This window comes from [Scytonema hofmanni] UTEX 2349 (assembly GCF_000582685.1).
GTDB classification, from domain to species: Bacteria; Cyanobacteriota; Cyanobacteriia; order Cyanobacteriales; family Nostocaceae; genus Hassallia; species Hassallia hofmanni.
The window spans coordinates 1,289,960-1,380,563 of sequence record NZ_KK073769.1; the positions used below are offsets into that span (position 1 = coordinate 1,289,960).

The window sequence follows — 90,604 nt, forward strand, 5'->3', positions numbered from 1 at the left end:
GTGCGATCGCATTTGTTATTTTGGGGAAGTGCGATCGCATTTGTTATTTTGGGGAAGTGCGATCGCATTTATGATGTTGTGGAAGTGCGATCGCATTTTTAATGTTGAGAAAGTGCGATCGCATTTATGATGTTGGGGAAGTGCGATAGCTTCGTTAAGCTGTGTGATCGCGTTGATGTAAATATTTTTTTGCTTATACTAAATATTACTCAATACCGATAGTATGCTGTTGTTGATAAAATAAATATCATTAGCTTGTGAGCCTAGAAACAATACCAGATGAAGCTGTAGTTGTTCGAGGAGGACGCAATCGTCCAGAAGATATTGAACGAGCAATTGGAACACACCCCAGTGGTGTAACTGGAATCTCTGTAGAAAGCGCGGTAGGATTATCTGTAAAGGAACTATCTGCAAAAATCCCTCATGGGCAAATTGGGGTGACAACCGTAGGTGAAATTCGTCAACTTGGGGGTGATGTTATTCGGACATCTGGCAGAAGCCTCCATCATGCTACATTAATAGGCTTGACATCTGAGCAGATTAGTAATTTGTTGACACCCACAATTGGCAACCCAGGCAAGTCAAATTAGGAGTTATCAAAATATGGAAAAGTCAAAAGTCTTTGTAGATTTCCATAACGCTGATGTTCAAGGTCGCTTACGCCTTAATTGTACTGGTACGATTGAGGATTTAGCTCATCAGAAAATTTGGTTGCAAAATGGTCAAGAAATAACGCTTTATAGCGAAGATTTAGAAGTAGATGGAATTGTTCAATATTCAACAACAGAAAATCTGTGGGTAGCTGTTATTGATTGGGACAACATAAAAGAGAAACAAGATGTGTTGGTAAAAGAAGACGAAGTTGTTATTTAAAAAAGAGACTCACATTAAACAGCTATACGAGCAGTTAACAAAATTTTGACTATTCGTAACTGGTTGATAGGTGCTTATATTTTTGAGTACGAGCAAAATGGAGTTGATAGAGCTGCTTACGGTACGCAACTAATCAAAAAGCTTGCTGACGATTTAAAAAGTAGAAAAATCGATGGTTTATCTGACCGTAATTTGAAAAATTTTCGCCAATTTGCACTAACTTATCCTACTTTGGCAAAAGATGATAATATTTCTGCTTTTTTATCGGTAATTAGCATACCATTAAACCAGCTTCAAATTCGGCAGCCACTGTCTGCCGAATTGAATAAGCTTCCTGAAAGTTTTTTTCCTGCCCTAAAAGCTCGTGAATTAGAAAGTACATCACTTCTTTGGCAAGATAGTAATTATTATCAGCGTTTGTTTTCTGCATTTTCATGGTAACATATTCTGGAATTAACTCCTATTAACAATACGACTAAGCGAGCTTTTTATGAATTGGAATGCATAAAAAGTAACTGGTCTAAACGAGAATTAAAACGCCAAATTAACAGTATGCTTTACGAAAGGATAGGCTTATCTAAGGATAAAGAAGCTGTTTTAGCACTGGCAAATGAAGGACAACTTATTGATAGCCCGGAAAAAATCTTACGCGACCCTTATATTTTAGAATTTTTAAAATTAGAAGAAAAAACTAGCTACTCAGAATCTGATCTCGAAGAAGCTTTAATTAATCACCTACAAGAATTTATGCATGAATTAGGTCGAGATTTCTGTTTTGTTGACCGTCAATTCAGAATTACAGTTGGCGGAGAACATTATTTTCTCGATTTGTTATTTTATCATCGCTCTTTGCAGTGCCTGATTGCTATCGATTTAAAGCTAGGAAAATTTAAGCATGATTATGCCGGACAAATGAATTTCTACCTGAACTATTTGCGAGAGAACGTTGCATATCCTCATGAGAATTTTCCCGTGGGTATTCTTCTGTGTGCGGAAAAAGATGCAGAAGAGGTTTACTATGCAACAGCAGGACTTGATAATCAATTATTTGTGTCGCGTTATATGGTAGCACTCCCTTCAGAAGAAACCCTTAAACAATGGTTGAAAGAAGAACAAGATCGGCTTGAGAAACAGTTTGATTTGGGTTCGACAAAGAAAATATGATTGTTAATTTTTAAATGGGAGGTCTAGCTTTAAAGCGATCGCATTTGTGATGTTAGGGAAGTGCGATCGCATTTGTGATGTTGGAAAGTGCGATCGCATTTGTGATGTTGGGATTAGTGCGAGAGTCCGTAGGAGTGGTCTTTGACCATCGCATTTATGATGTTGCGAAAGTGTTACAATAAATGCAACTTCATTTACAATTAAAGGAAATATAGTTAAAAATCGCTATGAATTCCTTCTCCAGAGTAACATCACAAGCAAAAAACCAAGACAATAGCGAAGTATTAGTAAACGTTATTGTTAAACAAGGTAGTGATGGGAGAACAATTGCGATCGTTCCAGGTTTACCAGAACTACAAGTAGAAGCAAGCGATAAAGCAACAGCCTTAAGCCAAATTCAGCAACGACTGGAAACCCATTTGGCAGGAGCAGAGATTGTTTCTTTACCTGTAAAATTGCCATCTCTTGAGCGGAAAAATCCTTGGTTAGAAATGGCTGGAGTTTTTAAAGATGACCCACAATTTGAACAAATGCTCGCAGCGATTGAAAACTATCGACACGAATCAGATAAAACTATAGAAGATGATTCCTCGCAAGAGTAGGATTATATTTGCTTAGGTATAAATCAGATGACGCGATGGGTGCTTGATACTGACCATATTTCACTATTACAAAGAGGTAATCCAGTTGTTATTAGTAAAGTAGCTACTATTAACCCCTTAGAAATATCAGTAACAGTTATAACTATCGTTGAACAAATGTACGGTCGTTTAGATGTTATCAAACGAGCAAAAACAAAACAAGAATTAGTTACAGCTTACGCTTTATTAAAAGAAACATTTAATCGGTTATGTCAAGGGAATATTCTGGATTTCGATGAAGCCGCATTTGATATTTATAACGAATTACGTGCAGCAAAAATTCGTATTGGTACACAAGACTTAAGAATAGCAGCCATTGCACTTTCTGTAAGTGCTACAGTGGTAACGCGCAACAGTAAAGATTTTGAAAAAGTTCCTGGTTTGAAAATTGTGGATTGGTCGATACCTTAAGACTTTGGCGATCGCATTTATGATGTTAGGGAAGTGCGATCGCCTTTTGGTTATGTTTGGGAAAGTACTATGTGCAAAGCTTAATATTAGGAAAATTATAATATAGCAATCCTAAATGAGTTGTGAAAATAGAGAGGCTCAGATCCCCGACTTCTCAAAAAAGTCGGGGATCTCGTTGTTCACGCTCTTATTTAGGAAACTTCTAATATAACTTTGATAATATTGATGATATTGAAACTAAAAAGCTCGGTAAATGCCAAGAAAAAAGCGACCACGAGAGCATATAATAGCAGATTTAAGTGTAAATTATGTCGAACGATATGTCTTGCTATGTGGCTATTCTGTAGAGCGCATTGAGTATGATTATGGTTACGATCTAGTAATTTTTACTTATAATGCTGAAGGTGAAATTGAAAATGGTCAGATATATGTACAGTTAAAAGCTACAGATTCACTCTCTATACTTTCAGATCAAAAAACCATTACTTTTGCTCTCGCACGCTCAGATTTGGAATTATGGTTGGTTGAACCAATGCCATGTATTTTAATTGTATATGACGCAAAAAACAGCCAAGCTTATTGGCTATATATACAAGGATATTTTGAAAGTTTTGAGGGATTCGATTTATCAAATGTTGGTGATAGTGTTACTGTTCGTTTATCTAAAGACAACGTATTAAATTGGCAGGCGATCAAAATATTTGCTAAATTTAAAAATGATGTTCTCAGCCAGTTACAAGGAGTGATTCGTCATCATGGTTAGAGAAATTAAATTCACCGAATTAGAGAAATTGCTCTTAGAGACGGGGTTTGTAACAATGCAGACCTTTGGCTCCCAAAAGATTTACCAGCATCCATCATCTGGTACATTAATAGTTCTGCCTGGTTACGAGCAACAAGCGTATGTCAGAACATTGCATTTAGTTGCAGTGCGACGAATACTGTCGGAAAATGGCTTGATGGATAGCGATCGCTTCAACAGTTTTTTGAACAAGGTAGCAAGCTAAATGCCACATGCGATACTCCGTTCGCGTAGCGTTCCGCAGGAAAGGAGTCACTTCGTGAACGCGTTTTGGTTAATTTGGTTTGGAGTGCGATACTCCGCAGGAGTGGTCTTCGACCATCGCATTTAGTTTGGGTTGGAATGCAAAAGCACAATTTAGTGATACCAAATCAATCAAATTAAAAAGCCTGCTGTAAATCCTCAAATGTATTTGCTAAAGCGATATTTCGTAAAATCACTTTTAAACGCTCTAAATCGGATACACAAATTATAAACTGGACACTGACTCAGTATCCATGATTTATTCCACGTTGGTAACGCTTAAAAGGATTTTTCTTTGTATCCACCAGCATAATCAATCACGCATATCGTTCTGTATTTGGCGTGAGTTCCATACGCGACTCCTGCGACTTTAAAAGCAGGATTAAAGATATTTTTTCTATGACCGCGATCGCGTACCCCATCATCTATAATTAATTGCATGACGATATCTTGAGCCGTATTTGGACCGTAGCTGATGTTTTCTCCAGCGGTTGTTAGCCAAGTTCCATAACGACTGATACGCGTAGAAGGGCTGCTACCATCAGCACCATAATGACCTGTTACGCCTTTTGCTCCTTGGTCTTTGACATGATCCCTAGCGGCTAAAGACATTCCTTTAGATGCAGTTAAAGCTCCTACAGGACGAACTGACTTGAGAAATGCGATCGCTTCATCAACAGCTTTTGCCCCTTCTTGCGTCTGTAAATAGCTATTACCCGAAATTTTGATTCGGTTGCCTTGAAAGCGCTTTTTATAGCTTTCCATAATCGGGATATATGCCTTGGGATTTGTCCGCACTTTGTTCATTTGAGCAATCACCTGTTCTTCTAAAGGTGAGAGGTAACTTGCTTTTGCTAACAAAGTTGGATTAATTTGAACTACATTCGGCTGGAAAGTTGATGTATTTGCTCTTACTGGGTGAGAAAAAAAGCTAGCGATCAAACCAACACCAAAAACTACGCGCAATCCTAAACGATGCATTTATTACCTCACGATTTATGTTCTCAGGGTTAACACAGAATAAATTACATGCACCTAACATTCTTGTTAAACCTGGCTTGGGGAGAATGTATTAGTTTTAACACTGAGAGTAAAAAATGCCAAGAGTAAGCTTACTTAAGTTGATGATTTCAGAAGGCAGAAGTACGAAGGCAGAAGGCAGAAAGAACCCACGTTTAAAAACGTGGGATTGAAGCAAGGACGCTTTGTCGGAACGCGCACTTTCCGCTCGATACAATTCTTTGTTTAAACTGGGCTTTATACCCACAAAGTAAGTTTTTATTAATACTTCTTTCCTTCTGCCATCTGCCCTCTGCCCTCTGCCTTTCTTGTAAGCGATCGCGTCATTGATCGTAAACAAACTGCGATCGCATCATAACTTAAGGCGGGGTATCCCCGCCTTAACAAGATAATTACCGAGTCGCACGAGCTAAGGCTTCTTCCATGTCTGATAGCTGCACCGCACCAGAGAAACTTTCACCATTCATGACAAAGAAAGGTGTACCAGTCAGCCCCAAATTTTGAGCTAGCTGCATATCTTTAACAATTTCATTATCGGCAAGAGCGCGATCGCTTTTAAATTTGTCTAAATCCAACTTGAGATTTGTGGCAATATCCAAATACTTTGCCTCACTAAGTTCTTTTTGATCAGAAAATAGCGCATCACTATATTCCCAGAATTTGCCCTGCTGATTTGCTGCCCAAGCTGCTTTTGCGGCTGGCACTGCTTGAGCATGAATTTGTGTCAAGGGGAAATGCTTGTAAACTAATGTCACTTGATCTTGATGCTTGTCCATAAACTGTTTCAGAGTTTTGTTAGCCTCAGCACAATAGGGACACTGATAGTCGGAAAATTCAACTAAAACAATCTTTGAATCAGGTGAGCCAGTAACAGGAGAATTACCAATCACCGCTTGGGGGTTGATTTGTAATTCTTGCAAAAATGCCTGCTGTGATTGTAGTATTTCCTGTCTTTGTCGCTGCTGGTATGCTACCAGAGATTCTAGAACTACCTCTGGATGTTCGCGGATGATTTGCAGAACTTGCTGTTCGAGTCTGGGACTGATGCGGCTGGCTGCTTGCGCGGGCAATGACCAGCCTAAAATCAGACATAGCAAGCTTAGTATTGCCAAGCTACGTAGATAAATCAGTAGACTTTTTGACAAATTTAAAAATGTACGCACGTTCAAAACTCCCTATAACTGAGTATTCCTGGACAGAGAAAAAAGACCAATATCAGAGCAAAGAGAAAACTGCCGCTAGGGGGTTGTGTGGGTTTTTTGCCCAACGATTTAGATTTGTAATAATATATTACCGAATTGTGTGTAACGCTTCTTCTTTGCAGATGATGCGAAGTTAAAAATACTGTCAAAGCATCTGCTCAGATTCAGCCTGACTAGCCCCGTTGGGGCGGGGTGTAGGGTGTAGGGTGTGGGGAAGAAATAGCCCCAACAACCAGCGGGACACAAGCTCCGTCCAACGCTGTCTTCACTACACCCCGCACCCTACCCCCCACACCCTTATTTTTGACTGTGTGGCATCGTATCCATAAATCAGCAAAAAACCTATGTATCAATTCCAGGTTAGTGCATACACGCAAACTGGTGAATCCATTGCTCTGGTGGGTTCTACTCCTGAATTGGGATCGTGGGACATCAGCAGATGTATTCACCTCCGCACAAGTAGCGATCGCTATCCTTTATGGCAGACAGACAAAGAAATCGACATTCAGCCGTCTTTGAAGTCAGGTGTTCGCCGCCAGAGAGTTGAATACAAGTATATACGTCTTGATCCCAGAGGCAATGGGCGTTGGGAAGCTTTAGGACAAAACCGTTGGGTGCCGATCAACCCTGACGAGCAGTCGGGTACTATTGTTGTGGATGATGGTGTATTTGGTTATTTGCAGCCTTATCCATTCGGATACATTGAGTCGCCTGCTGTCAAGATGCCCTTGGACGAAGGGTTTGAAGGTCTAAAAATCGTCGTCATTGGCAGTTCCGTTGCCTTAGGTCATAAAGCGTGGCTGTTGAGAGGTTGGGTCTGGCTATTAGAACAAGCTTTGCAGCAAAAATATGGACACAAAGTAATAAATGTATCAGAAGCGGGAGTAAATGTCAGCAAAACCATCGCCCGATTTGCCTCAGTTGTCACGCCAGAACAACCAGATATTGTTATTATCGCCTTGTCTCTGGGTAACGAAAGGTTAGCCTACTGTCCCGCTCACGAACGAAAGGCAATACAACGGCGGTTTGAAAGCGGCTTACAGCAGCTTGTGACAATGACGCGGGCACTAGGAGCGCGTCCGATTCTGGGCGGGGTTTATCCCAATGACAACTATTCCCCTGAGCATTACTGGCTACTAAAGGATACACACAACCGCATGTTGAATTGGGGCGTACCGATACTAGATTGGTTGGCAGCAGTGGATAATGGGCAGGGACACTGGAAAGAGGGGATATCCTTCGACCCGGCTCACCCCAATACCATCGGTCACAACCTCATGTATCAGGCGCTCAACCTGCACCTTTTCCAAATTAACAAAGACGAATTAGCAAAAGAAAAGGAACGCTTCTGGCAGCCCAATGAAATCCCCATCTACCTTGATAATGCAGGTTTCTATGTTTGTGCCTGTGTCGAAGAGAAGCGTTTGCGGATCAGGAATCCATCAAAATACACCTACACTATCGCTCCCTATTGGCAAGAACTGCAAACTGCACTGCAAACTAAAGCAGGATTGCTCCCAGGCATCTACATTGCCAAAAATGCCGAGAAAGGAACACTTCCCTTTTTTGCCCTACAAGAGGATGGGGCGATCGCAACTACAGTAGAGATCCCCCCTGGTGTTGATCTGGAATACACTGCCGCATTCAATCTTTTTGCCCCGAACAACTCACAAGTTTTGTTCTATGATGGGCATCTGGGGATTTTGCAAGACGACGATCGCCACCTCTGGGTGATCAACGAATCAGACAACGAGTACAACATCCAGCCAATGTGGCAGGAGGTAAGCAAGGCACTGAAAACGATGCCAACAGGTGTATATGAAGATCCGCTTGATCCCGATGCGCCTTTTCGCACCATGATGATTAGTAAGGATGGGTTGGAAAGCCGGGTGAAAGCACCACCCCAGTCTGCGGTGCTTTTCCAATATAAATGTAAATTATCAGATATTAGCCGTGTTGGGATCATTCCCCTTGGCGATCGCTGTGCAGTCCGGATGATGCTGTATAAGATGGAGTACGATGGTCCGGCTTTTCCGTTTGATCTGACGCGCACTACCAATATTGCAGATATCGCGGATATGATCGAAAACCGTTTTTATGATATGTGGAATCCTAGCTTCCTGCATTACAATCTAGACGCAGGTAGAATCTACCACAGTAAGTGGACGGGTCTGTCCTTTGCCCACGAAGTTGAGGACACAGACGACCCGCTTAATGATATGTCTCCCGTCCATGAACGGATGCGCGTTCGTTACACAGCACGCTCCCAAAGGTTTTGGTACACAATCGAGAACTGCGACAAGGTGCTTTTCGTCCGCACAGGAATTAGCGATCGCGGTGGTGTGATTGACCTGGTTAACAAGCTGGAAAAACAATGCCAGGGCAAGCCTTTTCAACTTTTAGTTCTTTCTCCCCAAGCTTCTGATGAGTTTTTAGACCTGCCCAAAGTGCTGCATTATAATGTAGAGTTTAATCCCGATGTCATGTATGACGATTTGGGACACTGGATGTACTGCACAGAGGTGATGCGCCAAATTCTGGAATCGATTGGGGTGTCTAGCAAAAATCTGTTCTGGTGTCCACCTAAAATACCGAAAGGGTGAAAAATTAGATAGGAGCGATCGCAACTTTGAGAGTGCGATCGCCTCACATAATCCCAGAAGCGATCGCTTAGAGGAAACTGGCGGGAGATTGAAAGAGAAGAGTGACTTTAGTGCAACATTTAAACTAAACAATTCCAATATTTCTACTTGAGTCGATAGTTATGGCATCACCATTAAAGGTGAAGGCAGTTGCCTGCAAAGCTCTAAACATTATGGTTAGAGCGCCATTCCAATCTCTGGGTGCAGTGTATTTGCACTCAGAGATTGGAACTTTTTGTTTCCACCAAGTTTATGGTGAATGTGCCCACAACTAGGGCAGGTTTTGCTGGTATAGGACTCGTTGACCAGCGCAACAATAACGCCTTACCCACATCCAGAAGACGCTCGTCCATTGAAGGGTATCGAACGGCTGTATAAGGTTGGCTTGGGTGAATACCGTGTTATTTACCAGATTCAAGAGCAATCTTTACTGCTAACGGTGACAAAAATTGCACATCCAAAAGATTATTAGAAACGTGATTGGGAGATTGGACTTTGGACAAAAAAAAGAAGTAGATGATTAAATTTTTGTTACTTTTTATGGTGCTGGCTAGTCCGACCCTGCTCATTCTATGGTGTGCCAAAGCGCGCTTTGGGTTAACCTGGAATCTGCTTTTGATTCCGGTAGGTGCGATAGTTGGGTTTGTGCTGATGGCAATTGCTGGGGCTTATTTCTATGGGTTAATAACCTGGCTAAACGATCGCCAAACTGGTCCACCTCCGGCAGGGGCAATCGGAGCGGCAACTGGTAGGGCGATCATGACGTTGATTTTGATGGTTTTATTTGGCTGGATTGGGTCAGGACTCGGCGCTTGGTGGGTAGTCGAGCGCGAGGCAGAACGAATACTTCACCTGGTCAGTTAGCACTCTGGACGAATTGAGGATGTGGGGGTGCGATCGCTATGAGCAGGAGTATAATGGCACAAAAACGCATAAACTAATACTTATAAAACAATGGAATTACTGGAAATGATTTTGGCGCTGGCAACAGTAACTGGCATCGTCAATGGACAAACAATAGTTGTTAAAGAGAATACAGGGCAAACAACTCAAGTCAGGCTGGCATGTATTAATGCAGAGGGAAGCACCAAAACGCGACGTAATTTAGCAAAACAAAGGCTAAAAGAATTGCTACCACCAGGTAGTTCCGTAGTTATCAGAAGTGTAGAAAAAGATGAAAGTGGTAGCGCAGTTGGCGAAGTATATCTAGACAATCGTTCGGTAAATCTTCGTCTGGTCGAAGAGGGCAATGCTGTTGTTAATCGAGAATCTTTGTATAACTGCTCGGAGAACAAAACCCAATATTTAATTGCAGAAGCTAATGCTAAAAATAAGCACCTGGGGTTATGGCAGCAACCAAAAGAATATTCTTTGCAAGGAAAATTAATTTATGAAGAAATCCCCTCTGTGATGTCAACTAGAGCTTACAGGGGAGACGAATTTTTTTTAGTCACCAACTCCCCAAAACAAAGTCGGTTAGTGCTCCTTCCATCAGAACAAGTTTCTCATACTCAATTGCAAGCACTTAACAATCAACAAGTTGAAATAAAAGCAGTGTATTTTGAAGGTACGCGCCCTTCTTCTGATAACGTTGCCTGTCCCGTAAGTCCTGATAGACAATGTATGCCTCAAGGTAATGGCTATCAAGTTTTATCTATAGCTGCCAAGTAAGTAATTGTATTGCAGGCTATGTGGTGTAGCGCGATCGCCTCCGATGCTTCCATTGTAACCCACATATAGGAATCATATTTGATTTCTAAAAAAATCTAAGTATTTGTAGGGTGTGTTAGGCGTAAGCCGTAACGCACCAAAAGCTTAAGATGGTGCCGTACTCTCGCCTAACACACCCTACGTATCTTTTCAGAAATCAAATATTAGTCCTATATTAATTATTGTTACTAATTGTCAGGACATTTATATAGCTGTTTTTCATGTTTGGACTAATGAAAACCCTGAAGTTATCAGAACTAAGTTAATTGAACTTTGGGTCTGGAAACAAGTTGATATACTTGTAGATTCAAAGACAAAATTTACTACCTGCATTCTAGAGTATATATTTTATCAACCGGAGGAGGAACAGTCTATTAGAAATATAGTAGATTATTTACTTAATATTTCTCGAAATGATTGTATTTATTATTATCCCAGTATTGTTTTAATCAAGTATTTTACCAATAAACTGTTGCGATCGCTCTTTTGGCTTGAATAACCTACATGGCTACAGAATTTTTACTCAACAATTGAAACGCTTGCAATGATAGGATTTTGAGTCTATGTAAGTATATTTGCATTTATTGAAATCCAGATTAAGGCGATCGCCTCTATTTCAAAGCGACTAAGGAAGGAAACCAATTCTCACTGGATGAATCTAATTATATAGTGATTGGTCGCTTTCTAGTTTTGAGGTTATTGATGCGTCGCCTAGTATTTTGGGTATTTATCCCTATTAGCCTAATAGTTACATCCTGTGATACTGTGATTGAATCTTACTTTTCTATCCCGGAAACTACCCAAAAAGATTTGCAATTATCCAAAGGGGGAAATAGCCTCTCACCATTGGAAAAACAAGTAATTGTAGAAATGAATAAGGCGAGAACAAACCCTGCTGCTTATGCGACTATCTTAGAAAAGTATAAAAAGCGCTTTGAAGGTAAACGAGTTAAAATCTCTGATAATGTTTATTTGCAAACGACTGAAGGAGTCCAAGCAGTCGATGAAGCGATCGCATTTCTCAAGTCAGTTCGTCCTGTGGGAACTTTGACAGCATCTAAGGGGATGTCTTTAGCCGCTAAAGATCATGTGAAAGACCAAGGAAAAACAGGTGCAATTGGTCATGATGGTAGCGACAAAAGCGATCCCTTTATTCGCATCAGTCGTTATGGAACTTGGCAAAAAACTGCTGGGGAAAACATCAGCTATGGTTCCCACACGGCTCAAGATATCGTTATGCAACTAATTATAGATGACGGAGTACCATCGCGGGGTCATAGAATAAACATGTTTAACCCAGCTTTTAAGGTCGCAGGAGTTGCTTTTGGCATTCACTCCACTTACAGGCAAATGTGCGTGATTGATTATGCTGGAGGATATCAAGAAAAATCCGTTTAATACCTGAGTTCGACATAACAGAAACGCTTAAAAATGAGTCTTAGTCCATGTTATATCAATTACCCGCATTTATCACAAAACGGTAGGGGCGGGTTCACGAGATATTCGTGAATGATTGAAGCATATTTGTGAACCCGCCCCTACAGCCTCTGGACTTGGGTTTCATAAATTTGGTGAGAAATCCGGGAATTAGTGATTCTTGTTGACAATGAATAGTCAAAATAAATATCTCAAAGCCTTATTCTGGAGCTAAAACCAATTTAAGCAGCTTGTAGTCTTTTTAACTCTTGTATCAGTTCTCTACATTCCCTACTGGCTTCTATGGATTGACGCAATAGCTCTTGTTTCTGCTTACGATTCTCTTTTGGATAACTAGGTATTTCTCCAGCCTGACGACTTAATGTAGCAGCTAGACGACCGTATTCTTTAATTTTAGCTTTTAGTTCTTCCATCCCCTTAACCCTCTAGTTCTGAAATTACTACATCCAAATTGACCATCTGTTCATATAATATATCCGCTCTGGTTTGAAGTAGGCTAGCATCGTCAAATGCTTCTAGTTCTAGTTCAATTTCTGCTAAATCATTTAAATCCTTTACTATATCGTCTAATCGGTCATATACTTGCAACAATGCTTCAAATGTTGATTGTTTCATTTTATTTTCTTTATAGTACGCACTGGTTGTTGTAGTACATCCGAGCGTATTGTATGCCTAAAGAGTAGTTCTACACCTAAAAGCGCACTAGCTCTTTTTCTGTTATCTCTGTCAATTTTTCATAAAAACCTTTTGCTTTAAACGATGCTGTCTAAATGCTTCAAACCTGCCAAATTAACATGCTGTGGCTCATCTAAGATTTTGATACGCGCTCCATCAATCCCGTTGCTTAAGTACTTCATTAACCATTCAGAAATCACCGCCACAGCTTGAAGTTGTCAACTAGCAATTATTTATCAATAGCTGAAAATTATTGACAATTACTCAATTCTAACAAAATCCTGTAACTCTTATCATAGAAGGTTTATAGCTTATTTCATTACATCGAACTTAGGTGTTTAATGTACCACTCTTCTCGTAAAGCCGTTAATCTCAACGTAGAAGTTCAAGGCGAAGGATTCCCGATTTTATGCTTGCACGGTCATCCTGGTTCTGGCTCTAGCCTTTCTGTATTTACCGATCGCTTATCAAAACGTTTTCAAACTATCGCCCCAGATTTGCGTGGATACGGCAAAAGTCGCTTTAAAGGTGATTTTGAGATGCGCGACCATTTGACGGACTTAGAAGCGCTTATAGACCGCTTGGGAATCGAAAAATGCTTAGTGTTGGGATGGTCGCTCGGTGGCATTTTGGCGATGGAACTGGCACTAATGCTACCACAGCGCGTGACTGGATTAATTTTGATTGCTACGGCTGCTAGACCTAGAGGAAATCATCCGCCAATTAGTTTGGCAGATAATTTGTATACTGGAATTGCTGCTTTATTGAACTATGTAAAACCAGGTTGGCGCTGGAATATTGAGACATTTGGCAAGCGATCGCTTTTCCGTTACCTGATTCAACAACATACACCCACCGCTTACCGTTACATAGCCTCATCAGCAGTGCCGGCTTATTTGCAAACTTCACCTGCTGCCACTCGCGCCCTTTATACTGCCATTCAATCTGGTTACAATCGAGTTACAGACTTAGAGCAAATTTTCTGTCCTAGCCTAGTACTCGCTGGGACCGAAGACCGTCACATCACAGTTAATTCTAGCTTAGAAACTGCTCAACACCTGAGAAATTCTCAGTGGCAAAGCTACCCTAACACTGCTCATCTCTTCCCGTGGGAAATTCCTGACCAAGTACTGAGCGATATTGACTGCTGGCTACAAGAGCATCCGAAAGTAATAGCTAATAGCCATTAGCTATTAGCCATTAGCCATTCAATTATATTTGACCGCTAAAGGCAGGCTTTACTTTACGGTCAATCCATTCCCCCAAATCTTCAGCAATTGTTAAAGTACCTGGTTTGCAGCGTTTGACATTTACTGCAATTCCTTGCGCTCCTTCAACTTCTAAATCTTCTACATAGCCTTTGATTGCCGCTTTAGCTTCAGAAGAACTCATAAATGGTCCAAAGTAGTAAGTGCAATTGGGCTTTTGTGTCCCAATCTCAACCCACCAAGCCAAGCCAAAGCTGTCAAACGTATTAATTAAGGCTTCCTTGAGGTTATCCCAAATGGTTTTCATAGTTTTTGCCAGTTAATAAGTGTGCTTTTTGGTTGTTAAATGTGTGTTACTGATTTTTTTTCCTTTACATTTCTTTATACTCTGTTATGATTCGTTTTCCAAGCGGTTTTTTGTAATTTGTCTAAATGCAACGTATTTAACCAGCGTTGGCGATAAATTTCATAAAGCGCCATACCCGCCGCCACAGAAGCATTCAGACTAGGAGTATTGCCTTGTAAGGGAATCGACACCAAAACATCGCAAGAGCGTTGTGTCAACATACTCAAGCCTTCGCCTTCTGAGCCAACTACCAACACAATCGGAATTGGTTTTTTATTGTCATCTTTAGGATTGACGAATTCAACGGTATGCAGCGGTAGGCTTCCAGTGACAGCGGTACCGTAAATCCAAAAATTAGCTACTTTCAAGGCATCCAAAGCGCGGCTGAGGTTAATTACTCTTGCAACCGGAAAGGTTTCTAGGGCACCGGCTGCGACTTTCATCACCGTGGAAGTGATTCCAGAGGCTCGGCGTTGGGGGATTACTAATCCTTGAGCGCCGATCGCTTCAGCTGTGCGAATAATTGCTCCTAAGTTGTGGGGATCGGTAATACCGTCAGCTACGACAATTACTGGGGCATCGGTAGTAGAAAAAGCTTTGGTAATTAACTCGTCTAATTCAATGTAGTCGTGGGGGGCAATTTGCGCCGCTATTCCCTGATGATTTGCGTTGTAAGTAATTTGGTCTAGTCGCTTTGGTTCAACTTCATCAATCACCGCTCCGTTGTCTTTCGCTTGCAAAATCAAATTATGAAAGCGGTGATCGTAGCGCAATTTAGAAGTAATCCAGATTCGATTTAGACCGCGCTGATTTTCTAATGCAGTCAACACTGGATGGCGACCGTAGATTAGATCGCTATCTTCTGTTGGTTTAGATGAAGATGTATCAAAGAAACTGCGACCTGGGCGTGAGTCGTCTTTTGAGCCTTCGCTCCTGTTAGATGAAAATGCATCAGAGAACTTGCGACCTGGGCGTGAGTCGTCTTTTGAGCCTTCGCTCCTGTTAGATGAAGATGCATCAGAGAACTTGCGACCTGGGCGTGAGTCGTCTTTTGTGCCTTCGTTCTTATGAGGTGAAAATGCATCAGAGAACTTGCGACCTGGGCGTGAGTCGTCTTTTGTGCCTTCGTTCCTGTTAAATGAAAATGCATCCGAGAACTTGCGACGTGGGCGTGAGTCGTCTTTTGCACCTTCGTTCCTGTTAGATGAAGATGCATCAGAGAACTTGCGGCGTGAGTCGTCTTTTGTGCCTTCGTTCTTATGAGGTGAAAATGCATCAGAGAACTTGCGACGTGGGCGTGAGTCGTCTTTTGCGCCTTCACCTATTGGTTTAGATGGGGATGCACCAGACAACTTGCGACGTGGGCGTGGTTCATCTTTTGAGCCTTCCCCATCTTGATGTCGGGGACGAATCGAACTAGAAATGACACGTTTGCCTTTAATTTTTAAAGATGGTGCGCGATTTTGTTCGCGATTCGAGTTGAATTTTTTTGGATTTGACATATTACTTTGGTAGAGCGGATGGGTGAGCATCCCGATTTAATCAAGTTGGACTTACGCACTCTCAGTGATTATTTTTTTAGTGAGGTATATTTCTCACGATTTTTCTAGCTGGAGTTTTTGCAGTAGTTCGGTTAAGCGTTGAGAATCGGTAAGATACAAATAACCAATTAGAGTTTCTAGGCTAGTTGCTTGTTGATAAATTTCTCTTTCAAGGCGCTTGGGACTTTTTGTCGCGGCATTACGACCGCGCCGAACAATTTCTAATTCTGTGTCCCTCAGATAAGGAGTGAGCGATCGCAATATTTTCGCTTGTGTTTCTGCTCGGACTTGTGCCACAACTAAACGATGGTAACTTTCCACTCGCTGCGGTGGCAGCAGATAAAACATCCTCATATGAAGTTCATAAACTGCATCCCCTAAATATGCCAGGGCTGCCGGAGAAACTTTTCGCACATCTTTAAGGGAAATCTGTTGAGGTAATTGCTCTGTGGTTGCCTTAATTAATTGGCACGAAGATGAATTTTGCATGTTTGTTGCATTTGATTCATCTAATAGCTCTTCCTCCTTTGATTCCACAAGTTAACTATTCCTTTTGGCTACATTGATTTTTTCCACAGATTATAGATAGTGCTGTTATACCTAGCATAATCAACACTAGCAAACTTATTCCTAATTTTATCTTTTTAGTTTTAAATTTACATTTAGTTAGACAATTTTCAGATTGGTCTATACTCTACCAATAGGTTTTATCAAGTTTTTGTATCTTTGATTGCGATCCCCAAGTTTCAGTTAATTATTCTTTATTTTATTCGATGATGTGCTAGGCATTTATACGTTTATCGGGGAGGGGGAAAGGGGAAAGGAAAAAAGGGCAAAGGCGGGAGGATATCAATCTTTTCCCTCTTCATGATTTGAGATGTGTGGATTTAGCCGGAAGTGAGCGATCGCACTTTTATTTGTATCAGGAAAAATATCTTTTATATCATGTCCGTTTAATTAACAGTGATAAAAACCTACCTACCGTCGTAAATAGGTTCCGGCGGAACGCCTTTACATTATAAGTAATTTTTCGGTCATGATGTTATGTCCGAAAGTAATAAAAATTAAGCTATCCGAGATGAAAATCTGGATAGCTTAATTATATTTGTCAAGCAATTCTCGACTACTTAATGTTTTCTAGAGCCGCATCAACAGATGTTTGCAGGGATAGAAACTTCTCTAAGCGAACAAGCTTGACTGTTTGAGTAACGCGGGCGTTTGTGACGATTTGCAAAGTGCCTTCGGCGTTAGCCTGCTTGGCTAGCTGCACTAAAGCACCCAAGCCAGAGCTATCAATAAAGTCAATCTGTGAAAGATCCAGAATTATGTGCTTTGGACCTTCATCAATCTTGCTCCCTAGCACCTTGCGAAAAGTCGGTTCTGAAAAGGCATCCAACAGACCCGTGAGACGGAATAGCTGACAGTTCTCCCGGACTTCGCGAGTGCCTCTCAGGCTCACGGTTAGATTAAGTGATTCAGCTATAACTCCCTCCTCATCGTTAAGGTAAACGTTCAAGTATATATAATTTTTGAGCAAGTTGTCTACAACTGGCTTTATGGGTTAGTGGATACTGGATGGTGGTTGGTGCTCAACAGTACTTTTGGACAAGGTTCCAACTAACCATTTCCACTTTCTACATTTTTAGCTTATACCAGAAACAGTGCTACGTGCTGCTTGCATCGATTGGACAAACTTTTCAAACAAATAATCAGCATCGTGAGGTCCGGGACTTGCCTCTGGGTGATATTGGACTGAAAACACAGGTAAAGACTTATGACGCAATCCAGCAATGGTGCGATCGTTTAAGTTCAGGTGGCTAATTTCTACGTGGGTCTTGGGTAAAGAATCTGGGTCAATGGCAAAACTGTGATTTTGGCTGGTAATTTCTATCCTTTCTTGCAATCCTGCTGGTTGATTTAAACCCCGATGCCCAAATTTAAGTTTAAAGGTTTCTGCCCCCAATGCATGACCTAAAATTTGGTGTCCCATGCAAATGCCAAATATCGGTTTTTCGGCAGAAAGCAAAGCTTTGGCGGTTTCAATTCCTTCTGTGACTGCGGAAGGATCGCCAGGACCATTGGAAAGAAAGATACCATCTGGATTATATTTGAGAATTTCCTCGCTTGAGGTGTCTGCGGGAACAACGATAACTCGGCAACCGTAAGCAGCTAAACGGCGTAAAATATTGCGTTTGATGCCAAAATCAAGAGCAACAACGGTGAAGGACTCTTGAGAATTTGCTACACCAACTGGGTTAAATTCCCAAATTGCAGTGGTGGGATCTGACCATTCATAAACCGTTGGGGTGGTGACTTGGCGAACCAGATTTAATCCCTTCATGCTTGGAGCCGCTTGTACTTTTTCTAACAATTCTGCCTCATCGAGAATTGAGGTGGATATGCCGCCGTTCATGGCTCCAAACATGCGTATTTTGCGGGTGAGGGCACGGGTATCAATCCCGTAGATACCCGGTACTTGATGCTGTTTTAGGTAATCTGGTAACGATTGTGTCGATCGCCAATTACTCGGTTTATGACAAATATTGCGAGCGATCGCACCTTGTACTTGTGGTCGTTCCGATTCCTCATCAAGAGGATTCACCCCAGTGTTTCCTAATTCTGGATAAGTAAAAATAACTATCTGACCGCAGTAACTAGGATCGGTCAGCACTTCTTGATATCCGGTCATCCCAGTATTAAAGACCACTTCCCCGATCGCAGTGCCAGTAGCACCAAAAGACCAACCGCGATAAGTAGTTCCATCTGCCAGGACAAGTAAAGCAGGTATTGCGTCAGACTGGGGCATAGGTAAAAAATTAGGGAATTGGGCATTGGGCATGGGGCATGGGGCATGGGGTATGGGGCATGGGGCATCGGAGAAAGAGAAAAACTTTTATTCTTTATCCTTTACCCTTTCCCCTCTTCAATGCCCATTGCCCATTGCCCCATGCCCATTGCCCCAATCGAATGTCAATTATCCCATGAGTTGCTCAATTTTGAGTTGGAAGTAAAATTAATTAAAAATTAATAATTAAACAGATAAAATCTTAGAAGGAGAATTAAGGCGCAGAAGTAGATTTCAAGAGCTTTGGGCAGGTAAAATGTTAAGTAATTATGCTTCATTATTATTTATCTCGTGGATTGCTAATTTTTCTATCAGGCACTTTGGCGGTGTTGAGTTTTGGCTGTCGTGAAGACAAACAAAATACCGCCATCGGTAGCAATGAGCAACCTGCTCAAATGAATAATCTGGCAGCAGAGCCTGACATAAAAGAAACGGCACCAGCAACTAGTCCAGAAACAGAATCTCAGACACCAGTCAAGATTTCGCCGACTTCTTTTGAGTTGGGGTTAGATAAAGCGATTGGTGGTTTTAGTATCAGCCAATCTGCCCAATCAAGCGCAGATTGGAACTTGGTTGCGAGTCAATATCAGGATGCGATCGCTCTGATGAAACAAGTTCAGCAAGAAAGTCCCGACTTTGCGATCGCTCAAAGAAAAATTACTGAATATCAACTCGAAGCCAAATATGCTCAGGAAAAAGCGACTGTTAACCCGCTTTTAACAACATCACCAGAACCGCAGAAAATAGTAGTTGCTGTTCCCAAAGCATCACCATTACCAAAGTTCATCCTCCAACCTCTGCCCCAACCTGTACGCGTACAAGTAAAAAAAATACCAGATGCCGTATCATCTCTACCACAAACACTCAACCAAGCCAAAGAAAAAGAACGCCAAGAAATATTTTCAGTACCCATCAAACGGCGAATGGGTGGCACACCAATTATAGAAGTTACCTTCAATGGCAATCAACAATTTGAGATGATTGTCGATACAGGAGCAAGTGGTACAGTCATCACTCAGCAAATGGCTTCTTCTTTGGGAGTGGTGACTGTGGGGAAAGCGAAAGCAAACACCGCTAGTTCCAAAGCCGTAGAATTTTCTATTGGCTATGTTGATACGATTGAAGCAGGTGGAGTATCAGTTAATAAAGTAGCAGTAGCGATCGCTGGATCAGATTTAGAAACTGGACTTCTCGGACATGACTTTTTTGGCAATTACGACCTCACGATCAAACGCGATGTGGTCGAATTTCGCCCTCATGAGGATTTACAGCCTAATTCCTCAGAAACTCAACTAACTGCTCCAACTTCGCCCAAGCCGCACCGGATTGTAGAATATCCTTAGCCGCACTAACACCTTCGGCATGGTTCATCAACTCAACTGCACCCCCAACTTGTAGCGCTAAAGCCGCATTTAGTGCCACTACATCCTGTTGGGCAGCAGTTCCCTTACCTTGCAGTACTGCTTTGAGAATCTCTGCATTTTCTTGAACATCGCCACCCCGTAGCATTCCTATGGGAGCAGGTGTTAAATTAAATTCTTGGGGATTAATACTTGTCAACTGCACTTGACCCTCATACAACACCGCTAAATCGGTTAAATCCCCCAAACCTGCTTCATCAAGTCTTTCTCGTCCGTGCAGCACAATTGCTTTTTGTGTACCCAATTGCTGTAAGGCTTGAGCAATTGTTGCTAAAAGCTGCGGATCGAATATTCCGATAACTTGCCCAGTCGGACGCAACGGATTTACTAAAGGTCCAAGTAAATTAAATACTGTCCGTACCTTCAAAGTCCGTCGCAATGAAGCAACAGCTTTGAGTGCTGGATGCCAACCAGGGGCAAACAAAAAAGTAATCCCCACTTCTTGTAGTGCTGCTTGTACTTTGTCACTAGAGACAGCCAAATTTACACCCAAAGCTTCCAAAACATCTGCACTACCCACCCGACTTGATGCCGAACGATTGCCGTGCTTGGCGACTTTCACGCCATATGCAGCAGCCACAAAAGCCACCGCTGTGGAAATATTAAATGTCGATGCACCATCACCGCCAGTGCCACAGGTGTCGATCAGGGGAGTGGGGGAGATGGGGGGAGATGAGGGGGATGAGGAAGAAATTCCTCCTTGTCCCCCTTGTCCTCCTTGTCTCCCTAAAGACTGCCCTTGCAACACTTCAGCCATTCCTGCCAATTCGTCCACAGAAACGCCTTTGAAGTGCAATGCTGTCAAAATTGCTCCTGATATTTCTGGGGGAATAGCTTCGTTTAACCATCCTTGCATCAATTCAGCAGCTTGATTGCGAGATAAGGATTCACGGTCTAATAATTGTTGTAGCAGTGTCCAGAAGAAGGATAATTCCGGCGCCGAAATTGGGAAATTTGTCATAGATTGGATTCTTCGTAGTAAGCGTTTTAACGCTTAATATAGCGCTTCTCGTTTGAATCAAATACAGATTTATCTGCGTCCATCTGCGTTCATCTGCGTTTCCTTAATTCTTTGATGTATTGCACCCAACTGAGAAGCGCTATATTGCACGCTTTGTGCCTACTACCAACTTCAAAATAACAAGAATTTGGGTTTACCTCGCAAATTCAAATGGTTGCGATCGCTCTTTTTTGTGAGCGTTGATTTTCATTTCTGGAATTAAAATTAGTTTCACCTGACTTTTGTTTTTCCCGTATTGCTAACGTGAAATCTTCCTATAAATAGATATAAAATAATTTATTTAACTTTGCTTCAGCCCTCAAATGAGGACTAAAGTCCTCACTACAAAACTTTAATTATTTACCGGACATGATATTATATATGGCTTATGTGCTGATTTTTAAAGGTTCAACGTTGCAATTTGTACCACCCATATAAGTGAATAACCGCTAGCCAAACTGCGGAAAGTAAACCCGCAAGGCTGAGGGTAAGACCGCTAAATGATACTAATAACCCAAAAACGGGTAGCACTGCGCCGGCGATCGCACAAATGAAAGCTGCAAGGGATGCACGCCAATTTGCTCCTAACCCCCATGACAAAGCAAGTAAGATGAGGGAAATCAGAGTCCAAGCAAATTCGGCGTTCATTAAACGAGCTAAATAAGTCAAAGTCAGCAGACAAGCAAAGAAAATTCCCCCGGCAAGCGCTACGTTTTTTAAACTCATTGGGATGGATAAATATAACAACAATATCCACCAGAGAAATAACGCCGGCGCTAGCAATAATAGACGGGGGATGATGCCAGTGTTACGAATCGGGTCGGTGCTGGTATATACTCCAAAGGGATTTTTGACGGAAACATTATCATCAAATATCCAAGTAAATTGGGTGCTTTTTCTGTCAACTTTAATGTCATTTGGTATAATACCGCTGGCAAAGTTAGCTCCAGCGAAGTTAGCGATCGCTATCAAGCGAAAGTTAGAAAGTAATTGCCCTTCGGCACTATAAACCCAACGTGGTCCCCCTTGGGCTTTGTAAGTAACGCGAAAGCTGGTTTCTTCCCTTGGTTGCAAGCGAAAGGCAAAGTTATAATCGCCAGGATTGGTTTGTTGTAATCTAGTACCAGCACGCTCTACTTTATAACTTTGTAGTAGGGAGTAGCCGTTAGGTGGCGGTACTTCAAAGATAAAATTATTAATATTTTCAAGTTGATTGACAACTTTGTAGTCAGCGCTGTAATCTACGCGATAAGTTGCACTCCGACCTTGAACATCTGGAATTTGGTCAAGTTTTACTTGAATTTGCGAACCAGCTAGGGTCAGATAGCGGTTGACATCTCGCGTTTCATTTATTTTGACTATTTTGCCATTAACTTGAGTTGTCGTGGTATACGGCTCTTTTATGATGTAGCGTACTTGTGGGGCTGATTGTTCTAGTTTGTCTCCTGCGACCAAAAGAGCTACGTTCGCAACTTTTGCCTGTTCCCAGTAATGATAGCGATTGCTAAGAGTTGAACAGAGAAAAAATCCCACCACCAGTAAAATTAATACCAAGGCTAGATGCTGGAAGCCTCGCAAAAGTTCAGAATAACGTAGCGTCCATTCGCCCATAAATAGAGATTGTTCTTTGGGCAAACGACGCAGAGAAAAGCTTAGTAGCGCGATCGCTATTCCCAAAGCTATGACCAGAAATACTAACAAAACTGAAGCTTTGAGTATCTGACTTCCCAAGTGAACTAGTTCAACAGGATGTGTTAAATCAGGCACTCCGGGAATGCCTTGTGCAGAAACAAACATTAGCTTTTGCCAGAATGTACACAATCAGACAGATGAAATTTCTCAAAAGTTTCTACAATTTACAAACCTTTAAGCTAGCGATCGCTAAACTACCTATAGTTGTTTACCCAGAGTTTCCAGTTTTTCTTCTTGAATTACGGTTAGCCGATAGGAATGCCGTAGAATAAATTTATGACTATTTCATTCCTGAGAGAAAAAATCCATCTAGCTCTTTATGTCAATTAGAAGATAAAGTATGAAAGATAAAGTGATACCTTCTGCAATATAGATTTTTGTCTCTTTTTCATTAAGAATCAATACGTTCGCTTGTAAAGCAACGTCTTTTTTTGTCCTTCTGCATTCATTAGCTATCACGCAAGAAGTAAAACTATGACTCAAATTCTTGATTATCTAAATATTGACTCCGAACGTCAAATTTTGTGTGGTTATACAAATCACACTTCTCAAATCCAAATTATTCGGATTTCCAACATTCCCAATTGGTATTTTGAGCGAGTAGTTTTTCCAGAACAAATACTTCTGTTTGAAGCTTTACCAGAAGCTGAATTAGAAATTCATACAAGTACGTCGTTGGTTGAGAAAATCTGCTGTACTGATTTACACCTGGATAATGAGCGATCGCACTCTTTTACTACTGGGTAAATTGTATCCACAAAGCAAAATCCACCTACACATTAGTGTCAGGTGGATTCTTTAGGTATTTTAGTGGAACCGGGCAGAATTGAACTGCCGTCCGCAATGGGTATTAACCCCCCACTCGTTCACAGGTTTAGCCTTTCTGACCCTCAAGGCGGGAATCGTTCATTATCCCGAACGTAGGATGCTCTGATTTAATCTTAGCTAGCAAGCCAACCAGAGAACGCTTACTAGAGCATCCGTTGGGGGTTGGTCTCTAGCCCTTAACGGAGTCAAACTAGAGACGCTCGAACCTGAAAGAGGTGTTTTAGGCTGCTACTAGAGCATCCTTACGAGCAAATTTTACGATGTTGTTCGCATTTACTTTTTTTTCGAGCCTTTGATTTGCGAGAGGAGACTCACTCTCGACCTGAATCACAGAGTAGCTTTCGCCACCACGTCGAAACCTTTACGGCCCCATGTCATATTCTGATTATAATGTAGTATTTGGAAATTAGCAACAAGGTGGGGAGAGGGGGAGACAAGGAGGTGGGGAGAGGGGGAGACAAGGAGGTGGGGAGAGGGGGAGACAAGGAGGTGGGGAGACAAGGAGATGCGGGGATGGGTAAGAAACTGTTTTGCAATTCCCCTTGTCCCCTTGTCCCCTTGTCTCCTTGTCCCCTTGTCCCCTTGTCCCCCTTGTCCCTAATCCCTAAGTCAACGCCTGGGCGCCGCCAACAACCTCTAGAATTTCTTGGGTAATTGCGGCTTGTCGGGCTTTGTTATATGACAAAGAGAGAGATTTAATCAATTCGCCAGCGTTGTCGCTAGCGTTGTTCATTGCTGTCATCCGTGCGGCTAGTTCGCTGGCGGCTGATTCTTGTAACGCCCGCAATAGCTGGTTACTCAGATATAATGGCAATAGAGAATCGAGAATCTGTACTGGATCTTGCTCAAAAATCATGTCGCGGGGAAAAGCGCGAACTTGGGTAATGACTTTCTCGCGTTGCACTTCAAATTGACCGCCACGAGTTGTGAGGCGGAAAATTTCATCATCACCGGCTTCTAGACCTTGAACGTCAAAAGGAAGCAAAGTTTGCACTACAGGGCGAGAACTAACCAAGGAGATGAACCTGGTGTAGACTAGCTCTACGCGGTCTACGCTTTCTGAAAGGAACAAATCAAGCAGTTTATCGGCAATTTCATTTGCCTCAGATGCCACAGGAATTTGCTCTAAACCTGTGTAAGTTCCATCAATTGGCTGTTCTCGGCGTTGGAAGTATTGAATTGCTTTGCGTCCTACCAGTACAAACTTGTAGTTTACGCCTTCTGCTTTCAGTTCCTTGGCGCGATTTTCGGCACGACGAATGACGTTGGTGTTGTAACCACCACACAAACCGCGATCGCCTGAAATTACCAACAACGCGACAGACTTGACATCGCGTTTTTTCAGAAGTGGTAAATTTGCTTCTTCAAACCGCAAACGAGTTTGTAAGCCATACAATACTTGTGCCAAGCGATCGGCAAAGGGACGGGTAGCAATTACTTGTTCTTGAGCGCGACGGACTCTGGCTGCTGCTACCAGTCGCATCGCTTCTGTGATTTTTTTGGTGTTTTTGACCGATTGAATGCGATCGCGTATTGCTTTGAGATTAGCCATAATTTGTCCTTAGTCCTTAGTCCACAGTCAATAATCCAGAGTCAAGAGTCTAGAGTTTTTTGACTCTTGACTCTTGACTAATTACACTGTTGCCAAGAAAGTCTTCTTGTACTCGGTAAGTGCTTCTTTCAAAGCAGTTTCCTCAGCGTCACCTAATACTTTCTGAGTTTGCACTGCTTGGCTGTATTGAGGTTTGCTGCCCTTTAAGTATTCCCGCAGACCTTTGGTGAAGTTTGTAATTTGAGTTACGGGAATTTCATCCAAGTAGCCGTTAATACCAGCATACAGAATTGCCACTTGCTCGTATACAGACAGTGGTGAATTTTGGGGCTGCTTCAGAAGTTCGCGCAAACGCTGACCGCGTGCTAGTTGGTCTTGGGTGGTTTTATCTAAGTCAGAAGCAAATTGCGCGAAGGCTTGTAAGTCGTCAAACTGCGCCAATTCTAACTTGATTTTACCGGCAACTTTTTTCATTGCCTTGGTTTGAGCGGCAGAACCTACGCGGGATACTGAAATACCGGGGTTTACTGCTGGACGGATACCTGAGTTAAACAAGTCAGAGGAAAGGAATATCTGACCGTCGGTGATGGAAATTACGTTGGTGGGGATGTAAGCAGATACGTCACCAGCTTGAGTTTCGATGATTGGTAGGGCAGTCATGCTGCCTTTGCCCAATTCATCGCTGAGTTTAGCTGCTCTTTCCAACAAGCGGGAGTGGATGTAGAATACATCTCCAGGATACGCTTCCCGTCCGGGTGGACGACGCAACAGCAAGGACATTTGACGATAAGCTTGAGCCTGCTTGGACAAGTCATCGTAAATTACTAAGGTTGCTTTGCCTTTGTACATGAAGTACTCAGCCATTGTTGCCCCAGTGTAGGGAGCCAAGTATTGTAGGGTAGCTGGTTCACTGGCACTAGCAGCAACTACGATGGTGTAGTCCATTGCGCCTTTTTCTTGCAATGTTTGCACCACGTTAGCGACGGTGGAAGCTTTTTGACCGATCGCTACATAAACACAAATTACATCTTCTTCTTTTTGGTTGATGATTGTGTCAATGGCGATCGCAGTTTTTCCGGTTTGGCGATCGCCGATAATTAATTCGCGCTGACCCCGACCGATGGGAATCATCGAATCGATTGCGGTGATACCGGTTTGCATCGGTTCGTGTACCGAACGACGCTCAATAATACCAGGTGCGGGAGATTCAATCAAACGAGTTTCTGTAGTCTTGATTTCTCCCTTACCATCAATGGGACGACCGAGAGCGTCAACAACTCGTCCAACCATTGCTTCACCCACCGGCACCTGAGCAATTCTACCAGTGGCGGTTACGGAGCTACCTTCTTGAATCTGGCGACCTTCACCCATCAACACCGCACCCACGTTGTCTTCTTCTAAGTTTTGGGCGATGCCGATTGTGCCGTCTTCAAATTCTAATAGTTCCCCAGCCATAGCCTTTTCTAGACCATAAATCCGGGCAATACCGTCACCTACTTGCAGGACAGTACCAACGTTAGCAACTTTGACATCTTGGTCGTATTGCTCGATTTGTTTCTGAATAATGCTGCTGATTTCGTCAGGTCTGATGTTAATAGCCATGTATCTATCTTTATTTGGGAGACTGAGAAAGTAGTTAGTGGTTAGTGGTTAGTAGTTAGTAGTTAGTGGTTAGTAGTTATTATGATTCTTTCAACTAACAACTAACAATTTATTAGTGGTTAGTAGTTTATGACTCTTTCAACTAACAACTAACAACCAACAAATAACAACTTCTTAAGAGCCACTTAAGCGTAAGGAAAGACGGCGTAACTGACTACGCAAACTAGCGTCAATTACTTGAGAGCCAACTTTGATGATTACACCACCAATCAAGTCGGGGTCTATTTTTGTTTCTAGTTCGACCTGATGAGCGTTAGTCATGGCGATGACTTTTTCTCGTATTGCTTGTTCTTGCTCTTGGGAAAGAGGAACGGCAGAGCTTATTTCTGCTAAGACAGTTTGATTTTTCTGTCTGAGAAGCGTTATATACTGCTCGCAAATTGGTTCTAGCAATAAAATGCGGCGTCTATCTACCAGCAGCATCAAGAAATTGCGTAAGTTTGAATTAGTGCTTTCGCCAACGATTTCGTTGATGACTGCCTTTTTTTTGTCAGCTTCAATAAAGGGGTTGCCGATAAAGCCTTGCAATTGTGATGAATTTTGCAATAAATTCAGCAAAGAACGTACATCTTCGCCGAATTCTTCTGTCTGGTTTTTTGACTCGGCTACTGACATTAATGCCTCTGCATAAGGCTGGGCGATTTCGGCTATTGCTATGTCGCTTTTCATTTCTAGCCTCCCACCTGCGCGATGCTGCGGTCAATTAATGTTTGTTGAACGTCGTCGGCAATGCCACTCCGCAGATCGGATTCGACTTTTTGCAATGCTAAAGCGCTTACTCGTTGACGCAGTTGGGCGATCGCTCGATCTCTTTCTGTGTTTAAATCAGCTGCGGCTGTTTGTTTCAAGCGTTCTACGTCTTGCGCTGCCTTTGCCAAGATTGCTTCTCGCGCTGATAAAGCATTCTCTTCGGCTGCGGTGCGGATGCGTTGTGCTTCTACTTGCGCTTGAGTTAATTGCTCTTGCACTTTTGAAAGGGCAATTTGTGCCTCTTTTAAACGCGCTTCGGCTCCTTGAATTTCGGTTTCAATATTTATCCGCCGCTCGTTCAGGATATTGGTTAAAACTTTACGTCCAAAGTAAAATAGTATGCCAATTAGAAGCGCTAAGTTAATTAGATTGGTTTCAAAAATGTCTAGATTTAGACCGAAACCACCTTCGCCTTCTGCCTCTGAGTGAACAGCGGCTTCTGCGGCAAGTAATATGAAAGTCCCCATGTTAGCCATTTACACGCTCGCTGCTCGCTTGCTAATTAATTTGATTTTTCCCCTTGGGGGAAAAAGTGCCTTTCTTACATCTTGCTCGGACACCCGACAAAGGTGTTCCCTTGCGCGTGCATTCGCCCTTGGCGTTCCCGAAGGGTAGCCTGCTCGCTTCAGGCTAAAAAGTCTAATTTTCGCACGTCCCTACCAACCGAAGCGGACTTAGTACACGCAATGCCGGAGGGCGACTTAAGCGCCCTCCTGAGACTTTTGTCGAGATGCGCGTATACTTTCAACGCAACCAATGTTATAATCTGGAGGATATTAGTCTATCTAACCAGACTTGTTGGTCCCAACAGTTTTTCTAGAATTTGCCTGCTGAGGGCATCAACTTGTTGCTCTAAGGAACGCATTGCTTCTTGCTTTTGCTGCTCGATTTCCACAGATGCTTGTTCGCGTTGAGCTTGAGCTTCTTTTTGCGCTTCAGCAATTTTGACTGCGGTAATTTTCTTCGCTTCAGCTTGAGCGGCTTCCAGAGTAGCTTGCGATTGCCTGCGGGCATCTGCTAGCTGTTGTTCATATTCTTTAGTTAAGCGCTCGGCTTTTGCCAAACGTTCACTTGCTTCAAGGTTATTCGTCCGGATGTAATTATCGCGATCGTCTAGTACCTTGGTCAGTGGCTTGTAGAAAATGACATTCAACAAAGCTGCTAGCAGCAAAAATTGCAATGCCATCAAGGGCAAGGTAGCATCGAAATCAAACATTTCTCTCCTATGCGGGTTGGAATAGCACTCTTTTATGGCTAGCTAATTCATCCAACCTTTGATATTCTACAGACCCCATAGCCAACGAGGGTCAACTTACATGGAAACGACGTGGAAAGCCTAGATGTCAGCTGTAGAGACGGTTGGAGGAGTAGCAACACAGTGCTGCCTTTACATCGTTCACGTCTCTACACTAACAACTATTTTTAGGTCTTAAGCAAATGGGTTAGCAAACAGTAGCACTAGAGCAATAACCAGACCGTAGATAGTCAGGGATTCCATGAATGCTAAGGTTAACAGCAATGTACCGCGAATTTTTCCTTCTGCTTCTGGTTGACGCGCAATACCTTCTACTGCTTGACCTGCGGCATTTCCTTGACCGATACCAGGTCCAATTGCAGCTAAACCAATTGCTAGAGCAGCAGCGATAACGGAAGCAGCAGCAACTAATGGATCCATTTTGATTTTCCTTACTTTGAGAACAGAATGAACAATTTTCGGTTTTAGATTTTGAACAAAATCTAAAATTACATCAACTGAGAAGCTTTAATGCTCCTCATGCCCTTCATCACCGTGACCTGCTATTGCTTCGTGAATGTATGCTCCTGCTAAGGTAGCAAATACCAGCGCTTGAATGGCACTGGTAAATAAACCTAGAGCCATAACGGGCAAAGGTACAAACAGAGGAACCAATAGAACTAGCACACCTACTACCAATTCATCCGCCAAAATATTGCCAAATAGACGGAAGCTTAGGGAGAGAGGCTTGGTGAAGTCTTCGAGAATAGCGATCGGCAATAAAATCGGTGTCGGCTCTATATACTTCTTAAAGTAGCCTAAACCTCTTTTGCTAAATCCGGCGTAAAAATACGCTAAAGAAGTTAGCAATGCCAATGCGACAGTCGTATTGATATCATTTGTCGGTGCTGCCAATTCACCCGAAGGCAGTTTGATTAACTTCCAGGGAATTAAAGCACCCGACCAATTCGACACGAAGATAAACAAAAATAGTGTGCCAATAAAGGGCACCCAAGGACGGTAGTCTTTCTCACCAAGTTGGTTTTTCGCCAAGTCCCGAATAAATTCTAGGGCATATTCCATCAAATTTTGGATGCCTTTAGGAATTCTCTTGGCGTTGGTAGTAGCAGCGATGGAAGCTATGGCAAGAATACCAATCACAAACCATGAGGTGAGAAAAACTTGCCCGTGAATTTTCAGATTGCCCAATTGCCAGTAGAGGTGATGACCTACTTCCAATTTGGCGAGGGGAAAAGAATTAAAGGCGTTTAAGACACTAAGCATGTGCATTCTTCAAGATTTTTCCCCAAAAAGCGAGGATTGGAGATATTGTCTTTGTGAGCCTGACGTTTAAGAATCAGGAATAAACGCAGTTTGCACCGTATAGACGATGAGCGTGGCTTTGTAGGTGAGAAATCCCAAGAATATTGGCAGGACATGTAAATCGTGCCATTGAGTCGCAACTACCATCAAGCCAATAAATAGAGCAAAACGATTTTTGCTCAAACTGTTTTTTTCGCTACCTAGCCGCTCAACGTCTCTAGCCAACAATTTTAAGTAAACCACACCCGCACACGCCCCTATCAAATAATTTAGGGCAATGTTTAGGGAATAAAAAATCCAGACTGAGATAAAAATAATCCCCGTCAACAGGAGTGTGATTCTCAACAACTTCTGAAAGAGTTGATAAAACTCTTCCATAGAAGAAACGCCCGGTTCTGTGTCTTCAAAACCAGATTGAGCATCTTGTCGTGTTGTCGGCGTGGGGTTAATCGATTCGTCTGACAAGCTCACAGGAAGCAGAAACCAGTACAGCTAATTATGTTGACTGCACATTCAGTCAGATGAATCATATCACGCTTGGGTAACATTACTTTAGGAAAAAACAATTAACTTCTTGTTTGGGCATTGGGCATTGGGCATTGGGCATTGGGGGACAAGGAGGAATTTCCCCCTTGTTCCCTTGTGAAGACAGTCTACCTTGGTGTCAAGATTATTACCTGCTGCTGGAGGAGCGATCGCACCCCCTCTATCCCCAACTCTACACCCTGTAAAATATCTCTCACCGTCGCTTTCACGTCACAATGAAGCAAAAACTCAAATTCGCTTACCGACAAGTTGATAATTTGATAATCGTAGTTAAAAATACACTGACTCGGAAACCCATTAATACAAGGATTAAGTTCGGGAATCGCTGCCAACAAAGCATCATCGGCTGACCAATCCGCTTTGACTGTTGGAGGACGACCGAGAAAAAACTCGTAATGGGTAACTTCTGGATCTAGTAATTCTATCAGACGATAAACATCGCGATCGCTCAACTTACCTGCTCGTTCAATCAATTCTGGTGCTTTGTTCAAAAGTCTTTCTAACTGCCAAAATCCCGGATTAGAAAAGTTAATAAACTCCAACCCCGAAGCATCAATTAATTCAAACAGCGTCTCAATGTTGTAGTCAATCTCTTGGGGATGGACATACATATCGGCAAAGCATTCGTCTCGTTGGTTTTCCATTGCCCAACGTTGTTTCTCGTACTTGACAAGTCTATTGTTTTCTGGTAAAGATGAAAATAATTGTCGCCCGACTTGGACGCCATCGCGATAATCGCCGCGCTTGTCACCTTGAAGAAGTGCGATCGCCTTTTGCATAAGTTGAATTTCCCAGCGTCCCAACTCACCATAGACGAAGACGTGCATCAAGCCACCTGGGGCTAATTTCTTCGCCAAAGCTTGAATACCGCGAATTGGGTCGCTTAAATGGTGTAACACCCCAACGCAGTTAATCAAATCAAACTCACCCGGAAGTTGTTCCACATCGTACAGACTAAGGTGATGAAATTCGACTCTGTTTGCTCCAGAACGTTTGCAGCGCTCTTTTGCAACGTCCAAAGCGCCGGCACTTAAGTCAATTCCCACAACTTGCGCTTGTGGGTTGAGATGCACCAAATATTCAGTACTTACCCCCGTACCGCAGCCAGCATCTAAAATGCGGATATCTTCCTTTTGGGGTTTTTGTCCGGTGCAGAAATTGTATGCAGCTAACCAATTCCAGCGCCAATTGTAGCCTGGAGGTGGTTCATCTAGCAGCGGTTCTGGGGGGAAGGGGTAGGTATTGTAGAGTTTGGCAACAGCAGCGCTAACGGTTTGATCGGACATTTTTGGAGCAGTATGGCAGCATTTTTGAGTATAGCGGACGACTGAAGTCGCGGCTACACGAACGAAGTCCGCCTTCGCGGACTAATAGTTTAAAAGCCTGACACCCTTAAGGGTGCGGCTACACGAACAAAGTCCGTCTTCGCGGACTTAATGTCTGAAAGCCTGGGTCGGCAGGCTTTGTTGGTATAGCCCCAGGCTTCCAGCCTGCGGGATGTTTATCAAAGGTCACATTGATGGGTTTGGCAAAATTTAGCGTTATTAATTTCACTCTGCAAATTATTCAAAGAAATTATTTGTAAATTAGTCCCATTCTGAACCGCAGCAGTGATGTAAGCGAATTTTTGTCCGCGTTGAAAGGTGTCTCTACCAACTTTGGCGACAGAGCGAGAATTACGAAAGTCGTTGGCAATTTCTGAATTATAAATATTTTGCAGCAGTTTGATGCCCTTAGCATTATTAATGGTAAATTTTATGCTGGGGTCATCGCTGACTGTTATTCCTTCTTTAGTTACAATTCCATTTTGGGAAGTAGCATTTACATAAAAGTATAAATTACCCTTGCGACCTTCATAACCATGCGCTTCGCTGCTATATTTTAGCGCTGATAGTTGAGGTCTGGTTTTTGCCCACTTGAGGACGGTGTTAATATTTTGTCCTGGTAGGGCATTTGCAGGGGCAATAGTTAAGGCGATCGCACAAACGGATAAAGCAACAGTAGATAATAAGTTAAATTTATGACGAGCGGGCATCGGTTTTCCCTGTGTGGAAGATAAGAATTATAGTTTAGGCGATCGCTAGATTATATTAGTGATTGCAGTCACACGGTATCTTGAATATTTCAAGGTTGTACAACAGATATATTCTGTGTCAACCTGAAGGCAAGATTCGTGTTTGGTTTTGATAAGCCATCAGCGGAAGTGTATGTCCACATCAAAGCTAAAGTGAACAAAGCAGCGTGGAAGAGTAAGTAAAATTTATTACGCATAAATATAAGTTTTTTTATAAGTGAACGTTGATATATACAGCTTCACTCACTTCTATTTCGCAATAAGTCGGGAAATTTATTTTTGGGCGATCGCTCTCGTGCGTTGCCTCAATAAAGCTGCAAAATATCAATCATTTTTTGGCAAGTATCAGAAATGCTGTACCAGTCCACGCGCTAAAATAAAGCGCCACACGACGCGATAACGGGAGACTAATAAAGTTTCAGGTAATTAAGTTAGGAGGAAGAGAGAATCCGGATGTAAAGACGTTCCGGCGGAACGTCTCTACAAGGATTTTAGTATTATGTAAAATTATTTTCATACTCGGATTCAGCAACGCCCAAATAAAATATAGTAGTTCTCATTTGAGTTAAATACATAGAACGCATCGATTTTGTCACCAGGAACTAAAAATCACCACTCTTCATAGTCCGCGTTGGCGGACTTCGTTCGTATAGCCGCGACTTCCAGTCGTCAGCCACTAACCGACACAAAACTGGGGACTTCGTTCGTATAGCCGCGACTTCCAGTCGTCAGGCACTAACCGATACAAAACTTAGGATTTTTCTCACCGACGCCTCCCATCCACTTGCCCAACCAGACGCTTGTAGATTACAGATTGATACACTTCTTAATAAATCAGCCTGGATGACGCAAAACGTTCTAATCTAAAAGCTGAACTGGGTTAAATTTTTTTGGCAGTTTTGAAGGTGGCACGGAACTCCATGACCACACCGATGTGTCAAGCTGCTAACGAACCCAGGCTTAACACATAAATAATTATGATGGGAGTTTTACTAATCCGATGAGTGTTAAGGCAAGTGGTGGAAGCTCAGTTGCGCGTCCGCAACTATATCAAACTTTAGCTTTGTCAACAATTACCCAAGCGGAACAGCAAGACCGCTTTTTGGGAACCGGCGAACTAAACGAACTCGAAAGCTATTTTGCATCTGGTGCAAAGCGTTTAGAAATTGCCCAGACGCTCACGGACAATTCTGAGATTATAGTCTCACGAGCCGCCAACCGAATTTTTGTTGGTGGTTCGCCAATGGCTTTCTTGGAAAAGCTCAAAGAACCAGAATTGGCAACAGTCGCTTCTGGGGGAATGGACGTTAGAGAGGGAATGAAATTAGGAACCGTAACCTACGTGGAAACTCGTGGTGGGTTCTTAGAAAACTTACGTTCAATTTTTAACTCCTCTCCTAGTGGTGGTGCAACACCTCCTGGTTTTAGACCAATCAACATTTCCCGTTATGGTCCTAGCAACATGGCTAAGAGCTTACGGGATTTGTCGTGGTTTCTGCGCTATGCAACTTATGCGATCGTTGCAGGCGACCCGAATATCATATCCGTGAATACACGGGGACTCCGGGAAATCATTGAAAACGCTTGTTCCGGTGAAGCGACACTCGTTGCTTTACAGGAAATCAAACTAGGCTCGCTTTCCTTTTTCCGCAAGGATGCTGAGGCAACAGATATTGTGACTCAGTACATGGATGTTTTGCTGAACGAATTCAAAGCACCCACTCCATCAAATAAACTGCGTCAACGTTCTTCGAGTGACCAACAAGGGTTAGAACTGCCCCAAATTTACTTTAATGCGGCAGAGCGTAGACCCAAGTTTGTGATGAAGACTGGATTAAGCGCAGGTGAAAAAATTGAAGTCATCAAAGCGGCTTATCGGCAAATCTTTGAGCGTGACATTACCCGTGCTTACAGTCAGTCGATATCTAACCTGGAATCTCAGGTGAAGAACGGTACAATCTCTATGAAAGAGTTTGTTCGTCGCCTTGGCAAATCTCCCCTTTACCAAAAACAGTTTTATCAGCCTTTTATCAACAGCCGCGCTTTAGAATTGGCATTTCGTCACTTCCTCGGACGCGGACCAAGTAGTCGGGAAGAAGTACAAAATTACTTCTCGATTATTTCCAATGGCGGTTTATCTGCTTTAGTCGATGCCTTGGTAGATTCTCAGGAATATTCTGACTACTTTGGAGAAGAAACAGTACCATACCTGCGCGGTCTGGGTCAAGAAGCTCAAGAATGCCGCAACTGGGGACCTCAGCAAGACCTGTTAAATTACAGTGCGCCTTTCCGGAAAGTACCTCAGTTTATCACGACATTCGCTGACTACGAACAGCCACTACCAGATCAACACGTTTACGGTTCTGGTAACGATCCGCTGGAAATTCAATTTGGAGCGATTTTCCCGAAAGAAACTCGCAACCCCAGCACTCGTCCGGCGCCTTTTGGCAAAGATACCAAGCGGATTTTGATTCACAATGGTCCGGGTATTTCTAACCAAAATAGCAACCCGAAAGCGCGTGGTGAATTCCCAGGTTCCTTGGGTCCAAAAATCTTCCGGTTAGATCAGCTACCGGGCACACGAGGGAGAAAAGCAGCAACAGGTGTCAGTGTCAAATACTCGGAAAGCTCCACCCAAGCACTAATTAAAGGTGCTTATCTGCAAGTTTTCGGTCGCGATGTTTACGAAGGTCAACGACTGAAAGTAGCAGAAATTAAGCTAGAAAACGGTGAAATTTCTGTAAGGGAATTTGTTCGCGCTTTGGCGAAGTCGGATCTGTTCCGGAAAATGTACTGGACTTCGCTTTATGTATGTAAAGCGATCGAGTACATCCACCGCCGCTTGTTGGGTCGTCCTACCTACGGTCGTCAAGAAAACAATAAGTACTTCGATATTTGTTCTAAGAAGGGCTTCTACGCGCTTGTAGATGCGATTCTTGACAGTCCGGAGTACAGTGAGGCGTTTGGTGAAGATACAGTTCCTTACGAACGTTATTTGACTCCTCAAGGTGTATCGCTGCGACAACTACGCGTTGGTAGCATTCGCGAAGACGTCGTAGTTAACAGAGTTGACAAGGAAGAAATGCCGCGCTTTGTGGAACTTGGTGCTGTCACTCAAGAACGGTCAGAACCGGATATTCAGTCTCGGATTAACCAAGGTGTTAGTAAGAAGCGCGAACAAACGAAAATCTTCAAGCAGGTTGCTGGTACTAACGACAAAGTTGCCGTTAAAACTTTGATCAACGCTGCCTACCGTCAGGTTTTCGAGCGCGATATTGCTCCATACATCGTGAAAAACGAGTTTACGGTGTTAGAAAGCAAACTAGGTAACGGGGAAATTAACGTTAAGGAATTCATTGAAGGCTTAGGTAGTTCAAGTCTATACCAAAAAGAGTTCTACGCGCCTTATCCCAACACCAAAGTAATTGAACTGGGAACCAAGCACTTCTTAGGTCGTGCGCCATTAGATCAGGCGGAAATACGCAAGTATAACCAGATACTGGCTAGTGAAGGGCTGCGTGCCTTTATTGGGGCGATGGTGAACAGTGCCGAGTATCTGCAAGCCTTTGGTGAAGACGTGGTGCCTTATAACCGCTTCTTAACATTGCCAGCGGCTAATTATCCGAACTCTCAGAAATTGTACAACCAGCTCACCAAGCAAAACGATGATGTGGTTGTCCCCAGCTTTGATACAGTGCAGCCGCATATGGATGTGGCGAAAATGCCGCTTTTGAGCAAGGCGATCGCAGATTTGGCATCGAAAACTCGCGACATCGACAAAACCAAACCGCTGTTTATCGAACTCGGTCGTTCTTTCAACGATGGTCGCGGACAGTCGGTGGAAGTTGGTGTTGGTACAACTCAGCGCAAACCAGCACGTATTTACCGCATGACTGTAGGCTCAGGTCAAGCAGAAATGCAGCAGGTGATGGACGCGATTTACTGTCAGGTAATGGATGTATTTAGCGGACAGGTTCCTAGTTACTTCCGCCGTTCTGACTTAGACAGCAAACTGCGAAACGGGGAAATTACCGTCCGCGAGTTTGTGCGCGATCTGGCTAGTTCAGAAATCTATCGCAAACGCTTCTATACGCCTTATCCCAATACCAAAGTGATTGAGTTCCTATTCCGTCACATATTGGGACGCGCACCAGCTACTCAGGCAGAAATACGCACTTACAACAAGCTGCTAGCTGACGGTGGTTTAAAAGCTGCTGTAGAGGTGATGGTGGAAAGCCCAGAATACGCTCGTTACTTTGGTGAAGATGTCGTGCCTTACAACCGCTTCCCATCTCTACCTGCGGGGAACTACCTCGGTAGCGTCCAAGCGGCTGCGGACTTGGTGAAACAATCCTGGTCTAGCTTGTCACCGTCTGTGTTGACCGGCGGACGTGCTAGGTAGCGATCGCGCTTCGTCAATAGTCAATAGTCAATAGTCAACAGTCAATAGTGAAAAACCTTTGACCTTTGACTTTGGACTATTGACTCTAGACAGCCTCACAACCCTCCGCAACAAAGCTTTCAGATTGTCTGTGCGACTGCAAATCTGAAAATAAATATTACAAAGTGTTAAGAGCAGTCATAGTTGCTCAACATAATGCCCGAAAATATTTTGCGGAAGGTATCTGAGTTTTACGGCTTGTGTAGTTCTATTTGCCCAAGTCAACTCGAAATTCCTAGCACAACACAAACAGTTTTGCAAGTGTTGTATCTAAGAAAACGAGAAAAACTCAATCAATCCAAAAAGTCGCACCAGTTTAATCAAATTCTGGTTTCATTAGTATTGGAGGAATCCATTAATGAGTATCGTCACGAAAGCTATCGTGAATGCTGATGCAGAAGCTCGCTACCTCAGCCCTGGCGAACTAGATCGTATCAAGAGCTTTGTTACAAATGGTGAGCGTCGTCTTCGCATCGCTCAAGTTTTGACAGACAACCGCGAGCGGATTGTTAAGCAAGCTGGTGACCAACTGTTCCAAAAGCGTCCTGATGTTGTATCTCCTGGTGGCAACGCTTACGGTCAAGAAATGACTGCTACTTGCCTGCGTGACCTGGATTACTACCTTCGCCTCATCACCTACGGAGTTGTTTCTGGTGATGTAACCCCCATCGAAGAAATCGGTGTTGTGGGTGTTCGCGAAATGTACAAGTCCTTGGGAACTCCCATTGACGCTGTTGCTTCAGGCGTAACCGCAATGAAGAATGCATCTGCATCTCTGTTGTCAAGTGAAGATGCTAGTGAAGCTGGCGGTTACTTCGACTACCTAGTCGGTGCAATGCAATAGCTTGAACTTGTTTCTCTGTGGAAACAGAACAATTGCAATACGGTTGGAAATAAGGAATTAACAACATGCAAGACGCAATTACCGCTGTCATTAACTCTTCAGACGTTCAAGGTAAGTACCTCGATACCTCTGCTTTAGAGAAATTAAAAGGCTACTTCTCAACTGGTGAACTACGCGTTCGTGCTGCTAGCAGCATCAGCGCTAATGCTTCGGCGATCGTCAAAGAAGCTGTAGCAAAAGCCTTGTTGTACTCTGACATCACCCGTCCAGGTGGCAACATGTACACCACCCGTCGCTATGCTGCTTGCATCCGCGATTTGGACTACTACTTACGTTATTCTACCTACGCTATGTTGGCTGGAGATTCTTCCATCCTTGATGAGCGCGTGTTGAATGGCTTGAAAGAAACCTACAATTCTTTGGGTGTACCCGTTGGTGCAACCGTACAAGCTATCCAAGCAATGAAAGAAGTAACTGCTAGCTTAGTAGGTCCCGATGCCGGTAAGGAAATGGGCGTTTACTTCGACTATATCTCTAGCGGCTTAAGCTAAGAGCTAGTCAGCACTTAAGAATTTAGGTGCGGCTTAATTAAGGTCTGGAAATCAATCGTGAGTGCTAGAAAGTTATGTCGCTTGTCTTTTTAAATTTAAATATTTGGAGTGATGAGTGTTAGCTGTCTAGTATTGATGATTGATTTCCAGCCTTGGAGTGATTAATTTAAAGATTTCTGTAAAAGATACACTCCCATTTTTTTGACATAAAAAAGTTTTCACGATAAATACAGGAGATTTAACCCGATGCGGATGTTTAAAGTTACCGCTTGTGTTCCCAGTCAAACTCGCATTCGCACTCAACGCGAACTGCAAAACACCTATTTCACCAAGTTGGTTCCTTATGACAACTGGTTTCGCGAACAGCAGCGCATTATGAAAATGGGCGGCAAAATCGTCAAGGTGGAGCTAGCAACTGGCAAGCAAGGCACCAATACTGGGTTACTGTAATTCCTACCCATATAACAAAAATTATTGTAGGGAGTTGCAAAGAGGTCAAAGATGACCTCTTTTTTGTTGCTTGAAAGTCCTCAGGCGATGAAAGCCTGGGGCGTTGCGTGTACAAAGTCCGCCAAGGCGTAGGCTTTCATCGCTTCTCGGTTGCGTGCAATACGTGGTATAGAGACTTCGTGCGATCGCATCTTTACATTCGCGTCTCTACATTTATTTTTTGAACATGTATATGATTCAGGCGATTTCAAGTTATGTTAAATGCTTATCTAGTAGCCAATTTGACGACTTATATTATGTCCTGATAATTAACATTAATAAAAATATCGCAACCTTTGTAGAGACGTTCCGCCGGAACGTCTAAACAAAAGTAAGTAATTTGCCGGACATAATATTACGTAGGGCTTGCGATATGACCTCACCGATAGTCTGACTTCAATCAAACATCTTTACAAGGCGATAGCCACGAGTATATAAAGGAACAGGAGCGACAACATTCTGCTTTTGCCTAGCCTGCTCAACAGTTTCATCAAAGATTATTAGCGTCTGGTGACCAACCTTCAGCCATTCTTCATAAGGCACGCTCATATCTTCTTCAACACCACCGACACTTGCTGGTATCATTGCTCGGTAAGCTTGGTTGAATTTTCGGCGGAACCGGAAATCTACGGAAATTCTCAGACCTTCGGCTTTGCGTCTTACTGTTTGGTGCAGTCCACGGGCATCGTTAAAGTACATCGTACCCTGTTGTAGTTGCACTTCCGTATAGGAGACAACCATTGGAATATCTCCACCCTCATCAAAGTCGGACATCACCCGCATAGCCTGTAGTTCCATTTCGCGAGGCATTTCACCGGCTTCAATGGTAATGTTGTCGATATCGCCAAATAGTGGCAGCACCACTACTATGGCATCAGCGGGAACACCTGCCCAGACATCACTATGGCACTTTGAACTGGCAAAGGGCAAACGCGTCTTTTCTATGTCAGTTTTGCCATAGACCATACGAAGATTTACTGGTAAATCCACTGCATCGATTAAGTCATTTGCTCCGAGTTGGCAGAAAGCCTCAGCAACACTTTTTTGAAAAAGGTTAAATGCCAGAGTGTGTTCCCGCTTTGGCATTAATAAGCCAGTACCAGTATAGTTAGGCAAACTATTTCTAGCTTCCAGCAGTCGATTAAGCATTTCATCTTCTGAAAGAATTATGGGACTATTCAAACATGCTGAAATATACCCCGCAGCAGCGACTTGGATTTGTTGGAATAACTCAGGTTTTAATCTGTGTTCAAATAGCAATCGATGCTGCCGCTTTGTAGCAATTTTATCTGCAAGCTCATCAAATAGTTGATCGCCAAGCTGAGAAAATGCGATCGCACGCTCATATTCCAACTCATCACACAGTGGCAAGCCTACTAAAAGTCCTTCCATCATCATCCTTCCTGAAATTTTTCTAAAAATGAATAAAATAATTGGCTAAGAACTCATGCACTCAAAGTTAATCCGTTTTTACAACGTATACTTGTATTAAAAATTAGCAGTATTATTCTTTTTTTGCTTCGTTAAATATACTACTTCTCCATTTTTATTGAGTACAAGACATATTTATAAAATACGATTTAATTAGAGTTGTTTAATTAAACTATATATAAATGAAGTAGTAATAAAATTCATGTAAACTCAAATTTATGATAAATCATTTATATATTAATAAAGAATTAAATTTAGTCTAATTCATTTGATTATTTTATTCTAAACCTAGACTGGAACTGAATAACAAGCAAATAGACAAAAATAAGTAAAAACAACATTAGCAACAAAATAATCAAATGTTATAACTTAAATAGTTCAACATTTAAGCTTTGTTTACATCAAAAAAAGCAAATTAAAACCTAAATAAATAAAAATATCAATTTTGAAGAATAAAAACTCAACCAAAAGCCTATATAATCGCACAGCATCAGAGTGGGTTAGAACAGAACCCAGTTCGCTCTCAGACTTTACGGCACGCCCTTTTGTATTAGAGCTTTGTCAGCCTGTTACTGGTTTGCGAGTTCTTGACTTAGGTTGTGGTGAAGGTTATTGCAGTCGAGAGTTACGCCGACACGGGGCTGCACAAGTGCAAGGAATTGACCTTTCCCAAAGCATGATTGAAGCGGCACAGATGCAAGAAGTAGAAGACACGCTAGGTATTGACTACGAAGTGGGATGTGCTACTAACCTCAAGCAGTTTGGCGATCGCGAAATAGACCTAGTTGTTGCAGTTTTTCTATTCAACTATTTGACAACGCAACAGACTCAGCAATGTATGGCTGAAGTCGCACGCATTCTCCGTCCTGGTGGTCGATTTGTGTTCAGCGTTCCGCATCCATCCTTTCCATACATGCGACAGCCAGCATATCCATTCTATTTTCAAGTAGAGGGTACAGGCTACTTCAGCAAGCGAGATCAGCAGTTTTCTGGTCGTATTTGGAAACGAGATGGTTCCTGGCTAAATATCCAATTAGTTCACAAAACCTTTGAGGATTATTTTGATGCGCTCAAAAGTGCTGGCTTTAATACAATGCCAATCTTACAGGAATTACGGGTGACTCCAGAACATATTGCACTGGATGAGACATTCTTTAGTCCTTTAGTTGATATACCGCTTCATCTAGCTATACAGGTATCACGATGAAAAATATTTCTTCTTGTTGTAAGCATTCTTTAACTGAAATAACGGATCACCATTCTCTTTGGAATCATGAATTCTTAACTCGCTGTCGTATAGGTGATTTATCTCTGCGAGAAGTACAGATCCTAGCTGTTCAGATGTACAAATTCTCTAAAGAATTTAATCGTATTCTCGCTAGTATTTTGTCTTGCTGCCAAGATGAAAGTGCTCAGGTAGTTCTTTTAGAAAATCTGTTTGACGAAATGGGACAAGGAGATGTAAATCAAGCTCATCCAGAGTTGTTTCGTCGATTTACTCGCGCACTTGGTATCGACGATAACACTTTAGCCGCACTAGCCACTGCACCTGAAACTTCCGCTCTAATTGAAACCTACTTGAGGATACCCCATCAATACGGCTATCTATCTGCACTGGCTGCGGTTTGTTATGCTTCAGAAGGAATTGTTAGCTCTTTGTACACTCAACTTTATAAAGGAATTGTTGGTGTTACTCCTTTGCCCAAACAGTCGTTAATATTTTTTGAAGTCCATATTGATGTGGATGATAGTCATGCAGCCAAGCTAGCAGCAGTGATTGAACCTCGCATTACTATACCTGAAGATGAGATCAAGGTAAAACTCGCCATTGTTGAAGCAATGGATGCTCGTGTCCAATTCTTTAATGGTATTCAACGGCAAATTTCTGAGTCTAGCTTTTCTCTGCATTCACCATTATTAATGCAAACTAGGTAAAGTTAAATGTTGAAAATACGGATGCAACTATCCTGGGTTAAAGCATTAAAATAACAACAAGTTTACTTGAGTTTTTTCTTGTATAAAGCTGTAAGTAAACAAAGTTGACAATTTAAACAACCGCTATTAAGCATTAGATTGTTAAAAATTGATCAAATTTAAAAAATAGAATTGGGTGCATCAACAGGAGGCTTCTATGTATGGATTAGTAAACAAAGCGATTCAAGATATGGTATGTAATCGCTTTGGTGAAGAAACTTGGAAACAAATTAAGCAAAAAGCTGAAGTTGAAGAAGATATTTTCATCAGTATGGAAGGTTATCCCGACGACCTAACCCATAAGCTAGTAAAAGCTGCTAGTGTTGTCTTGGGTTTATCTTCCTCAAAGATTATGGAAGCCTTTGGAGAATTCTGGGTTGAGTATACAGCTCAAGAAGGCTACGGCGAAATGCTGGATATGAGTGGGGATACACTACCTGATTTTCTAGAAAATCTTGACAATCTTCATGCTCGCGTTGGAATTAGCTTTCCTAAGCTTACACCTCCATCGTTTGAGTGTAGTGAGATGAAGGAAGATTCTTTAAGCTTACACTATCGCTCTACTAGAGAGGGGCTTACTCCAATGATTGTTGGTCTAGTCAAGGGATTAGGAGCGAGGTTTGATACTGAAGTTGATGTTACCCAAACCCAGAGTCGGGATGATGGTGACGATCATGACGAATTTTTAGTCAAGTATAAACCCAACTGAGCGTTCCATACATGGTTCCTCCTCACCTAAGTCTTTCACCAGAATTATTTACCAAAGCTTTTCCCTTCCACTTTGTATTTAACCGCAGTCGAGAAATTATCCAAGCTGGTGATGTTTTAGAACGTCTAAGTCCTGAATCACTAGTTGGTAATCAAATTGAGCAGCATTTTCAGATTAATCGTCCAAACCTTATATTTGATTTTGATGCGATTCAAAAGCAGTCACGCTCGCTTTTTATATTAGAATTTCTCCACAATGGAATGTATCTCAAAGGTCAAATGATATATCAAGAAGAGCAGCAGGTAATATTTTTCCTGGGTTCTCCTTGGATTACTGACACAGCTAGCCTTGCTCCTCTTGGTATCAAACTTAAAGACTTTGCAATTCACGATCCAATAGCTGATTTCCTCTTTCTATTACAAGCAAAAAATACCGCTCTTGCTGATGCTGAAAAGTTAACAACAGAACTGACTCAGCAACGCGGAGAATTAAGAAAAGCGTTACAAATTAAGGAAAATATAACTGAAATTGCTCAAGCACAAGCTAAAAAACTAGAACAATCTCTCAGGGAATTACAGCAAACTCAATCCCAATTAATCCAAGCGGAGAAAATGTCCGGTTTGGGACAGTTGGTTGCGGGAGTGGCTCATGAAATTAATAACCCAGTTAACTTTATATACGGTAACTTGAGTTATCTTGACGATTATATTAATGATTTAATGCAACTTATACGTCTTTATCAGCAATTTTATTCTCATCCTGTAGCAGCAATTAAAGATTATATTGTAAAAATTGAGTTAGATTTTTTAATAGATGATTTGCCCAAAATTATAAAATCGATGAAAGTAGGAGCTGAACGAATCTCGGAAATTGTCTTATCTCTAAGAAACTTCTCTCGGCTTGATGAGGCAGAGATGAAAAAAGTTGATATTCATGAAGGGCTTGATAGTACTTTACTAATTTTACAGAATCGGTTTAAAGAAAAAGTTAATGGTGTTCCTCTTGAAGTAATCAAAAATTACGGTAATGTGCCTTTAGTGGAATGTTATGCAGGTCAACTTAATCAAGTATTTATGAATATTATCAGTAATGCAATTGATGCTTTTGAAAGTTCTAATAATAAACATAATTTATTAGAAATCAAAAATAATCCCCCCAAAATTACAATTACTACGGAAGTTATAGAAACAAATGTTGTTATCCGAATTGCTGATAATGGTTTGGGAATAAAAGAGTCAGTTAAAGAACGACTGTTCGATCCATTTTTTACAACTAAGCCTGTAGGCAAAGGTACGGGTTTGGGTTTATCTATAAGTTATCAGATTGTCGTTGACAAACATAAGGGAAAACTTAGGTGCGTCTCAGAACCTGGACAGGGAGCAGAGTTTTTCATCGAGATTCCCTTATCAATCAACCAAGCATATAATCGCGACAAATCACTCATAACTTACGTAGCATAGACGAAATAATCAGATTAAATCCCAATAAGCAGAAATTACAGTTGCGTGTCCATCCTTGACAATACCAGAAATCACTGTGAATCAGGCTCCAGAAAACCAGAGAAGGAAACAGCAACCTTATAACCGATGCGAAAACCGAAAAGTCGAGCGTATGGGTTCTTTTTACGCAATAAATGTGCTGATTCTATACCTGTTTTGTCAACTGCGTATTCACCTGTTTCTATGTCAATAATCACCATTTTACCGATATTTTCTTATGTTTTCACTTGTTGACGAATGCTGTTTTCGTATAGTTCTTTCGCACGTCGTCCAACTTCTTCGCGGCTTAAAAGTATGGTTTGCACGGCTTTGCTCCTTTGTTGTTACTGTGTATTAATTCTACTTGATTATCTATTGTGGCTTAAAACTGAATTTTCTATATCTGTCATCTTTGAGTTAAGCAACAAGACAAATAGCGATCGCGTGATTTTCTTTCTCTGACAAATGAATCAATTAGCGATTAAATAGTCAATTTATCAAAAATATTCGACTATCGCAGCAATAGCCGCAGCGATTTCCTCCATAATTTCAGTCGAACATTCTCCTATTTTACGGATGAATCTTTGCACATCCATACCGCGCAATTGTAAAACATCTACAGCAGAAGCTTTTGTCAAAGTATTCGTAGCATCTGGTTCAATTTTGACGTGCCAGATATTGCCAGCGTAATATTCCTTCCAGTCTGTGATTGGTGCAATTAACTTAATGGGTAATTTACCAACACCATCAGAACTTACTATCACAGCAGGTCTGACTTTTTTAATTTCTGCTCCCACTGTTGGGTCAAAATTAGCCAGCCAAATATCACCCCGTTTAGATCCAGCAGAGCTAATAATCAATCAAGTCTCCTGTCTGTAATTCTTGCCATCCTTTATCTTGCTGATAATGTCCTAACATTAACTTAGCTTGTTCTGCTAATATACATCGCCGTTCTTCTAAGGGCAATTTCATAAACTCACGACGGCTGATGTTTTGGAGTTTTACAGGTATTTCTGTTGTTTCTAACTGGGTGTTGTCTTTTTTAGTAGTGGATTTTGAAACTTCCATAAATTAACAGTATTTATGTTGATTCTATCTCAAGATAAATTATGTGCGATCGCCAGCTTTACACAGTTAACGGGACTTAAACAAAAATTAAACCCAAATGTAGCTCAATGTTGTCTCTTTCATGTTTAATTTATTTTAACGTGAAAGCTGTGCTGGTAAAGCATTATACTCTATTATTCTCATTTCTTTTGTTTAAGTCCTGCTAGAAAGCTTAATACAGCACCCTATCGCTTTAATCGAATACACGTAGAGACGTAGCACTGCTACGTCTCTACAGGGTTTTGGATTTTATATATGTACTTCCTAAGGAGTGAAATCTGCTGTATTTCCTCCTTGTTGCGTAAGTCCTGAAGTAATTCAACTTTGCGATCGCTCAAAATGCCAGCTTCAATCATCCACTTACCAACTATCACAGTCATGACGATTGATTCCTCCCAATAATTCTTTATATTCTCCCATTTTAAAAGCACTTCAAGTCTCAATACCGTTCAGTTAAGTATCAAAACCTGCTAGAGACGTAGCAATGTTACGTCTCTACAAAAAACCATTTTTAGTACCAATTCCTTAACTGAACCGTACAAAAAAATGATATAGCAATTAATACTCTACCATTTTTGAATTTGGCATTTAATTTAAAATTCCAATTTTTTTTACAAGGCTTTTAAACTTTTGGTTTTCATTTTCAACCGCGTCATGAAGCGCCATAGTTCGCCAGCCCAAAGTACTGTAGATGTTCCGGCAATGATACTTATCCAGTCTATTAAAGATAAAGGCACTGTTCTGAATACGGTTCCACCAAACTGAATAATCAATATCTGTCCTACTAAGATAGTGATAGCGATCGCGACAAATCCTTTATTCTTAGATAAGCCTGTAAAAGCAGATTGCTTTAATCCCCAACAACGAGCATTAAACAAATTCCAAAACTGTAACATTACAAATACGGCGAAGAATACAGAAAGCTCATAAACATTGATATCCCCGTCCCGGCGAATATAACGTAAAAAGCCAATCAGAAACATCAAAAATGCTAACCCAACAGAAAAAATATTCTGTGCCATTGCAGAAGTGACAATAAAGGCTTCTGGGTGACGGGGAGAACGCTGCATGACTTTTTGATTGGGAGGTTCCGTCGCTAAAGCTAAAGCAGCAAAAGTGTCCATAATCAAGTTAACCCAAAGCATTTGTGTCACAGTTAGAGGAAGCGCGACTCCGATAAATGGACCGACTAAAGCAATTCCTAACGCGACAACGTTGATGGTTAATTGAAACAGAATAAATCTTTGGATATTTTGGTAAAGCGATCGCCCCCAGACAACTGCATTCACGATACTACTGAAAGAATCGTCAAGGAGAATGATGTCGCTGGCTTCTTTAGCGATCGCTGTACCACTCCCCATTGCTAAACCTACTTGAGCTTGTTTGAGTGCCGCAGCATCGTTTGTACCATCGCCAGTAACACCTACCACCTCACCCTGAGCTTGTAACAGTTTCACCAACCTTGAAATAATGCAGCAAGGCTTTAGCAACACTAGCAGGCACCCAGTTATTAATAGAACCAGGAATTAGTCCCAGAGGATAGCCTAAACCAAGCCCAACAGCGAAAATTGCAAGCCCTATACCAACAGTTTTCAGCCAGCTAATCAGACCATTGTTTTCTAACCATTCTGATGCTGCAAATTTACTACCAGCTAACTCCAAACCATCGTAAATCACAGGTAGCCACACTCGACTAAGTGCCACTAACACACTAGCAATTAACAGTCCAACAACATACCATTGTTGAGAACTCAGGCTTAACTCTTTGGTGACAAAACCGCGTACCAGCAAAGATAAAAAAGTGACCCCAGCAAAGCCAAGACCAACTACGCCAATTAGTTTACTAAGTTTTTCTAATTGACGATTGAGCGGTGTTTCTTCTCCAGTTTCTACAGAAGCGATCGCTGTGGATAATTGACCAATTTCAGTATTATCACCAACAGCAATAATTTCTAAATAACCATATCCTTGCTCAACCATCGTGCTGCGATAAACTTTGTCAGCGGGGTAAGTTCCCTCTTTGATACCTTGAGCTAAGAAGTCAGCTTGAGTAAGTTTTTTAACTGGTTCTGCTTCGCCGGTGATTTTTGACTGGTCAATTTCTAGAGAGACTTCTTCTAAAATTTGTCCATCGGCTGGGATTTCTTCACCTTGTTCGACGTATACAATATCACCGACAACTAAATCTTTACGGGGAATGGTGGTAAAGTTGCCGTCTCGGATAACTTTAATTGCAACTTCATCGTAAACTTGATTCAGGATATTAAATTCTTGATCGGCTTTGTATTCGTTGACAAAAGCGAGAGTAGTCGCTAACAAAATAGCAGCTACAATCCCCAAGCCTTCAGCATATTCACCCTCAAAAATGCCGACACTAATAGCGATCGCTGCTGCAATCATCAAAATCCGAATTACTGGATCTTCAAATTTTTCTAAAAACAATTTCCACAAAGGGTCACGTTTTGGAGGAGTAAGAACGTTAACACCGTACTTTTGGCGATTGACCTTAACCTCTTCAGACGTTAGCCCTTCAAATGGTAATTGAGTTTTCTGAACCTTGTTATTCTGATTAGTAAGCATGTTAAATCTCTTGAATTATCAAAAGTAATAAACTATCTAAAGTCCATATCTAAGTACAAAATTGCCCAATTCCGTAACGAACAAATAGAGGAAAAACTCTGCGTACCTTAGCGATTCCTCGGCGTTCCTTTGCGTTTAAAAAATCTAATATTTGATGCCAAGCTCTACTCAGATGTTTGCAGTGTTTTCTCAAGATTTATGTTTGCGAATGGCATTATTCATCAAGATGATTTGTTCAGCATGAAACGAGGGAGGCATCAAGCTGTGAATTCGATGATCTAGCCCATCATGCATCACATCGGTTGGTAGTTGAGAGTGGTCTAATCCCAAGGTGTGACCAATTTCGTGGGTGATAGTATTGGCAATTAAATTAGACAATTGGCTAATATTCAGACTTGCTCGATAAGAAGCATTCAGTATTTGGTCTATGCGAATAGCAGCACGGTCTGTAACTTTGCCACGACTGAAACTAGCAATTCCCAAATAATCAACAGGCTGCTCGTCACTAAAAACATAGACATAGGTGAAGTTTTTCCCCCACTGTCTTTCATCAGGTTGGTCTGAAGTTAAGAAGAGATTTACACTTCTAAAAGCACTGAAGACTTGAGCTAGGGAATTTGCGATAATTTCTAGCATCATATCGTCCTGGGTGTCCATATTCATACCTGAAAAATCAACCCAGATACAATGACGGATTTCGCTATTTTTTCCAGCAATCAACCATCCACAAAACGGACATACTCGCCAGTTAGTTTGGATGCGGGAACGGCAACCTTGACAGCAGGGTTTTGGCGGTCTAGTTAGGTTAATCCGTTCCCAAATTGGAACTTGAAGCTTACGATTAGTCTTAGTGAGATTCAGGCGATCGTAAAGCGACATTTTACTTAGAACCAGCTACCCAATTAAAGCCAAAACGATAGTAATCGTCCACTTCTTTGTGTCCACTAAAGTATTTCTCTTCTTTCAAAATTGTTATTTGATCTGCGAGATTACTCACCATAGCTGCTGCACATAAAGGTCGATTTTTATCGGGGTTATTGAGTTCTAGATAAATTTCTTCACCATTACTAACTTTGAAAAGCATCCGACCTCCCACAGAACCAAAATCGGGCGCTCCCTGATAAATCAGAGCAAAAAACATGACTCTTTTGATAGTATCCGGTCTGTAAATGAACATATTTTCACCGTCTGAAGCAGCCCCAGTACGGTCATCTTTATCAAGAAAGATATAAGGGGAAGAATCTTTTGCCCCAAAATTTCCTCCTAAAGGTTGGATGACTCCTTTAGTACCATTGACCGTTTCATACATACAACCCAAATCAAGGTCAGGGGCGCTATTGGCTTTAAGTAACTTGGCAAATAATCCGGCGTTTTGATTGGATTGCTGGTTCCAATTTAGGTTGACATGAACTGTTACTTGCTTAGAGTTACCAGCTTTACTTAAGTCTATTTTGTGAGAATCGCCACTTTTTTGAAGTGTAATAGCCATAATTACGGGTTTCCTGGTATTTAAGAGTAAGAGGCAGCAAGTTCACCTAAACCATTGACATTGACACCATTGCCAATTGCAGCCATTTTCCAGTCATTATTGTGTCGATACATTTCAGCTAAAACCATCCCAGTCATGCCCAGATACTCCTTACCGGAGAGGTTATATTTAGCCAGTTCTTTGTTATTAGCTGCATTAACCAGGCGTACAAAAGCATTTTCGATTTGGCTAAAGTCCTGCTTGCGGGCAATGCAATCGTAAATATTGACTACAAAGACTAACTTGGCAATCTCCGCAGGTACGCGAGGCAAATCAACAATAATCACTTCATCATCGCCATCGCCTGCACCAGTTAAATTATCTCCTGTGTGAGTAATTGCTCCTGATAAATGCTGGAGATTACCAAAGTAGATAATATTCTCTTTAGCTGTTAATTTGCCATTCGCATCTAGGCAAATCACAGATGCATCTAAGTCATATTCATGACCACCGCCACCAAAATTACTAAAAAATCCACCGCCCGATCGCTTTGCAACATCCCAGCCGAGTCCGCACATCATTTTGGTTAGACCGGGAGCTTCTTTTGAAAGTGAAATTCTTTGTCCTTTCTGCAAACTAATTGCCATAATAAATCTCCTAGCTATAACGGTCTAATAAAGCTTTTAATCCACCTTGATAGCCGGAGCCAACAGCATTTAAACGCCATTCTCCGTCTTTGCGGTAAATTTCAGCCATAATCAATGCAGTTTCGATTGAATAATCTTCAACTAAGTCGTATCGAACTACTTCTTGGCTTGTTTGAGCATTAACGACACGCACAAAGGCATTTTGGACTTGACCAAAGTTTTGATGTCTTTCTGCGGCTTCGTGGATGGTTACAGTAATGAGAATTTTATGAACTTCAGCAGGAACTTTTTGCAGATTAATTTTGACGACTTCATCATCACCATCACCTACACCTGTAAGATTATCTCCTGTGTGTTGAACTGATTTATTTGAATCTGGGCTGGCGAGGTTATTGTAGAAAATGAAATGGTTATCAGAAATTAGTTTTTCATTACTTCCTAGTAAGAAGGCTGAAGCGTCTAAGTCAAAATCAAAGCCTGTATCCATTGCTTTGACATCCCATCCCAAACCAACAAATACTTCAGTAAGTCCTGGTGCAACTTTGTCAAGAGATACGCGCTGTCCTTTAGTAAGTGTAACTGCCATTGTTTGATAACTCCTTATTTTTTTTAGTTAACTTCAGTTTGTCGCCAAAAAATTCTTTATTTGTAGCGACCAAGAAGTGCTTCTAAGCCACCTTGATAACCAGAGCCTACAGCGTTGATACGCCATTGATCTTCTTTGAAGTAAAGTTCAGCCATAATCATGCATGTCTCTGTGGAATAGTCTTCTACAAGGTCGTAGCGAACTACTTCTTCATTTGTCTGGGAATTAACAACCCGTACAAATGCATTTTGCACTTGACCAAAATTTTGACGCCGCGTCTCGGCTTCATGAATAGTTACAGCAATAAGAATTGTTTGAATATCAGAAGGTACTTTTTTGAGGTTAATTTTCATGACTTCATCATCTCCCTCACCAGCACCTGTTAGGTTATCACCAAGATGTTGAACTGATTTGTCGGGATCGGGACTTGTCTGATTGTTGTAGAAGATAAGATGAGCATCAGAAATTAGCTTTCCATTTGCATTTAATAGAAAGATAGACGAATCTAAATCAAAGTCGTGACCAGTGTCTGTGGCTTTAAGATCCCATCCCAAACCAACAAATACTTCAGACAGTCCTGGGGCAACTTTATCAAAGGATATACGCTGTCCTTTTGTCAATGTAATTGTCATACCTAAATCTTCCTTTTAAGATGAATGATGTATATACAAAAAACCTGTATAAAATTGATAGTAATGCACCCAAAACATTACTAAAAAATTAGCTTTTTAATAGCAGATCATCCTTAATTTATTCAGGTCTGCTGATATTAAAAGCTCTTATTTCAACTTTTACAGATTAATCATGCGACTATTATGTGCTTTTTTTTTTACAAACGTACTGCGAGCAAGTACTTAATTATTTATATGTAAAATTTATTTTTTTTGAGTGGTATTACCCAAGCTATTTAGGGTTTGCTGAAAAAGTATGAAAAAGCAATTCTTTTGGGTTGACTAGTTATTCAAGTAAAATCAAAGATAAGCTTTTGTTGTTTATAAATAACAAAATCATAATTTTCAGTTATGCGAAACTGCATAAAAGGTGCAGTTTTCAAAAATAGACATAAAAAAGCATAAAAAACCCGCGACAGGTGAGTAGAAAGATTCATCACTAAAAAAGTAATAGCAATTGCAGTAAGAGAAGTGTGGGAAAGTTTCGCCATCACTCGATTGAGGCTAAACCTTCTTTTAGCTTGCCCAAATTTTCCTTCAATACAATTACGAATTCTCTCGGATTCTAAATCTTGCTTCTTTTTTTCTTTACTAACATTTACTGGTGGTCTTCCCAAAGCCGGTCCACTCATGATAATACCTCTTTCTTTGCACCAAGCTCGATTCTCTCTCGTTCGATAAATTTTATCAACATGAACGGATTCTGGATAATAGCCAGTATAATTTTTATATGCTTCTACTTGTGCTTTTAAGTCTCCAGATTCATTAAAATTATTCCAACTAATATGGTCTAAAAATACATATCCCTCAAAACAACTAGCAGACAATTTTGCCCCAAATTCTACAGGTTTACCTGCTTTACCCCGGACGATTGGACGGATATGCGGTTGGGTTAAACTAACAATGCGGTCGTCAATACTCTGTTTTTATTTTCATACAACCATAGTTGTTGACGATAAACTTCTACAACTACAAGCAACATTTTATATTGTCTATTACTGAAATTTTCTAAAGTTGCTCCGTATATGATTAGCTGGTCAATATGGGATAAGTTTCTTTTGATATATTGAAGCTGCTTTTTAATCGCTTTTCTCCTATCTTTTTGGGATACACGACGCTTTTTAGCGACTTCTAGGTAGTCTTTTCTCCCTATTTCCCGATAAGTCCTTGGTTTTTTCTCTAATGTACCTTTTATCTGTTCATAAAGAAGGTCTATTATTCTTTCTGTCTGTTTTCTTGCTTGATTTAATAGCTCTAAATCTGTTGGATAGCTGATGTCTGCTGGCGCACAAGTCGCATCTAATATTAATTTTCCCCGATTTTTTGGCGTGTTATCTTCTTTTTCTAATTCTTCTGTTTTTTTTCAGTTGATTCAGTTGCTAAAGTCAAAGATGTTGTCTCTAGCATCCTCTTAACAGTTTCTTCATTCACTTTGTTTACTAAGTCTGCACTAATTCTTTCACGAAAATGGACTAACATAGATGCATCAAATGGAGCTTCATTAATATAAGATGATATCCCTATGAAGTACTGTAGATAAGGATTTTCTTTGATTTGTTCTACTGTCTCTCTATCACTTATTCCTAGTTTTTCTTTGATTATTAATGCCCCTAATGCCATCCGAAACGACTTTGCTGGCGCTCCCATCTCTACAGAGAATCCGGATGAATATTCCTCTTCAAATTCTGCCCAGGGTATTAAATTTCCCAGAATAATCCAACGATTATCTGATGACAACTTTCCTTCAAACGGAAGTCCAAAATTTTCTGGTGAGACTGGAGGTTGCCCCTGTTTTCGATACATATGTACTAATAACCCACTCCTGAGTGCTAGTCACGTAGATGCAAGGATTTTGGGTTATTTTAGCCTCTTATCTTGCACCTGAATATATTTCTTTGGTCTGATGATCTGAGAATGTAAGCTTTTCTTTCTTTTTCAGCAAACCCTATTTATTAATCTATTAGTTATTAAATAGCTTTTATATCTTTGATTTATAAAGCAAATCGATAAGACTACAACTGTATGTGTGTAATCTATAGCGGTTCTCATTTGAATCACATACATGTTCAACAAATAAATGTAGAGACGCGAAATTTCGCGTCTCTACACCGCGTATCGCACGCAACTGAGAATCGCTATTTGTCAACATAAAAAAACGGTAGAGAACTTTCACCCTCTACCGTTATTTCATTTTCTAAAATTTAAAATTTTACTCAGCTACTGGGGTCAATAATTCCCGTTGCTGTCCACCACCACTAACTCGCACAGTACCGCTTTCATCAACATCAACGACGGCTGTATCACCATCTTTGATGCGACCAGAAAGAATTTCCTCGGCGAGGCTATCTTCTAACAAGCGCATAATCGCCCGACGTAAAGGTCTTGCACCATAGCTGGGGCTGTAACCTTCTGTAATCAAGCGATCCTTGAAGCGATCGGTGACTTCTAGGACGATACCCTTTTCAGTCAAGCGACCAAATACTTCTTTGAGCATGATTTCAGCGATTTCTGTCACCTCTAGCTTGCTCAACTGACGGAAGACGATAATTTCATCAAGTCGGTTGAGGAACTCTGGACGGAAGTACTGCTTGAGTTCTTCGTTCACCAAAGTCTTAATTCTGTTGTATTGCGTCTCGCCGGCGTTATCGGTGAACTCGAAGCCGATGCTGGAAGCACCTTTTTCAATTACCTTGGAACCGATGTTTGATGTCAAAATCAGCAAGGTGTTCTTGAAATCTACGGTGCGACCTTTGGCATCAGTTAATCGACCGTCTTCGAGAATTTGCAGCAGCATGTTGAATACATCTGGGTGCGCTTTCTCGATTTCGTCGAATAACACAACGGTGTAAGGACGACGGCGCACAGCTTCGGTCAACTGACCACCTTCGTTGTAGCCGACATAACCAGGAGGCGAACCAATCAGTTTGCTGACGGTGTGGCGCTCCATATATTCGGACATATCTAGGCGAATCATTGCTTCTTCGGAACCGAAGAAGTAAGACGCCAAGGATTTCGCCAATTCAGTTTTACCAACACCAGTCGGACCTGAGAAGATAAAGCTGGCAATGGGTCGATTAGGATTTTTCAAACCGACACGAGCGCGGCGAATGGCACGAGAAACTGCTTTCACGGCATCTTCTTGACCGATAAGGCGTTGATGCAGGGTGTCTTCCATATGCATCAGCTTTTCGGATTCGGATTCGGTGAGTTTGTTCACCGGAACTCCTGTCCAAGATGCGACGATGTGGGCGATGTCCTCTTCGGTGACGACGGGTTCTAAACCTTCTGTACCGGATGCGCTGGTTTTGCTTTGAGCGATCGCCCGGATTTCGGCTTTGATTTCCATTTCGCGATCGCGCAGTTCCCCTGCTTTCTCAAAGTCTTGACCGCGCACTGCGTCATCTTTTTCTTTCAATATCTGACGCAGTTCTTTGTCTAACTCTTTTGCTGCTGGTGGCAATTGGGAGTTAATCAAACGGACGCGAGAACCTGCTTCATCAACCAAGTCAATAGCTTTATCTGGTAGGAAGCGATCGCTAATATATCTATCAGATAATTTCGCTGCTGCTACTAAAGCTTCATCGGAGATTTTCAGCTTGTGGTGCTGTTCGTAACGGTCACGAAGTCCGTACAAAATCTCGATTGTTTCATCAACGCTCGGTTCACCTACCATTACTGGTTGGAAGCGTCGCTCTAAAGCGGCATCTCGCTCGATGTGTTTGCGGTATTCATCAAGGGTTGTTGCACCAATACATTGCAATTCACCTCTTGCCAAAGCTGGTTTGAGGATATTTGCCGCATCAATAGCACCTTCTGCTGCACCTGCACCAATAAGCGTGTGAACTTCGTCAATCACGAGAATGACATTGCCTGCCTGACGAATTTCGTCCATGATTTTCTTCAGGCGTTCTTCAAATTCACCCCGGTACTTGGTCCCAGCTACCAGCAAACCGATATCGAGAGTGACTACGCGCTTATCTTCTAAGATGTCGGGGATATCTTTGGTGGAAATGCGTGTCGCCAAACCTTCAGCGATCGCCGTTTTACCTACACCAGGTTCCCCAATCAATACTGGGTTATTTTTGGTGCGGCGACCCAAGATTTGAATCACCCTCTCAATTTCTTTTGCGCGTCCTACTACTGGATCGAGCTTGCCGTCTACTGCCATTTGGGTCAGATTCGAGCCAAATTCGTCCAACGTTGGGGTTTTCGTTCGACCCGAAGAACCACCTGGAGAAACTTCGGCTGTTTCTCCCAGCATTCTAATGACTTGGGTTCGCACCTTGGAAAGATCCACACCGAGGTTTTCCAGAACTCTGGCTGCTACGCCTTCCCCTTCGCGGATTAAGCCCAACAGCAGATGCTCGGTACCAATGTAGTTATGTCCTAATTGGCGCGCTTCTTCCAAGGATAGTTCTAGAACTCGCTTTGCCCGTGGCGTAAACGGAATTTCCACAGCCACAAAGCCTGAGCCTCGACCTATGATTTTTTCTACTTCAATCCGAGCGTCTTTGAGATTGACGCCCATTGATTTCAGCACCTTAGCCGCCACCCCGGTACCTTCGCCAATTAGACCCAAGAGGATCTGCTCGGTACCGACAAAATTATGCCCAAGACGGCGTGCCTCTTCTTGAGCAAGCATGATTACCTTAATGGCTTTTTCTGTGAAGCGTTCAAACATAGTTTCGTTGATCCCATCACCTGCGTCGTGCCGGTATGCTGATTTTAGCATAAGCTCTAAGTTTGGGTGTCTGTATAAACAGATAGACATCCAAGGGCTAACACTCCGGTTAATCAGATAATTATTAACTTTTTATAACTTTGACCTGGTGTGTATACCGAGAGGTTTGATTTTAGACCCTCGATTTCACGGCAAAAAACGGGTTTTGGGTCTTTTTTTTGCCCTTCCCAAACAAAGATTAATATCATAAATTGGTGTTCCTTTCAATACATATCAACACACTATTTAAATATTTAATGGTTTTTTAGAGTATGTGGCTAATTAGATTAGAAATTCTCATCTTTATTTCAAAATTAACTGCCATGAGGACTGACTTAAGCGATCGCAAACTATGGTATGCCATGTGTCTAAAGTTTTGGGAAAATCTGGCTGTTGCATTTCTCCATTCCACAAAATTAGAGCATCTTCACCGTTATCTCTGTAATAACCGCGTCGTCGCCCTGCTGTTTTGAAACCAAATTTTTGATATAAAGATATTGCTGCCGAGTTAGAAACACGCACTTCCAGAGTGGCTCGCTCTAAACCGCGATCGTAAGCTCGAACCAAAAGCGAATATAGTAAAGCTGCCCCCAAACCTTGACGATGGTAGTGAGGATGAACTGCCACAATCGTAATGTGTGCTTCATCTACAATTGACCAAAAGCAACCCATTCCCAGCATTCTGGAGTTAGAGAAGTTGGAAAATAATCCGACTAATTCAGTGTTAGGACTTTCCAACTCTCGTTGATAAGCTTCTAAATTCCACAAACCCCCAAAACAGGCTTGATCTAGTTCTAAGGCTCCACTCAGATCATCTGGTGTCAGTGATTGAATTTCTAATGCTAATGAGATCACAATTATCAATAATGGGACAACGGGTCGCTAAACTGAGAATCGGAGTATCCACTCACGCTCCTAATTAGAACAAGGACAACTCTTATATTTATGGTATCGACTCACCCGGCAGGTATTCAACATTCTGGTAGTCAGTATTTACCGGAAAAAAGCAGTAAAAATGCCAAATTGTCGCCTAATCAGCAACTTTTACCCTTGAGTGCCAGAGTTAATGGTAGTGACTGCCTAGAAATTGGTGGCTGTGATGTCACAACTCTAGTTCAGCAGTTTGGTACGCCTTTATATATTTTGGATGAAGAAACGTTCATTGGGGCTTGTCAGCAATACCGAGATTCTTTTAAGCAATACTACAAAGGCGAATCTCAGGTATTGTATGCTTCTAAGGCTTGGAGTTGTTTGGCAATTTGTGCGATCGCATCTCATCAAGGTTTAGGTGTAGATGTAGCATCAGGAGGAGAACTTTACACAGCACTACAAGCGGGTGTCAGTCCTGATAAAATCTACCTGCATAGCAATAATAAGTCCCGCCAAGAGCTAATTTTTGCCATTGAATCTGGTTGCACCATCGTGGTGGATAACTGGTATGAGTTACATACTTTGGTGGAGATAGCTGTTGAAGAGAGACAAGGGGGACTTGGTACAGACGCGATTAATCGCGTCTCTACAACTCCTAAAGACGCGATTAATCGCGTCTCTACAACTCCTAACTCTTCATCTCCCATCCGAATAATGCTGCGGTTGACTCCGGGTATTGAGTGTCACACTCATGAGTATATTCAGACAGGACAATTAGATAGTAAATTCGGCTTTGATCCCAATGCGCTGGATGAATTGTTTACTTTTGTCAGCAAGGAATCTGTTCTGAACTGCGTAGGATTACATGCTCATATTGGTTCTCAGATTTTTGAACGTCAACCACATCGCGATTTAGCTGCTTTGATGGTGCAGTGGTTGAGTAAAGCCGCTAGTTACGGTTTAAGCGTGACAGAATTAAATGTTGGTGGCGGTTTGGGCATTAAGTATATAGAATCAGATGATCCACCGAGCATTGAAGAGTGGGTAAAACCGATTTGCGAAGTGATTGAATCTGCTTGTGAAGAAGAAAATCTACCTTTACCAAAGTTATTATGTGAACCAGGGCGATCGCTAATTGCCACAGCTTGTGTCACTGCTTATACGTTAGGATCATCCAAAGTGATTCCGGGAATCCGTACCTACGTAGCTGTGGATGGCGGAATGTCTGATAATGCACGTCCGATTACTTATCAATCAGTTTACCGGGCAGTAGTCGCCAATCGCATGTCAACACCTTTAACCGAAACAGTGACAATTGCTGGTAAACATTGTGAATCAGGGGATATTCTAATCAAAAATGCCCAACTGCCAAAAACTCAACCCGGAGATATTCTGGTAGTAATGGCAACTGGTGCGTACAATTACAGTATGGCATCTAACTACAATCGTATACCGCGATCGGCAGCGGTTATAGTCAAGAATGGCGAAGCAAATTTAATTTTGCAGCGCGAAACTTATCAAGACTTGATTAGACAGGATTGCCTACCCGAAAGACTAAAGAAAGATTTTGGATAAAGCCTGAAGACTGAAAGATCGGATGAAGAACAAAGAATAGAGATTGAACATTTTACACTTCATGCTTGATAATTCATACTTCATACTTCATCTTTCATCTTTCATACTTTATACTTCATACTTTCACGCCAGATGTCATGGGAGATTGGTGGAAGCAATGGCTGATAAACCTGGGACAGTCTGGGTCTTTGCTGCTTGAGACTCTGGATATAGCCTTAGTACTGGCGCTGACTTACATGATCCTAGTCATTATTAGTGAGCGCCGGACACTGTGGATGGTGCGAGGATTTATTGTGTTGATGCTGGCATCAGCTCTCAGTGGCAGATTAGGGCTACCACTGTTAAATTTTGTATTAGAAAAGTTGGTGATTGGTTGTGCTGTGGCGATGGCTGTAGCGCTCCAATCAGAGTTTCGACGGTTTTTGGAACAATTGGGACGTGGCGAATTTCGGCAGTTATTTTTACCATCGAATCGGACAATCCCCAAGTCTGATAGTGTGATTGATGAAATTGTCGATGCAGTTAAAGAACTGTCCAAAAACCGGATTGGTGCTTTGCTAATTTTGGAAACTAGTGGTCCAATTGACGAGCGCGATTTTTCTGTGCCTGGAGTCAAGCTGAATGCGGAAGTTTCTAAGGAACTAATACAGACAATTTTTCAGCCAAAAACTCTTCTGCACGATGGGGCGACAATGATTCGTGGCTCGCGTATTATGGCATCTGGTATAATTTTACCACTTTCGGGACGCACAGCCTCGCGCCAGTTGGGAACACGCCACCGGGCAGCGATGGGAATTACTGAGCGAGTCGAAAATTGCATTTGTGTTGTTGTATCAGAAGAAACGGGTTCTATTTCTTTAGCGGAAAGGGGAATCCTAAATAGACCGCTGACACTCGCGAAGCTGAAAGAGTCTTTAGAGGCTCGATTATCCCCAACTGTAGATCGAGAAGCCGTAGCTCCAGGTCTGTTAAGCTTGGTACGTCAGATTCGTAGTAAGGCACTAGCCCTAATTTCACGTTTACTTGGATTACCATCGACTGCTTCGCGAGATAAAAAATGACAGTACACCATACACAACTGCAATATTTGCCGACTGACTTAAAGCGAGAATTACTGCCCAAACATGTTGCGGTGATTATGGATGGCAATGGTCGATGGGCTAAACGTCAAGGGCTACCCAGGTTTATCGGTCACAAACACGGTGTTGATGCACTCAAGGATTTGCTTCGCTGTTGTAAGGATTGGGGAATTGGTGCGCTGACGGCTTATGCTTTTTCGACTGAGAATTGGAAAAGACCTCAGGAAGAAGTTGATTTTTTGATGACTTTGTTCCAAAGAGTTTTGCGTCAAGAATTGCGCGAAATGCTGGAAGAGAATGTGCAAATTAGGTTTGTGGGAAATTTGCCCGCTTTACCGCGTATTCTTCAAGAAGAAATTTCCCGTTCAATGGAAGAAACTAAGGATAATCGCGCTATCCGATTTACTGTTGCCACAAACTACGGTGGACGACAAGAAATTTTACAGGCTTGTCAAGCGATCGCCGAGCAAGTAAAGCAAGGTTTACTTCAACCTGATGAAATTGATGAAGCAACTTTTGAGCGTCATCTCTACACGGCAGGAATTTGTGACCCAGATTTATTAATCCGCACTAGTGGGGAAATGCGAATCTCAAATTTTCTTCTCTGGCAAATGGCTTACGCGGAAATTTATATCACCGAAACTCTGTGGCCCGATTTTAACCGCACCGAATTTCACCGCGCTTTATCTGCTTATCAGCAACGGGAAAGGCGGTTTGGTAAGGTATGAAGAGGAGTGGGAGAGTGGGAGGGGGGGGACAAGGGGACAAGGAGACAAGGAGACAAGGAGAATAATTCTTCTTTCCCCCTAGTCCCTAGTCCCCAGTCCCCAGTCCCTAGTTCATGGTCCTGAAAAAACCGCTTGTTCTATATCTTGCCGACTGAGGGAATACTTGAACGATCGCTGTATATCTTGCCCTTTTTGTTCGGAAGGGAAATATCGCACGACGATTTGCTCAATGTCCAGCCAGATTTGCGCTTGCCATAATGGTCGCTGGACATGCCAACAATGCGGTTGTTGCTCATCTTGCTGACAACCTTGGTTTTTTAACCACTGCTCAATCTGAGGTAGGGGGTGGTTATATAAGGGAGTATCGGCAGAAACTTTATTCATTATTTGCGTCAAGAGTCAAGGATAAAAAAAATAATTTTTACTTCTTAATTTCGAGAGGATTACTCGTATGAGAAAAACGGTAAATTTGCTCTTGAATTACTGGCGTTGGTGGTGTAACTTGTGTACGATAAGCAGCGTCGCCACGAGTTAAGCCGATGGCGATCGCCAATAATAAACAACCGAGAATAGTTAACCCCATAATAAATAAAGCAAAAATTTCGCCTTGTGAGAGCGGGCGATCACTCGCATCAAGGTAAGCTGATTTTGACCAATCATAAAATTTAGCTACGGGATGGTTCAAGTCAGCGGGTGCTTGAATGATGCCGCTTCGAGAGTAGCCAATTTTTAAATCGTAGCTTAATCGGCGTTCTGGGCTGCTGAGAGTGGCGTAAGCTTCGTTGAGTTGCTGAAATTTAGCAGTAGCGATCGCAGTAGGTAAGTCTGTAGTATCTGGATGAAAGCATTTGCTCAGTTCCCGATAAGCATGACGGATTTCGATTACCGATGCCGAGGGATGCAGTCCTAGTAGGGAGTAATAAGTATCACTCCTTTGTGGCATTGCCCCGTTTTGATTCACGGTTGTTTGAGTCACGATCAAGTTTTTTCTTATTTTAAACCTGAGGATGGCTGAGTAGGCGATCGCACGGGAAATCTCTTACCCTATTTCCTTTAGACATAGGAGTATAAATTTAATTATGCGTTGCCCGAAACCCTTGATTAGACGTAGCACTTGGTAGTCTCTACGTATGACTCTGGCGATTTCCTTTGAGCTTAGTACACTTTTTGAGTGATTACCAACGTCAACTTTCCACAGCTTTTGATGATAAAAAGTCAGGTGAACTGAGATTTATTTCCCACTTATGGGAAATCTAAGTGTAGGTGGCACTCCGAATTGGATTGGCACGCTACTATTCAAAATTACAATGAGTGTAGTTATGTTTCGAGTTGTTGTTGGTCATAGTGACGATCCTGATTCTCAAAGCGCGATCGCTGAAATTCTAACTGAATGTATCTCCTCTCTTGCTGGGTTAACTCCTCAGGCTGGACTTTTATTTGCAGCTATAGACTTTGACCATGCCTTAATTTTGCAGCACATTCAGAATGCTTTTCCCGGAATTGAGTTGATTGGTGGAACTACAAATGGAGAAATCTCTTCAATTCTGGAGTTTCAACAAGATTCTCTTGTCTTAATGCTGTTTGCTGGCAACGATGTGGAAATTCATTCAGGTATTGGACGAGAAGCATCCAAAAATCCAGCATTGGCAGCCCAACAAGCGATCGCACAAGCAAAAGCAAAAAGTGCATCTCTGCCACAATTATGCCTCACCTTCCCCGAAAGTCTGACGAGCAATGAGGTGTTGATTTTAGAAGGTTTAAAACAAAGTCTGGGAGAGGATATTCCCATAATTGGGGGAATCACTGCCGATGACTATACCTTTGAAAAGACCTATCAATTTTTCCAGGGTGAAGTATTAAGTGATTCAGTGCCAGTGCTGCTGTTTTCTGGAAAACTACTATTTGGACACGGAGTTGCCAGTGGTTGGACTCCTGTCAGCCAACGTAGTCGTGTCACAAAAGTGAATGGCAATGTAGTTTATGAAATTGATGGACAGCGTGCCTTAGATTTCTATCAGCATTATCTTGGTGAAGAAGGATTTGCAGTCAACTATGCGATTCATGCCTTAGCAGTTTTTGATTCGCAAAACCATTTCTATATGAGAGCGCCTAAAGGTTACGATCAACAATCTGGTAGTATGACATTCTTTTCAGCTATTCCTGAACAGGCAATTGTGCAAATTACCGATGCTACTCGTGAAAATATATTATCAGCTTCTGAGACATCCCTGAAAAATGCGATCGCCCATTATCCTGGTGTAGAGCCAACAGCAGCATTGCTTATTTCCTGTGGAGCTCGTAGACGAATTCTGGGAACTCTGACTATAAAAGAGTATCAGCTTGTCAAAACTCATTTACCAGAGGCATTACCCTGTTGTGGTTTCTACGCTTACGGTGAAATTGCTCCTTTGGTGGGTGGAGGTCAAACGCAATTTCACAACAAAACCTTTGTCACACTGCTAATGGGAACAAAATGAGTGATGTATGGATAACCAAGACAATTCCATACAGATTCAAGAGTTAGAAAAGACAACCCGCATCTTGCGGAAAAAGCTCGAACGTTCTGAAACTGAACGTCGTCAGCTAGAATCTCAAATTGCCACAAAGGAATTTTTACTGAAGAAAATCATTTGTGAGTTAGAAGAGTCTCAAACAGACTTGCAGCAAAGAAGCCAAGAGTTAGAAAATACGCTTAATAATTTGCATAAGATGCAAGCTCAGATGATTCAAAGCGAAAAGATGTCTGCCTTAGGTCAAATGGTGGCTGGCATTGCTCATGAAATTAATAATCCTGTTAGCTTTATTTACGGAAACCTCAGCCATATCAGCCAATACACCAATGACTTACTGCGACTTGTCCAGCTTTATCACCGTTATTTCCCCAACCCACCAGTCGAAATTCAAACTGAACGCAAAACCATCGATTTAGAATTTCTGGAAAAAGACGCGATTATGGTATTGCAATCAATGAATATTGGAACAGAGCGCATTCGGGATATTGTGCTGTCACTGCGTAACTTTTCGCGCTTAGATCAAAGTGAGTTCAAAGCGGTGGATATTCATGAAGGCATCGACAATACTTTGATGATTTTGCAGCACCGCCTCAAAGCCACTGACAAAAGCCCAGAAATTGAGGTTATCAAAGACTACGGCAATTTATCTAATGTAGAATGTTATGCCGGACAGGTCAACCAGGTGTTTATGAACATTCTAGTAAATGCGATTGATGCCCTCGAAGAATTTAATGCCAAACGAACTTATCAGGAAATCCGGGATAATCCCTGTCGCATCACGATTCGTACTTCTGTTGTTGATTTTTTATGGGTAAAAATTGCCATCGCTGATAATGGGTCTGGCATCCCCGAATCGATTCAAAAACGGATTTTCAATCCGTTCTTTACAACAAAACCTGTGGGCAAGGGAACAGGAATGGGAATGGCTATCAGCTATCAAATCATCACCGAAAAACATGGTGGCAAATTAGAATTTTTTTCCAAACCTGGAAAAGGAACGGAGTTTGTGGTTCAAATTCCTATGCGGCAGCAAGTCTCGAAAGTAGTCTAAGGCGGAATGCTTGTTTATTTTAGGACTTAGGGATTGACAGGAAATACCAAATGTTGTTGAAATTTAGCAGTAGCGATCGCACGCCCAATCTCTGATCCAATTTCCTTGTAGAGACGTAGCATTGCTACGTCATCGAATAATAAAAACTGGGATGCACCCCCCGGCGCAATGTCTGTTTAGGATTTGCTGCCAAAATCAAGATTTTTTTGACTGGAATGCTATTACTCATTTGGTTAAGCTTGTACAGGATGGATATAACCTCATTATTAAAGGTAGATACACTCCCTCATTCCTATCCCAGTAAATCAGCGCGGGGTTTAAAGGTTTCAATTTGCCGCAATTTTTCGTATAATTCTTTTTCTTCTTGGCTAATAGTTTTCGGAGTAACTATCTGAATTTCTACCAATTGATCGCCACGTTTACCTGCTTCGTTGGGGTAGCCTTTATTAGCGAGTCGGAATCGTTGACCAGACCTAACTCCTTGGGGAATTGACATTTTCACGGGTCCATCGAGAGTTGGTGCTTCTACCTGTCCCCCTAAAACGGCTTCGCTGGGAGTCACGGGTACTTGGCAAAATATATTTAAGCCTTCTAATTTAAACAGAAGATGCGGTTCAACGGTAATTTTTAGATACAAGTCACCACCACCAACGCCTTGGTTACGCAGGCGGATGGTTTGACCTGTTACCATACCTGGAGGCATAGTCACTTCTAGCGATCGCCCATCTTCTAAGCGAATGCGTTCATTACCGCCTACATAAGCTTTTTCTAGTGGTAAAGTTAATCTCGCTTCTATATCTCGACGGGTACTGCGAGGAGTTTTTGGTACTGTGTATTCAACTTTGCTTCGGGGGCTACGATATGGATCGCGGTTAGCACCATTAGTAGAATCACTTGCCCCATTTTTATCATTTTTTACACCGACAACTTGATTAATAAAGTCCTCAAAGTTGGCAAAATCGCTAGGATTTACATCTTGAGTATTAGTGCGATCGCCCTTATTACCCCAACCTTTACCCTTTGATGTCTGGGAATTGCCACTAAAGCCTCTTTGATTCCAGTAGCGGCTAAACTGATCGTATTGCGCTCGTTTAGTTGGATCGCTAAGGATTTCATAAGCTTCACCGATATCCTTAAATTTGTCTTCGGCTGTTTTGTTTCCCGGATTTAAGTCTGGGTGATACTGCCGTGCTAATCGGCGATAATTCTTTTTAATTTCCTCACTTGAGGCTTCTTTAGGTACTCCTAAAATCTCGTAATAATCGCGAAAATTCTGCAAATTTTGCATAGTCAGTTTAACTATATATTTTAGATTTTATTAATATTTAATGGCTAATAGTGCTATTAACTATTACTTGTTACGAGAACGCAAATCCGAATCAATCAACTTCATTTTGGCGCTACTAATCTGATAATACAAGGGCGGAAAACTCCGCCCATTCAAAAGTACTATAACCAATCGTCGTCTTCATCATCCCAGTTATCTTGGAAACTTGAACGTGATCGCCGTGAAGAACCGCTGTCATAGGAGGAGGGACGACTGTCTTTGTCTCTATAGTCGCGGTTGCCGCTGTAATCCCTGTTGTTGCCGTAGTCTTTATTGCCGCTGTAATCTCTGTTACTACTGTAATCCCTGTTGTTGCCGTAGTCTGTGTTGCTACGGTAGTCTCTGCCATAGGAATCGCGATCGCGAGAGTTATCTCTTAAATTGTCTCGCTGACGTTCTTTATCTTTATCGCCGGTGAAGATTTCCTTGATCGTACCCAACAAGTCATCCTCTTCGTCGTCAGCATAATACTGCCGCACTTCCCGATTTAGATCGTATAAAGCATCTTGCAGGTCAGCGTAACTTTGGTCAATACCGCGATCATCATTTTTTTGTAAACTTTCGCGTAGTTCCCGACAAATAGTGTCAATTCGTTGACGCCTGTTTCGGGCAAATTGCATTCCAAAATCTAGCGCCACTTCTCTGAGTTGTCTTTCTGATGATAAAATTAAAGCCTCGGCACGGGTGCGCTTTTCTACTCGTTCTTTACGTTCCCGGTCTTCATCAGCATATTTTTGAGCATCTTGAATCATTCGGTTAACTTCCGACTCGCTTAAGGTAGAAGCACCTTGAATCGTCACACTTTGCTCTCGTCCTGTAGTTCTATCTAAAGCCGTTACCTGTAAAATACCGTTGGCATCGATATCAAAAGATACCTGAATTTGTGGGACTCCTCGTGGTGCTGGCGGAATGCCATACAGCTTGAACCGTCCTAAAGACTTGTTATTTGCTGCCATTTCCCGTTCACCTTGGACAGCGTGAATTTCCACGGTATTTTGGTTATTTTCTGATGTGGAAAAAATGTCAGAGCGACGTACTGGTATAGTTGTATTGCGGGGAATCAGCTTTTTCATGACACCGCCGATGGTTTCTAAGCCGATAGATAAAGGCGTGACATCCAAAAGCAGCACATCCTTAAGTTCTCCAGCGAGAATACCTGCTTGAATTGCCGCACCAACTGCCACAACTTCATCGGGGTTCACATTTTCGTTGGGTTCGATGCCGATTAAGTCACGTACTAACTGCTTTATCATGGGGATGCGGGTACATCCACCCACCAAGACAACTTCATCGATATCCTCAGGTGTTAAACCGGCATCTTTCAACGCTCTTTTGACTGGTGTTCTGACCCGACTTACCAAGTCGGTGCATAAAGCTTCAAATTCCGAGCGAGTCAAGCGAGTTTCGATATGTTTAGGACCTTCTTCAGTAGCGGTGATGAAGGGTAAGTTAATATCGGTAACGCTGACGGCGGAAAGTTCAATTTTAGCCTTTTCCGCAGCTTCCATGAGGCGTTGTAAAGCTTGGCGATCGCTTCTTCTTAAGTCTACTCCTTCTGTTTCCAGAAATTGCTCTGCCAACCAATCAACTACTTTCTTGTCAAAATCATTACCGCCTAACTGCGTATCTCCACTAGTGGATTTAACTTCAAACACGCCATCGCCAACTTCCAAAATCGAGACATCGAAGGTGCCACCACCCAAATCAAATACTAAGATTGTCTCCGTCTCACCGCGATCCAATCCATAAGCCAAAGAAGCTGCGGTAGGTTCATTAAGAATTCGCAATACATCCAAACCGGCAATTCGACCAGCATCTCGCGTTGCTTGCCGTTGAGAATCGTTAAAATAAGCAGGTACGGTAATTACTGCCCCGGTGACTGTATCGCCTAAATAACGACTCGCATCGTCTGCCAGTTTTTTCAGCACCATTGCGGAAATTTCTTCTGGGGCGAAGTCTTTACTGAGTTTAGGGCAGACTATTTTAATACTGCCTACTTCGTCTTTGCGAATTGTGTAGGGTACTCGCTTTGATTCTGAACTCAGTTCGCTATACCTGCGCCCAATGAAGCGTTTTACGGCAAAAAAGGTATTTTGGGGATTGAGGACGGTTTGACGCCGTGCCATTTGCCCAACGACTCTTTCGCCTTCTTTGCTGAAGCCAACGACGGAGGGGGTTGTTCGCATTCCTTCTGCATTGGCAATCACCACCGGCTTGCCACCCTCCATGACGGCGACTACTGAGTTGGTTGTACCCAAGTCGATGCCGACTACCTTGCCCATGCGTTGCTGTTCTCCTAAGTGTCTAATAAATTTTATTTGTTTGCAAGCAATGCTTGATTTATTCTATCTTGCAGTTGGGAATTACACTTGAAACAGCGTTCATTGCTATAATTCATGTGAATTTAAAAGAGCAGCTGCAAACTCATCTTAGGTTTATAGCCCGCGATCGCGATCCGTATTTGGCGACTGGCGGACATTTTTTTGTCCAACAATACATTCGCGAACAATTTGAACAATCGGGAAGTGTGGAAATCCACACCTTTGAGGCAAACGGCAAAGCTGGTAAAAACCTGATCTTGAATTTACCTCCATTGGAGAGATTTTCAAAGAAGGATTTACCACCTATTTTAATTGCAGCACACTATGATGCTGTACCAGGAACACCAGGAGCTGATGATAATGCTACAGGTGTAGCTGTGTTGCTGGAATTGGCAAGGATGTTTGCCACGCAGCCAATTAAATATCCTTTGCGATTGGTAGCTTTTGATCTGGAAGAATATGGCTTAGTTGGTAGCGCTGATTATGCAGCTAAGTTAAAGCAAGAAAAGCGATCGCTTCGTTTGATGATGTCTTTGGAAATGTTGGGTTATTGCGATGCAACTCCTAATTCGCAAAATTATCCCCCACCTTTAGAACGCTTTTATCCAAATAAAGGCGATTTTATTGCTTTAATTGGCAATTTACGGACATTGCCCGATTTAATTAATCTGAGTCGCAGTATTCGTCAATCTGGTACACCTAGCGAATGGCTACCTGTGCCAAATAGAGGCATAATTGTTCCCGATATGAGACTAAGCGATCATGCACCTTTTTGGGATGCGGGTTATCCAGCAATTATGGTGACAGATACCGCATTTATGCGAAATCCACATTATCACAAACCAAGTGATGCGATCGCAACTTTGAATTTAGATTTTCTTACAGGCGTCTGTCAAGGTTTGGAAAGAGGTATTAGAAAGTTGTGAAAAATAGGGATTAGGATTTTTGGAAATAAGTAAGTGGGGGTAATAAAAGCAGATTGCGTCGTTATAAAATACATGTAGAGACGTAGCATTGCTACGTCTTAGAGTGGGTTTTAGGTTTTACGTATGTACCTCATCTATCTGAAATTTGCTGTAAAAGCCAAGAAAATGTTTTTTGGTGTTCAAAAGTCATTTCTGATATAAATAAAATTTACAAAAAGTTGAGATGATGATGAATAACAAGTTACCATTAAGCAACTTTGTGCCAATCGATTCTTCTTTCATTAATCGAAATACTCTTTACCAAAAATTTTACTCAAAGATTCTTCCTAATCCCTATTTAGATAGAAGTTTGGTGAGTTTCCAAGATAATAAGCAAGCTCCATTTTCTTCCTGGTTTAAATATAGAGAAGGTTTTTCAGAAAAGCTAGTTACTTATCTTCTTCAAAACTTAAAGCCACAACCTGGTATTCTACTTGATCCATTTTCGGGATCTGGCTCATCTCTATTCGCTGCAAGTGCCTTGGGGTGGCAATCTATAGGAATTGAACTTTTGCCTGTGGGCATTTTTGCCACGAAATCTCGGCTTGCGTCTCAAAAGATTAATGTAAACTTATTAAATACAGTAATTTTGCATTTGAAAACAATAAATTTTTTAGATTACTACAACCAGACTGATACATTTAATCATATTGCAATTACACAAGGAGCATTCTCTTCTCTAAATGAAAATAAGTTAATAGGTTATTTATTTTATTGTAATAATTATATTTGTGATGAAGATATACGTTCTCTACTTTTGTATGCTGCTTTTTGTATACTGGAAGATACTAGCTATACCAGAAAAGATGGTCAATATCTACGTTGGGATACTCGCTCAGGTCGTTCTAAAGGAAAAAATGAATTTAATAAAGGGGAAATTTTAAATTTTGATAATGCAATTAACCAAAAACTAAAGCAAATTGCATCAGATTTAGATGTCAGTTCTATACAGTTGAATTTATTTGATAATAGTTTATCATTGCAAGATACAGTTGAAAAGCCGGAACCTAAACTTTTTCAAGGCTCTTGTTTAGAAATTCTTCCGACTATCGAAGAAAGCAGTATTGATTTTGTCATAACTTCACCACCTTATGCCAATAGATATGATTACACTCGCACCTATGCTCTTGAACTTGCATACTTAGGATGCAGTGAAGAAAAAGTCAAGCATTTACGCCAAACAATGTTGTCGTGTACTGTCGAAAATCGAGATAAGCGCAATTATTTAGAAAATTATTATATTGATATAGGACGTTATCAGGATTTCTTAAAAATAGATTTAACTTTCCAAAATCAGGCTGCGTTACAAGAAGTATTAGGAATTTTGGAAAATTATGGAACAGAAGGTAAGTTGAATAACAAAAATATTACCAGAATGCTACGTAATTATTTTTATGAAATGTGCTTTGTCATCTATGAATTAGCTCGAATCCTCAAAGCTGGAGGCATAGTGACAATGGTAAACGACAACGTTCGATATGCTGGAGAGGAAATTCCTGTAGACCTAATTTTATCTGATATAGCAGAGTCTTTTGGGCTGGTAACACGACACATTTGGATATTAGGGCAAGGAAAAGGTAATAGTAGTCAGCAAATGGGAAATCACGGTCGCTCAGAATTGCGTAAATGTGTATATATTTGGGAAAAGCTGCACTGTGACAACAGAGGAAAATAATCTCTTAACTGAAGCAAATCGCGTCAACTATCGTTTGCGTTCGACTTTCTTTTATCGCAAACTTAAGGAATATAAGACGCTCTCTTTTAATGCGAAAATTAATGCATTATTACCTATTAAGCATTTGTATAGTTGGGAAAACTTGGCAAATTGGGGCATTGGAGAAGATGCATTTAGCTACATTAATCAACATCCCAGCTTGCAGTTAATTCAGGTATTTTGTCACCCCAGGCTAATTAGAGAACACTCTAAGCTATTAGGTTATTATCGTAATATAGCGGCACTTTCTCAAAAAGCCGTTAAGTACTTAGTCGGAGTAGATGTAAAGAAGATTGAAACCGATGAAGAAAATAGATATTTTTTGACAGAAGATAAAGCATTAGCACTTTCTCAACTTTTTAATGAACATATATCGCTGATAATTGATAGTTCAATAGAAAGTCTGACACAGGAAGAATTATATGGAATCTTATTAGCCTCAACGGGCGCACAAATTGACGGTTCATGGCGTAATGCTATTGGTGAAGAAGCAGAAAAAGTTGTGCAAAGACTTATTATCAAAGAGGCAAAGGAACATAATCTTCTTGCTGCTTTTATCCCACGGTTGAATACGGCAATCGAATTATATAATCCTGAGAAACTTGAGGAACAACTAGGAAATATTGAATGCTATCGAGGTGTCATGTTGGCTAACCACACCTCAATACTCTTTTCTAGTGAGCCAGATATTTCACTTTTAAATAATCAGGGTACAACAGTTGGTGTAATTGAGGTGAAAGGAGGCGCCGATCCTGCTGGAGCACTTGAACGTTATGGAGCTGCTAAAAAATCCTTTGAGTCAGCAAAAGTTAGAAACTCAGAGGTTAGAACGATTCTCGTTGCTAGCTGTATTACAAGTGAAGTGCATACTCGTATTCAAAATGACTCAACTATTTCCGCTTATTTTAATCTCACAGAAATATTGAGTGAGAATTCAAGGCAACAATATGACTCTTTTATTCAAGAGGTATTTTCACTTTTATAGGCATAACTTTCTCTAGATGACTGAACGCTATATATTAAAATCACAACTTCAGCTAACTATTCCAAAATTAGTAAGTGCTATTCGCTAGTAGGGTGCGTTGCGCTAAAATTCAACAACATTTACTATATAATTCAATTATCAACCTATTTATTAAGTCGATTTTATGTCTCTCACCGAACTTTTGCCCCATTTAAAAGAATTATCTCACACCGATAAACTCTTATTACTGCATTTCCTGGTAACTGAAATGGTGAACGAATCTGGTTTAGTTCCATTAGATGCTCAAGGTAAAACCGCAAACCTTGGTCTACATGATTCTTTTGAAGCTGCTGCTGTTTTAGCAAAAGCTTTAGCAGAAACAAAAGCAGTAACAAATGGTTGATAAAGTCAGATTTGGGTTCACTGAGGTTAACTCAGAGTTAGGTGCATTAAGTACATTTCCTTATCTTCCTTTGACCCTAACCTATCAGAATCATTCTTTGAATGTATCGGGTTTACTCGATACAGGTTCAAGTGTTAATGTCTTACCTTACGAAATCGGATTGAGGTTGGGGGCTGTTTGGGAACGTCAAACACTTTCCGTTCCGTTGGGAGGTAATTTGTCTAGATTTGAAGCAAGAGCATTGGTTGCGATCGCAACAGTCGAACAATTTCCAACTGTGGAATTAGCTTTTGCTTGGACAAGAGACAGAAATGCTCCCTTAGTTTTAGGGCAGATGAATTTTTTCTTGGAATTCAATGTATGTTTTTATCGTGCTGATTTAGCATTTGAGGTTAGCCCTAAAAAAATGCAGTTGTAATCTTAATTGTTGATATTCTCATGATGCGATCGCACTACCTCTAAACTGTTATATTTTATTACTCAAATTCTGATATTAAGGTAAGGGATAAAATTAGGCGATGCCTACGGCGGTAAACTACGCACTAATGATAGCATAATAAAAATTGCTATTAAAAATTATGACTATCGACCATGACCGCTTATTTAAAGAATTAATCTCTACATTTTTTACGGAATTCATCGACCTATTTCTTCCTGCTATTGCTTGCGATATAGATAAAAACTCCATTCAATTTTTACCAGAGGAAGTACTTGTCGATGTGACTGCCGGAGATAAAAAAATCATAGATTTACTTGCAAAAGTAAAATACCAAGAAAAAGATACTTTCTTCTTAATTCATGTTGAAGCTCAATCTTACACACAGCAAGATTTTGCCAAACGAATGTTTAAATACTTTGCCAGACTTTACGAAAAATACGATTTACCAATTTATCCCGTCGTAATTTTCTCTTTTGATGAACCACTCAGACCAGAACCAAAAATACATAGCATTACGTTTCATAATTTAGATGTACTCAAGTTTGAATTTGCAGCAATTCAATTAAATAGAATTAGTTGGCGAGATTATTTAAATCAACAAAACCCAATTGCCGCAGCATTAATGGCAAAAATGAATATTTCACCAGAAGAACGTCCGCAGGTGAAAGCAGAATGTTTGCGGCTATTAACTACTCTAAAATTAGACCCCGCACGAATGCAACTGATTTCTGGCTTTGTTGATACTTATTTAAATTTAAATGAAGCGGAAGAACAAACTTTTAAAGCAGTAATCAGTACAATGGGATTAGAAGAAAGGGAGGAATATATGGAAATCATCACAAGCTGGGAAAGAAAAGCATTAGAAAAAGTAGCACTTAATTCCCTACGTGAGGGTTTACCAGTGGAGACAGTAGCACGAATTACAGGGTTAACAGTAGAGCAAGTACAACAATTACAGCTAAAACTACCAGATTTCTCTAAAGAAGAGTAAAAATAACAAAGTTAGGCGATGCCTGAGTTGGGCTGCGCTAACGCACTTGATTTTCTGCAAATATTATAGAGGCGATCGCATTTTTTTAGAGAAGATTTTTGGTGCGATCGCCAGCATAATATAAAAGTAATCGCATTTTGGAGAACATGTATTTTTGGTGCGATCAAAGTACTGAGAAGATACCGTTCGCGAAGCGACTCCTCTGGAGTATCGCATGTTTGAGAGAATATTTGGTGGTGCGATCGCCAAGACCAATAGCTGAAGAACTATAATTTTGCATTACACCGAAAGCAACCTAATTTCTCGGTGCAAAATCACCTTGACATGACAATGCAATTGCATTACTTTAAAATTATTATGTTTGCACATGGGTTTAGAGGCGATTATGACCCAAACACCAACCCCAATTTCAGAATCGACCCTTACCGATCGCTATCAAACAACAATTCCCGATGCTGTTCGCAAGGTTCTGGGATTGAATAAGCGTGATAAAATTCGCTATACAATCGAACCCGATGGTCGGGTACTTATTTCGCGTGCGGACACAGCAGAAAACGATCCCGTGCTGGAGAAATTTTTGAATTTCCTGGCTAGAGATATCGAAAATAATCCCCAACATTTACAAGCGATCGACTCCGATTTAGTCTTTCGTGTTAAGTCCTTGGTTGCAGATGTGGATTTTGACCTTGATGCACCACTTGATGACAGGGATGAATAGATTTGTCGAGAAATTTATGTCTAATTTATGTCTAAGAATCAACCTTTAGTAATTAATGGATGGAGCATATTTGCCCATCCTTTATTTCTCGCTCAGTTTGAGGAATTACAGAAACAGGTTGAAAATTTACATCAAAAATATCCCCAAGAATATAAGAATAAAAATGCCACAAAGCGTCTAGCGGCTATAGTTAAATTAGCATTTTAAATAATTCCCCAAGACCCGACAAGGATTGAATATCGTCAAGGAGATACTCTTGGAGATGATTACAAACACTGGTTTAGAGCCAAATTCTTCCAGCAGTATCGATTATTTTTTCGATATCATCTAGAGAGGAAAATAATTGTTTTTGCTTGGGTTAATGATGAAAAATCAAAACGAGCTTATGATAGTAAAACAGATGCTTATCGGGTATTTCAAGCAATGTTAGATATTGGCAATCCTCCAGATAATTGGCAGGATTTATTAGAAGCTGCAAAAGCAGAAATTGAACGTTTGGAGCAAGCAAGTAATATAGAAATTTAACTAGTGTAATCTTAATTGTTGATATTCTCATGATGCGATCGCACATATGGATTAAAATTAATTAAATCATCTATATTCCGTTTCATTGTGTTACAAATATTGTCTAATTGCAAGTCATTTTCATCATGACCAAAGGGGTTTTCTATCTCTAAACCAATGGCTTCAATGCCAAATAAAGTAAAACTAACCAAAGCTGTAATTAAACCCGTCCACCAACCCAGACTTTGCACTAGTTGAAAAGGTAATAAGAAGCAATATATTAATATTAATTGTTTCAGATGGATAGCATAAGCTAGAGGTATGGGCGTTTTTAAAATACGTTCGCAAGCTCCTAAATTATCCACGAGATTATTTAATAAGTCTTGTATAGCTATTAGCTGATAATTATTTAGGCAATTACGCTTGTGTTGTCTCTCTAAATAATCACCAATCCAGAAAGCAATTTTTAAGGGGGGATTATTCAAAGTTTTTAGTTTTATATATCGAGAATGTCCCATGAGTTCTTCTAACTCACTATTAACAGGTTCTCCCCGCAGGTGCAATTTAGTTGCGACAGAAAAACCTACCAATAAATATAATGCGATAATTTTATTGTTTTTATCTTCTGGGGTTATTTCATCAATCGATACCAAAATTTGCCGTGCTAAATTTCGTGTATTATTCACCATAGAACCCCAGCATTTTCTTCCTTCCCAAAATCGATCGTAAGCTGTATTTGTGCGAAAAACAAGTAATAAACCTAAAACAATACTGGGAATAACGCTTTCAAAAATAGGCTGAGAAACAGGCAGTTTTAAATGATAAAGTAGAGAAATGAAAACACCGAATAAACCAAAAGCCACAACTTTTTTAGAAATTGCTGAAAAAATCGAGCCTTTAAATTGAAAAGCTATTTTTAACCAATAAAATTTTTTGTTTATCATGCAATTCCTCGTCAATAAGATTTAAGAAATCGATATGAACATCTGATAACCTAAAAATAATAATTCTGCAAGTAGTACAAATAACAACGAGAAATCTACAGTTGGAAATTTTAGATTGTTAAGGGCAGTACATTTACTGATTTTGTGGCAAAACGCTTTCACTCGTCAATCGGTGATTTATCGGTTGCTGTCGTCAAATCCGCAGTATACTGAATGCAGCAACACTCCTTTAAGGAATCTGCTAATGACAGCATCGGTAAAAAGTATACCACCATTAGAAAGTGGCGATCGCCTCTCTCGCAACGAATTTGAACGCCGATATACCGCGATGCCGCATATTAAAAAAGCAGAACTGATAGAAGGAATAGTGTATATCGCGTCACCTCTACGTTTTAATAGTCATGGAAAACCTCACGCTAATCTTATCGGCTGGTTGTGGACTTATAAAATCGCTACTCCAGGCGTAGAGTTAGGTGATCATGTCACAGTACGCCTGGATTTAGATAATGAGCCACAGTCCGATGTTGTACTGTTAATTGATCAACGCTTGGGGGGACAAGCACGTATTAGTGATGATGATTATGTAGAAGGTGCCCCGGAGTTAGTTGTAGAAGTTGCAGCTAGCAGCGCGGCAAATGATTTACATGACAAGAAAATAGTATACCGTCGTAACGGTGTTCAAGAATATATCCTTTGGCAGATTTTAGAAAATAAACTTAACTGGTTCAGCTTGTAAAATAGCGAGTATGTCTTACTAGAACCGGATGCAAATAATATCATCAAAAGTCGCGTATTTCCCGGTTTGTGGTTGGATTTGCCCGCATTACGTGCCGCAGAGATGACAAAAGTTTTAGCAGTGGTGCAACAAGGGTTAAATAGTGAAGAACACATAGATTTTGTCCAGCGTTTGGCACGGTAGGATTAAATTAATTGTTAGAAAAAATTGGTGAGCCGTTGTACCCTAGAAAAAACTAACATTAGATGAACAAGTATTAAATATTCGTTGACAGACTCATGGGTTATTATATTGCTCCTCGCTTTCTAGATAAACTTGCCGTCCACATCACTAAAAACTTTTTGAATATTCCCGGTGTGCGAGTACCTGTAATTTTGGGAATTCATGGACGCAAAGGTGAGGGAAAGACTTTTCAATGTGAGTTAGTCTTCGAGAAAATGGGTATTGAGGTAACTCTGATTTCTGGTGGTGAACTGGAAAGTCCAGATGCGGGAGATCCTGCGCGTCTGATTCGTCTGCGCTATCGAGAAACAGCAGAATTAATCAAGGTGCGCGGCAAAATGTGCGTGCTGATGATTAACGATTTAGATGCCGGTGCGGGACGCTTTGATGAAGGTACGCAATACACTGTAAATACGCAGTTGGTAAATGCCACACTGATGAATATTGCTGATAATCCTACTGATGTGCAGTTACCTGGAAGCTATGACTCAAACCCTTTACGTCGGGTGCCGATTATTGTTACAGGTAATGATTTTTCCACTCTCTACGCACCGTTAATTCGTGATGGTCGGATGGATAAATTTTACTGGGAACCAGACCGCGATGACAAGGTGGGAATTGTTGGTGGAATTTTTGAAGCGGATGGACTTTCACAACGGGAAATTGAACAATTTGTAGATAATTTTCCCCATCAGTCAATTGACTTTTTTAGTGCTTTGCGATCGCGCATTTATGACGAACAAATCCGCAACTTTATCCATCAAGTCGGTTTTGAGCAGATATCTCGACGTATAGTTAACAGTGCCGAGAAACCACCAGAATTTAAGAACCCTGATTTTAGCTTGTCTCACTTAATTGAGATGGGCAATTTTATGGTAGGTGAACAAAAACGGGTGGAAAATTCTCAGTTGGTTGATGAGTACAATCGCTTAAATCGAGGCAGAAATTCTCGATCTGCACCTACAAGCGTTGTCACACCGGTTAGTCAGTCGTCAAAAAGTAGTTCAAACGAACCTGCAAAAACGAATGGTTCAAATACACATTTGACCTTAGAAACACAAGAGCAAGTACGTCAGATTTTATCTCAAGGTTATAAAATTGGTATTGAACACGTAGATGAAAGACGCTTTCGCACAGGTTCTTGGCAAAGTTTTGCGGTTCCACAAATTGATGCCGAATCTGATGCTATATCAACTTTGGAATTTTTTCTCGCCGAACATAGTAACGAATATGTGCGCTTGGTAGGAATCGAACCCAAGGCAAAACGTCGGGTTGTGGAAACGATTATCCAACGTCCGAATGGCAAAACTAGCTAATTAAATTTGTTGCATTCATTAACCGTCGTAGAGACGTTCCGCCGGAACGTCTTTACATTGATTTTCACGCCTATGTCCAATATGTATAATTCGCCATAGATTATATCATGAATTCAGTAAAGACGTTCCAGTAAAGACGTTCCGCCGGAACGTCTCTACGATGGTTGCGACGTTTTTATTACTGTTAATTAAAGGGACAGGATATTACTACTTCTTCCAAAGTTCAGTAAATCTCTTGTATACATCTGGAGATATCTGACTTTGTAAGTAATTGAGCGCTTTATCTTGATGGGTTTTGGCTACATAAGAGTTGCACACATCCGTTAGCTTCACTATTGCAGGATTGACATCATTGGTTTGTCGCCACTGGTTGGTAAACTCAATTAAAACGTCTGAACTTAACTGGATTTGTAAATAATTTAGCGCTTCAATATAACTAGGCTTTTTCGGATTCTGTTTGAATTGGATGCAAACATCTATCAGCCTGATATTACTCGGTGTTAAACTTGGTTGATTTAGAAGGTTACGCGCTTCCTTGTCAGCAATACCATTCACCGACAAACCCTGTTTTTGCTCAAATCTCTTGACCGCTTCATAAGTGTTTGGTCCATAAAACGGTTGAGTTGAGGGTATCTGAGCATCAGTGGCAAAACCGTGGCGCTTCAAGTTATTCTGAAGTTGGACAATTGTATCATGCAACACCTTCTTGGTTTGATCGCCAGCAATGCCATCAGCTTTGAGGGAGTAATCTTGCTGAAACTTTTTGATTGCTGTGACGGTGCGTTCATCTGTCAAAGGGTTATTATTCGTCTTCCAGGGAGGATTGCTACCAGGATTACTATCAGGAGCTAGGTATCCGAACCCGATTAAGATATTACGGATGGCTTCGTTAGTGTAATTAGTTGCCATGCTTTTTGGTTCCTTGATTACTAAATTACTGATGCTGAAAGCTGGGAACACCGTTTAAAATTTTACACCTTCTTCGGTTTAGCGATCGCACTGATTCACATTTAGATACCTAGATAAAGCTTGATATCACTTTTATTTATGTGGCGATCGCCAACCATAATTCCTGGGGGGGGGAAACCAGGGCAAGCACTAACAGATAAATTTTTGTTTCAATAGTTATAGAGAAACAATTAGCGAAGTTGTCCTATTTGCAGGGAAGATAATTTTTATGACGTATGATTACGACTTGTTTGTCATTGGTGCTGGTTCTGGTGGTTTAGCATCTTCCAAGCGGGCAGCTAGCTACGGGGCAAAAGTGGCGATCGCTGAAAATGATTTAGTTGGTGGTACTTGTGTGATTCGCGGCTGTATTCCCAAAAAACTGATGGTTTACGGCTCTCACTTTCCCGCATTATTTCATGATGCCGCAGGTTATGGCTGGAAAGTCGGTGAACCAGAGTTGGATTGGGAACATTTCATTACTTCTATAGATAAAGAAGTCCGCAGACTATCGCAATTGCATATCGGTTTTTTAGAAAAAGCCGGTGTCGATCTAATTCCCGCTCGTGCTACTTTAGTAGATCCTCACACCGTAGAAGTTGATGGACGCAAAGTTACCGCAGATAAAATTTTAATTGCTGTAGGTGGACGTCCGGTTAAACCAGATTTACCTGGTATGGAATATGGCATTACTTCTAACGAAATTTTTCACCTGAAACAGCAACCGAAGCACATCGTTATTATTGGTGCGGGTTACATCGGCACAGAATTTGCTTGCATCATGCGTGGTCTTGGTTCCGAGGTGACACAGATTACCAGAGGTGAGAAAATTTTGAAAGGTTTTGATGATGACATTCGCAGCGGAATTGAAGAGGGAATGACCAATCACGGCATTCGCTTGATCAAGAATAATGTGATCGAAACAGTTGAGAAAATGCCGGAAGGCTTAAAGTTGACTTTATCTGAAGCAGACCAAGAACCGATAACTGCCGACGTGCTTTTAGTTGCCACCGGTCGGATACCGAATATCGAAGGATTGGGGTTAGAAAATGCCGGAGTGGATCTTGTTGAAGGTGATATCGAAGGACCCGGATACAGCAATATGATGGCGATCGCTGTCAATGAATTTAGTCAAACTTCCCAAGAAAATATCTTTGCCGTCGGTGATGTCACTGACAGAATTAACTTAACTCCGGTAGCAATTGGTGAAGGTCGCGCTTTTGCTGATAGCGAATTTGGTGGCATACGCCGTTTATTCAGCCACGAAACTGTTCCTACAGCGGTATTTTCCAACCCAGAAGCCGCTACAGTCGGTTTAACAGAAACCGAAGCACAAGAAAAGTACGGAGATGCCGTCAAAGTATATCGTACACGCTTCCGCCCGTTGTTTCATAGTTTAACGGGCGCACAAGAAAAAACCATGATGAAGTTGGTAGTCGATGGCAACACCGACAAAGTAGTAGGCGCTCACATGGTAGGAGAAAATGCAGGTGAGATAATTCAAGGTGTAGCGATCGCTGTTAAAATGGGTGCAACTAAAAAAGACTTTGACGCCACCGTTGGTATCCATCCCTCATCCGCAGAAGAATTTGTCACCATGCGGTAATTAAAGTTATAAGTCAATGGTCAATAGTCAATGGTGCAAAAACTTTGGACTTTGGACTATTGACTCCTAATTCCCCCCACTCTCCCTTGCATTACATTTACCTCCACGGCTTTGCTTCAAGTCCAAATTCTGCGAAAGCGCGGGATATAAGCTCGCGCTTTGCCCAAATTCACACAACGTTAAAAATTCCCGATTTGAATTTGGGCGATTTTTCCCATCTGACAATTACGCGACAGCTAAAACAAGTTGCTGCTGAATTTCCCCCAAATGCTGCACCAGTGACTTTAATCGGTTCAAGTTTGGGTGGTTTAACCGCAGCTCATTTAGGACAACAATATTTACAAGTGCAGCGTATCGTTTTATTAGCCCCGGCTTTTGGATTTTTATCTCACTGGTTGCCATCGCTGGGAGATGAAAAATTGCAGCGTTGGCAACAAGAAAAATATCTGGAAGTTTACCACTATGGCGAAAAGCTATCGCTACCCCTTCATTACGATTTTGTTACCGATGCTGCCCAATATCAAGAACAATACCTGCAACGTCCCATCCCTACCCTAATTTTGCATGGAAAAGACGATGAAGTTATCCCCATTCAAGCAAGCCGCGATTTTGCATGTTTACGTCCTTGGGTAGAGTTAATTGAACTTGACAGCAATCACGCTTTAGGCAATGTCACATCAGAAATTTGGCAAGCAATTCGCCTATATCTGCCAGATGCCATGAAGCTGTAAAATATGAAGTTCTTACCAATTTTCAAAGTCAAGAATCCTAACTCCTGTAGAGACGCGAAATTACCCTGCGGGTTCTCCAAAGGAGTACGCGTCTCTACAACTCCTAACTCCTAACTAACTATGCTGCCATTTATCCGTTCAGATTTAGCTAAATTTAGCGCTTACAAACCTCATCCCGGTAGTAGTACAGCAGAACCAGTTCCATCACAATTGGATCGGCTAGATACGAATGAAAGTCCTTATGATTTGTCACCTGAGTTAAAAGAAAAACTTGCTTGGGAGTATCAGCAAAGAATTGAAACGAACCGTTATCCCGATGGCGGACATGAGACACTGAAGAATGCGATCGCTCTTTATGTGAATGAATCAGCTAATGTCGCGCCATCTTTTTTCACTGCTAGAAATATTTCCGTTGGCAATGGTTCAGATGAACTAATTCGCTCAATTTTAATTGCGAGTTGTGTAGGGGGAGAAGGTTCGGTTTTAGTTGCTACTCCCACTTTCTCGATGTACGGGATTTTGGCGCAAACTTTAGGCATTCCCGTTGTGACGGTGGGTAGAAATGATGCGAATTTTGAAATTGATTTACAAGCGGCTGATAAAGCGATAGAACAAACGCAAAATCCGCCGATTCGGGTGATTTTTGTAGTTCATCCTAATTCCCCCACAGCCAATGCTTTAAGTGCGACAGAATTGGCATGGTTAAGAAATTTGAGCGATCGCGTTTTGGTAGTAATTGATGAGGCTTATTTTGAATTTAGCCAGACTACCTTAGCTAGCGAATTACCACAACGTCCTAACTGGATGATAATGCGGACATTTTCTAAAGCCTTCCGTTTGGCTGCTCATCGGGTTGGCTATTGCATTGCTCATCCGGAGTTAATCACTATTCTAGAAAAAGTGCGCTTACCTTACAATCTTCCCAGCGTTTCTATCGCTGCGGCGTTAATTGCTCTGCAAAACCGCCAACTGTTATTAAAGTCAATTCCCCAAATGCTCGTTGAACGAGCCAAACTTATCGAAGCTTTATCTCAATACCCTACATTACAAGTTGCCGAAAGCGCTGCTAACTTTATTTACCTGCGACTAAAACCAAATGCCTTGAAACAACAAGACGATTATTTAATAAATCTTACCCAAAAACTCAAAACTGCCGGCACTCTTGTGCGACATATCAGTGGAGGATTGCGAATCACAATAGGAACCCCAGAGGAAAACCTCCGCACGTTGAGTCGCTTACAAACGGCTTTAACAAATCTTTAATATTAACAACCTGCTTTCAAAAAGGGAAAAGGGAAGAAAAATTTTTAATCCGGGAAAAGTAAAGCGCAGTTTATGTTGGCTAGTTAATTAAATCGGGTATACTGATCGCTGCCTAAACGCCGTACTATTCCCACTGTTTGTGGCAGCACACCTACCAAAAGAGCAAAAGCTATATCAGGCAACTTATCCACCGTTTCTGGTGCAAAGTATTGCTCAAATTGATCGAGAATCTTTTGAACTCGCTGAATAGCCACTGGATTTTCTGTAATTTGCTTGATTAACCGAATCCACTGCCGTCTAATCAAGTAAGCTTTCTGACGCTCCTCATAAGAGTCGGGAGTCAAGAGTTGCAAATTACCTATCGGCAATAAATTTTGGCAATCGCGATCGTAATCACCTCCGACAGCTGCACCTGGTCCGGCAAATTCTGCATGGTAGCGTTTGAATAGTATTAACCCATTTCGCCGACGACTGTTAACGATAAAGACCTTTCCACTATGCAGCTGTGTGAGGATATCCGAGCCTGGAGATTGCTCAGTTCCATTAGGCATGACAATATAGTCAAGGAAACTAGTTTCAGGGTAATAAGTTGATACCATAGCAGTTTGATAGCGTAGGCGGTTTTCGCTATCCATGTTTTCTAAATATTTGAAATAGTTTTGTAGTAGTCTGCACTTCAACACTTAACTTGATTTAAATCAAAATGATTGGTTCTATCTTAATTAATTATCAAGACTTTTTGCTTTATTTAACTAAGATAAAATTAAATGAACTTTTTTCAGCAATTAAGTAATCATATTTTATGAGATTTAACTGGCTTTGTCTTGAAGGAAACGAGTTATTTTTTTAAAGCTTTTATAAAGATAAATATCTAAAATGCAAAGTTATTATGAGGAATTGAAACTTTTTTATCGTATTTTTACTGACATGACAATTACAATCACTATATTTTGATCTAAATAAAATTGTCTTTTAGTATTTGGATATCTAAAATTAATATCATATAAATAAGTTAAATAGTACATTATTATTTAATTTTTATTAATTAGTATATTTCTTAAAAAACTATCAGAGTAATGCATAAAAATAAAGCGTTTTCTCCGTGTAACGATCGCCACTTAAATACACGAGCGATGGCATAGCGCTGATAAACGCCACATCTCATAAATCGACTTTCTTGATTCACGCGATCGCACCCGCCAATCGGCACTTAGAGTGATTGTCGTATCAATGTGACGCTGCCATCATGTGTATAATTACATATACAAACATTAGCATTAGATATGCATTTATTTCTTCTCCCAACGCGCCTTTCTATGAGGGAGAAAGGGAGACGCGTTGAGGTTGGCATTATACTAAATAAAAATTATTCCTTTTAATGATCAAAAAGTACATATGTAAATCACAAAATATTTGATAAATTAATATTTTGTAAATTTAATTAATAACTATTTATACGTAAAGAAACGAAAATATATAATTTTTTGTAAAAATTAAGCATTCAGCAAATAGCCTTCTCTATTGCCTGAATGCTTAATCAACTTACTTGGCGTTTTGAGAAAGGGATGCGGTTAGCGCTATGTACGTGCGATCGCACGATATGCTGTATTTACGACGAGTGAAAAATTCAGATAGTTGAGGAATCTCGTAAGTACTTGTGCAAGAATATCTGTCGGGAGCGTCCCAGAAAAAATGTATTCCAATAAGATTCGACTTGATGCACCTGATATCCTGCCTTAAAATAAAGCTGTCGTGCCTGATGGTTGTTTTCCAAAACGTGGAGGTATAAGTCTTTAAAACCCCACAAAAGGGCAACTTTTTCACAAGCTTTAAGCAACTCCGACGCAGCACCCATCCTCCGATATTTTGGGTGAATAGCTAAATTAGACAAATAAGGAAAACTCTTGCCAACCTGAGTCCAAGAATCACCAAAACGCATACCCAGTTCTACAGTTCCAACTAAATTATCAGTTGTAGCAGTAGTATCAACAACAACTAAACAAATGTGATGGGGTGCGCTTGATGCTAGACGATGCCTTAAATCTTCGTAAATACCCAAACGTAGTAACGGGAAAGCCCATCCCCACATCCCATTTGGGGAGTGAAAACTTTCGGTAATGATTTCGGCAATATTAGTCAAATCAGCAGGGGTAGCCGCACGAATTTGGAATTGGTTAAAAGGTTGATCGGCGGCGGTATTTACTGATAATTGTTCGGATGGGTGAAAAAACCAAGGTTTCGTCAAAGCTAATTTAGGATTGATTTTATTCTAGGAAAATTTTATATAGTATCCCCAAATTCATTTTCTTTCAAGCGATCGCTCTCCTTGTGTCCTTGTACAAAACTTGACACCAATGCAAGGCTTGTGCAATGAAATGCAATTATTTTTGATAATAATATAACTTAATCATCCTAAATCTGCATATTTGGTGTTCGCAAATACCCCTTTTGGGCTTTTTGGGGGCAGAGAGCAGATGGAACAGAAGCTTTTGCATAAGTAAGTGTCTTGCCCTGCCCGCTTTCCCCTGTTCCGGTAAACAGATACTCGTCTAATATTATACTTAGGCTGGAAATTTTATTCTTCTAATATTGCTGATACCACGATTGCCATAAATAAAATTTCCCTGTAAATGTTAGTGCAACTGTTGCGGGGGGAAAACTTAATATGCAGCTTCAGATGGATTTTTAAGCCAGATTGGAGATCTGTATATAGTATTAATCGGTTCTCGCTCTTGATGGTGAAGGGATTAGCAAGCAAATATGTATTCTGTAACAGTTACGAGTACCAAATTAATTGGGGTGCATCAAAGCAAATGGCGATCGGCATCTTCTATTGAGGCGAATTACTGTGAGTAAACGCTTTTACCCTCAGCAGTCATGTAGCCAAACCAACTATGGAGTCGAAATGCTCTGCTATTACCTGACTCAGAAACATTCCCAAGAGATCAGATTATTCTTTAATCGACTGCCGTTGCAGCAGGAAAGCGGTGCATGAAATCCCAATCAAACAGTAAGCCGAAAATTTTGGTTGTCGATGACGAACCAGACAACCTTGACTTGCTTTACCGCACCTTCTATCGCGACTATAAGGTGCTTAAGGCATCCTCTGGTCCAGCGGCATTAGAACTGCTTCAGCAAGAAGGAGAAGTCTCCGTGATCATCTCCGATCAGCGGATGCCAATGATGAGCGGTACAGAATTTTTGAGCCTAACCGCAACTCAATATCCAGATATCATCCGGATTATCTTAACTGGCTACACGGACGTGGAAGACCTGGTGGAAGCAATTAATGCTGGTAAAGTATTTAAATATGTCACCAAACCGTGGGAAGCAGAGGAACTTAAAGCAGTGGTACGCCAAGCTTTGGATACCCATAACGTCCTCAAAACCCGCACCCGCGAACTTACCCGCACCCTGCGTCAAGAATCGCTACTGAACACCGTCACAAACACGATTCGTAGCGCCTTAGACTATCGGCAAATTCTGCAAACAATTGTGGATACCGTGGGTCATATGCTAGAAGTCGATGTCTGCTTGTTGCGTCCTTTCCAAGATGGGCAGTTGGTGGATGAAAATTTTATTTACCAAAGGGGGATTTCAGAGGAATCTTTGGAGAGGGGGGGACAAGGGGACAAGGGGACAAGGGGACAAAAAGAGCAATTCTTTTCCTCCTCTCCCCCCCTCTCCCTATCCCCCCCTCTCCCCCTCTCCCTCTCCCCCACTCCCCATCCCGCTCTACTAGCGCAGACAGTATGGGAAATCCGGGAAGTGCAGGTGATTCATGATGTAGCAAAAGATGAGCGTATTCAGGGCGATACTGCCGAACTATTAAGTCGCACTGCTGCTTTTGCTACAGCTAATATTTGCTCTAGCTTGGTAGTTCCACTGATTTGCCGACAAGAACTTATGGCGGTGCTGGCGTTGCACCAGTGCAAGCAGCCCCGCGTGTGGTCTGAGGATGAGGTGCAGTTAGTGGTGATGGTGGCGGATCAGGCAGCTTTAGCTTTATCTCAAGCTTATGCTTACGAGCAAGTGCGTGCTTTGGCGAAACGGGAATCGCTAATTAATACGATTACGAGCGCGATTCGCTCTAGCTTAGATCCTGAAGATATTTTTGCCGCGATCACTCAACAATTAGGACAAGCCTTGCAAGTTGATGGCTGTGTTTTGTCTTTGTGGACAGAGGAAGATGAGTATGTCAAATGTGTGGGATTGTATGAAAGTTCTTACAGTTCAGAGGATTCTTTCAAACTAGATCATGCTTGGGAAACAGGTAGTAATAATTACGGAACAAATCAAGAATTACCTCAGTCTCTGTCACCGATTCAGGAAAATCCAATTCTGCAAGAAATGTTGCGGACACAAGAGCCGGTGGTAATTATAGATATGAGTAAGTGTCCGCCAGAAATCAAAGGGTTTGATTTGCCCTTAAGAGGAAAAGCGCGATCGCTTATGGTGGTTCCTTTATTGGCTGATGGCAAAAGCATCGGTAGTATTACTCTGCGTCAAGATAGTAGCTCACGCAACTGGCTAGCTACAGAAATACAATTAGCATCATCTGTCGCAGCTCAAGCGGCGATCGCTGTACAACAGTCACATTTATACCAAAAAACTCGCGAACAAGCTGAACGGTTGCTGCAATTAGACAAACAAAAAACCGAATTTTTCCAAAATATTTCTCACGAGTTCCGCACCCCTATAACCTTAATTCAAGGACCTCTAGAATCGGCAGTAGCGACAAAAGAAGGGTTATCATACGCCCAAAGTGCGATCGCCTTACGCAACTCAAGACGCTTGCTAAGATTGGTAAATCAACTACTCGATTTGCAACGTCTTGATGCTAAAAAGATGCAGCCTAGTTTCCGTCCCTGCAATTTAGTTGAATTTGTCAACCAAATTATCGAATCGTTTCGTCCTTATTGCGAGAAAAAGGGACTTAATCTGATTACCGAACTAGAAGCATCTCCTACAGTGTACTTAGATATGGAAAAATTCGACAAGGTAATTTATAACCTGCTGTCGAATGCCATGAAATTTACAGACGTAGGTGGTAAGATTACTGTGAGATTACAATCTCAAGGCGATCGCTGTAGATTGCAAGTACAAGATACGGGAATTGGTATTGTAACTGAACAAATTCCCCACTTATTTGAACGCTTTCGCCAAGCTGAAGGCTCAGAAAATCGCTCTTATGAAGGTAGTGGCTTAGGTTTGGCTTTAGTTAAAGAACTCGTGGAAATGCACGGCGGTAAAGTCACTGTGGAATCAGTTTACGGCAAAGGTACTACATTTAGCTTATGGCTGGTCAGCGGAGGCGCTCATCTACCTAAAGAACTATTGCTAGAATCGCCTTGTGAATTGAACACCAGCCGCGCTAACGTTGAATTAGCTGATTTAGAATTACAATCAATAGACGAATTTGAAAATATTAAAAAAGATTTATTAAATAGTGTTAACACTCAAGAAAATGAACTGAAGACTGGCGAATCAATTTTGGTCGTAGACGACAACCCAGATTTGCGGACTTACGTATCAGAAATTCTCCGCGCTAATGGCTATCGAGTGCATACAGCGCGTAATGGTTCCGAAGGGTTCTTGATAGCTAAGGAAATAATACCACGCCTGATTGTCAGCGACTTGATGATGCCTTTGGTGTCAGGAATGGAGATGATTCGGATGATCCGCAATGAGGAAAAGTTGAAAGGAATTCCAATTATCCTCTTAACGGCGAAAGTTGATGAAGAAACCCGCATCGAAGGTACAGAAAAAGGTGCAGATGCTTATTTAGCTAAACCATTTAACGATCGCGAACTTCTGGCTGAGGTGCGAAATCTTTTAGCCTTGAAAGAAAATGAACGCCGAGTTTTGGAGTTAAATACTTACCTGACAGAATCGGTGCTTAAGCGCTTTTTACCGAGTGCGTTGGTGCAAAAAGCTGCAATGGGAGATTTAGCCCTGGATTTGCGACCAGAACCGCGTTTGATTACAGTTTTGTTTAGTGATATTGTGGGCTTTACCCAACTATCAAACACCCTCAGATCGCGACGTGTAGCAGAATTGCTCAATGAATATTTAGAATCAATGACCAAAGTGGTATTTGATAATGGCGGCACCATCGATAAATTTATGGGAGATGCTATCTTAGCTTTATATGGTGCGCCAGAAGAACTAACGCCTAATGAACAGGTGCGTCGGTCGATCAACACAGCAAGAGGAATGCATCGCTCATTAAATGAGTTAAACCAGCGTTGGCGAGAACAAGGTATATTTGACTCCGACGGACGTAATGGCTTACAGTTTCGCTGTGGTATCCACCAAGGTACAGCAGTTGTCGGGATGTTTGGTAGCGCCCAACGTGCCGATTATACTGCAATTGGTCCGAGTGTAAATATTGCTTCTAGGTTGCAAGTTGCTGCTCTTCCTGGTAGTATCCTCGTTTCTGCTGCTGTTGCAGATTATTTGGATGAAGATGAAATCATTAAAGGTAGCCCGCTAGAACTTAAAGGAATTGATGAAACAGTTTTGACGTTTGTTGTCAAAGCAGAAATAACTGTTAGGAGTTAGTGGGTAGTGGTTAGTGGTTAGTGGTTAGTGGTTACAGTTTTTCCAACTATCAACTATCAACTATCAATCAACAACTATCAACTATCAACTATCAACCATCAACTATCTAATATGACTCAATCGGTTGACCAAACTTCAATAACAGATATAACATCAAGGCGACACAACGATCCGCCGGGTTTGTGGATTGCTGTAGTCACCAGTTCAGTTGCATTGCATTTGCTGCTGTTCTGGCTAATGCGCTATAATAATCCGCTTAGTCTGTGGTTTCCACGAGATCCTGAAGCAATTATTCCGATTGAGGTTATCGAGATTTCTCCAACAGCATCAAAAGCTAAAGTACCAAAACCACAATTAAAAGCTAAAACAGTCTCTCCACCATCCGCAAATCAACAGTCTTCAACAGTCACGGCAAGAAATGAAAATTCTAGCGGGATAAATTTTGGTGCTATTCGCAAAGAGAGAAAAAGAAACACTTTTGTCTCTAAACCTAATACTCAAGTCGTTCCTAAACAATCAGTTCCCACATTCACACCAACACCGACACCAACGTCATCTGGTAATCTTCGTAGGAAACGCTTGCGTGAAGAAATCAGTTTAGGAAAGCCGACACCGTTACCAAAATTTACACCAGTTGAACCACGTCAGCCAATTGGGGAAGATTCCCAAACTCCCATTCGCAGAACTCCACGTCAGCCAATTGGGGAAGATTCACAAATTCCTAGTCGCAGAACTCCACCTCAGCCAATCGGTGAAGATTCCCAAACTCCTAGTCGGAGAACTCCGCGTCAGCCAATCGGGGAAGATTCACAAATTCCCAGTCGCAGAACTCCACGTCAGCCAATCGGGGAAGATTCACAAATTCCCAGTCGCAGAACTCCACGTCAGCCTATTGGTGAAGATTCACAAATTCCTACTACCCGCAAAACTCCACAACCGGCAACAGGGGGAGGAATAATAGCTATTTCGCGTTTTTTAACTCCAGATGAACTAACTCCAGACGAACAGAGGATTTTGATCCGAGATTCTTTACCCAAAGGTTCGATCTTACCGGAACATATAGGGAGTAATGAAAAACAAATTGACTCAATTTCCCTCAAACCCAATTTGGATCTTCCAGAGAAAGAGTTTCTAGTTAGCTTAGTGATTGATGAAACTGGTAATGTTGTTCAAGCTGAAGTTGTAGATCGAGCGATCGCACCAGCGCAAAGAGGCAAATATCAACAATTCGCTAACTTTATTTTCCAAGGTGAAAAATTTTACCCTGCTCGCTACCAAAATGGTACTCCAGTACTACAGTGGACTAATCGCTTTGTGCGGATCAAAATACACCGTCGTTAAGTTTGATTAATTGCTTGAACTATTATCACGCATTGTGTTATATTATTTAAGTTGGAAACTAGCGGGCGTAGTTTAGTGGTAAAACTTTAGCCTTCCAAGCTAATAATGCGGGTTCGATTCCCGCCGCCCGCTTTGTATAATTTTTGCATTAAATAAAATACTAACTCATATCATGTCCGCCAAATTACCCATAATAAAATAACCCCACCCCCAACCCCTCCCCGCTTGCGGGG

At 41.4% G+C, this 90,604-nt stretch carries 90 protein-coding genes, 1 tRNA gene, 1 other RNA gene and 5 pseudogenes; 48 read left to right on the plus strand and 49 right to left on the minus strand.

The annotated features are described in order from the left end of the window. Positions 1-257: 257 nt before the first annotated feature. The 8 genes from TOL9009_RS0135960 to TOL9009_RS0135990 all read left to right on the plus strand — a co-directional run bounded on the left by TOL9009_RS0135960 (position 258) and on the right by TOL9009_RS0135990 (position 4,096). Positions 258-590, plus strand: a complete 333-nt coding sequence (locus TOL9009_RS0135960) for a hypothetical protein (protein WP_029638377.1) — start codon at positions 258-260, stop codon at positions 588-590. A 13-nt stretch (positions 591-603) separates the two neighbouring features. After that, positions 604-873, plus strand: coding sequence for a hypothetical protein (locus tag TOL9009_RS0135965; protein ID WP_029638379.1), 270 nt, complete (start codon positions 604-606; stop codon positions 871-873). Positions 874-897: 24 nt separating this feature from the next. Then, on the plus strand, positions 898-1,314 hold the full coding sequence (locus TOL9009_RS44875; protein ID WP_084763458.1) for a DUF1016 N-terminal domain-containing protein: 417 nt from the start codon (positions 898-900) through the stop codon (positions 1,312-1,314). Between the two features lie 6 nt (positions 1,315-1,320). Then, positions 1,321-2,037 (plus strand): PDDEXK nuclease domain-containing protein, encoded by a 717-nt coding sequence (locus tag TOL9009_RS42770; protein WP_277926089.1) that lies wholly within the window; start codon positions 1,321-1,323, stop codon positions 2,035-2,037. Positions 2,038-2,264: 227 nt separating this feature from the next. Then, positions 2,265-2,639 carry a hypothetical protein gene (locus tag TOL9009_RS0135975; protein ID WP_029638381.1) on the plus strand — a complete coding sequence of 125 codons (375 nt, stop codon included), beginning with the start codon at positions 2,265-2,267 and terminating at the stop codon, positions 2,637-2,639. 27 nt (positions 2,640-2,666) lie between these two features. Continuing rightward, positions 2,667-3,089 (plus strand): type II toxin-antitoxin system VapC family toxin, encoded by a 423-nt coding sequence (locus TOL9009_RS0135980; protein ID WP_029638383.1) that lies wholly within the window; start codon positions 2,667-2,669, stop codon positions 3,087-3,089. A gap of 253 nt (positions 3,090-3,342) precedes the next feature. Beyond that, complete coding sequence (locus tag TOL9009_RS0135985; protein ID WP_029638385.1) at positions 3,343-3,852, plus strand: DUF4365 domain-containing protein; 510 nt, start codon at positions 3,343-3,345, stop codon at positions 3,850-3,852. Then, positions 3,845-4,096: a type II toxin-antitoxin system HicA family toxin gene (locus TOL9009_RS0135990; RefSeq protein ID WP_015131012.1), complete on the plus strand. Its 252-nt coding sequence runs from the start codon at positions 3,845-3,847 to the stop codon at positions 4,094-4,096. The genes TOL9009_RS0135985 and TOL9009_RS0135990 overlap by 8 nt, the downstream gene beginning before the upstream one ends. 317 nt (positions 4,097-4,413) lie before the next feature. On the opposite strand, the gene TOL9009_RS0135995 is transcribed toward TOL9009_RS0135990, so the two are convergent. Beyond that, the gene (locus tag TOL9009_RS0135995; RefSeq protein ID WP_029638390.1) at positions 4,414-5,115 is read right to left on the minus strand and encodes a CAP domain-containing protein; all 702 of its coding nucleotides are present in this window, start codon (positions 5,113-5,115) and stop codon (positions 4,414-4,416) included. A 431-nt stretch (positions 5,116-5,546) separates the two neighbouring features. Next, the gene (locus TOL9009_RS0136000) at positions 5,547-6,317 is read right to left on the minus strand and encodes a thioredoxin domain-containing protein (protein ID WP_038298320.1); all 771 of its coding nucleotides are present in this window, start codon (positions 6,315-6,317) and stop codon (positions 5,547-5,549) included. Between the two features lie 383 nt (positions 6,318-6,700). On the opposite strand from TOL9009_RS0136000, the gene TOL9009_RS0136005 reads away from it, so the two are divergent. After that, entirely contained in the window at positions 6,701-8,959 is a 2,259-nt protein-coding gene (locus tag TOL9009_RS0136005) for a DUF1796 family putative cysteine peptidase (protein WP_029638394.1), read from the plus strand. A gap of 216 nt (positions 8,960-9,175) precedes the next feature. On the opposite strand, the gene TOL9009_RS50680 is transcribed toward TOL9009_RS0136005, so the two are convergent. Beyond that, entirely contained in the window at positions 9,176-9,316 is a 141-nt protein-coding gene (locus tag TOL9009_RS50680; RefSeq protein ID WP_084763493.1) for a zinc ribbon domain-containing protein, read from the minus strand. On the opposite strand from TOL9009_RS50680, the gene TOL9009_RS46640 reads away from it, so the two are divergent. From TOL9009_RS46640 to TOL9009_RS0136025, 4 genes are all read left to right on the plus strand, one after another. Next, positions 9,300-9,470 (plus strand): type II toxin-antitoxin system RelE family toxin, encoded by a 171-nt coding sequence (locus TOL9009_RS46640; RefSeq protein WP_144238467.1) that lies wholly within the window; start codon positions 9,300-9,302, stop codon positions 9,468-9,470. The genes TOL9009_RS50680 and TOL9009_RS46640 overlap by 17 nt on opposite strands. Before the next feature lie 44 nt (positions 9,471-9,514). Continuing rightward, positions 9,515-9,862, plus strand: a complete 348-nt coding sequence (locus TOL9009_RS0136015) for a hypothetical protein (RefSeq protein WP_029638396.1) — start codon at positions 9,515-9,517, stop codon at positions 9,860-9,862. Between the two features lie 90 nt (positions 9,863-9,952). Then, positions 9,953-10,669, plus strand: coding sequence for a thermonuclease family protein (locus TOL9009_RS0136020; protein WP_029638398.1), 717 nt, complete (start codon positions 9,953-9,955; stop codon positions 10,667-10,669). Between the two features lie 741 nt (positions 10,670-11,410). After that, positions 11,411-12,106 carry a CAP domain-containing protein gene (locus tag TOL9009_RS0136025; protein ID WP_029638400.1) on the plus strand — a complete coding sequence of 232 codons (696 nt, stop codon included), beginning with the start codon at positions 11,411-11,413 and terminating at the stop codon, positions 12,104-12,106. Positions 12,107-12,366: 260 nt separating this feature from the next. Here the strand turns inward: TOL9009_RS0136025 and TOL9009_RS0136030 are convergent, their stop codons facing one another. The 3 genes from TOL9009_RS0136030 to TOL9009_RS49945 form a co-directional block, all read right to left on the minus strand. Next, positions 12,367-12,558 (minus strand): hypothetical protein, encoded by a 192-nt coding sequence (locus TOL9009_RS0136030; protein WP_029638402.1) that lies wholly within the window; start codon positions 12,556-12,558, stop codon positions 12,367-12,369. 4 nt (positions 12,559-12,562) lie between these two features. Continuing rightward, positions 12,563-12,760 (minus strand): hypothetical protein, encoded by a 198-nt coding sequence (locus TOL9009_RS0136035; RefSeq protein ID WP_029638405.1) that lies wholly within the window; start codon positions 12,758-12,760, stop codon positions 12,563-12,565. A gap of 137 nt (positions 12,761-12,897) precedes the next feature. Next, on the minus strand, positions 12,898-13,026 hold the full coding sequence (locus TOL9009_RS49945) for a hypothetical protein (RefSeq protein ID WP_260676013.1): 129 nt from the start codon (positions 13,024-13,026) through the stop codon (positions 12,898-12,900). A 135-nt stretch (positions 13,027-13,161) separates the two neighbouring features. On the opposite strand from TOL9009_RS49945, the gene TOL9009_RS0136045 reads away from it, so the two are divergent. Next, a complete protein-coding gene (locus TOL9009_RS0136045; RefSeq protein ID WP_029638407.1) occupies positions 13,162-14,010 on the plus strand; it encodes an alpha/beta fold hydrolase in 849 nt (282 codons plus the stop codon). 22 nt (positions 14,011-14,032) lie between these two features. On the opposite strand, the gene TOL9009_RS0136050 is transcribed toward TOL9009_RS0136045, so the two are convergent. The 5 genes and pseudogenes from TOL9009_RS0136050 to carA form a co-directional block, all read right to left on the minus strand. Beyond that, entirely contained in the window at positions 14,033-14,335 is a 303-nt protein-coding gene (locus TOL9009_RS0136050; protein WP_029638409.1) for a DUF1816 domain-containing protein, read from the minus strand. Positions 14,336-14,409: 74 nt separating this feature from the next. Further along, a pseudogene (rlmB, locus tag TOL9009_RS48220) lies at positions 14,410-15,249 on the minus strand (23S rRNA (guanosine(2251)-2'-O)-methyltransferase RlmB); the annotation flags it as partial. Between the two features lie 720 nt (positions 15,250-15,969). Continuing rightward, on the minus strand, positions 15,970-16,452 hold the full coding sequence (locus TOL9009_RS0136060) for a Mini-ribonuclease 3 (protein ID WP_029638411.1): 483 nt from the start codon (positions 16,450-16,452) through the stop codon (positions 15,970-15,972). Between the two features lie 586 nt (positions 16,453-17,038). Then, entirely contained in the window at positions 17,039-17,431 is a 393-nt protein-coding gene (locus TOL9009_RS0136065) for an STAS domain-containing protein (protein WP_029638413.1), read from the minus strand. Between the two features lie 126 nt (positions 17,432-17,557). Then, on the minus strand, positions 17,558-18,721 hold the full coding sequence (gene carA / locus TOL9009_RS0136070) for a glutamine-hydrolyzing carbamoyl-phosphate synthase small subunit (RefSeq protein WP_029638415.1): 1,164 nt from the start codon (positions 18,719-18,721) through the stop codon (positions 17,558-17,560). A gap of 25 nt (positions 18,722-18,746) precedes the next feature. On the opposite strand from carA, the gene TOL9009_RS46645 reads away from it, so the two are divergent. Together TOL9009_RS46645 and TOL9009_RS0136075 are read left to right on the plus strand one after the other, a co-directional pair. After that, a complete protein-coding gene (locus TOL9009_RS46645; RefSeq protein WP_144238468.1) occupies positions 18,747-18,926 on the plus strand; it encodes a hypothetical protein in 180 nt (59 codons plus the stop codon). A 103-nt stretch (positions 18,927-19,029) separates the two neighbouring features. Continuing rightward, positions 19,030-20,103: a retropepsin-like aspartic protease family protein gene (locus TOL9009_RS0136075; protein ID WP_029638417.1), complete on the plus strand. Its 1,074-nt coding sequence runs from the start codon at positions 19,030-19,032 to the stop codon at positions 20,101-20,103. Here TOL9009_RS0136075 and trpD read toward each other — a convergent pair. Then, complete coding sequence (trpD, locus tag TOL9009_RS0136080) at positions 20,033-21,142, minus strand: anthranilate phosphoribosyltransferase (protein WP_029638419.1); 1,110 nt, start codon at positions 21,140-21,142, stop codon at positions 20,033-20,035. The two genes, TOL9009_RS0136075 and trpD, sit on opposite strands and share 71 nt — an antisense overlap. 447 nt (positions 21,143-21,589) lie before the next feature. After that, positions 21,590-22,978 (minus strand): hypothetical protein, encoded by a 1,389-nt coding sequence (locus TOL9009_RS0136085; RefSeq protein ID WP_029638421.1) that lies wholly within the window; start codon positions 22,976-22,978, stop codon positions 21,590-21,592. Here TOL9009_RS0136085 and TOL9009_RS46650 point away from each other — a divergent pair. Together TOL9009_RS46650 and TOL9009_RS41685 are read left to right on the plus strand one after the other, a co-directional pair. Continuing rightward, positions 22,963-23,145 carry a hypothetical protein gene (locus tag TOL9009_RS46650; protein WP_144238469.1) on the plus strand — a complete coding sequence of 61 codons (183 nt, stop codon included), beginning with the start codon at positions 22,963-22,965 and terminating at the stop codon, positions 23,143-23,145. The two genes, TOL9009_RS0136085 and TOL9009_RS46650, sit on opposite strands and share 16 nt — an antisense overlap. Positions 23,146-23,347: 202 nt before the next feature. Continuing rightward, on the plus strand, positions 23,348-23,620 hold the full coding sequence (locus TOL9009_RS41685; protein ID WP_038298325.1) for a DUF1830 domain-containing protein: 273 nt from the start codon (positions 23,348-23,350) through the stop codon (positions 23,618-23,620). Between the two features lie 61 nt (positions 23,621-23,681). On the opposite strand, the gene ssrA is transcribed toward TOL9009_RS41685, so the two are convergent. The 11 genes from ssrA to TOL9009_RS0136145 all read right to left on the minus strand — a co-directional run bounded on the left by ssrA (position 23,682) and on the right by TOL9009_RS0136145 (position 32,803). After that, positions 23,682-24,072, minus strand: a transfer-messenger RNA (tmRNA) gene (ssrA, locus tag TOL9009_RS42775). A gap of 233 nt (positions 24,073-24,305) precedes the next feature. Continuing rightward, positions 24,306-25,253: a F0F1 ATP synthase subunit gamma gene (locus TOL9009_RS0136100; protein WP_029638422.1), complete on the minus strand. Its 948-nt coding sequence runs from the start codon at positions 25,251-25,253 to the stop codon at positions 24,306-24,308. Positions 25,254-25,334: 81 nt separating this feature from the next. After that, the gene (gene atpA / locus TOL9009_RS0136105) at positions 25,335-26,855 is read right to left on the minus strand and encodes a F0F1 ATP synthase subunit alpha (RefSeq protein WP_029638424.1); all 1,521 of its coding nucleotides are present in this window, start codon (positions 26,853-26,855) and stop codon (positions 25,335-25,337) included. Positions 26,856-27,029: 174 nt separating this feature from the next. Next, complete coding sequence (gene atpH / locus TOL9009_RS0136110; RefSeq protein WP_029638426.1) at positions 27,030-27,584, minus strand: ATP synthase F1 subunit delta; 555 nt, start codon at positions 27,582-27,584, stop codon at positions 27,030-27,032. Positions 27,585-27,586: 2 nt separating this feature from the next. After that, the gene (locus TOL9009_RS0136115; protein WP_029638428.1) at positions 27,587-28,141 is read right to left on the minus strand and encodes a F0F1 ATP synthase subunit B; all 555 of its coding nucleotides are present in this window, start codon (positions 28,139-28,141) and stop codon (positions 27,587-27,589) included. Positions 28,142-28,446: 305 nt separating this feature from the next. Next, on the minus strand, positions 28,447-28,881 hold the full coding sequence (locus TOL9009_RS0136120) for a F0F1 ATP synthase subunit B' (protein ID WP_029638430.1): 435 nt from the start codon (positions 28,879-28,881) through the stop codon (positions 28,447-28,449). Positions 28,882-29,094: 213 nt separating this feature from the next. Continuing rightward, positions 29,095-29,340: an ATP synthase F0 subunit C gene (gene atpE, locus TOL9009_RS0136125; RefSeq protein ID WP_029638432.1), complete on the minus strand. Its 246-nt coding sequence runs from the start codon at positions 29,338-29,340 to the stop codon at positions 29,095-29,097. 87 nt (positions 29,341-29,427) lie between these two features. Next, positions 29,428-30,189, minus strand: a complete 762-nt coding sequence (atpB, locus tag TOL9009_RS0136130) for a F0F1 ATP synthase subunit A (RefSeq protein ID WP_186227776.1) — start codon at positions 30,187-30,189, stop codon at positions 29,428-29,430. A 60-nt stretch (positions 30,190-30,249) separates the two neighbouring features. Next, positions 30,250-30,693 carry an ATP synthase subunit I gene (locus TOL9009_RS0136135; RefSeq protein WP_029638435.1) on the minus strand — a complete coding sequence of 148 codons (444 nt, stop codon included), beginning with the start codon at positions 30,691-30,693 and terminating at the stop codon, positions 30,250-30,252. A 182-nt stretch (positions 30,694-30,875) separates the two neighbouring features. Then, on the minus strand, positions 30,876-32,054 hold the full coding sequence (locus TOL9009_RS0136140; RefSeq protein WP_029638437.1) for a class I SAM-dependent methyltransferase: 1,179 nt from the start codon (positions 32,052-32,054) through the stop codon (positions 30,876-30,878). A gap of 218 nt (positions 32,055-32,272) precedes the next feature. Then, positions 32,273-32,803: a hypothetical protein gene (locus TOL9009_RS0136145; RefSeq protein WP_029638439.1), complete on the minus strand. Its 531-nt coding sequence runs from the start codon at positions 32,801-32,803 to the stop codon at positions 32,273-32,275. Positions 32,804-33,842: 1,039 nt separating this feature from the next. Between TOL9009_RS0136145 and TOL9009_RS0136150 the strand changes: the two genes are divergently transcribed. The 5 genes from TOL9009_RS0136150 to TOL9009_RS0136165 all read left to right on the plus strand — a co-directional run bounded on the left by TOL9009_RS0136150 (position 33,843) and on the right by TOL9009_RS0136165 (position 39,128). Next, a complete protein-coding gene (locus TOL9009_RS0136150) occupies positions 33,843-37,244 on the plus strand; it encodes a phycobilisome rod-core linker polypeptide (protein ID WP_029638441.1) in 3,402 nt (1,133 codons plus the stop codon). A 195-nt stretch (positions 37,245-37,439) separates the two neighbouring features. Beyond that, positions 37,440-37,676: a hypothetical protein gene (locus tag TOL9009_RS46655; RefSeq protein WP_144238470.1), complete on the plus strand. Its 237-nt coding sequence runs from the start codon at positions 37,440-37,442 to the stop codon at positions 37,674-37,676. Continuing rightward, positions 37,642-38,127, plus strand: coding sequence for an allophycocyanin subunit alpha (apcA, locus tag TOL9009_RS0136155; RefSeq protein ID WP_029638443.1), 486 nt, complete (start codon positions 37,642-37,644; stop codon positions 38,125-38,127). Before TOL9009_RS46655 ends, apcA begins: the two co-directional genes overlap by 35 nt. A gap of 65 nt (positions 38,128-38,192) precedes the next feature. Continuing rightward, on the plus strand, positions 38,193-38,678 hold the full coding sequence (gene apcB, locus TOL9009_RS0136160; RefSeq protein WP_029638445.1) for an allophycocyanin subunit beta: 486 nt from the start codon (positions 38,193-38,195) through the stop codon (positions 38,676-38,678). A 246-nt stretch (positions 38,679-38,924) separates the two neighbouring features. Further along, a complete protein-coding gene (locus TOL9009_RS0136165) occupies positions 38,925-39,128 on the plus strand; it encodes a phycobilisome linker polypeptide (RefSeq protein WP_029638447.1) in 204 nt (67 codons plus the stop codon). A gap of 435 nt (positions 39,129-39,563) precedes the next feature. Here the strand turns inward: TOL9009_RS0136165 and TOL9009_RS0136170 are convergent, their stop codons facing one another. Continuing rightward, positions 39,564-40,565 (minus strand): hypothetical protein, encoded by a 1,002-nt coding sequence (locus TOL9009_RS0136170; protein WP_242055514.1) that lies wholly within the window; start codon positions 40,563-40,565, stop codon positions 39,564-39,566. A gap of 478 nt (positions 40,566-41,043) precedes the next feature. Here TOL9009_RS0136170 and TOL9009_RS0136175 point away from each other — a divergent pair, with 478 nt between their 5' ends. From TOL9009_RS0136175 to TOL9009_RS0136190, 4 genes are all read left to right on the plus strand, one after another. Next, positions 41,044-41,805 (plus strand): class I SAM-dependent methyltransferase, encoded by a 762-nt coding sequence (locus TOL9009_RS0136175; protein WP_199341480.1) that lies wholly within the window; start codon positions 41,044-41,046, stop codon positions 41,803-41,805. Continuing rightward, the gene (locus TOL9009_RS0136180; protein ID WP_029638453.1) at positions 41,802-42,533 is read left to right on the plus strand and encodes a TenA family transcriptional regulator; all 732 of its coding nucleotides are present in this window, start codon (positions 41,802-41,804) and stop codon (positions 42,531-42,533) included. Before TOL9009_RS0136175 ends, TOL9009_RS0136180 begins: the two co-directional genes overlap by 4 nt. Before the next feature lie 196 nt (positions 42,534-42,729). Then, positions 42,730-43,281 carry a heme NO-binding domain-containing protein gene (locus TOL9009_RS0136185; RefSeq protein ID WP_029638455.1) on the plus strand — a complete coding sequence of 184 codons (552 nt, stop codon included), beginning with the start codon at positions 42,730-42,732 and terminating at the stop codon, positions 43,279-43,281. Positions 43,282-43,292: 11 nt separating this feature from the next. Continuing rightward, positions 43,293-44,741: an ATP-binding protein gene (locus TOL9009_RS0136190; RefSeq protein ID WP_029638457.1), complete on the plus strand. Its 1,449-nt coding sequence runs from the start codon at positions 43,293-43,295 to the stop codon at positions 44,739-44,741. A gap of 71 nt (positions 44,742-44,812) precedes the next feature. Here the strand turns inward: TOL9009_RS0136190 and TOL9009_RS41690 are convergent. The 14 genes and pseudogenes from TOL9009_RS41690 to rimI all read right to left on the minus strand — a co-directional run bounded on the left by TOL9009_RS41690 (position 44,813) and on the right by rimI (position 57,393). Beyond that, positions 44,813-45,085, minus strand: a pseudogene (locus TOL9009_RS41690) (hypothetical protein). Positions 45,086-45,256: 171 nt separating this feature from the next. Further along, positions 45,257-45,619 carry a type II toxin-antitoxin system PemK/MazF family toxin gene (locus tag TOL9009_RS0136200; protein ID WP_029638460.1) on the minus strand — a complete coding sequence of 121 codons (363 nt, stop codon included), beginning with the start codon at positions 45,617-45,619 and terminating at the stop codon, positions 45,257-45,259. Continuing rightward, positions 45,609-45,827: a hypothetical protein gene (locus tag TOL9009_RS0136205; RefSeq protein WP_029638462.1), complete on the minus strand. Its 219-nt coding sequence runs from the start codon at positions 45,825-45,827 to the stop codon at positions 45,609-45,611. Before TOL9009_RS0136205 ends, TOL9009_RS0136200 begins: the two co-directional genes overlap by 11 nt. A 263-nt stretch (positions 45,828-46,090) precedes the next feature. After that, the gene (locus TOL9009_RS48225; RefSeq protein WP_186227777.1) at positions 46,091-46,246 is read right to left on the minus strand and encodes a hypothetical protein; all 156 of its coding nucleotides are present in this window, start codon (positions 46,244-46,246) and stop codon (positions 46,091-46,093) included. A 231-nt stretch (positions 46,247-46,477) separates the two neighbouring features. Continuing rightward, positions 46,478-47,323, minus strand: coding sequence for an HAD-IC family P-type ATPase (locus tag TOL9009_RS49950; RefSeq protein WP_260676014.1), 846 nt, complete (start codon positions 47,321-47,323; stop codon positions 46,478-46,480). Further along, positions 47,298-48,446 carry a P-type ATPase gene (locus tag TOL9009_RS49955; RefSeq protein ID WP_242055513.1) on the minus strand — a complete coding sequence of 383 codons (1,149 nt, stop codon included), beginning with the start codon at positions 48,444-48,446 and terminating at the stop codon, positions 47,298-47,300. The genes TOL9009_RS49950 and TOL9009_RS49955 overlap by 26 nt, the downstream gene beginning before the upstream one ends. 189 nt (positions 48,447-48,635) lie before the next feature. Beyond that, the gene (locus tag TOL9009_RS0136220; protein WP_029638466.1) at positions 48,636-49,325 is read right to left on the minus strand and encodes a zinc-dependent metalloprotease family protein; all 690 of its coding nucleotides are present in this window, start codon (positions 49,323-49,325) and stop codon (positions 48,636-48,638) included. A 1-nt stretch (position 49,326) separates the two neighbouring features. Further along, on the minus strand, positions 49,327-49,935 hold the full coding sequence (locus tag TOL9009_RS0136225; protein ID WP_029638468.1) for a tellurium resistance protein TerA: 609 nt from the start codon (positions 49,933-49,935) through the stop codon (positions 49,327-49,329). A 20-nt stretch (positions 49,936-49,955) separates the two neighbouring features. Further along, positions 49,956-50,561 (minus strand): TerD family protein, encoded by a 606-nt coding sequence (locus TOL9009_RS0136230; protein ID WP_029638470.1) that lies wholly within the window; start codon positions 50,559-50,561, stop codon positions 49,956-49,958. Positions 50,562-50,571: 10 nt separating this feature from the next. After that, positions 50,572-51,147 (minus strand): TerD family protein, encoded by a 576-nt coding sequence (locus tag TOL9009_RS0136235; RefSeq protein WP_029638472.1) that lies wholly within the window; start codon positions 51,145-51,147, stop codon positions 50,572-50,574. A gap of 56 nt (positions 51,148-51,203) precedes the next feature. Continuing rightward, positions 51,204-51,779, minus strand: coding sequence for a TerD family protein (locus tag TOL9009_RS0136240; protein WP_029638474.1), 576 nt, complete (start codon positions 51,777-51,779; stop codon positions 51,204-51,206). 329 nt (positions 51,780-52,108) lie between these two features. Further along, a pseudogene (locus tag TOL9009_RS42780) lies at positions 52,109-53,621 on the minus strand (IS5 family transposase). Between the two features lie 406 nt (positions 53,622-54,027). Further along, positions 54,028-56,499 carry an ATP-dependent Clp protease ATP-binding subunit gene (locus tag TOL9009_RS0136255; RefSeq protein ID WP_029638478.1) on the minus strand — a complete coding sequence of 824 codons (2,472 nt, stop codon included), beginning with the start codon at positions 56,497-56,499 and terminating at the stop codon, positions 54,028-54,030. Between the two features lie 342 nt (positions 56,500-56,841). Further along, positions 56,842-57,393, minus strand: a complete 552-nt coding sequence (gene rimI, locus TOL9009_RS0136260; protein ID WP_029638480.1) for a ribosomal protein S18-alanine N-acetyltransferase — start codon at positions 57,391-57,393, stop codon at positions 56,842-56,844. A gap of 90 nt (positions 57,394-57,483) precedes the next feature. On the opposite strand from rimI, the gene lysA reads away from it, so the two are divergent. The 3 genes from lysA (at position 57,484) to uppS (ending at position 60,790) form a co-directional block, all read left to right on the plus strand. Further along, the gene (gene lysA, locus TOL9009_RS0136265; protein ID WP_029638483.1) at positions 57,484-58,983 is read left to right on the plus strand and encodes a diaminopimelate decarboxylase; all 1,500 of its coding nucleotides are present in this window, start codon (positions 57,484-57,486) and stop codon (positions 58,981-58,983) included. Between the two features lie 137 nt (positions 58,984-59,120). Continuing rightward, positions 59,121-60,044, plus strand: a complete 924-nt coding sequence (gene cdaA, locus TOL9009_RS0136270) for a diadenylate cyclase CdaA (RefSeq protein ID WP_029638484.1) — start codon at positions 59,121-59,123, stop codon at positions 60,042-60,044. Then, complete coding sequence (uppS, locus tag TOL9009_RS0136275) at positions 60,041-60,790, plus strand: polyprenyl diphosphate synthase (RefSeq protein WP_029638485.1); 750 nt, start codon at positions 60,041-60,043, stop codon at positions 60,788-60,790. The genes cdaA and uppS overlap by 4 nt, the downstream gene beginning before the upstream one ends. Positions 60,791-60,901: 111 nt before the next feature. Here uppS and TOL9009_RS0136280 read toward each other — a convergent pair whose 3' ends face one another. Together TOL9009_RS0136280 and TOL9009_RS0136285 are read right to left on the minus strand one after the other, a co-directional pair. After that, positions 60,902-61,174: a DUF3143 domain-containing protein gene (locus tag TOL9009_RS0136280; protein WP_029638487.1), complete on the minus strand. Its 273-nt coding sequence runs from the start codon at positions 61,172-61,174 to the stop codon at positions 60,902-60,904. A gap of 37 nt (positions 61,175-61,211) precedes the next feature. Next, positions 61,212-61,733, minus strand: coding sequence for a J domain-containing protein (locus TOL9009_RS0136285; RefSeq protein WP_029638490.1), 522 nt, complete (start codon positions 61,731-61,733; stop codon positions 61,212-61,214). A 376-nt stretch (positions 61,734-62,109) separates the two neighbouring features. Between TOL9009_RS0136285 and TOL9009_RS0136290 the strand changes: the two genes are divergently transcribed. After that, positions 62,110-63,267, plus strand: coding sequence for an FIST signal transduction protein (locus TOL9009_RS0136290; RefSeq protein WP_029638491.1), 1,158 nt, complete (start codon positions 62,110-62,112; stop codon positions 63,265-63,267). Between the two features lie 7 nt (positions 63,268-63,274). Next, the gene (locus tag TOL9009_RS0136295; RefSeq protein ID WP_029638494.1) at positions 63,275-64,354 is read left to right on the plus strand and encodes a sensor histidine kinase; all 1,080 of its coding nucleotides are present in this window, start codon (positions 63,275-63,277) and stop codon (positions 64,352-64,354) included. Positions 64,355-64,646: 292 nt separating this feature from the next. Here TOL9009_RS0136295 and TOL9009_RS0136300 read toward each other — a convergent pair whose 3' ends face one another. Both TOL9009_RS0136300 and dnaK read right to left on the minus strand, forming a co-directional pair. Continuing rightward, positions 64,647-65,642, minus strand: a complete 996-nt coding sequence (locus TOL9009_RS0136300) for a DnaJ C-terminal domain-containing protein (RefSeq protein WP_029638495.1) — start codon at positions 65,640-65,642, stop codon at positions 64,647-64,649. A 161-nt stretch (positions 65,643-65,803) separates the two neighbouring features. Then, the gene (dnaK, locus tag TOL9009_RS0136305) at positions 65,804-67,963 is read right to left on the minus strand and encodes a molecular chaperone DnaK (protein ID WP_029638496.1); all 2,160 of its coding nucleotides are present in this window, start codon (positions 67,961-67,963) and stop codon (positions 65,804-65,806) included. Between the two features lie 116 nt (positions 67,964-68,079). Between dnaK and TOL9009_RS0136310 the strand changes: the two genes are divergently transcribed. From TOL9009_RS0136310 to TOL9009_RS0136335, 6 genes are all read left to right on the plus strand, one after another. Continuing rightward, on the plus strand, positions 68,080-68,928 hold the full coding sequence (locus TOL9009_RS0136310) for a M28 family peptidase (RefSeq protein ID WP_029638501.1): 849 nt from the start codon (positions 68,080-68,082) through the stop codon (positions 68,926-68,928). 223 nt (positions 68,929-69,151) lie between these two features. After that, positions 69,152-70,642: a DNA methyltransferase gene (locus TOL9009_RS0136315; RefSeq protein WP_084763462.1), complete on the plus strand. Its 1,491-nt coding sequence runs from the start codon at positions 69,152-69,154 to the stop codon at positions 70,640-70,642. Further along, a complete protein-coding gene (locus TOL9009_RS0136320; protein WP_029638505.1) occupies positions 70,623-71,666 on the plus strand; it encodes an XcyI family restriction endonuclease in 1,044 nt (347 codons plus the stop codon). Before TOL9009_RS0136315 ends, TOL9009_RS0136320 begins: the two co-directional genes overlap by 20 nt. Before the next feature lie 163 nt (positions 71,667-71,829). After that, a complete protein-coding gene (locus tag TOL9009_RS0136325) occupies positions 71,830-72,048 on the plus strand; it encodes a hypothetical protein (protein ID WP_029638509.1) in 219 nt (72 codons plus the stop codon). Continuing rightward, a complete protein-coding gene (locus TOL9009_RS0136330) occupies positions 72,041-72,466 on the plus strand; it encodes a hypothetical protein (RefSeq protein ID WP_029638511.1) in 426 nt (141 codons plus the stop codon). The genes TOL9009_RS0136325 and TOL9009_RS0136330 overlap by 8 nt, the downstream gene beginning before the upstream one ends. Before the next feature lie 160 nt (positions 72,467-72,626). After that, positions 72,627-73,478, plus strand: coding sequence for an Rpn family recombination-promoting nuclease/putative transposase (locus TOL9009_RS0136335; protein WP_029638513.1), 852 nt, complete (start codon positions 72,627-72,629; stop codon positions 73,476-73,478). Positions 73,479-73,541: 63 nt separating this feature from the next. Here the strand turns inward: TOL9009_RS0136335 and TOL9009_RS48230 are convergent, their stop codons facing one another. Next, entirely contained in the window at positions 73,542-73,694 is a 153-nt protein-coding gene (locus TOL9009_RS48230) for a hypothetical protein (RefSeq protein WP_186227778.1), read from the minus strand. Between the two features lie 169 nt (positions 73,695-73,863). Here TOL9009_RS48230 and TOL9009_RS0136340 point away from each other — a divergent pair, with 169 nt between their 5' ends. Both TOL9009_RS0136340 and TOL9009_RS41705 read left to right on the plus strand, forming a co-directional pair. Then, positions 73,864-74,196 carry a type II toxin-antitoxin system PrlF family antitoxin gene (locus tag TOL9009_RS0136340; RefSeq protein WP_029638515.1) on the plus strand — a complete coding sequence of 111 codons (333 nt, stop codon included), beginning with the start codon at positions 73,864-73,866 and terminating at the stop codon, positions 74,194-74,196. 27 nt (positions 74,197-74,223) lie between these two features. After that, positions 74,224-74,721, plus strand: a pseudogene (locus TOL9009_RS41705) (type II toxin-antitoxin system YhaV family toxin). An 11-nt stretch (positions 74,722-74,732) separates the two neighbouring features. Here TOL9009_RS41705 and TOL9009_RS0136350 read toward each other — a convergent pair. Beyond that, a complete protein-coding gene (locus TOL9009_RS0136350; protein WP_029638517.1) occupies positions 74,733-75,644 on the minus strand; it encodes a bestrophin family protein in 912 nt (303 codons plus the stop codon). A 244-nt stretch (positions 75,645-75,888) separates the two neighbouring features. Here TOL9009_RS0136350 and TOL9009_RS41710 point away from each other — a divergent pair. After that, a pseudogene (locus tag TOL9009_RS41710) lies at positions 75,889-76,563 on the plus strand (Uma2 family endonuclease). 95 nt (positions 76,564-76,658) lie between these two features. Further along, positions 76,659-77,918, plus strand: coding sequence for a ribulose bisphosphate carboxylase small subunit (locus TOL9009_RS0136360; protein WP_029638519.1), 1,260 nt, complete (start codon positions 76,659-76,661; stop codon positions 77,916-77,918). Between the two features lie 207 nt (positions 77,919-78,125). On the opposite strand, the gene TOL9009_RS42505 is transcribed toward TOL9009_RS0136360, so the two are convergent. Next, the gene (locus TOL9009_RS42505) at positions 78,126-78,827 is read right to left on the minus strand and encodes a peptidoglycan-binding domain-containing protein (RefSeq protein ID WP_144238472.1); all 702 of its coding nucleotides are present in this window, start codon (positions 78,825-78,827) and stop codon (positions 78,126-78,128) included. A 268-nt stretch (positions 78,828-79,095) separates the two neighbouring features. Here TOL9009_RS42505 and gor point away from each other — a divergent pair, with 268 nt between their 5' ends. The 3 genes from gor (at position 79,096) to TOL9009_RS0136380 (ending at position 82,466) form a co-directional block, all read left to right on the plus strand. Further along, complete coding sequence (gene gor, locus TOL9009_RS0136370; RefSeq protein ID WP_029638522.1) at positions 79,096-80,472, plus strand: glutathione-disulfide reductase; 1,377 nt, start codon at positions 79,096-79,098, stop codon at positions 80,470-80,472. Positions 80,473-80,516: 44 nt separating this feature from the next. Continuing rightward, entirely contained in the window at positions 80,517-81,203 is a 687-nt protein-coding gene (locus TOL9009_RS0136375; RefSeq protein ID WP_398345519.1) for a YqiA/YcfP family alpha/beta fold hydrolase, read from the plus strand. A gap of 120 nt (positions 81,204-81,323) precedes the next feature. After that, complete coding sequence (locus tag TOL9009_RS0136380; protein WP_029638526.1) at positions 81,324-82,466, plus strand: histidinol-phosphate transaminase; 1,143 nt, start codon at positions 81,324-81,326, stop codon at positions 82,464-82,466. An 83-nt stretch (positions 82,467-82,549) separates the two neighbouring features. On the opposite strand, the gene TOL9009_RS0136385 is transcribed toward TOL9009_RS0136380, so the two are convergent. From TOL9009_RS0136385 to TOL9009_RS0136390, 3 genes are all read right to left on the minus strand, one after another. Beyond that, positions 82,550-83,101 carry a hypothetical protein gene (locus TOL9009_RS0136385; protein ID WP_029638528.1) on the minus strand — a complete coding sequence of 184 codons (552 nt, stop codon included), beginning with the start codon at positions 83,099-83,101 and terminating at the stop codon, positions 82,550-82,552. 422 nt (positions 83,102-83,523) lie between these two features. After that, complete coding sequence (locus tag TOL9009_RS48235) at positions 83,524-83,676, minus strand: hypothetical protein (RefSeq protein ID WP_186227779.1); 153 nt, start codon at positions 83,674-83,676, stop codon at positions 83,524-83,526. A gap of 417 nt (positions 83,677-84,093) precedes the next feature. After that, positions 84,094-84,711: a GNAT family N-acetyltransferase gene (locus TOL9009_RS0136390; RefSeq protein WP_038298335.1), complete on the minus strand. Its 618-nt coding sequence runs from the start codon at positions 84,709-84,711 to the stop codon at positions 84,094-84,096. Positions 84,712-85,457: 746 nt separating this feature from the next. On the opposite strand from TOL9009_RS0136390, the gene TOL9009_RS0136395 reads away from it, so the two are divergent. From TOL9009_RS0136395 to TOL9009_RS0136405, 3 genes are all read left to right on the plus strand, one after another. Continuing rightward, positions 85,458-89,030: a response regulator gene (locus TOL9009_RS0136395; protein ID WP_029638532.1), complete on the plus strand. Its 3,573-nt coding sequence runs from the start codon at positions 85,458-85,460 to the stop codon at positions 89,028-89,030. 27 nt (positions 89,031-89,057) lie between these two features. Next, the gene (locus tag TOL9009_RS0136400) at positions 89,058-90,371 is read left to right on the plus strand and encodes a hypothetical protein (RefSeq protein ID WP_029638535.1); all 1,314 of its coding nucleotides are present in this window, start codon (positions 89,058-89,060) and stop codon (positions 90,369-90,371) included. 61 nt (positions 90,372-90,432) lie between these two features. Further along, positions 90,433-90,503, plus strand: a tRNA-Gly gene (locus tag TOL9009_RS0136405). The last annotated feature ends 101 nt before the right edge of the window (positions 90,504-90,604 follow it).

Bases quoted from the DNA above. Each gene is read 5' to 3' on its own strand.
- TOL9009_RS0135965 (WP_029638379.1), top strand. From the start codon at position 604: ATGGAAAAGTCAAAAGTCTTTGTAGATTTCCATAACGCTGATGTTCAA.
- TOL9009_RS0135975 (WP_029638381.1), top strand. From the start codon at position 2,265: ATGAATTCCTTCTCCAGAGTAACATCACAAGCAAAAAACCAAGACAAT.
- TOL9009_RS0135980 (WP_029638383.1), top strand. From the start codon at position 2,667: ATGACGCGATGGGTGCTTGATACTGACCATATTTCACTATTACAAAGA.
- TOL9009_RS0135985 (WP_029638385.1), top strand. From the start codon at position 3,343: ATGCCAAGAAAAAAGCGACCACGAGAGCATATAATAGCAGATTTAAGT.
- TOL9009_RS0135990 (WP_015131012.1), top strand. From the start codon at position 3,845: ATGGTTAGAGAAATTAAATTCACCGAATTAGAGAAATTGCTCTTAGAG.
- TOL9009_RS0135995 (WP_029638390.1), bottom strand. From the start codon at position 5,115: ATGCATCGTTTAGGATTGCGCGTAGTTTTTGGTGTTGGTTTGATCGCT.
- TOL9009_RS0136005 (WP_029638394.1), top strand. From the start codon at position 6,701: ATGTATCAATTCCAGGTTAGTGCATACACGCAAACTGGTGAATCCATT.
- TOL9009_RS0136015 (WP_029638396.1), top strand. From the start codon at position 9,515: ATGATTAAATTTTTGTTACTTTTTATGGTGCTGGCTAGTCCGACCCTG.
- TOL9009_RS0136020 (WP_029638398.1), top strand. From the start codon at position 9,953: ATGGAATTACTGGAAATGATTTTGGCGCTGGCAACAGTAACTGGCATC.
- TOL9009_RS0136025 (WP_029638400.1), top strand. From the start codon at position 11,411: ATGCGTCGCCTAGTATTTTGGGTATTTATCCCTATTAGCCTAATAGTT.
- TOL9009_RS0136030 (WP_029638402.1), bottom strand. From the start codon at position 12,558: ATGGAAGAACTAAAAGCTAAAATTAAAGAATACGGTCGTCTAGCTGCT.
- TOL9009_RS0136035 (WP_029638405.1), bottom strand. From the start codon at position 12,760: ATGAAACAATCAACATTTGAAGCATTGTTGCAAGTATATGACCGATTA.
- TOL9009_RS0136045 (WP_029638407.1), top strand. From the start codon at position 13,162: ATGTACCACTCTTCTCGTAAAGCCGTTAATCTCAACGTAGAAGTTCAA.
- TOL9009_RS0136050 (WP_029638409.1), bottom strand. From the start codon at position 14,335: ATGAAAACCATTTGGGATAACCTCAAGGAAGCCTTAATTAATACGTTT.
- carA (WP_029638415.1), bottom strand. From the start codon at position 18,721: ATGCCCCAGTCTGACGCAATACCTGCTTTACTTGTCCTGGCAGATGGA.
- TOL9009_RS0136075 (WP_029638417.1), top strand. From the start codon at position 19,030: ATGCTTCATTATTATTTATCTCGTGGATTGCTAATTTTTCTATCAGGC.
- trpD (WP_029638419.1), bottom strand. From the start codon at position 21,142: ATGACAAATTTCCCAATTTCGGCGCCGGAATTATCCTTCTTCTGGACA.
- TOL9009_RS0136085 (WP_029638421.1), bottom strand. From the start codon at position 22,978: ATGTTTGTTTCTGCACAAGGCATTCCCGGAGTGCCTGATTTAACACAT.
- TOL9009_RS41685 (WP_038298325.1), top strand. From the start codon at position 23,348: ATGACTCAAATTCTTGATTATCTAAATATTGACTCCGAACGTCAAATT.
- TOL9009_RS0136100 (WP_029638422.1), bottom strand. From the start codon at position 25,253: ATGGCTAATCTCAAAGCAATACGCGATCGCATTCAATCGGTCAAAAAC.
- atpA (WP_029638424.1), bottom strand. From the start codon at position 26,855: ATGGCTATTAACATCAGACCTGACGAAATCAGCAGCATTATTCAGAAA.
- atpH (WP_029638426.1), bottom strand. From the start codon at position 27,584: ATGAAAAGCGACATAGCAATAGCCGAAATCGCCCAGCCTTATGCAGAG.
- TOL9009_RS0136115 (WP_029638428.1), bottom strand. From the start codon at position 28,141: ATGGCTAACATGGGGACTTTCATATTACTTGCCGCAGAAGCCGCTGTT.
- TOL9009_RS0136120 (WP_029638430.1), bottom strand. From the start codon at position 28,881: ATGTTTGATTTCGATGCTACCTTGCCCTTGATGGCATTGCAATTTTTG.
- atpE (WP_029638432.1), bottom strand. From the start codon at position 29,340: ATGGATCCATTAGTTGCTGCTGCTTCCGTTATCGCTGCTGCTCTAGCA.
- atpB (WP_186227776.1), bottom strand. From the start codon at position 30,189: ATGCACATGCTTAGTGTCTTAAACGCCTTTAATTCTTTTCCCCTCGCC.
- TOL9009_RS0136140 (WP_029638437.1), bottom strand. From the start codon at position 32,054: ATGTCCGATCAAACCGTTAGCGCTGCTGTTGCCAAACTCTACAATACC.
- TOL9009_RS0136145 (WP_029638439.1), bottom strand. From the start codon at position 32,803: ATGCCCGCTCGTCATAAATTTAACTTATTATCTACTGTTGCTTTATCC.
- TOL9009_RS0136150 (WP_029638441.1), top strand. From the start codon at position 33,843: ATGAGTGTTAAGGCAAGTGGTGGAAGCTCAGTTGCGCGTCCGCAACTA.
- TOL9009_RS46655 (WP_144238470.1), top strand. From the start codon at position 37,440: ATGCCCGAAAATATTTTGCGGAAGGTATCTGAGTTTTACGGCTTGTGT.
- apcA (WP_029638443.1), top strand. From the start codon at position 37,642: ATGAGTATCGTCACGAAAGCTATCGTGAATGCTGATGCAGAAGCTCGC.
- apcB (WP_029638445.1), top strand. From the start codon at position 38,193: ATGCAAGACGCAATTACCGCTGTCATTAACTCTTCAGACGTTCAAGGT.
- TOL9009_RS0136165 (WP_029638447.1), top strand. From the start codon at position 38,925: ATGCGGATGTTTAAAGTTACCGCTTGTGTTCCCAGTCAAACTCGCATT.
- TOL9009_RS0136170 (WP_242055514.1), bottom strand. From the start codon at position 40,565: ATGATGATGGAAGGACTTTTAGTAGGCTTGCCACTGTGTGATGAGTTG.
- TOL9009_RS0136180 (WP_029638453.1), top strand. From the start codon at position 41,802: ATGAAAAATATTTCTTCTTGTTGTAAGCATTCTTTAACTGAAATAACG.
- TOL9009_RS0136185 (WP_029638455.1), top strand. From the start codon at position 42,730: ATGTATGGATTAGTAAACAAAGCGATTCAAGATATGGTATGTAATCGC.
- TOL9009_RS0136190 (WP_029638457.1), top strand. From the start codon at position 43,293: ATGGTTCCTCCTCACCTAAGTCTTTCACCAGAATTATTTACCAAAGCT.
- TOL9009_RS0136205 (WP_029638462.1), bottom strand. From the start codon at position 45,827: ATGGAAGTTTCAAAATCCACTACTAAAAAAGACAACACCCAGTTAGAA.
- TOL9009_RS48225 (WP_186227777.1), bottom strand. From the start codon at position 46,246: ATGACTGTGATAGTTGGTAAGTGGATGATTGAAGCTGGCATTTTGAGC.
- TOL9009_RS49955 (WP_242055513.1), bottom strand. From the start codon at position 48,446: ATGCTTACTAATCAGAATAACAAGGTTCAGAAAACTCAATTACCATTT.
- TOL9009_RS0136220 (WP_029638466.1), bottom strand. From the start codon at position 49,325: ATGTCGCTTTACGATCGCCTGAATCTCACTAAGACTAATCGTAAGCTT.
- TOL9009_RS0136225 (WP_029638468.1), bottom strand. From the start codon at position 49,935: ATGGCTATTACACTTCAAAAAAGTGGCGATTCTCACAAAATAGACTTA.
- TOL9009_RS0136230 (WP_029638470.1), bottom strand. From the start codon at position 50,561: ATGGCAATTAGTTTGCAGAAAGGACAAAGAATTTCACTTTCAAAAGAA.
- TOL9009_RS0136235 (WP_029638472.1), bottom strand. From the start codon at position 51,147: ATGGCAGTTACACTTACTAAAGGACAGCGCGTATCTCTTGACAAAGTT.
- TOL9009_RS0136240 (WP_029638474.1), bottom strand. From the start codon at position 51,779: ATGACAATTACATTGACAAAAGGACAGCGTATATCCTTTGATAAAGTT.
- TOL9009_RS0136255 (WP_029638478.1), bottom strand. From the start codon at position 56,499: ATGTTTGAACGCTTCACAGAAAAAGCCATTAAGGTAATCATGCTTGCT.
- lysA (WP_029638483.1), top strand. From the start codon at position 57,484: ATGGTATCGACTCACCCGGCAGGTATTCAACATTCTGGTAGTCAGTAT.
- cdaA (WP_029638484.1), top strand. From the start codon at position 59,121: ATGGGAGATTGGTGGAAGCAATGGCTGATAAACCTGGGACAGTCTGGG.
- uppS (WP_029638485.1), top strand. From the start codon at position 60,041: ATGACAGTACACCATACACAACTGCAATATTTGCCGACTGACTTAAAG.
- TOL9009_RS0136280 (WP_029638487.1), bottom strand. From the start codon at position 61,174: ATGAATAAAGTTTCTGCCGATACTCCCTTATATAACCACCCCCTACCT.
- TOL9009_RS0136285 (WP_029638490.1), bottom strand. From the start codon at position 61,733: ATGCCACAAAGGAGTGATACTTATTACTCCCTACTAGGACTGCATCCC.
- TOL9009_RS0136290 (WP_029638491.1), top strand. From the start codon at position 62,110: ATGTTTCGAGTTGTTGTTGGTCATAGTGACGATCCTGATTCTCAAAGC.
- TOL9009_RS0136295 (WP_029638494.1), top strand. From the start codon at position 63,275: ATGGATAACCAAGACAATTCCATACAGATTCAAGAGTTAGAAAAGACA.
- TOL9009_RS0136300 (WP_029638495.1), bottom strand. From the start codon at position 65,642: ATGCAAAATTTGCAGAATTTTCGCGATTATTACGAGATTTTAGGAGTA.
- dnaK (WP_029638496.1), bottom strand. From the start codon at position 67,963: ATGGGCAAGGTAGTCGGCATCGACTTGGGTACAACCAACTCAGTAGTC.
- TOL9009_RS0136315 (WP_084763462.1), top strand. From the start codon at position 69,152: ATGATGATGAATAACAAGTTACCATTAAGCAACTTTGTGCCAATCGAT.
- TOL9009_RS0136325 (WP_029638509.1), top strand. From the start codon at position 71,830: ATGTCTCTCACCGAACTTTTGCCCCATTTAAAAGAATTATCTCACACC.
- TOL9009_RS0136330 (WP_029638511.1), top strand. From the start codon at position 72,041: ATGGTTGATAAAGTCAGATTTGGGTTCACTGAGGTTAACTCAGAGTTA.
- TOL9009_RS0136335 (WP_029638513.1), top strand. From the start codon at position 72,627: ATGACTATCGACCATGACCGCTTATTTAAAGAATTAATCTCTACATTT.
- TOL9009_RS48230 (WP_186227778.1), bottom strand. From the start codon at position 73,694: ATGCGATACTCCAGAGGAGTCGCTTCGCGAACGGTATCTTCTCAGTAC.
- TOL9009_RS0136340 (WP_029638515.1), top strand. From the start codon at position 73,864: ATGACCCAAACACCAACCCCAATTTCAGAATCGACCCTTACCGATCGC.
- TOL9009_RS0136350 (WP_029638517.1), bottom strand. From the start codon at position 75,644: ATGATAAACAAAAAATTTTATTGGTTAAAAATAGCTTTTCAATTTAAA.
- TOL9009_RS0136360 (WP_029638519.1), top strand. From the start codon at position 76,659: ATGGGTTATTATATTGCTCCTCGCTTTCTAGATAAACTTGCCGTCCAC.
- TOL9009_RS42505 (WP_144238472.1), bottom strand. From the start codon at position 78,827: ATGGCAACTAATTACACTAACGAAGCCATCCGTAATATCTTAATCGGG.
- gor (WP_029638522.1), top strand. From the start codon at position 79,096: ATGACGTATGATTACGACTTGTTTGTCATTGGTGCTGGTTCTGGTGGT.
- TOL9009_RS0136380 (WP_029638526.1), top strand. From the start codon at position 81,324: ATGCTGCCATTTATCCGTTCAGATTTAGCTAAATTTAGCGCTTACAAA.
- TOL9009_RS0136385 (WP_029638528.1), bottom strand. From the start codon at position 83,101: ATGGATAGCGAAAACCGCCTACGCTATCAAACTGCTATGGTATCAACT.
- TOL9009_RS0136395 (WP_029638532.1), top strand. From the start codon at position 85,458: ATGAAATCCCAATCAAACAGTAAGCCGAAAATTTTGGTTGTCGATGAC.